General features: G+C 44.2%; 90 protein-coding genes and 2 tRNA genes (2 of these 92 cut by a window edge). 34 read left to right on the forward strand and 58 right to left on the reverse strand.

All coding sequences use genetic code 11. The features are described 5' to 3' along the window. A protein-coding gene (locus HKI82_RS12445; RefSeq protein ID WP_171138206.1) for a UDP-glucose--hexose-1-phosphate uridylyltransferase crosses the window boundary here: on the reverse strand, window positions 1–836 show its 5' portion. The gene continues 217 nt to the left of window position 1, outside the view; 836 of the gene's 1,053 nt are visible here — the first part of the coding sequence; the start codon lies at window positions 834–836; its stop codon lies off the left edge, out of view. A 21-nt stretch (window positions 837–857) separates the two neighbouring features. Continuing rightward, window positions 858–1,868 (reverse strand): UDP-glucose 4-epimerase GalE, encoded by a 1,011-nt coding sequence (gene galE, locus HKI82_RS12450; RefSeq protein WP_171138207.1) that lies wholly within the window; start codon window positions 1,866–1,868, stop codon window positions 858–860. A 350-nt stretch (window positions 1,869–2,218) separates the two neighbouring features. Here galE and HKI82_RS12455 point away from each other — a divergent pair, with 350 nt between their 5' ends. Further along, entirely contained in the window at window positions 2,219–3,373 is a 1,155-nt protein-coding gene (locus HKI82_RS12455) for an HD domain-containing phosphohydrolase (protein WP_171138208.1), read from the forward strand. Here HKI82_RS12455 and HKI82_RS12460 read toward each other — a convergent pair. The 15 genes from HKI82_RS12460 to HKI82_RS12530 all read right to left on the reverse strand — a co-directional run bounded on the left by HKI82_RS12460 (window position 3,367) and on the right by HKI82_RS12530 (window position 16,234). After that, the gene (locus HKI82_RS12460; RefSeq protein ID WP_390632016.1) at window positions 3,367–4,389 is read right to left on the reverse strand and encodes a tetratricopeptide repeat protein; all 1,023 of its coding nucleotides are present in this window, start codon (window positions 4,387–4,389) and stop codon (window positions 3,367–3,369) included. The two genes, HKI82_RS12455 and HKI82_RS12460, sit on opposite strands and share 7 nt — an antisense overlap. A gap of 7 nt (window positions 4,390–4,396) precedes the next feature. Then, a complete protein-coding gene (locus HKI82_RS12465; protein ID WP_102941044.1) occupies window positions 4,397–5,341 on the reverse strand; it encodes a type II secretion system F family protein in 945 nt (314 codons plus the stop codon). A 3-nt stretch (window positions 5,342–5,344) separates the two neighbouring features. Further along, entirely contained in the window at window positions 5,345–6,307 is a 963-nt protein-coding gene (locus HKI82_RS12470; protein WP_171138209.1) for a type II secretion system F family protein, read from the reverse strand. An 11-nt stretch (window positions 6,308–6,318) separates the two neighbouring features. Further along, on the reverse strand, window positions 6,319–7,809 hold the full coding sequence (locus HKI82_RS12475; protein ID WP_102941042.1) for a TadA family conjugal transfer-associated ATPase: 1,491 nt from the start codon (window positions 7,807–7,809) through the stop codon (window positions 6,319–6,321). A 17-nt stretch (window positions 7,810–7,826) separates the two neighbouring features. Beyond that, entirely contained in the window at window positions 7,827–9,047 is a 1,221-nt protein-coding gene (locus tag HKI82_RS12480; RefSeq protein ID WP_171138210.1) for a CpaE/TadZ family protein, read from the reverse strand. Between the two features lie 20 nt (window positions 9,048–9,067). Continuing rightward, a complete protein-coding gene (locus tag HKI82_RS12485; protein ID WP_102941041.1) occupies window positions 9,068–9,559 on the reverse strand; it encodes a TadE family protein in 492 nt (163 codons plus the stop codon). After that, complete coding sequence (locus HKI82_RS12490; protein WP_171138211.1) at window positions 9,556–9,996, reverse strand: TadE/TadG family type IV pilus assembly protein; 441 nt, start codon at window positions 9,994–9,996, stop codon at window positions 9,556–9,558. Before HKI82_RS12490 ends, HKI82_RS12485 begins: the two co-directional genes overlap by 4 nt. 1 nt (window position 9,997) lies before the next feature. Next, entirely contained in the window at window positions 9,998–11,371 is a 1,374-nt protein-coding gene (locus tag HKI82_RS12495; protein WP_171138212.1) for a pilus assembly protein TadG-related protein, read from the reverse strand. Window positions 11,372–11,383: 12 nt separating this feature from the next. Beyond that, window positions 11,384–11,641, reverse strand: a complete 258-nt coding sequence (locus HKI82_RS12500) for a hypothetical protein (protein ID WP_171138213.1) — start codon at window positions 11,639–11,641, stop codon at window positions 11,384–11,386. Between the two features lie 13 nt (window positions 11,642–11,654). After that, window positions 11,655–13,109 carry a type II and III secretion system protein family protein gene (locus HKI82_RS12505; protein ID WP_171138293.1) on the reverse strand — a complete coding sequence of 485 codons (1,455 nt, stop codon included), beginning with the start codon at window positions 13,107–13,109 and terminating at the stop codon, window positions 11,655–11,657. Between the two features lie 8 nt (window positions 13,110–13,117). Further along, complete coding sequence (gene cpaB, locus HKI82_RS12510) at window positions 13,118–13,864, reverse strand: Flp pilus assembly protein CpaB (RefSeq protein WP_042484357.1); 747 nt, start codon at window positions 13,862–13,864, stop codon at window positions 13,118–13,120. Continuing rightward, complete coding sequence (locus HKI82_RS12515) at window positions 13,861–15,228, reverse strand: ATP-binding protein (protein ID WP_171138214.1); 1,368 nt, start codon at window positions 15,226–15,228, stop codon at window positions 13,861–13,863. Before HKI82_RS12515 ends, cpaB begins: the two co-directional genes overlap by 4 nt. A 34-nt stretch (window positions 15,229–15,262) precedes the next feature. Further along, a complete protein-coding gene (locus tag HKI82_RS12520) occupies window positions 15,263–15,769 on the reverse strand; it encodes a prepilin peptidase (RefSeq protein ID WP_146029082.1) in 507 nt (168 codons plus the stop codon). 7 nt (window positions 15,770–15,776) lie between these two features. Next, complete coding sequence (locus tag HKI82_RS12525; protein ID WP_171138215.1) at window positions 15,777–15,956, reverse strand: Flp family type IVb pilin; 180 nt, start codon at window positions 15,954–15,956, stop codon at window positions 15,777–15,779. Window positions 15,957–16,045: 89 nt separating this feature from the next. Continuing rightward, the gene (locus HKI82_RS12530) at window positions 16,046–16,234 is read right to left on the reverse strand and encodes a Flp family type IVb pilin (RefSeq protein WP_171138216.1); all 189 of its coding nucleotides are present in this window, start codon (window positions 16,232–16,234) and stop codon (window positions 16,046–16,048) included. Between the two features lie 513 nt (window positions 16,235–16,747). Between HKI82_RS12530 and HKI82_RS12535 the strand changes: the two genes are divergently transcribed. Beyond that, window positions 16,748–17,494 carry a helix-turn-helix transcriptional regulator gene (locus HKI82_RS12535; RefSeq protein ID WP_171138217.1) on the forward strand — a complete coding sequence of 249 codons (747 nt, stop codon included), beginning with the start codon at window positions 16,748–16,750 and terminating at the stop codon, window positions 17,492–17,494. A 109-nt stretch (window positions 17,495–17,603) separates the two neighbouring features. Next, a complete protein-coding gene (locus HKI82_RS12540) occupies window positions 17,604–19,289 on the forward strand; it encodes an AMP-binding protein (protein ID WP_171138218.1) in 1,686 nt (561 codons plus the stop codon). Window positions 19,290–19,422: 133 nt separating this feature from the next. Here the strand turns inward: HKI82_RS12540 and fusA are convergent, their stop codons facing one another. Beyond that, window positions 19,423–21,510, reverse strand: a complete 2,088-nt coding sequence (gene fusA / locus HKI82_RS12545; protein WP_102941030.1) for an elongation factor G — start codon at window positions 21,508–21,510, stop codon at window positions 19,423–19,425. A 197-nt stretch (window positions 21,511–21,707) separates the two neighbouring features. After that, complete coding sequence (gene radA, locus HKI82_RS12550; RefSeq protein ID WP_171138219.1) at window positions 21,708–23,087, reverse strand: DNA repair protein RadA; 1,380 nt, start codon at window positions 23,085–23,087, stop codon at window positions 21,708–21,710. Between the two features lie 128 nt (window positions 23,088–23,215). On the opposite strand from radA, the gene HKI82_RS12555 reads away from it, so the two are divergent. Next, window positions 23,216–25,564, forward strand: a complete 2,349-nt coding sequence (locus HKI82_RS12555; RefSeq protein ID WP_171138220.1) for a PilZ domain-containing protein — start codon at window positions 23,216–23,218, stop codon at window positions 25,562–25,564. Window positions 25,565–25,633: 69 nt separating this feature from the next. Here the strand turns inward: HKI82_RS12555 and nlpI are convergent, their stop codons facing one another. The 15 genes from nlpI to rlmE all read right to left on the reverse strand — a co-directional run bounded on the left by nlpI (window position 25,634) and on the right by rlmE (window position 41,860). Next, complete coding sequence (gene nlpI, locus HKI82_RS12560) at window positions 25,634–26,557, reverse strand: lipoprotein NlpI (protein ID WP_171138221.1); 924 nt, start codon at window positions 26,555–26,557, stop codon at window positions 25,634–25,636. A gap of 117 nt (window positions 26,558–26,674) precedes the next feature. Further along, window positions 26,675–28,807: a polyribonucleotide nucleotidyltransferase gene (gene pnp / locus HKI82_RS12565; RefSeq protein ID WP_171138222.1), complete on the reverse strand. Its 2,133-nt coding sequence runs from the start codon at window positions 28,805–28,807 to the stop codon at window positions 26,675–26,677. Between the two features lie 378 nt (window positions 28,808–29,185). Next, the gene (rpsO, locus tag HKI82_RS12570; protein ID WP_042484382.1) at window positions 29,186–29,455 is read right to left on the reverse strand and encodes a 30S ribosomal protein S15; all 270 of its coding nucleotides are present in this window, start codon (window positions 29,453–29,455) and stop codon (window positions 29,186–29,188) included. A gap of 163 nt (window positions 29,456–29,618) precedes the next feature. Beyond that, window positions 29,619–30,563, reverse strand: coding sequence for a tRNA pseudouridine(55) synthase TruB (gene truB, locus HKI82_RS12575; protein ID WP_171138223.1), 945 nt, complete (start codon window positions 30,561–30,563; stop codon window positions 29,619–29,621). After that, the gene (gene rbfA, locus HKI82_RS12580) at window positions 30,563–30,958 is read right to left on the reverse strand and encodes a 30S ribosome-binding factor RbfA (RefSeq protein ID WP_102941024.1); all 396 of its coding nucleotides are present in this window, start codon (window positions 30,956–30,958) and stop codon (window positions 30,563–30,565) included. The genes truB and rbfA overlap by 1 nt, the downstream gene beginning before the upstream one ends. 144 nt (window positions 30,959–31,102) lie before the next feature. Then, window positions 31,103–33,814, reverse strand: a complete 2,712-nt coding sequence (gene infB / locus HKI82_RS12585; RefSeq protein WP_102941023.1) for a translation initiation factor IF-2 — start codon at window positions 33,812–33,814, stop codon at window positions 31,103–31,105. 22 nt (window positions 33,815–33,836) lie between these two features. Then, a complete protein-coding gene (nusA, locus tag HKI82_RS12590; protein WP_102941022.1) occupies window positions 33,837–35,324 on the reverse strand; it encodes a transcription termination factor NusA in 1,488 nt (495 codons plus the stop codon). A 35-nt stretch (window positions 35,325–35,359) separates the two neighbouring features. Further along, the gene (gene rimP, locus HKI82_RS12595; protein WP_102941021.1) at window positions 35,360–35,815 is read right to left on the reverse strand and encodes a ribosome maturation factor RimP; all 456 of its coding nucleotides are present in this window, start codon (window positions 35,813–35,815) and stop codon (window positions 35,360–35,362) included. A 216-nt stretch (window positions 35,816–36,031) separates the two neighbouring features. Continuing rightward, window positions 36,032–36,108: transfer RNA gene (locus HKI82_RS12600), tRNA-Met, on the reverse strand. A 54-nt stretch (window positions 36,109–36,162) separates the two neighbouring features. After that, window positions 36,163–36,245 (reverse strand) — tRNA-Leu (locus tag HKI82_RS12605). A gap of 26 nt (window positions 36,246–36,271) precedes the next feature. Continuing rightward, the gene (gene secG / locus HKI82_RS12610) at window positions 36,272–36,610 is read right to left on the reverse strand and encodes a preprotein translocase subunit SecG (protein WP_102941094.1); all 339 of its coding nucleotides are present in this window, start codon (window positions 36,608–36,610) and stop codon (window positions 36,272–36,274) included. A 258-nt stretch (window positions 36,611–36,868) separates the two neighbouring features. Continuing rightward, a complete protein-coding gene (gene glmM / locus HKI82_RS12615) occupies window positions 36,869–38,209 on the reverse strand; it encodes a phosphoglucosamine mutase (protein WP_102941020.1) in 1,341 nt (446 codons plus the stop codon). Between the two features lie 37 nt (window positions 38,210–38,246). Continuing rightward, window positions 38,247–39,080, reverse strand: a complete 834-nt coding sequence (gene folP / locus HKI82_RS12620; RefSeq protein WP_102941019.1) for a dihydropteroate synthase — start codon at window positions 39,078–39,080, stop codon at window positions 38,247–38,249. 86 nt (window positions 39,081–39,166) lie between these two features. Next, entirely contained in the window at window positions 39,167–41,131 is a 1,965-nt protein-coding gene (gene ftsH / locus HKI82_RS12625; RefSeq protein WP_171138224.1) for an ATP-dependent zinc metalloprotease FtsH, read from the reverse strand. A gap of 99 nt (window positions 41,132–41,230) precedes the next feature. Beyond that, window positions 41,231–41,860 (reverse strand): 23S rRNA (uridine(2552)-2'-O)-methyltransferase RlmE, encoded by a 630-nt coding sequence (gene rlmE, locus HKI82_RS12630; RefSeq protein ID WP_102941017.1) that lies wholly within the window; start codon window positions 41,858–41,860, stop codon window positions 41,231–41,233. Between the two features lie 119 nt (window positions 41,861–41,979). On the opposite strand from rlmE, the gene yhbY reads away from it, so the two are divergent. Next, window positions 41,980–42,276, forward strand: a complete 297-nt coding sequence (gene yhbY / locus HKI82_RS12635; RefSeq protein WP_042484407.1) for a ribosome assembly RNA-binding protein YhbY — start codon at window positions 41,980–41,982, stop codon at window positions 42,274–42,276. Between the two features lie 92 nt (window positions 42,277–42,368). Here the strand turns inward: yhbY and greA are convergent, their stop codons facing one another. Further along, the gene (gene greA, locus HKI82_RS12640) at window positions 42,369–42,842 is read right to left on the reverse strand and encodes a transcription elongation factor GreA (protein ID WP_102941016.1); all 474 of its coding nucleotides are present in this window, start codon (window positions 42,840–42,842) and stop codon (window positions 42,369–42,371) included. A 560-nt stretch (window positions 42,843–43,402) separates the two neighbouring features. Between greA and HKI82_RS12645 the strand changes: the two genes are divergently transcribed. Continuing rightward, window positions 43,403–44,413: a porin gene (locus tag HKI82_RS12645; RefSeq protein WP_171138225.1), complete on the forward strand. Its 1,011-nt coding sequence runs from the start codon at window positions 43,403–43,405 to the stop codon at window positions 44,411–44,413. A gap of 141 nt (window positions 44,414–44,554) precedes the next feature. Further along, the gene (dacB, locus tag HKI82_RS12650; protein ID WP_171138226.1) at window positions 44,555–45,994 is read left to right on the forward strand and encodes a serine-type D-Ala-D-Ala carboxypeptidase; all 1,440 of its coding nucleotides are present in this window, start codon (window positions 44,555–44,557) and stop codon (window positions 45,992–45,994) included. 84 nt (window positions 45,995–46,078) lie between these two features. Here dacB and tyrS read toward each other — a convergent pair whose 3' ends face one another. Continuing rightward, window positions 46,079–47,266 (reverse strand): tyrosine--tRNA ligase, encoded by a 1,188-nt coding sequence (tyrS, locus tag HKI82_RS12655; protein ID WP_102941013.1) that lies wholly within the window; start codon window positions 47,264–47,266, stop codon window positions 46,079–46,081. Between the two features lie 131 nt (window positions 47,267–47,397). Between tyrS and HKI82_RS12660 the strand changes: the two genes are divergently transcribed. Continuing rightward, window positions 47,398–48,687, forward strand: a complete 1,290-nt coding sequence (locus HKI82_RS12660; protein ID WP_171138227.1) for a peptidoglycan DD-metalloendopeptidase family protein — start codon at window positions 47,398–47,400, stop codon at window positions 48,685–48,687. A gap of 99 nt (window positions 48,688–48,786) precedes the next feature. Here HKI82_RS12660 and HKI82_RS12665 read toward each other — a convergent pair whose 3' ends face one another. The 3 genes from HKI82_RS12665 to erpA all read right to left on the reverse strand — a co-directional run bounded on the left by HKI82_RS12665 (window position 48,787) and on the right by erpA (window position 53,461). Then, window positions 48,787–51,873: an efflux RND transporter permease subunit gene (locus tag HKI82_RS12665; protein WP_171138228.1), complete on the reverse strand. Its 3,087-nt coding sequence runs from the start codon at window positions 51,871–51,873 to the stop codon at window positions 48,787–48,789. A gap of 8 nt (window positions 51,874–51,881) precedes the next feature. Next, the gene (locus tag HKI82_RS12670) at window positions 51,882–53,015 is read right to left on the reverse strand and encodes an efflux RND transporter periplasmic adaptor subunit (protein ID WP_171138229.1); all 1,134 of its coding nucleotides are present in this window, start codon (window positions 53,013–53,015) and stop codon (window positions 51,882–51,884) included. Between the two features lie 104 nt (window positions 53,016–53,119). Further along, window positions 53,120–53,461, reverse strand: coding sequence for an iron-sulfur cluster insertion protein ErpA (gene erpA / locus HKI82_RS12675; protein WP_042484430.1), 342 nt, complete (start codon window positions 53,459–53,461; stop codon window positions 53,120–53,122). A gap of 292 nt (window positions 53,462–53,753) precedes the next feature. Here erpA and hemL point away from each other — a divergent pair, with 292 nt between their 5' ends. Next, on the forward strand, window positions 53,754–55,049 hold the full coding sequence (gene hemL / locus HKI82_RS12680) for a glutamate-1-semialdehyde 2,1-aminomutase (protein ID WP_102963241.1): 1,296 nt from the start codon (window positions 53,754–53,756) through the stop codon (window positions 55,047–55,049). A gap of 44 nt (window positions 55,050–55,093) precedes the next feature. Here hemL and HKI82_RS12685 read toward each other — a convergent pair whose 3' ends face one another. Next, entirely contained in the window at window positions 55,094–55,252 is a 159-nt protein-coding gene (locus HKI82_RS12685; protein WP_171138183.1) for a hypothetical protein, read from the reverse strand. 37 nt (window positions 55,253–55,289) lie between these two features. Here HKI82_RS12685 and HKI82_RS12690 point away from each other — a divergent pair, with 37 nt between their 5' ends. The 13 genes from HKI82_RS12690 to HKI82_RS12750 all read left to right on the forward strand — a co-directional run bounded on the left by HKI82_RS12690 (window position 55,290) and on the right by HKI82_RS12750 (window position 76,450). After that, complete coding sequence (locus tag HKI82_RS12690) at window positions 55,290–56,375, forward strand: AI-2E family transporter (protein WP_102941008.1); 1,086 nt, start codon at window positions 55,290–55,292, stop codon at window positions 56,373–56,375. Between the two features lie 87 nt (window positions 56,376–56,462). After that, complete coding sequence (gene rsmC / locus HKI82_RS12695) at window positions 56,463–57,488, forward strand: 16S rRNA (guanine(1207)-N(2))-methyltransferase RsmC (protein ID WP_102941007.1); 1,026 nt, start codon at window positions 56,463–56,465, stop codon at window positions 57,486–57,488. A 162-nt stretch (window positions 57,489–57,650) separates the two neighbouring features. Beyond that, window positions 57,651–61,037 (forward strand): ATP-binding protein, encoded by a 3,387-nt coding sequence (locus HKI82_RS12700; RefSeq protein ID WP_206361900.1) that lies wholly within the window; start codon window positions 57,651–57,653, stop codon window positions 61,035–61,037. A 798-nt stretch (window positions 61,038–61,835) separates the two neighbouring features. Next, window positions 61,836–63,506 (forward strand): ABC transporter substrate-binding protein, encoded by a 1,671-nt coding sequence (locus HKI82_RS12705; RefSeq protein ID WP_171138231.1) that lies wholly within the window; start codon window positions 61,836–61,838, stop codon window positions 63,504–63,506. 144 nt (window positions 63,507–63,650) lie between these two features. Continuing rightward, window positions 63,651–64,637: an ABC transporter permease gene (locus HKI82_RS12710; RefSeq protein WP_102941005.1), complete on the forward strand. Its 987-nt coding sequence runs from the start codon at window positions 63,651–63,653 to the stop codon at window positions 64,635–64,637. A 2-nt stretch (window positions 64,638–64,639) separates the two neighbouring features. After that, window positions 64,640–65,665, forward strand: a complete 1,026-nt coding sequence (locus HKI82_RS12715; RefSeq protein ID WP_102941004.1) for an ABC transporter permease — start codon at window positions 64,640–64,642, stop codon at window positions 65,663–65,665. A 1-nt stretch (window position 65,666) separates the two neighbouring features. Continuing rightward, complete coding sequence (locus tag HKI82_RS12720) at window positions 65,667–66,650, forward strand: ABC transporter ATP-binding protein (protein WP_042484450.1); 984 nt, start codon at window positions 65,667–65,669, stop codon at window positions 66,648–66,650. 51 nt (window positions 66,651–66,701) lie between these two features. Continuing rightward, window positions 66,702–67,697 (forward strand): ABC transporter ATP-binding protein, encoded by a 996-nt coding sequence (locus HKI82_RS12725; protein WP_042484453.1) that lies wholly within the window; start codon window positions 66,702–66,704, stop codon window positions 67,695–67,697. A gap of 109 nt (window positions 67,698–67,806) precedes the next feature. After that, on the forward strand, window positions 67,807–69,555 hold the full coding sequence (locus HKI82_RS12730; protein WP_171138232.1) for a glycoside hydrolase family 9 protein: 1,749 nt from the start codon (window positions 67,807–67,809) through the stop codon (window positions 69,553–69,555). Continuing rightward, complete coding sequence (locus HKI82_RS12735; protein ID WP_171138233.1) at window positions 69,548–70,423, forward strand: glucosamine kinase nucleotide-binding domain-containing protein; 876 nt, start codon at window positions 69,548–69,550, stop codon at window positions 70,421–70,423. Before HKI82_RS12730 ends, HKI82_RS12735 begins: the two co-directional genes overlap by 8 nt. Window positions 70,424–70,432: 9 nt before the next feature. Further along, window positions 70,433–72,346: a beta-N-acetylhexosaminidase gene (locus tag HKI82_RS12740; protein ID WP_171138234.1), complete on the forward strand. Its 1,914-nt coding sequence runs from the start codon at window positions 70,433–70,435 to the stop codon at window positions 72,344–72,346. A 117-nt stretch (window positions 72,347–72,463) separates the two neighbouring features. Then, window positions 72,464–74,866 carry a glycoside hydrolase family 94 protein gene (locus HKI82_RS12745; protein WP_171138235.1) on the forward strand — a complete coding sequence of 801 codons (2,403 nt, stop codon included), beginning with the start codon at window positions 72,464–72,466 and terminating at the stop codon, window positions 74,864–74,866. Between the two features lie 171 nt (window positions 74,867–75,037). Continuing rightward, window positions 75,038–76,450, forward strand: a complete 1,413-nt coding sequence (locus HKI82_RS12750; protein ID WP_171138236.1) for a phosphoglucomutase/phosphomannomutase family protein — start codon at window positions 75,038–75,040, stop codon at window positions 76,448–76,450. A gap of 218 nt (window positions 76,451–76,668) precedes the next feature. Here the strand turns inward: HKI82_RS12750 and HKI82_RS12755 are convergent, their stop codons facing one another. From HKI82_RS12755 to HKI82_RS12780, 6 genes are all read right to left on the reverse strand, one after another. Continuing rightward, on the reverse strand, window positions 76,669–77,697 hold the full coding sequence (locus tag HKI82_RS12755) for an ABC transporter ATP-binding protein (RefSeq protein ID WP_171138237.1): 1,029 nt from the start codon (window positions 77,695–77,697) through the stop codon (window positions 76,669–76,671). After that, window positions 77,697–79,322 (reverse strand): ABC transporter permease, encoded by a 1,626-nt coding sequence (locus tag HKI82_RS12760; protein WP_171138238.1) that lies wholly within the window; start codon window positions 79,320–79,322, stop codon window positions 77,697–77,699. Before HKI82_RS12760 ends, HKI82_RS12755 begins: the two co-directional genes overlap by 1 nt. A 95-nt stretch (window positions 79,323–79,417) precedes the next feature. Further along, window positions 79,418–80,431, reverse strand: a complete 1,014-nt coding sequence (locus HKI82_RS12765; protein WP_102940995.1) for a Fe(3+) ABC transporter substrate-binding protein — start codon at window positions 80,429–80,431, stop codon at window positions 79,418–79,420. Window positions 80,432–80,573: 142 nt separating this feature from the next. After that, window positions 80,574–81,803, reverse strand: a complete 1,230-nt coding sequence (locus HKI82_RS12770; protein ID WP_102940994.1) for an ammonium transporter — start codon at window positions 81,801–81,803, stop codon at window positions 80,574–80,576. Window positions 81,804–81,828: 25 nt separating this feature from the next. After that, complete coding sequence (locus tag HKI82_RS12775) at window positions 81,829–82,167, reverse strand: P-II family nitrogen regulator (protein ID WP_102941092.1); 339 nt, start codon at window positions 82,165–82,167, stop codon at window positions 81,829–81,831. A gap of 215 nt (window positions 82,168–82,382) precedes the next feature. Next, window positions 82,383–82,754 carry a YacL family protein gene (locus tag HKI82_RS12780; protein WP_171138239.1) on the reverse strand — a complete coding sequence of 124 codons (372 nt, stop codon included), beginning with the start codon at window positions 82,752–82,754 and terminating at the stop codon, window positions 82,383–82,385. A 69-nt stretch (window positions 82,755–82,823) separates the two neighbouring features. Here HKI82_RS12780 and HKI82_RS12785 point away from each other — a divergent pair, with 69 nt between their 5' ends. The 3 genes from HKI82_RS12785 to HKI82_RS12795 all read left to right on the forward strand — a co-directional run bounded on the left by HKI82_RS12785 (window position 82,824) and on the right by HKI82_RS12795 (window position 86,678). After that, entirely contained in the window at window positions 82,824–83,966 is a 1,143-nt protein-coding gene (locus HKI82_RS12785) for a sugar diacid recognition domain-containing protein (RefSeq protein ID WP_171138240.1), read from the forward strand. Between the two features lie 215 nt (window positions 83,967–84,181). After that, window positions 84,182–85,537 carry a GntP family permease gene (locus HKI82_RS12790; protein WP_171138241.1) on the forward strand — a complete coding sequence of 452 codons (1,356 nt, stop codon included), beginning with the start codon at window positions 84,182–84,184 and terminating at the stop codon, window positions 85,535–85,537. A 10-nt stretch (window positions 85,538–85,547) separates the two neighbouring features. Continuing rightward, window positions 85,548–86,678, forward strand: a complete 1,131-nt coding sequence (locus HKI82_RS12795) for a glycerate kinase (protein WP_171138242.1) — start codon at window positions 85,548–85,550, stop codon at window positions 86,676–86,678. Window positions 86,679–86,869: 191 nt separating this feature from the next. On the opposite strand, the gene acnB is transcribed toward HKI82_RS12795, so the two are convergent. The 4 genes from acnB to hrpB form a co-directional block, all read right to left on the reverse strand. Next, window positions 86,870–89,467, reverse strand: a complete 2,598-nt coding sequence (gene acnB / locus HKI82_RS12800) for a bifunctional aconitate hydratase 2/2-methylisocitrate dehydratase (RefSeq protein WP_171138243.1) — start codon at window positions 89,465–89,467, stop codon at window positions 86,870–86,872. A 243-nt stretch (window positions 89,468–89,710) separates the two neighbouring features. After that, on the reverse strand, window positions 89,711–92,005 hold the full coding sequence (locus HKI82_RS12805) for a patatin-like phospholipase family protein (RefSeq protein ID WP_390632455.1): 2,295 nt from the start codon (window positions 92,003–92,005) through the stop codon (window positions 89,711–89,713). 72 nt (window positions 92,006–92,077) lie between these two features. After that, window positions 92,078–94,438, reverse strand: a complete 2,361-nt coding sequence (gene mrcB, locus HKI82_RS12810) for a penicillin-binding protein 1B (RefSeq protein WP_171138245.1) — start codon at window positions 94,436–94,438, stop codon at window positions 92,078–92,080. Continuing rightward, window positions 94,435–96,918 (reverse strand): ATP-dependent helicase HrpB, encoded by a 2,484-nt coding sequence (gene hrpB, locus HKI82_RS12815; RefSeq protein ID WP_171138246.1) that lies wholly within the window; start codon window positions 96,916–96,918, stop codon window positions 94,435–94,437. Before hrpB ends, mrcB begins: the two co-directional genes overlap by 4 nt. Before the next feature lie 74 nt (window positions 96,919–96,992). On the opposite strand from hrpB, the gene sfsA reads away from it, so the two are divergent. The 7 genes from sfsA (at window position 96,993) to panC (ending at window position 102,992) form a co-directional block, all read left to right on the forward strand. Beyond that, a complete protein-coding gene (gene sfsA, locus HKI82_RS12820; protein WP_171138247.1) occupies window positions 96,993–97,748 on the forward strand; it encodes a DNA/RNA nuclease SfsA in 756 nt (251 codons plus the stop codon). A 125-nt stretch (window positions 97,749–97,873) separates the two neighbouring features. Next, entirely contained in the window at window positions 97,874–98,320 is a 447-nt protein-coding gene (dksA, locus tag HKI82_RS12825; RefSeq protein ID WP_042484487.1) for an RNA polymerase-binding protein DksA, read from the forward strand. A gap of 143 nt (window positions 98,321–98,463) precedes the next feature. Next, window positions 98,464–99,354 (forward strand): tRNA glutamyl-Q(34) synthetase GluQRS, encoded by an 891-nt coding sequence (gene gluQRS, locus HKI82_RS12830; RefSeq protein WP_171138248.1) that lies wholly within the window; start codon window positions 98,464–98,466, stop codon window positions 99,352–99,354. 89 nt (window positions 99,355–99,443) lie between these two features. Then, window positions 99,444–100,805 carry a polynucleotide adenylyltransferase PcnB gene (gene pcnB / locus HKI82_RS12835; RefSeq protein WP_171138249.1) on the forward strand — a complete coding sequence of 454 codons (1,362 nt, stop codon included), beginning with the start codon at window positions 99,444–99,446 and terminating at the stop codon, window positions 100,803–100,805. Continuing rightward, the gene (gene folK / locus HKI82_RS12840) at window positions 100,802–101,284 is read left to right on the forward strand and encodes a 2-amino-4-hydroxy-6-hydroxymethyldihydropteridine diphosphokinase (protein ID WP_102940983.1); all 483 of its coding nucleotides are present in this window, start codon (window positions 100,802–100,804) and stop codon (window positions 101,282–101,284) included. Before pcnB ends, folK begins: the two co-directional genes overlap by 4 nt. Before the next feature lie 36 nt (window positions 101,285–101,320). Continuing rightward, window positions 101,321–102,115: a 3-methyl-2-oxobutanoate hydroxymethyltransferase gene (gene panB, locus HKI82_RS12845; protein ID WP_171138250.1), complete on the forward strand. Its 795-nt coding sequence runs from the start codon at window positions 101,321–101,323 to the stop codon at window positions 102,113–102,115. A 10-nt stretch (window positions 102,116–102,125) separates the two neighbouring features. Then, on the forward strand, window positions 102,126–102,992 hold the full coding sequence (gene panC, locus HKI82_RS12850; protein ID WP_171138251.1) for a pantoate--beta-alanine ligase: 867 nt from the start codon (window positions 102,126–102,128) through the stop codon (window positions 102,990–102,992). A gap of 113 nt (window positions 102,993–103,105) precedes the next feature. Here panC and HKI82_RS12855 read toward each other — a convergent pair whose 3' ends face one another. Further along, complete coding sequence (locus tag HKI82_RS12855) at window positions 103,106–103,876, reverse strand: ABC transporter permease (RefSeq protein WP_171138252.1); 771 nt, start codon at window positions 103,874–103,876, stop codon at window positions 103,106–103,108. A 9-nt stretch (window positions 103,877–103,885) separates the two neighbouring features. Then, window positions 103,886–104,797, reverse strand: a complete 912-nt coding sequence (locus HKI82_RS12860; RefSeq protein WP_171138253.1) for an ABC transporter ATP-binding protein — start codon at window positions 104,795–104,797, stop codon at window positions 103,886–103,888. A 252-nt stretch (window positions 104,798–105,049) separates the two neighbouring features. On the opposite strand from HKI82_RS12860, the gene can reads away from it, so the two are divergent. Next, the gene (gene can / locus HKI82_RS12865) at window positions 105,050–105,718 is read left to right on the forward strand and encodes a carbonate dehydratase (protein WP_102940978.1); all 669 of its coding nucleotides are present in this window, start codon (window positions 105,050–105,052) and stop codon (window positions 105,716–105,718) included. A gap of 72 nt (window positions 105,719–105,790) precedes the next feature. Here can and hpt read toward each other — a convergent pair whose 3' ends face one another. After that, the gene (gene hpt, locus HKI82_RS12870; RefSeq protein ID WP_102940977.1) at window positions 105,791–106,321 is read right to left on the reverse strand and encodes a hypoxanthine phosphoribosyltransferase; all 531 of its coding nucleotides are present in this window, start codon (window positions 106,319–106,321) and stop codon (window positions 105,791–105,793) included. Between the two features lie 312 nt (window positions 106,322–106,633). On the opposite strand from hpt, the gene HKI82_RS12875 reads away from it, so the two are divergent. Then, the gene (locus tag HKI82_RS12875; protein WP_102940976.1) at window positions 106,634–107,242 is read left to right on the forward strand and encodes a LuxR/HapR/OpaR family quorum-sensing transcriptional regulator; all 609 of its coding nucleotides are present in this window, start codon (window positions 106,634–106,636) and stop codon (window positions 107,240–107,242) included. An 81-nt stretch (window positions 107,243–107,323) separates the two neighbouring features. On the opposite strand, the gene lpdA is transcribed toward HKI82_RS12875, so the two are convergent. The 5 genes from lpdA to recJ form a co-directional block, all read right to left on the reverse strand. Beyond that, the gene (lpdA, locus tag HKI82_RS12880) at window positions 107,324–108,748 is read right to left on the reverse strand and encodes a dihydrolipoyl dehydrogenase (protein ID WP_102940975.1); all 1,425 of its coding nucleotides are present in this window, start codon (window positions 108,746–108,748) and stop codon (window positions 107,324–107,326) included. Between the two features lie 245 nt (window positions 108,749–108,993). Continuing rightward, entirely contained in the window at window positions 108,994–110,874 is a 1,881-nt protein-coding gene (aceF, locus tag HKI82_RS12885; RefSeq protein ID WP_102940974.1) for a pyruvate dehydrogenase complex dihydrolipoyllysine-residue acetyltransferase, read from the reverse strand. A gap of 19 nt (window positions 110,875–110,893) precedes the next feature. Beyond that, entirely contained in the window at window positions 110,894–113,554 is a 2,661-nt protein-coding gene (aceE, locus tag HKI82_RS12890; RefSeq protein WP_171138254.1) for a pyruvate dehydrogenase (acetyl-transferring), homodimeric type, read from the reverse strand. A gap of 52 nt (window positions 113,555–113,606) precedes the next feature. After that, window positions 113,607–114,377, reverse strand: a complete 771-nt coding sequence (gene pdhR / locus HKI82_RS12895; protein WP_171138255.1) for a pyruvate dehydrogenase complex transcriptional repressor PdhR — start codon at window positions 114,375–114,377, stop codon at window positions 113,607–113,609. Between the two features lie 394 nt (window positions 114,378–114,771). Continuing rightward, window positions 114,772–115,343, reverse strand: the 3' portion of a protein-coding gene (recJ, locus tag HKI82_RS12900) for a single-stranded-DNA-specific exonuclease RecJ (RefSeq protein ID WP_171138294.1). 1,168 nt of this gene lie beyond the right edge of the window; 572 of the gene's 1,740 nt are visible here — the last part of the coding sequence; its start codon lies beyond the right edge, outside the window; it ends in the stop codon at window positions 114,772–114,774.

Below are 115,343 nucleotides of genomic sequence, written 5' to 3' on the forward strand. Positions count from 1 at the left end.
GAATATGGGAATGAGCACTGGAACAGGTTGTCATAACGACTGGTTAATTTTTTAATCGCAATGGCAAGATCATCACGCATTTCATCACTAAGCTCGCTCATGCGGCGGATGTGGGTTTTCGGCAATAACATGGTTTCAAATGGCCATGCCGCCCAATAAGGCACTAGCGCTACCCAATGTTCTGTTTCAACGACAATTCTGGAACCGTCTTTTAACTCAGCCTGTACATAATCCACCAGCAGGCTTGAGTTATTCTCTTGATAATAGGCACGTAAATTATTGTCTTTACGCTCTATTTCATTTGGTAAAAAGCTATTTGCCCAAATTTGTCCATGTGGATGCGGTTGAGAACATCCCATGGTTTCGCCTTTATTCTCAAAAGCCTGAACCCAGAGATACTCTTTGCCTAGCTCTTCAATCTGCTCATTCCATGTATCAATCACACCACGAATCGCTTGCGGAGATAATTCAGGCAAAGTCTTGCTGTGGTCCGGCGAAAAACAGATAACCCGACTTAAACCGCGAACGCCTTGCACCTTAAATAGGGGATGTTCATTTTCAGGTGCATCAGGAGAATCAGCCATTAACGCGGCAAAGTCGTTGTTAAAAACATAAGTGCCTTTGTAGTCTGGGTTCTTATCGCCAGAAATTCGCTCATTGGTTGGACACAGGAAGCACTTTGCATCATAAGCAGGCAGTTCAGCGACAGATGGCTTTTCATCCTGACCACTCCAAGGACGCTTAGCTCGATGAGGAGAAACAAGCACCCACTGCCCAGTTAATGGGTTGTAGCGACGATGCGGATGATCTACAGGGTTAAATTCAGTATTCGACATAACTTTCATTCATCTCTCAAACTAGTAACCTTGCGGGTTAGCAACTTGCCAACGCCAAGTATCTTCTGTCATTTCTTTTACGCTGCGAGTTGCTTTCCAGCCCAGTTCGCGCTCAGCTTTTTCAGTACTCGCCCAACATTCAGCAATATCACCAGCACGACGCGGGCAAACCTCATAAGCCACATCTTTGCCGCAAGCTTGGCTGAATGCCTCTACCATATCGAGCACACTAGAGCCTTTACCTGTGCCTAAATTATAGATATGCAAACCACTCTTCTGACCAACGTGAGTTAATGCTGCAAGGTGACCGTCAGCTAAATCCATCACATGAATATAGTCGCGAACGCCCGTACCATCCGGTGTGGGGTAATCATTCCCGTACACTGAAAGTTTTTCTCTGCGCCCTACTGCTACCTGTGCGATATACGGCATGAGGTTGTTTGGAATACCTTGCGGATCTTCGCCCATCAAGCCTGATGGATGCGCGCCGACAGGATTAAAGTAGCGCAGTAAAGTAATACTCCAACTCGGATCTGCGTTGAAAAGATCCGATAAACATTCTTCCACCATGTACTTGCTGCGGCCATAAGGGTTGGTCGTTGCGCCTGTCGGGAAAGACTCGGTAATTGGCACTGAAGCTGGATCACCATACACAGTGGCAGACGAACTAAAGATGATATTCTTCACTCCCGCTTTACGCATAGAACGCGCAAGGACTAAAGAGCCGTTAACGTTGTTATCATAATATTCGAGAGGCTTAACCACCGACTCACCCACGGCTTTCAAGCCAGCAAAGTGAATAACCGCTTTAATATCATGCTCAGCAAAAATGGAATCGAGCAGCGCTTCATCACGAATATCGCCGTGATAAAAAACGGGCGCTACACCAGAAATCATCTTAATTCTATCCAACACCTTCTCTTTGGCATTGCACAGATTATCGAGAATAATGGGCTCCATCCCAGCGTCAATCATTTGCACGCAAGTATGACTACCTATGTATCCCATACCACCAGTGACCAATACTTTCACTTCACTTACCTCAAACAACATCTCATTTAATGTGCAAGAGTTTAGCAGGCTATATCGTCAACATTCTGTGATCACTGCTACAGAGTGGAAACGTTTACACTAATAACACCAAATTGTCATAAAAAAGTGGCGAGTTTAGATAACAAACATCTATAGCAGGCATGATGTATTGCTCAAAAGCCTTTATCTACAAGTGGTAAACGATTTCACACAAATATTTTGAAGCACATTCACTGGTCATTAATCGAACAGAATAAGACAATTTCAACTAAACTTATTAAGTAGCTATAGGTTGCGTAATTAGGTTGATGAACTGAGTTGTCGTCGAGGAAAAATTAGGGGGAGATGCCATGGACACGCACAGCAAAAATAGCGATCACAGCTATTTCGCATCTGCGGGAACTCTGAATAATCAGCTTACTGATATTCATGAGCGTTTGCGCGTGTCTGCTCCAGAAGTCGATCGGATTTCTTTTGCGCTTTACGATGAGGAGAATGATCATCTAAAAACCTATGCAGACAGCACCTTTCATGGCTTTGAACTCTTACACTACGAATTTCCCCTATCAGAATTGCCAGCATTAAAAATCTGTTCTGAAACTGGTGATTGTCGTTATTTAAATGATATTCCAAATCAGCTAGATGCCAAATTCCCTCATTCTAAATGGCTTATAGATCAAGGATATCGCTCATCTCTGGCTGTGCCTGTTTTCCAAAACAAGAAGTTTATCGGTTTTATATTCTTAAATTCTTTTCAAAAAGATTTATTCAACCAGTCCATGACCGAAGCACTCAAACCTTTTTTGGAGATCATTCGTTTTGTTGTTACGTCAGAGTATGACTTAGTGCACTCATTGATCAATTCAGCCAGCCTTGTTCATTCACAATCTCAAGAACATTGGCAAGAGTCGTCTGAACACAAAGAAAGAATCTGTCGATATGCCAAAGTCATAGCACTTGAAGTTGCACACATCTACGATTTGGATGATGAAACCATTGAAAACATTACCCTGTTTTCCAAATGTCATGACATCGGAAAACTCTCTGTTCCGGTAAGTTTGTTAAACAAATCTAGCTCACTAGAGTATGAAGAGCGCGATCAGTTAAAAGATCATGTAGAAAAAGGCGTAGAGATCATCAATAACATCATTGATGAAATGGGCTCACCTGATCACCCATGTGTGGCCGTGCTAAAAGAGATCGTTGCTTACCACCATGAATTTTTAGATGGTAGCGGTTACCCCTATGGTTTAACCCAAGAAGATATACCAATATCTGCCCGCATTATTACCGTTGCCAATGTATTCGATGCGTTAACCAGTCACCGACCATACAAACAAGCTTGGTCGGTTCCCTTCGCATTACTCGAATTAGAAAAGATGGTTGCCAACGGCAAACTAGACAAACATTGCGTTAACGGCCTGAGGTACCATCAGGAATATTTGAAGAAAGTGATTGAAGCCTATCCTGAGCCAGATCCCAAAGATAGGCTTGACCATCACTGAGACATCATTTCAGCTTTTGCTGGGGTTTTGGCGCGAACTTCGGCCAACGCTCGTTCTAGATTTTCATTAGCAATTTTGTAGTAAGAAGGCTTTTTGTCGATCGCTTGTTGTAAATAGGGGATCGCTTCATCTGGTTTGCCCTGAAGCATTAAAAAATAGCCCACATTATTCAAGGCTTCTGGAGCGTCCATTCGGCGCATAAACACATTTAAAGCACGCTGGGTCTCACCTTTGGCTAAATAAATGAGTGCCAAGTTGTTTAACGCCTTCTCGTTATCCGGTTCTTGTTCAAGTGCGGCTAAAGTAAAACGCGTCGCGTCGGTGTAATTTCCACTCATATAATGGGAATAACCCATATTCATTAATGCCTTACTCGATTTAGGCTCAATTCTTAAAGCATGTTTGTAAAACGCCTGCGCTACTTCATGTTGCGCCTTGACATCATCGAGTATGCCTAATCCCATGTAGGCACTGGCCGGAGAAAGGTTGTCGCTGCTTAACTCCTCTATCTCAGACACACTTGCATCATCATCCAGTTTTAATCTGGAACTCAAACGCAGTTGATCGGCATTAATCGCTCGCAAAAAGTAACTTCGACCTTCATCAACTTTACCTTGCTTACTGTAATTCGAACCCAACTGCTCCAAAACCTGAACATTATTGGGGTTGCGCTCTAATGCCAACAGATAAGCTCGCTCTGCTAGTTCATAATTGCCACGAGACTGATGTATACGACCAATGGTATACAAGGTTTTGTCACTATATTGTGAGTCAGGAAACTCTAGAGAACGGATATATTCGTAAAGCGCCAAATCAGAATTGTTTTGCCTTAACGCATAGTCACCGCGTTTTATCGCTTCCGTTTCGGTTAAAGGCGCAGCATCTGCACTAAAGGTTTCAACAGGCCTACCATCATAGAGTTCACTATCAAACTTAGATTGTTTATCGGAATCGCTAGCACAGCCAGCGATAAGAGAGATCAATAAGAGAGTGGCATAGTTATATTTTTTCATCATTCATCCTTTATTGCCCAAAAGCTTCCATTAACTTGATGATTGCCGGTCCAAGAACAACAATAAAAAATCCAGGCCAAATACAGACCAATAGAGGAAAAATCATTTTGGTGGGTATTTTAGCTGCAATCTCCTCCACTTCCTGATTTCGCTTATCACGGTAATCTTCTGTGTAATCACGCAATGTTTGAGATAAACTGCCACCGATTCTTGATGCATGAGACAGCATGCTGATTAAACCAGCCAACTCCTCAACACCCGTTCGTTCAACAAACCCTTGAAACGCTTCTGACATATCGTAGCCCGCCTTGATTTTCAGGCAGACCGTATCTAACTCATCAGCTAAATCCATATGAGACATGCCAAGTTCTTTTGATACTCGCATCAGACCTGCGTTTAAACCTAATCCCGATTCTGTACAAACCACCAGCAGGTCTAGCATATCTGGAACACCAGCACGAATGCGCGACTGACGTTTTTTAACTAAATGTCGTAAAAATATATTAGGAATGAAAAGACCAACTCCAACACAAATAATTAATATGAACAGCGGATTTTGCCCACTGTCTGAAAACGTGTAATAAAGTAATCCAGCAAAAAGCCCTATTAGGGTAGAAAGTGTTTTGGCCACATAGAAATAGGTCAGTGCCGTCTCATTATGAAACCCCGCGTGCATCAGCTGATGACGCACAGTTTCTTTCTCTTTAGCATTACTGGTAGTGAAAATCGGTGATAAAGATTCAAGCGCATTATCGATTTTGCTACTTCTCTTTGTTACCTCCGCTTCCATAGTGTAGGTTTGTAGACGATTACGAACACTAGACTGCTTAGTTCGACCAAATACCAGTAAAAATAGAGTAATAACCACCAGCACACTAGCGAACATAACCATCAGCAGAATGAGGTTTTCTTCTGTTAATTTGAAGTTCTGTAAATAATTGACAAGATCCTGCATACATCAAACCTCAAAGTTAATGATTTTTCTTATCCATAAAGCACCAATAAATAACCCAATGCCTCCATAGATTAATAAACGATGACCTCGAGGATCAGCATAAAGAGGCTCCAAATATCCAGGGCTAATTACACTTAACATAATAAATATAGCGAAAGGTGCCAACATTAACACCCAAGCAGACATTTTACTTTCAGCAGACAAGGTTTTTATTTTTCGCTGCAACTTAAATCTGGCACGTAATACTTTAGACACTTTATCTAAATTTTCCGCTAGATCACCACCGGTTTCTTTTTGTAATAAAACCGCACTGGAAAAAGCAAACATAGATACGGTTGGATTACGCTCTACCATTTGCATCATGGCTAATCTGATATCGTAACCATAATTTAAAAGGTTAAAGGTATTCTTAAATTCACTGCCTATTGGTTCTGGTAATTCTTTGCCGACTTCGTTAAATGAATAGGTAATGGGATGTCCCGCAGATAACATTCGCTTCATAATATCTAATGCATCTGGAAATAGTTCTTCAAATTTACTTAACCTTTTTGATATTTTGCCACTAATAACAAAATACAAAATCAACCAAACAATAAAACTAACTGCAAAAGCAATATAAAGCTCTGCACCTAAAAAAATCAAAACTAACAGAACCAATATTTGACTCAAAGCCGTATAGGTCACCACTTGTGTTAATGATTTTCCTATGCCTGCAAGCTCTAGATTTTTTTTCATATTGGCAAAATAACTGTAGCTCACCAATTTCTGATCGATAGGAGACAAGCTTTTGATGTAATGTTCATTCAACAATGAACGACTCTGCTCATCAACCTGAGATTGGCTTTCTTTCAGCCGCTTACTAATAGCTTTGTGTTTTGCTTTATTGCCAGCCGCTGGCATCAGAAATGCTTGGGAAATAAGAAAGACTGCAACAAACAGCAAAGCAAAAAAATACAGTTGGTCCATTGCATTACCCCTTATTCAAAGGTTTCATTAAAAATCTCGTAAGGCAAATGCCAACCACGTTTAGACAATGAATCATGACACTGTGGAATTACGCCTGTCGCCGTAAAATAGCCAATGACATTCCCCTCTTCATCCATACCTTGTCGTTGGAATTTGAAAATTTCTGACATGGTAATAATGTCACCTTCCATGCCATTGATTTCGGCAATACTGACCATTCGCCGTTTACCATCTTCCTGACGTTCCATTTGAACCACTAAATGAATCGCAGAAGCAATTTGTGCGCGTAAGTTTTTGGTAGAAATATTCCAACCAGCCATAGCAAACATGTTTTCAACACGACTCAACGCATCACGAGGGGTATTGGCGTGAATGGTTGCCAGCGAGCCGTCATGACCCGTGTTCATTGCAGCAAGCATATCCACCGCTTCACTACCACGCACCTCACCGAGTACTATTCGGTCAGGTCGCATACGTAATGAGTTTTTAACCAGATCCCTTTGGGTAATCTCGCCTTTCCCCTCTAAGTTTGCTGGTCGGGTTTCTAAACGAACAACATGGGGTTGTTGTAATTGCAGTTCCGCAGAGTCTTCAATTGTTATGATTCGATCGTCACTAGGAATGAAGCCTGAGAATATGTTCAAAGTGGTGGTCTTGCCTGAACCAGTACCACCAGAGATAAGAATATTGAGTTCGCCTTTAACGGCTGCTTCGACAAACTTTGCCATTTGCTCAGAAATAGAGTTAAACGACAGTAAGTTCTCCATAGTGAGCTTATCGACTGCAAAACGGCGAATGGAAACAGAAGGCCCGTCAAGAGCCAAGGGTGGGATAATTGCATTAACACGCGAGCCATCAGCTAAGCGAGCATCGACCATAGGCGAAGATTCATCAATACGACGACCAACTTGGCTAACAATTCGGTCGATAATACTACGCAAATGCCTATCATCAAGAAAGGTATAAGGGGTTCTTTCCAGTTTACCTCGGCGCTCAACAAAGACACTTTTTGCTCCGTTAACCAGAATATCTGAAACCGATGAATCATTTAAAAGTGGCTCTAAAGGCCCCAAACCAAATACTTCATCTTCAATCTGTTTGATGACTCTCTTACGACCTTCAGCACTCAAAGCATGGCTTTGATCTTCAGCCATAAGTTGAACGACGGCATCATGAAGATCTTTTTTAGCTCTGTCTTTTTCTAAGCTAGAAAGCAATGCCAAATCTAATGTTTCAAGCAGCCGACGATGATAATAGTGCTTAGTTGCTTGCTCCTGTTCTAGCTGCTTTCGAGTGTCATCTATTTGTTTATTTTTTGCTTCAGCTTCCCGTAATTTGCGCTGAAGTGGGCTTTCATCTTGTTTTGGAGCCTCTGCCTTTTCTTGATTTCCCTGTGCAGGACTAGATTTAGGCTTTATTGGTATGTCAGCCTTAGGAGGGCTTTCTTCTTTTAAAAGCTGCTCTTGGAAATCAGAACTAATATTCTTACGTTTAAAAAACATACCCTCTCCCTAATCCATCAGGAAAATAGACGTCTCAGCCAACCTTTTTTCTCTTTAACTGGCGCTAATGTTTGTGATAAATCCACTACTGATTTAGTAATTGAGCTACCTTTTCTCGACTCTACAAATGGTTTCCCTAAGTTGGCACTTTCAATAGCCGCTTTAAAATCATTAGGGATGACATGTATTGGAACTCCTGAAATCGTCTGTTCTATGTCTTTCAGCCTTATTTGCTGACGTTTTTCATAGCGATTAAGGATTATTTCAATTTGATCGCGCTGAATACCGTATTCAAAAGTCATCGCTTTTAGAATACGAGACATGTTTTTCACTGCGACTAAATTTTGCTGTGTGACCAAAAATGTTTTACTGGCTCGAGACAAAATCGGTGCAAACATTCGGTCAACACCGCCAGAAAGATCAACAAATACGTAAGGATAAAATTCCAACAACGTTGGTAATAGCTTCCCCATCTGCATAGCTTTATCAAAGTTTTCATTATGATTTTCATGTTTAAAACTTAATACATGTAAACCAGATGGATGCTTAGATACTAAAGCATGCAATGAAATTTCATCTAAATCAGAGGCGTTAGCAATAGCGTCATTAATACTATAGGCTGGATTAATATTGAGATAATCCATCACAACACCAAAGTGAATATCCAAATCCAGCAATAACACTTTATCTCGGTTTTGCATCGCAACTTCAACTGCAGTATTCAGAGCAACAGTTGTTGCACCAGAACCACCTTTGGTATTGATAAAAACGAATAACTGCCCAAGTTTGCGCGCAGCTATTTTTTCTTCTGCCACATTCTTCAATAAGGGCATTAAATCCAAAATAGTGGCTTGATCGGATATAAAATCTGTAGCTCCGAGTCGGAGCGCAATTTTTAATGCACCATTATCACCTTCGTCACCAAATATGATTAATGAAGTGCTGACTTCGCTGTCTTCAATCATCGGTCCATCGTAGTTTTGTAACTCCACGACTTTTTGTGCCCAGTTAGGACCGGTTTCGACAAAAATAAGATCGGGTGGTGTGAAGTGTTTGAAACTGTCCGCAACAACTCCATGAAGCGATATAGCTTCAAAATTCAAACTATTACATTGAGACAGCTCACTCATCATATGAAGTTTGAAAGCATCACTTGAATACAAAACCCATATAGACAAGTTAGTCTTAATTCGAATGTTATTGCTGTCACTACGAGACAATTTAACGGCTTCCCCCATAGAGGCTCCCTTGATTATTTTTATTTGCAGTCAATATAAACATCATCACCTGTTGATGAATCAGTGCGCCCAATGCCTAGTGACTCGGCGGCCAGAACAGTTTCAAATGCGGGTACCGATATCACGCCATTATCACCGAGAAAATTGAGTATCCCTGAAAATCCATAGTTGTAGTCAACAATTTCAGCTTTGACATAATGTATAGGTGCATCATCTGCAAAAATATTCGGTACTGACTTGCCATCCGCATCCAAATAATCAATAGCCAGATTTGCAGTCGTAAATCCTCGGGGGACAAATTCTGACAAGGCCAGACTACGAATCACATCGCCGTCGTCAACTTGGCAAACTGTCGCTATACGCGCCGCTCTGCGCGTTAAATCATTCAGTGCCTGTAAGTTAAACGTGAAATATCCAAGCTCTAAAATGGCAAACACAAGTAACAGCAGACTTGATGCGACTACGGTAAATTCAACAATGGTGATACCCAGTTGTCTTCGTATTCTCCTCATGGTGCCACCCTCATCACTGCCGAAGAACGAACTGTTAAGTTATCCAAAGCATCAATAGGCAATAGATTAAGTATTGATTGGTAATCATAGTTAGCACTGACTACGACATAATTCCCCACAGGGGTCACAGAAATATCGTCAAGTGTCAATGATTCAAGTATCGGAGTTGGCGTTTCCCCCTGAACAAAAGAGGTCTTTCCATACATAACCATATTCTTTATGTCGCTTTCATTGGCAATAGAGCCTGATGTGGCCGTACCATAAATATTCACAACCGCGTATCGGGCTGCATTTTGTACAGATTTATTTAAAACGCTGTAGCGAATAAAAGCGTTACCAAACTCAATGACAACAGTAAATATGAACAGTAATACAGGTAAGGTCACCAAAAACTCTACTGCGGCAATACCCGATTGTTTATCAACGTAGCTACGCATTTCATGACTCCTTATTAAAAGGATCGTCATAAAGCACAATACGATAAGTACCTAAGCTGTTACTGACCCCGTTATAAGGAACGTTCGGTGTTGGGCATTTTTCCAAATACTCTCCGTAGATCTCTTGCTTATCGCCGTTATTAGTTGGTGCTCGTTGTAATAAGAAGAAACACCCAACAGACTTCACATTGTAGTCACTGGCCCCAGTGGGAGAAGGATCACCATAAGCATCAGCAGTGCAGTCAATGATAGGTACTGCTAAGCGTCGCCGGTCATTACCGGTGCTTTTATACAGCTCGTAGTTGAGAGTGAGATCTTCCTGGCTATCGAGTGGGTAGTCTGCCAATACCGATTCATATTGAGCAATTTCAGCATCAGTAAGTGCTTTGTTATTTTTGGGATTAACATTATTCGCTAATGCAGTTTCCGCTTCTGCTATTTTTTCAAATACATCGGTTATTGTATTCACATCCTTATGGTCTTTCTTATAGATATCATTTAGCTCAGCGTCGGTAGTGTTTGAGTCAGAAGGGAAAAGTGAAGCATCAAGATTAGATCTATCACCAAAACGCATATTGAGCCCATCGCCGACAGGTCCTACTGTATTACCCGGTTTTGAACGAACGGTTCTTCCCGGTACTGCGCATCCTTTATATGCCCCAGCTAATTGTTCACTGAGCTTGTAGTTTTCTGTCTCTGAAGGGGTATTAGGATCATCTGGGTCATAATTAAGTAACTGAAAATTTCCTGGTCCCATTTCAGAGTTGTTGGTTGCCAGTTTAAGCGCATAAATACTGTTGTACTCATAGCCAGAATTACTGGTGTCGCTAGCGTCTATTTCACAAACAGCCATAGGCACCAGATTACAACTTCCTCCCCCAGCGCTAGGTCCTGCAACAGCGCTGGCCGACAACTGCTTGTCAAGACCAAACATCTGCATAACAAAACTGTTTAAAGATAAGTTATTTACAGCAACCCTTACATAATGATCTTCTCCCGCCGGATCATATCCACCGGTCATATCAGCGCGATTTGCCAAAGTAATATTCACTTCAACGGGTGCGGAGACAAAATCTAACTCAGCATTTCCGTTTGCCGTCGCCATTTGAGCGAGAGCGTCTTTGGCAGCACCTGATGCGATGGCAAGAGCACTTGCTGCTGTTCCACTAGTAAAATCAGAGCGATCGAGCACCAAAGCCGCTGCTAATGCAGCAGAGTCAACGCTGTTTTGCAGCTTAGTCCGGTTCATAAGCGCATGGTTGATATCAACGGCTAACGCTGCAATCCCCATAAAGGAAAACAGTGCTATTGTTACAATCACAGCAACCAGACCTCGCTGTTTTCGCATTCCGCGAACTGGATGGTGTGTTTTCATATTGGCCTCAACTTAATTAAAGCCTAACAGCACTTGGCTGCTAGAGCCTCCCTCTAGAGTTTCACCACTTTTGCCAGTATATGCACTGTAAGCGTCTTCCATACGCTCACCATTACCAGATGGTATAACTTCTAAGTTATTGAGAGTGGCTGACGTGTCATAGGTTTGTTGCACCCTAAGCTGAGCAACGTGTGTTCCCAAACGATGTTGATTGGCACAACCAGTAAGCAAAATGCTCAATGACACTAATATTAATGGTGTGTATTTCATTTGAAGCTTCTCCTTACATATCGTGACCAAATGATCCTTCAGCACCACCTCGAGAGTTATCTTGCAACTCGTCATATTTCTGAGGTTCAGCTCTATGCACCTCATCCGGTTTAGCTATATAAGCACCTCTACCTAACAGGTAATATTTAACGTCGTTTGGCTCAACGAAAGCATCAGTTGGTAATTTAATTCTAGAACGATCGATAGGTTTAGCCAGTCTCGGAGTAACCAAGATGACCAGCTCAGTTTCCCCAGAAATATACTCCTGACTACCAAATAATTGTCCCAAAACTGGCACGTCCCCTAATCCAGGAAATTTAGAGGCCGAGTCACGGACATTTTCACTAAGAAGACCAGCAATACCAATGGTCTGCCCGTCAGCAAGCTCTAGGGTAGACGAGGCGCTTCGACGGGTAATCGGCGGGATATAATAAGTCGCGTTAGTCCCCGCCGTACTTAATGATAGAGTTGTGGAAGTCGCTATTTCGCTTACATCAACAGCTAAATTTAAGTTAATTTTCTTATCACTGAGAATCGTAGGGATAAATTTCACACCAACACCATACTCTTTATACTCGATGGTAATCCCGTCCTCATCTGGGACTGGGATCGGAAATTCTCCCCCAGCTAAGAATTCGGCTTTGGCTCCACTTAAAGCGGTTAAGTTTGGCTCAGCCAAAACTTTAGCTACCCCAGTTTCTTTTGCGATATCAAGAGCTAGAGTGAACAGAGTATTCCCATCAATAAACGAAGATAAGATCCCTGTACTTTCCGCTAGAGGGGCACCAAGCACAGGATTTACGCCAAGGAAACCACCACCGACAGAGGTACCACCGATAGAGAAATTTCCGTTGGTCTGAAAGAAATTAAAGTTAGTGCCGAAACGCCTTACTAAACTGCGCTGTACTTCTGCAACAGTCACTTCCAACATCACTTGTTGAGCACCACCTATAGTCATTAAGTTAACCACGCCAGTGCTTCCACTTTCTTCATTGCGGGTTGCTGTTTCGCTATCTGCAGCCTGACCAGCAGCATAAGTTTCGGCCAAACGTAATGCTAAGTTCATTTTTTCTAGTGAGCTTACCTGTCCACTTAAAATCAGACGATTTTGCGCACTCTGCACACTAACGGTTTCATCCGGCATTATTTCAAACAGCTTGGCCTTGAGATTATTCACATCATGGGTCACTTCAATATTGATTGACTCGATTAACTGACCCCGGCTATCCCAAGCCATCAAGTTGGTCGAACCCAATTTTTTACCGATTAAAAACAGCTCATCGGCCTTCAACATCACAATATCGAGAACATCAGGATCGCCCAATGAGACTCGTGTCGCTTTGCCCGCCAATTCTACAAAGGTCGATTTATGATGTGGAACATTGACCGTTTTACCACTTTGAGTCGCCGCTATTACCCAGTGATTCAGTGCAAAACACAGTGTAAGTGCCATTATTATTCTTTTCATCACTCACCTCACTCCCTGACCCGAACACTTGATGAATTCGTTCCTTTAATAATTGTCACTCGTGGAGCAACATACGGTTGAACCACTTTAGGTTCTATTGCTTGTGGATTACGCAGAGCCAGTTGTATAGCCCCTTTAGTATTGGCACTGAGTAACTTCTCTGCTTCTTTAGGGGTTACTTCAAGGGTTACAGCGCGAACAATAATCGGTTTATTTTCTTTGGTTCTGGCCGTTTGGTCGACTGCTAACACTTTGATATCTTTTAAAACGGTGGTTGTAGATGCAGAGTTTTGACCGAATTTCACTGTACTGAGAATATCAACTCGATTTCCCGGAAGAAGAAACCCAGCCACACCGATAACATCATTGACTCGAATGGTCACCGCACGCTTATCTTCAGGAATGAGTGTTGCGAGCGTTGCACCTTGCCCCGGTGCATTCACATGTTGAGCAATAATAATTTCATCGGGGTATAAGTTATCTGCAGCAACCATACCAACCAACTCAGATACATCAGAAAACTGATGTTCCGAACGCCACGCTTTTTCCAGTAATTTGGTGGTAAAGTGTTGCTCGTCAAGAATAGTACCGGCTGGTACTTCAATGGCTGCGACGACAACCGGCTCTCGCTCAACCACTTCAACTTCCGTTTGAGGTTGAGATTGCCTGTCCATCCATTGCTTAGCAAAAAAAACCGCCCCCAACCCGAAGATAATTGAAAGCAAAAATAACAGGATTATTTGATTGCGACTCATCGAGCGCCTCCTCCTTTACCATCAGCAGTGAAGTAAACTTCCCACGCTCGTTTCAATATTTCCGGCGTAATAACAGAAGCGGCCTCTTCAAATGCAATGATATCTCGACTGATTCCTATGATGTCTTTCGGTAGACAAGGGTAAAAACCCACACTATGAATCCGGTGAAGGTCATACAAACTATCAAAAGATGCTGGTTGAACTGTTAAAGATCGACCGCTTGCCATGCTTTCCCACAGAGCGTGGTACTCAGAACGCTCAAGCGGATGAAATTGAATTTTGTATCCCAAGCGACGTAAAAAAGCGGGATCACTGATTTTTTCGGGATCTAAATTGGTCGAAAACGCGAGAGTAAGAATGAATGGGATAGTGATTTGCTGCCCGTTAGGCAAGGACAAGTGGTCAAAGAAGTACTCCATTGGCACAATCCAACGGTTGAGTATGGTATCCACAGGCATAGGTTGACGCCCTAAATCGTCAATAACCAATATGCCGTTGTTCGCCATCATCTGAAGAGGTGCCATCCACACTCGATTGTGCTCTGAATGATTGACTTCCAGCATATCCATCGTGAGTTCGCCACCCACTTGGATGCTGGGGCGTTCACACAGCACCCATCGACCATCATACTGGTCTTTGTATGTCAGACTGATCGATGGTGAATCTTTACTCACTACTGGTTTATGGTGCTGCTGAGATAAAACTTTAATGATATTTCCCGCCGCATAAACCGCATAAGGAATATAGACTGAGGTATTTAGCGAATTTAGCAGCCGTGTAGCAACATAGGTTTTACCAGTACCCGCATCCCCATAAAGTAGCAATGCTCGGCCGGAATTGATAGCGGGACCTAAAACAGAAATCATCCTCTCGGCACCAAATACATCGCTCATAGCGCGAGTTACATCTGGACGGGTAACTAATTTAGCACGTACATCCTGAGCCTTAACCATTGCAGTGTAGTCTTGTAAGGAAACAGGAGCCGGTCCTAAATAGGCATCACGCGCAAAAGCGTTATCTGCTTCCTGCATTCCAGTTTCAGATAATCCATAGCGAACATGGCCAGAAGATTGGGCAAGATAAGAATTAGATTCAGCTTGATACACTTCAACCAATGATTTTTTGCGTAAAACGGCAATCAGCTCTTCAATCATATGGCTGCTGATTGCCATCAAGCGAGTGAGCTGCAAAATGTCAGATTTAGGGTAAGCCGCTAGCTGTTTAAGTAGTAAATTCTCAAGAACAGCTTGAGGAATATGAAGCTCATCGAAAGTAGTAGGAACTTTAGGTGCAGCAGCCTGAGGGGTTAAAACTCCTTTTTCGCTTGGCTTGATCTTTACAACTTCATTGACCTCTGATTCCATTTGAGACTCCCTTGTCTCTATAAAAGATTAGGCTTTATGAAAAATGAGAGAAATAACTGTTTAAGGCTAATGCGACAATCATTACCGGAGCTAGAGGCATATAAGTGGCATTTGTTTGTATCGGCTTCATACTTCTAAAACTGACACTAACTAAAATAGATTGATACCCTAGATATCCGCATTGTACGCCAGTTGTTAAACGTTTAAGTAACTGATACATAACGCCAATAAACAAACAGCTAAAAGCAAATGTCCAACTGTAGCTAGCCAACTCCTCCCAACCCAATATATATCCAATCACTGCAGCTAATTTGACATCGCCGGCAGCAACACCACCAACTAAATAAAGTATCAACATCAATACAAACAATAGAGCAAAGCCGTAGAGCCGCTCGCTAATATCAACAGGAGATCCTAGCGAAGCCAGAACAGCCACACTCAATAACATTAAAACCCAAACATTCGGAATGCGCTGTTCTCGAGCATCAAACACACCAATTATAAATAGAAGTGGCCATGTCAACGTCATCGGATAGAGCAAAATTTAATTACTCCCAACTAAGGGCGTTACGTAAAAATAATAGTCTGTTGTCTACCGTTGTTCCCAAAAGAGCAAATCCTGCTACCAACAACACAACGACTAAGGTACCAGCAACTATATATTCTACTGCACTTAAACCATCTTCATTTTTTAAAAAAAAATACAATCTGTTAGATGAATAAATCATAAAAAATAACCTTGGAGATGGACACTAGTCATCGTTTAAACAAAGATTAACTCCGCAGAGGGAATACCCACTACGGAGTAACGCTCAATTTATCCTGCAGCTGGAGGATTTATATCGTTATTCAATTGATCCAATTTATCGCTTAAGGTTTCACCTAGTGTAGTAAACCCTCCAACTAAAACAGCAATTACTAACGCACCAGCAACAACATATTCAACAGCACTAAGACCGTCTTCGTCTTGCCAAAAGGCTTTGGCTTGTTCAATAAACTTATTCATTAGAGGCCTCCTTAATAAATGGCTCATTTCTAATGTAGAGAGTTCTTAAATTTGCGGTTAGGACTTTTTTGTTCTCTTTTGGCACTTTTTTAAACTGAAAAGCAGTCAAGAGTGGAAAAGACGGTTAAAACTTTAGGGCGAATTTGTACTAATCATTAAGTATTAATCAACTACAAACCCTTTACGAAACAAGTTTCAAACAAACAGAGACAGACAGTTAGAACTGAGCATATTCTCTATATTTCACGTCAATTATTTATACTTGCACTTTCTCATTATTGAAATTAATGAAAAAAATTACATCTGCAATATGAAGCAATATCACTATTAATATTTCCATCAACTCAGGTTTTATATAGATAAACTTTGCAACTTTTAGATGAGAACTTGCACTTTTCAGTCACAACTCTACGCTTACATTACCATGACAACAAAATGACATTACTGACATTATTCTGACAAAAGAAACCTAATAGCCTAGTTGCTTATCTACGGAAGGATATACACATACTTATGGCAACAAAACATGTCGCTCACTGGCTTGGAAGCTCTGTGAATCAATTGCCCCTGCGGGCGCAAGAAGCATGTAACGCTTACTTTACTGTGATTGAACACGGTAACGATGTCTCTATTTTGAGTGAACCTAACATTCACTATGCCGTCTTTTTCTTGCATAGGGAAAAATGCCAAGAGTTATTGCTCACCGCGTTAAGAATTTGTGCAAATCTGAATAAGTATTTGGTGGTAATCCATGAAGGGAATTTTTTAAACTCAATTAATAGAAACGAAGCGATATTCGGCATTATTGATATATCAAAGGAAGACCCACATATCGCTGCGAGTATAATTAGTGAGAAATTGAGCTTAAGTTTTTCTTCTGGTCGAAAAGCTTTAGACCCTAGATTACAACATACGCCGACTCCTCATCACACAATGAGTAAGGAGATGTTGGATATTTTGCGCCATATTGATCTCAACCTCACTCAAGAAATTAGAGAAGAAGATGTCGCAAGCTATTGCCATTACTCCATCTCCTATTTTTCTAAACTGTTTAAAAGAATGGTTGGCGTGAGCTTTAGAGATTACATTTGCAGTAAACGCATCACGCTTGCTAAGCGACTTTTACTCGAGGAACCCAATGCGAAAATCGCCTTTGTGGCCTATCAGTGCGGGTATCACGATGTATCGTACTTCTCTCGTATATTTAAGAAGAAGACTGGAATCAGTCCAGGTGTGTTTAGGCAAATAAATGCCCCTTAAATTTACAAATTTTCACGTTTTGATCTTTTTCGAACCAGCAAACCCGTGCTAATGTTAAGTTGATTTAACATTTTTATAACAATAATAAGCTGTTACATGGAGTTCGAATATGATTCTGCCAAATGAGTCACATCAATCTTACTGCTCTCTCCCGCCACCAAATGAAATGATTTTGAAATGGGCCGAAGAGCGTCCCAATGAAGTTTATCTTAAACAGATAATTAACCGAGAATTCGTCGAATTTACTTATGCTGATGTCGCGGACAAAGCTTTACGCTTGGTGTCAGCACTGCGAGCGCTAGGAGCCAAACCCGGAGATAAAGTCGCACTCATTTCTAAAAACTGTGCGGAATGGTTTATTTGCGATTTAGCGATGATGCTCGGTGATTACATCAGCGTTCCCATTTTTCCGACAGCAGGTTCTGACACTATCGAATACTGTCTGAATCATAGCGGCAGCCAACACATAATCGTCGGTAAGCTGGATGATAATGAAGCTGTAATTGAAGCTATGAAGGCGATCCCGAACATCGTCAGTATCGCTTTACCTTACAGTTCTGCCCCAAAATGCCAATACGAATATCAAGAGCTAATTAAACAGTACCCACCAACCACAGAAAGAGCTCAGCATCATGATGACAAGCTGATGTCGTTGGTCTATACATCCGGAACATCAGGTCAGCCAAAAGGCGCTATGCTCACCTACGGAGCTTTTACTTGGTCAGTACAGCAATTGATAGATCTTATACAGATCGAAGACGAAGACCGTTTGTTCTCTTATCTGCCATTAGCTCATATCACCGAACGTGTGTACATTTTCGGAACCTCTATTCAGGGTGGGGTACAAACCGCCTTTCCTGAATCACTTGATACCTTTATTGAAGACGTCAGAATGCACCGTCCAACCTTCTTTATTTCGGTGCCACGGTTATGGACTCTGTTCCAACAAAGAATTCTAGATAAGCTTCCTCAGCGAAAACTGAACTTATTGCTAAAGATTCCGTTTGTAAACTCAATAGTCAAACGCAAGATAGCTGATGGTTTAGGGCTAGATAAGGCGAGAATCTTAGGTTGTGGTTCTGCACCTGTCTCCCCTTCTTTGCTTAGCTGGTACCATCAGGTAGGACTAAACATCACTGAAGCTTGGGGAATGACCGAGTCATTTGCCTATAGCACCATCAACTACCCTTTCCGTGCAGATAAAATTGGCACGGTTGGTAATGCAGGACCCGGAGTACAGATAAAAATTGCAGAGGATGGAGAAATTCTTGTTCTCAGCAAAGGACTTTTTGCTGGTTACTACAACAACGATATTGCGACTAAAGAATCGTTTGATAATGAAGGATGGCTTCATACTGGTGATATTGGCTCGATAGATAGTGACGGCTATCTTAGTATTCAAGGTCGCAAGAAAGACACCTTCAAAACCGCAAAAGGCAAGTTCGTAGCACCCGTACCGATTGAAAAGAAACTGTTTGAATACTCTCGTGTAGAAATGATGTGCATGATTGGCTTAGGTTTGCCAGCACCCATTTTGTTAGTCGTTCCACATGCTTTTCCTCATTTTGACCGTTCTCGTTACGAAAGAACGACGGAGAAAATCATCAAACGTATTAACTCTGAGGTAGAAACTCACGAGCAAATTAAAGGTGTCTTGATGATCAAAGAACCATGGTCAATTGCTAACGGAGTCCTAACTCCGACACTGAAAATTAAGCGTCATGTCTTAGAGAAGAAGTACCACGAAATAGGGCAAAACTGGCCTAAAGATCAACTAATTGTTTGGGAAAAGTAAAAGTCATTTATCTATGAAACTCTTATTTCTCCCCCTTATGAAGGGGGAGTTAGAGGGGGTTAAATAAACTGAAGGTAACAAAAAGCCCCACCAGCTTTCACTGGTGGGGCTTTTTTATAACAGTTAAGAACTATTATTTCTTAGCGTTACGCTCTTTAACTTCAGCGATAACTTTTTCTGCTACGTTAGCAGGACATGGTGCGTAGTGTGCGAACTCCATAGAGAACTGACCACGACCAGAAGTCATTGTACGTAGAGTACCGATGTAGCCGAACATTTCAGATAGTGGAACGTCTGCTTTGATACGTACGCCAGTAGCTGCAGCTTGTTGGTCTTTGATCATACCACGACGACGGTTAAGGTCACCGATTACGTCACCAACGTGATCTTCTGGAGTGAACACGTCAACTTTCATGATTGGCTCTAGAAGTTGCGCGCCAGCTTTTGGCATAGATTGACGGAATGCGCCTTTCGCTGCGATTTCAAATGCGATTGCAGATGAGTCAACTGCGTGGAAGCCACCATCAAATAGTTCAACTTCAACGTCTAGCGTAGGGAAGCCAGCTAGAACACCGTGTTGCATCATGCTTTCGAAGCCTTTTTCTACTGCAGGCCAGAATTCTTTAGGTACGTTACCACCAACAACTGTTGATTTGAACGTGAAGCCTGAGTTTGGCTCACCAGGTTTGATGCGGTAGTCGATCTTACCGAACTGACCTGAACCACCAGACTGTTTCTTGTGCGTGTAGCTATCTTCAACAGCTTTAGTGATTGTTTCACGGTAAGCTACTTGAGGAGCACCAACAACTAGTTCAACACCGTAAGTACGCTTAAGGATGTCTACTTTGATGTCTAGGTGAAGTTCGCCCATACCTTTAAGGATGGTTTCGCCAGAATCTTCGTCAGTTTCAACTTGGAAAGATGGATCTTCTGCAACCATTTTACCGATCGCGATACCCATTTTCTCAGTAGAACCTTTATCTTTAGGCGCAACAGCGATAGAGATTACTGGTTCTGGGAAGATCATTGGCTCTAGAGTACATTCGTGTTTTGGATCACATAGAGTGTGACCAGTTTGAACGTTCTTCATACCAACGATAGCGATGATGTCACCAGCTTGAGCTTCAGTGATCTCAGTACGGTCGTTCGCTTGCATCTCAACCATACGGCCGATACGCTCAGTTTTACCAGTTGCAGAGTTAAGGATGGTGTCACCCTTCTTAATGCGACCAGAGTAAATACGTACGAATGTTAGAGCACCAAAACGGTCATCCATGATCTTAAACGCAAGAGCTTTAAGTGGAAGTTCAGCGTCAACGATCGCTTTCTCACCAGTTGGTTCACCAGTTTCTGGGTTAGTTAGATCTTGTGGCTCAACTTCTGTTGGGCTTGGTAGGTAATCTACTACTGCGTCAAGAACAAGTTGCATACCTTTGTTTTTGAATGCAGAACCACAGAATGTTGGGAAGAAAGCTAGGTCACGAGTACCTTTACGGATACAAGCTTTAACTTGCTCAACAGTCGGCTCTTCGCCTTCCATGTAAGCCATCATTAGCTCGTCGTCTTGCTCAACAGCAGTTTCGATCAGCATTTCACGGTATGTTTCTACGTCATCAACCATGTCAGCTGGAACTTCTTTGATTTCGTAGTTTTCTGGTAGACCAGAATCATCCCAAACGTATGCTTGACGGTTTAGGATATCAACAACACCAACGAAATCGTCTTCACGACCGATTGGTAGAGTCATAACTAGTGGGTTTGCACCTAGTACTTTTTTAACTTGCTCAACAACGTTAAGGAAGTCTGCACCCATACGGTCTAGTTTGTTTACGAAAATGATACGTGATACTTCAGATTCGTTAGCGTAACGCCAGTTAGTTTCTGACTGAGGTTCAACACCGCCAGAACCACAGAATACACCGATACCGCCATCTAGAACTTTAAGTGAACGGTATACTTCAACTGTAAAGTCAACGTGTCCAGGAGTATCGATAACGTTTAGACGGTGATTTTTCCATTCACACGTTACAGCTGCTGACTGGATAGTAATACCGCGCTCTGCTTCTTGTTCCATGAAGTCTGTAGTAGATTCACCATCGTGAACCTCACCAGTTTTATGGATTTTACCAGTAAGCTTAAGAATACGCTCAGTGGTAGTGGTTTTACCCGCGTCAACGTGCGCGAAAATACCAATGTTTCTGTATTTCGATAAATCTGCCATTGTCTTACTCTGTTAATAGGATATAAAATGCGCGCAGAGTATATCACAATCTGTCAAGACTGATACCCCCGCAAGCCGCTGCCCTTAAAAAATATTTAACTACAGCTAATGATCGTGAAATATAGGCGATTCCAACCAAAGACGCGAGCTAATTCAAAAATATTTTCTCAACGCTCATCTTTGATAAAGACACGCTCTTAAAGTTCATCGAATGCTTCAATAGCATCTGAAAGCTTCTTCACGCCATGTATCTGCATTCCTGCAATACCGCCTTTAGGCATATTTGCAGCAGGAACAATCGCTCTCTTAAAGCCGTGTTTGAAAGCTTCATTTAGACGTTCTTGACCACTTGGTACCGGACGAATTTCTCCAGCCAGCCCCACTTCACCGAAAATAACAACGTCTTTCGGTAGCGGTTTGTCACGAAAACTGGATAGAAGAGCCATCAATAATGCCAAGTCCGCGCTGGTTTCCGTTACTTTCACGCCACCAACCACATTCACAAACACATCTTGGTCAGCCATTTGCAACCCGCCGTGCTTGTGTAACACCGCAAGCAGCAGGGACAAACGGTTCTGTTCCAGCCCGACAGCAACTCGCCTTGGATTCGCCAACTGTGAATAATCCACCAGCGCCTGTATTTCAACAAGTAATGGACGAGTACCTTCCCACACCACCATTACCGAACTTCCCGAAGTATCTTCTTCACCACGAGAAAGGAAAATGGCAGATGGGTTACTCACTTCGCGCAAGCCTTGGCCAGTCATAGCAAATACGCCAAGCTCATTGACAGCACCAAAGCGGTTTTTATGACTACGTAAGGTTCTGAATCGCGTATCTGAACCACCATCGAGTAACACTGAGCAGTCGATAATGTGTTCCAGTACTTTAGGCCCTGCCAAAGTGCCATCTTTCGTTACATGCCCAACGATAAATACCGCGACATTGTTTTGCTTTGCATAACGTGTCAATGCAGTGGCAGATTCTCGTACCTGAGCCACAGTTCCGGGAGAAGACTGAACATCAGCAACATGCATCACCTGAATAGAGTCAATCACCATAATTCTTGGCTGCTCTTTCTCTGCCACCTGACAAATCTTATCGACATTGGTTTCGGAGAGCATTTTCAGGTGCTCTTTAGGCAACCCTAGTCGGGATGCTCGCATAGCCACCTGCTGAAGTGATTCTTCACCAGTGACATAAAGCGTCGGCATTTGAGGAGAGAGCAAACACATGGTTTGTAACAAAAGTGTAGATTTACCAGCACCTGGGCTACCACCAATTAAAATGGCTGCACCAGGCACCACACCACCACCAAGTACACGGTCCAGCTCTTTAAAACCACTGCTAAAGCGAGGAACTTCTTGCAGATTGATTTCGGAAAGTGTTTGAACCTGTGATTCTGTAGCACTTCCCGCATAACCACTGAGTCGTTCATTACGCGCAACCTGTGGTGAAGCAGCCAGCCTTACTTCAGATATGGTATTCCATGCGCCACAAGCGTTACACTGACCTTGCCAACGGGGAAAATCTGCGCCGCAATCGTTACATACGTAAGCGCGTTTTGCTTTTACCATGCTTCCTCAAATTCATCTAAGTTGTGACATAGAGACTTTAATAATATGTTGAATCAATGCAACATATTGCTAAAGAAATCGCTATCAATGCCGATTTTATTAAGTGGACATTACTCTAACAGAAAACTATGCAGCAATCTGAAATTCTCTCCCTCGCTGAACGGCTAATTCCCGCTTATAAATCAGCAGACTTTGAGCAACTCCTGAACAAATTCACAGAGGGGCAGCCGCCGTCTGTCAAACTTTTGGTGAAGATGGAGTTGAATCGAGTCATGACTCCGTGTACCAAAAGCATTGATTTACGCGGCCGAGTTCAAGGTGAATGCAGAGAGTATGAATTAGAAGGCCGAAAACATTGGCTGGATGACGTTGCATTTAATACCTATCACAAAAGTGTAAAAAAATTTGGCGGTTACACAGAAGGGGTTTGGGAGAACTTAATTAACACCCGCAACAACTTTCGTGTAATGAAGCAGCAAGGCACATTGAACAAAGCTAAAGTTGCCACCGTAGAAGGCAGCTTTGAAGTCGAACCAATTAAATTAGGTTATGACCTTAAACGCTTAGAAAATCGTTTAAAGATTAATACTCAAGTCAAAATCCACCTGCCAAGCAATGAACAAGTGGTTCATGGTTTGAGTGTCGATTTATCGGCATCTGGCGCTAAATTCAAAGTTCCCTCCGCGTTCAACTACAAACTTGGCGATACCATTTGGGTTCAATTTACCGAACTCATTAAAAGCAGCAAGTTTGAAGAGCTCAATAAACCGATTGAGTATCGTATTCTTGGTGTCGACGAATCTTACGATAATGACTCGGTGAAGTATTTACGTGCTTTGAAACTGTCAGAAAGTCTAGTTATTGAAAAGGTGATTGAAGAATCACTAAAAAATAACAGCCAGAAAGCCCGTCATGATAACCAAGATAAAATTATCCGCGCTCGAACTCGCGGCTACGAACACAGCTATTTAAAACATACCTGTAACTTGCCGGTGTTTTTTAGCGGTAGCGAACTGAAATTGGCCTTGTTAACCGAGAACAACCATCCGCTTTGGCAATATTGGCACGATGAGCGTAACCAACAGTCGTTGAGTAGCTTGTTCAACCAGACTCGCATGGACATGCTCACCAAACCGGGCGTCAGCGGCAGTAATAATGTGCTTTATGCATTTAAGCACGAGCATCAAGATAAAACATTTTTCTTTTCTATGATGATGCCAGAAGCCACCAGCGACCAACGCAAACTGTTCTGGCACGTGGGTGCGCGCAAAGAGAGCTGGAAAGCTTTCCGTTTATCGGTTTTTGAGCTTTCTCAGACGGAGAGAGAAGAGCTGGCTAATCATTCCAGTGAGCTTGCAAACCAGTCGCAAAAGCTCACTCACTGCGGTGTATTACAAGAAATCAGTGATTTCAGCTCAGCCAAAGACTATTTATTAGTCGACAAGCCCCAACTGCCAACCAGTGACCTTAACCCGTTTCGTCATCCTCGTAAGGTTATTGGATCACCGACAGGTATCTATTTTGATGCCCGCTCTCGCCGCAAAGAGCCACGTTACACACTAAAAACACCAGTGAACGTTATTTTCAATGATCAAGTATTAGGAGAAGGCGCTTCTGTCGATCTCTCCAAGCGCGGTCTGAATGTGATTGTGAATACCCCTTTGCAACTGAAAGCGGGTGACATGATCAATATTGATTATCTTGAACTGAAGCTGTACGACAAAAATTTGCCTCTTAATCAGGTGCCATATCGCGTAATTAGAATCAGTCCTGAAGGGCAACGCCTGCATCTGATGATAGATGAAAACGCGCAAACCATGAAAACCATCGCGTTTTTCAATAGCATCATTGAAAGCAATCAAGACAAGCTAATACCGAAAGAAGAGATCCTACCTAGCCCACAGTTACTTGAAGGCTTGCATAATATATTGCTGGATAAAACTGTCAGTGCGCCAATATTTGTCGAGAAGAGCGGACCTAGCCTGAAACCTAAAGTCATTGGGGTAAATTACCCTCTTCCGCCTCACTTGGCTTTGTTAGCGAAACTTGGGCAAGAAGGACAGATATCACTTGAGCCGATCTTTAAAGGTCATACCAACACTTTGCTGGCAACACCAATGAAGCGAATTGATGGTGCGGAAGCTCAATATCATGAAGTGTATATTGCAGCCATCAAGTTTGGTTCACGCATCCAGTCAGTTGAAACCCGATTGTTATCGGATTTTGCCAATACCAAAGAGCGCATTCAGTTCATTCAGAAAGCACAGCTAATGGGCGAGATATTTATTCTGCGACTTTGCGGCGCTCCGGTATTCGACCCGTTCACGGTATTACTAAGACGCGATATTGATGATCTGGCACAAATCAGTCTCCATCAGGCCAAAAACTTGGAGAAAGAAATCAGTGCGATTGTCGGATACGGCGAGATTATCGATATTACTGAAGAAGTTCTTATCCGGTTGGAACTAACCAACTAACACGCTTCTCAAAGCAATAAAAAATCCAGTGCATAAACACTGGATTTTTTATTGTTTGAAAGACTTTGATTACTCGCTAGCCGTAAGCTCCGCTTTCTCTTTCGCTTGCTGAGCTTCTCTCACATCTTTGTAAATGCGCCCCATCTCAATAAATGAGTAGCGATGTTCTACATACTCATAAACATTGAACGAGATTGCTAACTTATAAAGCGACACCGCATGGGCATAGTCACCTTGCATGTGATAACGCTTACCAAGGTAGAAGTAGGCTTCTGTTAAACGCTGTGCTAGTAAATTGTTGTCACGCGTGCTAGCCAGTATCACTTTAAATAGCTGCTCTTCGGATATTTCATCCAGCATCATAGCAACTAACAACCACCCCCACTCTTCATTGTGGGATTTAAACTGCTGGCTAAGCTCTGCTTTTGCCGCATTCGGATCGAGATCCATTTTGATGATGTAGCGCCAAAGAGCGCGAAACGGATCGTTAGGATCCATTTGATAATGTTTGTCCGCTTCATCGAAAGCGAGTTGAGGACGCTCTCCGTAATAAAGTGCAACCGCTCTATTACGCATTGCATATTCATTACTCGGATCCAGCTCTAGTGTTGAATCAAAAGATTCGTAAGCTGCGTCGAATTCACCTGTTTCAGTGTAATAAACACCAAGCAGATTAAAGATATCTGGTTGCGCTGGATTTAAAGCTAATGACTGAGTGAAGTCTAATCGAGCCAAATCACGTAAGCCGACGCTGTCATAAGCGTTACCACGTTCAAAAAGCATTTTTGCTCGAACTTCGTCAGTTAGATCAGGGCGTTGCAATAGCTGAGTCAAACGCGCTATTTGAACTTCCTGCTGCACACTTGCCTGTAAAGGAATAGCCATTGGTGGATAAACCCATGGTATAGATTGATCCGATTCTGATGAATTGCTCGCACATCCAGCTAACAACATTAATGCTGCACTGGCCGCTGCGGTTTTGAACCATTTCACTAATAGATACTCCTGTATACCCCAAACGCATGAAAAAGGGAGCGAATCACGCTCCCTTTATAACACGCTTTCTAGATAAAATGCGAAAACAGTTCGCATTCCATCTTGTGCTTAAACTTATTCTGCTTCTGGAGCTGAATCAGTTGCAGCTGCTTCAGCTGGCTTTTCTACTGCTTCTTTCATGCTCAGACGAACACGACCTTGGCGGTCAATTTCAAGTACTTTAACTTGAACTTCTTGGCCTTCAGTTAGGAAGTCAGACACTTTCTCTACACGCTGGTCAGCGATTTGAGAAATGTGTACAAGACCATCTTTACCAGGAAGAACAGTTACGAACGCGCCGAAGTCAGCTAGACGTGCAACTTTACCTGTGTAGATCTTACCTACTTCAACTTCAGCAGTGATTTGTTCAATACGACGAATCGCTTCTTTCGCCTGCTCACCAGAAGTTGCAGCAATCTTGATTGTGCCGTCATCTTCGATTTCGATCGTTGTACCAGTTTCTTCAGTTAGCTGACGGATAACTGCACCGCCTTTACCGATAACATCTTTGATCTTATCTGAGCTAATCTTCATTGTGTGAATACGTGGAGCGAATTGTGAAATATCGTCACGAGCACCAGAGATAGCTTGATCCATTACAGATAGGATGTGCTTACGTGCACCTTGCGCTTGGTTAAGAGCAATTTGCATGATCTCTTTAGTGATACCTTCGATCTTGATGTCCATTTGAAGAGCTGTGATACCAGTGTTAGTACCTGCTACTTTAAAGTCCATGTCGCCTAGGTGGTCTTCGTCACCAAGGATGTCAGAAAGAACAACGAAATCGTCGCCTTCTTTAACAAGACCCATTGCGATACCCGCAACAGAAGACTTAATTGGTACACCAGCATCCATAAGCGCTAGAGAAGTACCACAAACAGAAGCCATTGAAGAAGAACCGTTTGATTCAGTGATTTCTGAAACAACACGTACTGTGTATGGGAATTCTTCAGCAGAAGGCATTACTGCTGCGATACCGCGTTTAGCCAGTTTACCGTGACCAATTTCACGACGCTTAGGTGAACCTACAAAACCAGTTTCGCCTACACAGTATGGAGGGAAGTTGTAGTGTAGTAGGAAGTAATCTTTCTTCTCACCAGTTAGCTCATCAATGATTTGTGCGTCGCGTTGAGTACCTAGAGTCGCTGTTACTAGAGCCTGAGTTTCACCACGAGTGAATAGCGCAGAACCGTGAGTACGTGGAAGAACGCCAGTACGTACATCAAGTGCACGAACCATGTCTTTCTCACGACCATCAATACGTGGGTTACCCGCGATGATGCTGCGACGAACTACAACTTTCTCTAGGTCGTGGAAAATTGTGTGAACTTCTTTTAGGTTCAGTTCTTCGTTTTCTGCAAGTAGCTTCTCGTTCACTTCTGCACTGATTTCGTGGATACGGTCATAACGCGCCATTTTTTCAGTGATTTGGTAAGCTTCAACAAGTTTCGCTTCAGCAAGTTCAGCAACTTTTGATTTTAGCTCAGTGTTTTCAGCAGGAGCTGTCCAGTTCCAAGAAGGAGTAGCAACTTCAGCTGCAAATTCGTTGATTGCTTTGATAACAGTTTGTTGTTGGTCGTGACCAAACACAACTGCAGACAGCATCTCTTCTTCAGTTAGGTTGTCAGCTTCTGATTCAACCATTAGTACTGCAGATTCAGTACCTGCAACTACTAGGTCTAGACGAGAAGTCGCCAGCTCTTTTTCACTTGGGTTTAGCACTAGTTGACCATCAATGTGACCAACGCGCGCAGCACCGATAGGACCATTGAATGGGATACCAGAAATAGCAAGAGCTGCTGAAGTACCAATCATAGTCACGATGTCTGGTTGAACGTCTGGGTTTACAGACATTACTGTCGCGATAACTTGAACTTCGTTAGTGAAACCGTCTGGGAATAGAGGACGAATTGGACGGTCAATCAAGCGAGCTGTAAGAGTTTCGCCTTCAGAAGGACGACCTTCACGCTTGAAGAAGCCACCTGGGATTTTACCTGCAGCGTAAGTACGCTCTTGGTAGTTTACTGTTAGAGGGAAGAAGTCTTGACCTTCTACCGCTTCTTTTTTACCAACAACAGATACGAATACTGCGGTGTCATCCATAGTAACCATAACTGCTGATGTCGCTTGACGTGCTATAACACCTGTTTCTAGCGTTACAGTGTGGTTGCCGTACTGAAACGTTTTAACAACTGGTTTTTCGAACATGTAAATATTCCTTGCTCTGAGCAGATGCTCAGATTTATTAAATGAATCTCACACATTACGAATCGCGACTAGTAAAAACGCGCTCAGTCTTTCATTCAAACAGACGTTGTCCCAAGAAACTCATTCCAAGACACGTTCTGTAAACACGCTTTGAATAGCCGCGACCGTTTGGTCGACGTGGTTGACTGTAATGTAGTGAGTATTAGTGTGAAATCTTAACTAAGAATTTCGCCGTGCGTAGTATATACCCGCTTGCATCAAGATGCTAATTTCAGAGAGAAATTAAGCCGCTTTTAAGTGAGGATTTTGGCTTTCTTACAGATACAAAAAAGGGGCTAAAAAGCCCCTTTTTCTTCAAACCTGCTTGGCAGACGCGAATTAACGACGTAGGCCTAGGCGTTTGATTAGGTCGTGGTAACGATCTAGATCTTTACCTTTTAGGTAGTCTAGAAGTTTACGACGGCTAGAAACCATACGTAGAAGACCACGACGGCTGTGGTGATCGCCTTTGTGTTCTTTGAAGTGACCTTGAAGGTGGTTGATAGAAGCTGTAAGTAGAGCTACTTGAACTTCTGGTGAACCAGTGTCGCCTTCAGCACGTGCATATTCTGCTACGATTGCTGCTTTAGTTTCTGCATTCAGAGACATAATTCTCTCCTAAAGAGTTAAGTTTATATTTGTGTCAGCCAATCTCTGATTCAGCCGACACGTGAGGGGCGGATTATAGGGAATAACCTGTAATCACACAAGCGCTATTTCACGAAATAGAATCTGTAACTTAGCGCTATAAATCGTCATTGACCTTGCAGCATCAAGTACGAGGTGGATAAACCACTAAACGTTTCGGCGCTACTTTGCCATCGTTATCGATTTCTGCAACGCCAAGGAATAGCTTCTCTTCACCACCCGTCATGCGAACTATACCGTCTGTTGGAGCACCAAAGACTTGAACCGCCTGACCGTGCTGAACCATATCAACCAGCTCAGCAACCAGATTTACTTCAGGTAAATCTTGTACTGCGGTATCCATCGGTAACAGCAAAGCATCAAGAGCATCATAAGGTGAGCGCTCTTCACGATGAGCCTGTTCAACAAGCTCATTAAGCTGCTCTAGTGTTACTATATTTTCATATGGATACTTAGCGACACCAGTACGACGAAGCATAGTGACATGCGCGCCACAGCCAAGCATTTCACCTAAATCATCAACGATAGTGCGGATGTAGGTACCTTTTGAGCAATGTACTTCCATCTCAACTTCATCGTTTTCAAAACGATGCAGAACAATATCGTAAACGGTGATTTTGCGAGATTCACGAGGAACTTCGATACCTTGACGAGCATATTCATACAGAGGACGACCTTGGTATTTCAATGCTGAAAACATTGAAGGTACTTGATCAGTTTCACCCCTGAATTTTTCGATACAACTGATTAGAGTTTCGCGGTCTACGTTCACTTCACGAGTTTCAACCACTTCACCATCTGAATCTGATGTGTCAGTGCGTTCACCCAGTTTTGCGATCACGCGATAACGTTTATCGGAATCAAGCAGAAACTGAGAAAACTTAGTTGCTTCACCCAAACAAATCGGAAGCATACCCGTTGCTAGAGGATCTAGCGCACCGGTATGTCCTGCTTTTTCAGCGAAGAAAAGGCGCTTAACTTTTTGCAGGGTGTCATTTGATGAGATGCCCGTTGGTTTATCAATCAGCACCACACCATTAATCGGACGCCCTTTACGACGACGAGCCATTACTCTTCGTCCTCGCGACCTGCTTCTTTTTGTTTGCGTTTGTCTGTGCTAACAACTTCTGAAACTAGATTCGACATACGCATACCTTCTACTAAGGTGCTGTCGTAATGGAAGCGAATTTCAGGTGTTAGACGTAAGCGAATACGTTTACCAAGCATCATACGAATATGCGCTTCATGCTCACGTAGTGCTTTTAAACATGATTCTGGCGTTTGCTCGCCTACACACAAGAAAGTGACGAACACTTTCGCGTAAGCAAGGTCACGAGAAACTTCTACATCAGAAATGGTCACCATTCCTAAACGAGAATCGCGAACTTCGCGTTGAAGTATCATCGCGAGTTCTTTTTGTAATTGCTGAGCCACACGCTGCGTACGGCTAAATTCTTTTGGCATAATTTTCTCACTAAATAGAAAGAATGGGGGAATGGTATTCCCACTCCCCCATGGCGTATTCAACAACCGAACATTGCCGTTAATACTGCTGTATTCATGAGCCCTGATTGACGAACAAACATGGAGCTCATTCATTTTAGCGAATTAATCGATGGTACGTTGGATTTCAACTGTTTCAAATACTTCGATTTGGTCGCCTACGCGAACATCGTTGTAGTTCTTAACGCCGATACCACACTCGTAACCACTTTTAACTTCTTGCATGTCGTCTTTAAAGCGACGTAGTGATTCAAGTTCACCTTCGTAGATAACCACGTTATCACGTAGTACACGAATTGGGCTGTTACGCTTGATTGTACCTTCAGTAACCATACAACCTGCGATTGCACCCAGTTTCGGTGACTTAAACACGTCACGAACTTCAGCAAGACCAATGATTTCTTGTTTGAATTCTGGAGCAAGCATACCGCTCATCGCCGCTTTTACTTCGTCAATCAATTGGTAAATGATTGAGTAGTAACGTAGGTCGATGCTTTCGTTTTCAACTGCACGACGAGCTGAAGCATCAGCACGAACGTTAAAGCCAACAACGATAGCGTTTGAAGCTGCTGCTAGTACTACGTCAGTTTCAGTAATACCACCTACACCAGAACCAACGATGTTCACTTTCACTTCATCAGTAGACAGTTTCACTAATGAATCAGAGATAGCTTCTACAGAACCCTGTACGTCAGCTTTCAGTACGATGTTCAGTTCAGCAACATCACCAGCAGTCATGTTAGAGAACATGTTCTCTAGTTTAGATTTCTGCTGACGAGCAAGTTTCACTTCACGGAACTTACCTTGACGGTAGTTTGCAACTTCACGAGCTTTACGTTCATCACGTACAACAGTCGCTTCGTCACCCGCAGCTGGTACACCAGAAAGACCTAAGATCTCTACAGGGATAGAAGGACCTGCTTCGTTGATTTCGTTACCAACTTCGTCACGCATCGCACGAACACGGCCGTACTCTTGACCACAAAGAACGATATCGCCTTTGTTCAGAGTACCAGACTGTACAAGTACTGTAGCAACAGGGCCACGGCCTTTGTCTAGACGTGATTCGATAACAACACCAGATGCCATACCGTCTTTAACTGCTGTCAGTTCTAGAACTTCTGCTTGTAGCAGGATAGCTTCTAGAAGCTGTTCAATGTTAGTACCTTGTTTAGCAGAGATGTGAACGAACATGTTCTCACCGCCCCACTCTTCAGGAATAACATTGTACTGAGCCAGTTCGTTCTTCACGTTATCTGGGTTTGCAGTATCTTTATCGATCTTGTTCACAGCAACAATCAGAGGTACACCTGCCGCTTTCGCGTGCTGGATTGCTTCGATTGTTTGTGGCATTACGCCATCGTCCGCTGCAACAACAAGAACAACGATATCTGTCGCTTGAGCACCACGAGCACGCATTGACGTAAACGCCGCGTGTCCAGGAGTATCAAGGAAAGTAATCATGCCGTTTGGCGTTTCTACGTGGTATGCACCGATGTGCTGTGTAATACCGCCCGCTTCACCAGATGCAACGTGTGTACGACGAATGTAGTCAAGTGTTGATGTTTTACCATGGTCAACGTGACCCATAATGGTAACAACTGGCGCACGAGATACTTTCTCGAACTCATTGTCACGGTCTTGCATTACCGCTTCTTCAAGTTCGTTTTCTTTACGAAGAATAACTTTGTGGCCCATTTCTTCAGCAACAAGTTGTGCTGTTTCTTGGTCAATCACTTGGTTAATCGTCGCCATTGCGCCCATCTTCATCATCACTTTGATGACTTCAGTTGCTTTCACTGACATCTTGCTCGCCAGTTCAGAAACTACGATAGTCTCACCAATCACAACATCTGATTTAGCTACAACTGCGCTCTTATCGAAGCCGTGTTGCATTGACGAAGGCTTAGCAATCTTGCCAGCTTTACGACCTTTACCACCACGACGAGTTTCACGCTCTTGCTTATCGTCGCGATTAGACATTTTTGTCTTTTTCGTCTTGGCGGAAGCACTACGGCGACGAGCACCTTCTTCACGACGGTCTGCTTCATCTTCTGCCGCACGAGCATAGCTCGATGTGGTCACATGGTAATCTGTATTCTCTTCCATACTACCTTTATTCTCTTCTTCAGCAGACCAACGCTCATTATTCTGTTCAGCCAATTCACGTGCTTTCTCAAGCTGACGAAGACTCTCTTCTTCAGCTTTACGCTTAGCTTCTTCTTCCTGACGACGCTTCAGTGCTTCGGCTTCTTTTCGCGCTGCTTCTTGCTTCATTTTATCTTCAGCAGAACGTTCACGTTTCGCCCCACCCTGTGCATCACGCTTAGTATCTTCCACTTCGCGTTTTGCTTTTTCATTTGCTTCACGTTGTGCTTTTTCTTCTGCTTCACGTTTTGCTTGAGCTTGCGCTTCCGCTTCACGTTTTGCAGCTTCTTCAGCTTCACGTTTCGCTAATTCTTCTGCTTCACGCTTAGCAGCTTCTTCTGCTTCGCGTTTTGCTTCATCTTCAACTGCACTGCGCTTAACATACGTTCGTTTTTTGCGCACTTCAACTTGAACATCCTTACTTTTACCGCCACCAGCACTTACGCTTAGTGTACTACGGGTTTTACGCTGGAGCGTTAAACGAGTTGGCTCAGATCCTGAGCCCTCTCCATGTTCCTTACGTAAGTGATTCAGAAGTTTGCTTTTTTCATCTTCTGATACGCTGTCTGAACTCGTTTTTTTCATGCCAGCATCAGCAAGTTGTTCTAATAAGCGGTCAACTGGAGTACCAATTTCTTCACTCAGTGCTTTAACTGTAAGTTGTGTCATGCCGCTTCCTCCCTTGCTGAAATTATGCGTCTTCACCGAACCAACAAATGTTACGAGCTGCCATAATAAGCTCGCCAGCGCGTTCTTCGGTTAGACCTTCAATACCTTCAAGATCGTCGATGCCTTGGTCTGCCAAGTCTTCAAGTGTTACTACACCTTTAGCAGCAAGTTTAAATGCCATATCACGCTCTAGACCTGCTAGCGATAGTAGGTCTTCAGCTGGCTCTAGGCCTTCGAACGATTCTTCTTGTGCCAATGCGATTGTTGTCAATGCATCTTTTGCACGGTTACGCAGTTCTTCGACTAGGTCTTCATCCAGACCATCTACTTCAAGTAGTTCGTTTACTGGAACGTACGCAACTTCTTCTAATGTAGAGAAACCTTCTTCAACCAACAGCTCAGCGAAATCTTGCTCAATATCGAGATACTTCATGAAGCGCTCGATAGCTGCCATTGATTCTTCTTGGTGTTTCTTGTTTAGATCAGCAACTGTCATTACGTTCAGTTCCCAACCAGACAGTTGAGACGCTAGACGTACGTTTTGACCGTTACGACCGATAGCTTGAGCTAGGTTATCCGCTTCAACTGCGATATCCATTGAGTGTGCATCTTCATCAACGATGATAGAAGCAACGTCAGCAGGAGCCATTGCGTTGATAACGAATTGCGCAGGGTTATCATCCCAAAGCACGATATCAATACGCTCACCACCAAGCTCACTAGATACAGCTTGTACACGCGCTCCACGCATACCAACACACGCACCTACTGGGTCGATACGACGATCGTTTGTCTTCACAGCAATTTTTGCGCGAGAACCAGGATCACGAGCCGCACCTTTCAGTTCGATCATCTCTTCGCCAATTTCTGGCACTTCCACACGGAACAGTTCGGCCAACATTTCTGGCTTAGAACGAGTTACGAACAGTTGGAAACCACGCGCTTCTGGAGCCACTTTGTAAAGCAGGCCACGAACACGATCGCCTGGACGGAAGTTTTCACGTGGCAGTTGGTCTTCACGTAGGATTACCGCTTCAGCGTTGTTACCAAGATCTAGGATAACAGTCTCACGGTTAACTTTTTTAACCACACCCGTTACTAGCTCACCTTCATTATCGATGAACTGTTCTACGATTTGTGCGCGTTCAGCTTCACGTACCTTTTGTACGATAACTTGCTTCGCAGTTTGCGTTGTGATGCGGTCAAATGTTACTGATTCGATTTGCTCTTCGTAGTAATGACCTAACTCAACTGAATCGTCATCATAAGATGCAGCTTCTAGAGACATCTCTTTCGTTGGGTTTTCTACTTCATCTACAACTAACCAACGACGGAAAGTTTCAAACTCACCAGTTTTGCGGTCGATAGCAACACGAACATCTACGTCAATTTCGTATTTCTTCTTAGTTGATGTTGCTAGCGCAATTTCAAGCGCTTCAAAAATACGCTCACGAGGTACTGCTTTCTCGTTCGAAACAGCCTCTACAACCGCTAAAATTTCTTTACTCATTGTTATAGCCTCTTAAGCTCTTTTCTCTAGGAGAACTAAAATTTAGGGATCAGGTTAGCTTTTGAAATGTTGCTAATCGCAAAATGTTCTTCTTGACCATCTACAGTTATAGCAACAGTTTCACCATCAACTGAGTGAATGATGCCTTTCCATTTACGACGGTTTGCTACAGCCATTTTCAAAACGATGCTGACCTCGTGACCGATAAATTGATCATAATGTGCAGCTTTAAAGAGTGGTCTTTCCATACCTGGCGAAGACACTTCTAAGTTGTAAGCCACAGTGATCGGATCTTCAACATCCAATACAGCACTCACTTGGTGACTTACTTCTGCACAATCGTCAACGTTAATACCGTTTTCATGATCAATGTAGATACGTAGTGTTGAGTGTTGTCCTGCGCGAACAAACTCTAATCCAACTAACTCATAACCTGAAGCCGCTACAGGAGCCTCAAGCATCTCAGTTAATTGTCTTTCTAAACCAGTCATTTAAACCACTCCAGAAACAAAAAAAGGGCATAGAGCCCAATTTAAATTCCAAGCAAAGCACCTGTGTTTCACGTTAAGAAACACAGATAACAAAAAACCCCGAAAGTCGGGGTTTTTGCTGCTGGACCCTGATAAATTGAGAATTTCTTCTCAACTGCAGTGAGGTAAACACTGCCAAACTTGCAACAACTACCACTATAAATAATAGAAGATAGTTGGTTGCGGGGGCCGGATTTGAACCGACGACCTTCGGGTTATGAGCCCGACGAGCTACCAAGCTGCTCCACCCCGCGTCCGACTTGCGAGCAATTATACGCTCAACAAGGTGATTTACAAGTTTGTAAACATGGTGCCGAGAGAGGGACTCGAACCCTCACACCGAAGCGCTAGCACCTCATGCTAGTGTGTCTACCAATTTCACCATCTCGGCATAACCTTTCTTACTTAAAAGTAAGATTATTGAGGAATTTCGTCGCCTGTTGGGGCTGGAGCTTCACTCAATGTACCTTCAGTCGTTTGCTCAATCACTTGACCTTTTGCAGGGTCAACCCATTGTGATTCAGTTTTATGTGTAGACATATTGCCTAGCACAAGACTAAAGATAAAAAATACTGTTGCAAAAATTGCAGTCATTCGGGTTAGGAAGTTTCCTGAGCCGCTCGCGCCAAACACTGTGTTTGAAGCACCAGCACCGAATGAGGCTCCCATATCTGCGCCTTTACCTTGCTGGATCAACACTAGGCCAATGATACCAACCGCTGCCAACAGGTAAATCACAAGTAGAACTGTAAACATTGCTTCCACCTATGTTCCAAATTGTTGAGCCAGCGCCGTTCCAATCATTTCTATTTATCGACAAGAACAAGGCTAGCGACCTCCTAACAGAAGGCGGACGCAATACTATCGAATGCGAGTATGACTGACAAGGGATATTTGATAAAAATATCCCGTTTGCTTATCAAACGGTCAAAAAAGGCTCAAAGTGATATTAGTTTAAACTTGGCTCCAAATTTCTAACTTGGTTAAAAACTTAGGAGCCAATAAAAACAAGACTTAACAGTTCGCTTTTACAGCTTCTGCAATTTTTAAAGCTGAAGATTTAACAAGATCTGCGTCTTCCCCTTCAACCATTACGCGAAGCAGAGGCTCAGTGCCTGACTTGCGAAGTAATACGCGGCCTTTCGCACCAAGTTGGGCTTCAACTTCCTTAACACTCGCAATCACAGCATCGGCTTCTAACGGATTAGAATCACCACTAAAACGCACGTTTTCGAGCACTTGAGGATAGAGTGTCATTCCTTTAGACAACTCGCCTAAAGACATTTCACTGCCTACAACTGAAGCTAAAACTTGTAGCGCGGCAACAATCGCATCACCAGTAGTCACTTTATCCAGCAAGATAATATGACCAGAGTTCTCTGCACCAATCTTCCAACCTTTAGCCAGCAATTGCTCCATTACGTAGCGATCACCAACTGCAGCACGAACAAATGGAATACCCAGTTGTTTCAGGCCATTTTCCATACCTAGGTTTGTCATTAGCGTACCTACAACACCGCCTTTCAACTCTCCGCGACGTAATGCATCGCGGGCGATGATATAAGCGATTTGGTCGCCGTCGACCTTATTGCCATTCTCATCAACCATAATTAAACGGTCACCATCGCCATCAAATGCCAGACCAAGGTGAGCTTGCTCTTCAACAACACGTATTTGTAGCGCAGCCACATCCGTAGCGCCTACTTTATCGTTGATATTGGTACCGTTGGGTTCGATACCCATGGCAATAACTTCTGCTCCTAACTCTTTAAACACATTCGGAGCAATGTGGTATGTCGCACCATGTGCACAGTCGACCACGATTTTCAGCCCTGCCAAACTCAATTTATTTGGAAAAGTGCTTTTACAGAATTCGATATAACGGCCAGCGGCATCAACTAAGCGTGATGCTTTACCCAGCATCGCAGATTCAACACAGGTGATCTCTTTGTCTAACTCAGCTTCGATAGCCAACTCAACTTCATCAGGTAACTTTGTGCCGTTTGAAGAGAAGAACTTAATACCGTTGTCGTAATACGGGTTGTGAGATGCCGAGATAACAATACCCGCTTCCGCACGAAAAGTTTGCGTTAGATATGCTACTGCAGGCGTAGGCATTGGACCAGTCAATACCGCTTTTAAGCCCGCAGCTGCTAAACCCGCTTCAAGAGCAGATTCCAACATATAGCCAGAAATACGAGTATCTTTACCTATAATAACTTGCTTAGTACCTTGCTTCGCTAACACTCGTCCAGCAGCCCAACCAAGCTTAAGTACAAAATCTGGAGTGATTGGGTATTGCCCAACTTTGCCACGCACGCCATCAGTACCAAAATAACGTCTTTCGTCAGACATAATATTTCCTTAGCCTATTCTTATAACTATTTGTGACTTATAAATTATCGTTCATTGTTTGAATAACTTTCATCGCTTCCAATGTCTCTTCGACGTCATGAACTCGGATTATTTGTGCACCTTTTAGAGCAGCTATAGTTGCGCATGTCACACTTGCAACCATACATTCCGCAGGTTTCTTCTCAAGAAGTTTAAACACCATTGATTTGCGAGACATTCCAGCAAGTATTGGGAAACCAAATCGATGAAGTTTTTCTAAATTGGCGAGTAAATGATAGTTGTGCTCAATTGATTTACCAAAGCCAAAGCCAGGGTCAAGAATAATGTTCTCGCGATCAATCCCAGCACTTTCACACATAGCTAGCTTTTCGAGGAGAAATGTCTCTACTTCGAGCTGAACATTATCGTATTCCGGATTGATTTGCATCGTTTTCGGTTGCCCTTTCATGTGCATGATACAAACAGGCACCTGTGCTTGGGCTGCGACTTCCAGTGCACCCGGCTCTTGCAGGGAACGAACATCATTGATTAGGTCTGCGCCGGCTTCTATCGATTGACGCATCACTTCAGCTTTACTGGTATCAACAGAAATCCAAACATCTTGATTAAATTCACGAATGGCTTTTATTGCAGGAATCACGCGGCGTAACTCTTCCTCAAGAGTGACTTCAGGAGCACCTGGTCGAGTTGACTCTCCGCCAATATCAATAATGCTCACTCCCGCCGCAATCATTTGTTTAGAGCGAGCAATAACATTTTCAATAGACGTATAACTTCCGCCATCAGAGAATGAGTCTGGCGTTGTATTTAGGATCCCCATGACGTGAGGACGATCAAGAATGAGTTCTTTAGTTGCTGTTGTTATTTTCATAAACGATGAGTCTTTCCATAACCATGTTCCCATAACCTGGAAACAGAAAACCCCGAACAAGTCGGGGTTTTAGAGATAACAAAAGATTATTCTGAATCTTTTTTCTCAGTTGATGAGTCAGCAGAAGTCTCTTCTACTTTAGGTTCTTCTTTTGGCTCTTCAGCAGGAATTTCTGTTTTAGATGCTTCAGCCTTTTTCTCATCTTGAGCTTTAGCCTGGTCTGCCCAACCCGCTGGTTCGCGAATCTCTGATTTACGCTCCATCAGATCATCGATTTGCCCTGCATCAATCGTCTCATACTTCATCAATGCATCTTTCATCGAGTGCATGATATCCATATTGTCGATCAGAATCTTGCGAGCACGTTCGTAGTTGCGGTCAATGATGATACGAATTTCATCATCAATCAGCTTAGCTGTATCATCCGACATATGCTTGGTTTGCGTTACGCTGCGGCCAAGGAATACTTCGCCTTCTTCTTCTGCATAAAGCATTGGCCCTAACTTCTCAGAGAAGCCCCACTGAGTCACCATCTTACGAGCAATATCTGTTGCACGTTCGATATCGTTTGACGCACCAGTTGATACTTTTTCAACACCGTAAATCAGTTCTTCAGCAAGACGCCCGCCGTACAAACTTGAAATCATCGACTCTAAATGCTGTTTCGACATACTTACGCGATCTTGCTCAGGTAAGTACATAGTCACACCAAGAGCTCGACCACGAGGAATGATCGACACTTTATAAACCGGATCATGTTCAGGTACTAAACGACCAACGATAGCATGACCAGCTTCATGGTAAGCTGTTGATTCTTTTGTTTCTTCAGACATCACCATTGAACGGCGCTCCGCACCCATCATGATTTTGTCTTTAGCCAGTTCAAATTCAACCATCGATACGTTGCGCTTGTTGCCACGAGCAGCAAATAGTGCCGCTTCGTTTACCAAGTTTGCAAGGTCTGCACCTGAGAAACCTGGAGTACCACGAGCAATTAATGATGGTTCAACATCACCAGCCAGTGGAACTTTACGCATGTGAACTTTAAGGATTTGCTCACGACCACGTACGTCTGGCAAACCAACAACCACTTGACGGTCAAAACGACCAGGACGAAGTAGCGCAGGGTCAAGTACGTCAGGACGGTTAGTTGCAGCGATAACGATAATACCTTCATTACCTTCGAAACCATCCATCTCAACCAGCATTTGGTTTAGTGTTTGTTCACGTTCATCGTGACCACCACCTACACCTGCACCACGCTGACGACCTACAGCATCGATCTCATCGATAAAGATAATACAAGGAGCTGCTTTCTTCGCTTGTTCAAACATGTCACGCACACGAGATGCACCGACACCGACGAACATTTCTACGAAATCAGAACCTGAAATAGTAAAGAAAGGTACTTTTGCTTCGCCTGCAATCGCTTTGGCCAGCAATGTTTTACCTGTACCAGGAGGACCAACCATCAAAACACCTGTTGGAATTTTACCGCCTAGTTTTTGGAATCGGCTTGGATCACGTAAGTAATCAACCAGTTCTTTTACATCTTCTTTTGCTTCATCACAGCCAGCAACATCACCAAATGTAGTTTTGATTTGCTCTTCACTCATCATGCGGGCTTTGCTCTTACCAAAGGACATTGCGCCTTTGCCGCCGCCGCCTTGCATTTGACGCATGAAGAAAATCCATACACCAACAAGCAGAATCATTGGGAACCAAGAAATGAAGATAGTTCCAAGTAGGCTTTGCTCTTCTGGAGCTGTACCTTGAACTTTCACATTCTGGTTGATCAAATCATCTAGTAATTTCTGATCATATACAGGCATATAAGTGACGTAACGTGCACTGCTGCCTCTACGAGTAAAGCTTATCTCACTGTTATTGAATTGAGCTTCTTGAATCTGGCCTTGACCAACTTCTTGTACAAAGGTCGTGTAATCGATAGTTCTACCGTTGTTATCACCTGGACCAAAACTTTGGAATACAGACATCAACACAACAGCGATTACAAGCCACAGAATTAAATTTTTTGCCATGTCACTCAAGGTGTAAGCCTCTCGATAACTAGTTGTAATTAAAGGTAGGGTACTACAGTTTCTAGGCTGTAGCCATAGTGTTAACTTTTCTCATTACGAGTAAAATAGTTAACCTTTGTAACCAGTGGCGACAATATAAACTTCTCGAGAACGAGCTCTTGAAGAATCTGGTTTACGAATTTTCACAACTTTAAACATGTCTCGGACATCTTTAACGTATTGGTCAAACCCTTCGCCTTGAAACACTTTGACAACAAAACTACCATTAGGCGCAAGAACTTGTCGACACATATCTAATGCTAATTCGACCAGATACATCGCCCTAGGTTGGTCTACAGAAAGATTCCCTGCCATATTCGGTGCCATGTCTGACATTACGACATCCACCATATCAGGCTGAATTCTTTCTAAAAGCGCTTCCAAAACCGCTTCTTCACGAAAATCACCTTGAAGAAACGATACACCAGCAATTGAGTCCATCGGCAAAATATCGCAAGCAATCACTTGCCCGTTGTCGCCGACAATACCAGCAGCATATTGTGACCAACCACCAGGAGCAGCCCCTAAGTCAACCACTGTCATTCCGGACTTCAATAATTTGTCTTTTTCTTGAATTTCTTCAATTTTAAAGATAGCACGTGAACGATAACCTTTCTTTTTAGCTTCATTCACATACTTGTCATCAAAATGTTCTTTCAACCAGCGGCCAGAGCTCGCTGAATGTTTTTGTTTACTCATTCTAATCCTAATCAAACAGCGTCTATCTGAGAAAGTATGGTAGAAAATATAGTCTTCAAAGATAGATGGCGCTAAAATAGCTTTTTTCAACCCTGATAATAAAGAAATTTGGGCGCGTAATGAACCTAAGCAACAAACAAAAGCAGCACCTAAAAGGTCTAGCACACCATTTAAACCCAGTCGTTCTAATGGGCGCTAACGGGCTGACCGAAGCTGTTCTGGCAGAAATCGAAATTGCGCTTGACCACCATGAACTGATTAAAGTGAAAGTGGTATCTGAAGATCGCGAGACCAAACAACTGATTGTTGATGCGATCGTTCGAGAGACTAAAGCAGAAAAAGTACAAGTTATTGGTAAAGTACTGGTTCTGTATCGTCCTTCAGAGCAACGTAAGATTGAACTACCTCGTAAGTAATAACTTTTTTGTAATAAACAAAAGTGTTACTTAAGATTACAAAAAGGTCGCTGCAGCGACCTTTTATATTTCTAGCTAACTTGAAACGACGGTTAGATGTAATCTACTCGGTCGATTTCAAATACTTTTTCGCCACCAGGCGTCACGATGGTTACTTCGTCACCTTCGCTTTTTGCAATCAGACCGCGAGCAATTGGTGAACTAACAGAGATTCGACCCGCTTTAATATCAGCTTCATCATCGCCAACAATTTGGTAAGTCTTTTCTTCATCAGTGTTCACATCGATCAGTGTCACTGTTGAACCAAAAATAACCTTACCAGTCTTATCCATCTTCGTTACATCGATAACTTGAGCCACAGAGAGCTTATATTCAATATCACGAATCTGAGCTTCACAGATCCCTTGCTCTTCACGAGCAGCGTGATATTCAGCATTCTCCTTCAAGTCACCTAGCTCACGAGCTTCTGCAATAGCTTGAGAAATTTGTGGGCGCAATTTCAATAATCTTTCAAGTTCTTCACGCAGTAATTTCTCACCGCGTACTGTCATAGGAACTTTTTCCATTTTATACCTCTACGCCAAAGCTGCCTTTGGACAAAACGAAACAGCCTAACCTCCCTAGAGAGATAGGCTGTATTAGATAAATTTATTTTGACTAAGTGTAAACAAAGTTTCTGTCGAAATCATCCAAATTAAAAATTAGATACAAGATTTGGCTTTCTGCGCACAATCCTAGCTCTCACAGAGATCTAGGTCACATTTCATCCAGTTCATATTTCCACCATTAAAATAAAAAAACATAAATATTTGCAGTTAACATTCGATTAAAAAAAGATTAGAAAAATAAAAAAAACCTTAAAAAACAGTTGATTGATATTTTCAACCAACAATAAAACGGTGTTCAATTGTGCTTTTTACATCATTTTACTAACAAGCTCAGGAACTTTGCGGTTTAAATCTAACTACGCAATATCCGTAAGGTTCCTAAACTTGTTTATGCAACTTTCACATAAACATGACATAGGAATCTTGATCGGCTTAAGTATTCAAACGACGATAGATATGTGCGTTGTAGTATATTCACACTCTATTTCTATTTATGGACAGTAAATTAGGATTAAAAAATGAAAAAGACTCTAATTGCTCTAGCAGTGGCTGGCGCGGCAGTGGCAACAGGCGCAAATGCTAACGAACTATACAACAAAGATGGCGACACTCTTACTATGGGTGGTCGTGCAGAAGCACGTCTATCTCTTAAAGATGGCAAAGCAGACGACCTATCTCGCGTTCGTCTAAACTTCCTTGGTAAAAGCATGATCACCGACAGCCTATACGGTGTTGGTTTCTACGAAGGTGAGTTCACTACTTCAGATCAAGGTTCGACTGACAGTTCTGGTTCAGATAGCCTAATGAACCGTTACGCTTATGCTGGTATCGGTGGTAACTTCGGTGAAGTAACTTACGGTAAAAATGAAGGTGCATTAGGCGTTATCACAGACTTCACCGATATCATGGCTTTCCACGGTAACTCTGCAGCAGACAAGTTGTCTGTAGCAGACCGTACAGACAACATGCTCTCGTACAAAGGTTCATTCTCTGACCTTTCACTAAAAGCTAGCTACCGCTTTGCTGATCGCGATTCAGACCTACAAGACGACAACGGTCAAGACGGTTACTCTCTATCTGCAATCTATGCATTAGGTGATACTGGCCTGAAACTAGGTGGTGGTTATGCAGCTCAAGACGAAGCCAATGAATATATGTTAGCTGTGTCTTACAAAATCTCAGACTTCTACTTAGCAGGTACTTTCACTGACGGTGAAAAACAAGTTAGTAACACAGATAAATCTACATTTGACTACACTGGTTACGAATTTGCTGCTGCATACAAACTGGGGCAAACTGTATTCACTACTACATACAACAACGCTGAAACTGATAGCGAAACTTCAAAAGATAACCTTGCGGTTGATGCAACTTACTTCTTCAAGCCAAACTTCCGCGCTTACGTATCATATAACTTCAACCTAATCGATGAAGGTGATGTTATCGGTACTGTAGCTGCTGGCAACGGTACTGCGACAAAAGCTCAAGCTGAAGACGAAGTTGTGCTAGGTATGCGTTACGATTTCTAATCGTAAATAATGCCTTTTCTTAAAACGCCTGCTTTGCAGGCGTTTTTGTTTTTAGCTCATAGAAGTTTAACCAAAACGGCAATGAAACTTACTGCTTAACACATTATACTGACTGCACTTTTAGGCAATTTTGTAGTCCGTATGCAGCATATCTTTTTAGCCAAACTCACCATTGAAAAAATCGTTTTTAGTTTTGTGGTTGGATTGACGATCACCCTAGTTTCCTTTCAGGCACAGGCTAACCAAGTTGCTGCTCAGCTCCCTCCTGCTACTCGTTACGCACTTATTGCGAAAAAGCTTATCGACAAGATTGAAACAGACACTCAATCGACAAACCAATATTTCCCACCTGCCAGTACGTTAAAAATCGTAACCGCGCTTGCCGCTAAACTGGAATTAGGCGATGAGTTTCGTTTCCAGACAGCCTTAACACAGTCAGGTAATAGCTATGCTCTGCTATTTTCTGGAGACCCGACCTTATCTTCAGAAAACATCAAGCAACTATTGGGCAATATTAAATCCACAAGCTCGGGATTAATCTCGGGGGATATTTGGTTAGATAACACGGCATTCACCGGATATGACAAAGCTGTAGGCTGGCCTTGGGATATTGTCGGGGTCTGTTATAGCGCACCGGCAAGTGCGATCAATATCGATGGCAACTGCATTCAATCTTCGATCTATACAGAGAAAGATGGAACCACCCGTGTTTACGTACCAGAGCAATACCCTGTTTATGTAATGACAGATGCAGAAGCGGTTTCTGAACAACAACAAAAGTCTCGCTACTGTGATTTAGAACTCTATCCAACACAAGAAAACCACTATCAGTTGTCTGGATGTTTAGCTGAACGAGCAAAGCCACTCCCTCTAAAATTTGCGGTTCAAAATACCAATCTCTATGCACAGAGAGTCGTGTATAGATTGCTCAATCAGTTAGGGCTTCAGCTAAAAGGTGAGATAAAAATAGGAAAGATGCCAAAGGCTGGAAAAGTCATCGCAACCCATCAATCTGAGCCACTCCCCGTACTGCTCGATACTATGCTCAAAGATTCTGACAATCTGATAGCAGATACCTTAACAAAATCTATAGGCCGACATTATTACCAACAAGCTGGAAGCTTTAACAACGGTACAGAGGCCATAAAGGAAGTGATCAGCAAGCAGACCGGTATTTCGCTTAAAGATGAGCAATTGGTCGACGGTTCTGGTTTATCACGCAATAACCGCTTTCAAACATCAAGTATGTTTCAAATCCTGCATTACATTTGGAAACACGACAAAACCTTAGGATTAATTAACCTGCTGCCGAGTTCCGGAGAATCTGGGACATTGCAATATCGCCGTAGCATGCGAGAAGAGATGATTAAAGGAAGAATCAAAGCCAAGAGTGGATCTCTTTACGGAACGTACAATATGGCTGGATATGGTTTAGATGAAAAAGGGAAACCAAGTGCTGTCTTCATCCAGTTTGTTACGGATTACTTTCCCCCAGAAGTAGACAGCGAAGTTCCTGTAGAAGCACCTCTAGTGACGTTTGAAAAAAGCTTTTATCGACAAGTTGTTGAGCTCAGTAAATAGCTTTAGAGCTAAAAAGCGCGTTTACGTATCCTTAAAACACAAAAAGCGCCGACAGGCGCTTTTTGATGTTCGATATGCAGCAAATTACTTCACAGTTACTCGTGCAAATTTTCGCTTACCAACTTGGTAAACATAAGTGCCCGCAGTTGGAACAAGCTTAGCATCTTCGATTTTTTCACCATCTTGCTTAGCCGCACCTTGCTTGATCATTCGCATTGCATCGGATGTTGAGTTAACAAGACCAGCATCTTTAAGTAGGTTCGAGATTGCAATACCAGCTTCAAATTCGAATTCTGGCATTTCATCTGGCATCGCGCCCTTTTGGAAACGATTGATAAACTCTTGTTCTGCTGCTTCAGCATCTGCTTCACTATGGAAACGAGCAATGATCTCTTTAGCTAACAGAATCTTAGCGTCACGAGGGTTTGCGCCATTCGCTACGTCTGATTTCAGTTTTTCAAGCTCAGCAAGAGGACGGAATGACAGTAGCTCGTAGTAGCTCCACATCAGGTCGTCAGAGATAGACATGATCTTACCGAACATCTCACTTGGAGACTCACTAACACCAATGTAGTTATGTGCTGATTTAGACATTTTTTTCTCACCGTCTAAACCAACCAATAATGGCATCATCAACACAACTTGAGGTTTTTGGCCATTCGACTTTTGCAGCTCACGCCCCATCAATAGGTTGAATTTTTGGTCAGTACCACCAAGCTCAACGTCAGTTTCCATAGCAACTGAGTCATAACCTTGTAGGAGTGGGTACATGAATTCATGAATAGCAATTGGCTGGCCGCCTGCATAACGCTTCTTGAAGTCATCACGCTCTAGCATACGAGCAACCGTTTGGTTTGCAGCCAGACGAATCATCCCTTCTGCACCAAGCTCAGATAACCATTCAGAGTTAAACTGAATTTTAGTTTTCGCAGGGTCTAAGATCTTAAACACTTGTTGCTTATACGTTTCAGCGTTACGTAGAACGTCTTCGCGTGTTAGCGGTGGGCGAGTAGTATTTTTACCCGTTGGGTCACCGACCATACCCGTAAAATCACCGATAAGGAAAGTAACGTCATGCCCTAAGTCTTGGAAAGTACGTAACTTATTCAAAATCACAGTGTGACCTAAATGAATATCTGGTGCTGTTGGATCAGCACCCAGTTTGATACGTAAAGGACGGCCTTCTTTAAGCTTAGCAATCAGCTCTTCTTCAGGAATCAGTTCCTCAACACCACGTTTAATTTCAGCTAAAGCCGCTTCAATACTCGCCATTCTTGTTCACTCCCACAGATTTGGCAAAAATTTAATAGTTCGACATATTACTTGAATAGCGATGCATTTTGAAACCAGTTAGACTACGTAACTGGATTTTTTATTAATTATTGACTGAATGACCTCCGAGTATGCTTTCTATTTTCACTCGTCTTCCATGGATTCATCGAACTTTAATCGCGTTATGCAGTGCGCTGATTGTTTTTGCTCTTTTATTTTTGCCTAGCCCAGAGTCTTTGCAAAAGAATCCAAACAAACTACAGGTAGGTCGCCACTACCCTCTTGCTATTAATAGTGAAGCTCTCTCTCCGGGCTCAACGATTCTTCCTTCAGCGATTCTTCGCTGGGAGAAATACAAAGTTCGCTCTGGAGAAAGCGCAGCAGTTCTGTTCCAACGAATTGGACTCACTGCAAGGCAGCTGTATAGCTTAACGTCTAGCAACGAAGAGATTAATAATCAGCTAAGCCGTTTACGTCCCGGTGATGAATTGCAGTTCGGCTTTAATGACAACAATGAGTTGGTTCAGCTGAAACGTAAACTGAGTGCTTACGAAACCTTTGTGATAACCCAATCTGAAAATGGTTACACCTCGGAAATAGACAAGAAAGAAGTCTTCTACCAATACAACTATGCTGAAGCGGAAATTACGTCAAACTTCTGGAACGCAGCAATGTCTGCAGGCTTAAGCGCGAACCAAATTATGGAGTTGGCGGGAATATTTGGTTGGGATATCGACTTTGCTTTGGATATCCGTTCTGGCGACAGTTTCAAGCTACTCTATCAAGAAAAGATCGTTGAAGGCGAAGTGGTTGATCGCGGAAATATCATCGCCGCAACCTTCATCAACCAAGGAACCGACTTTACCGCAGTACTCGATGACAACACGGGTAACTACTACGATCCAAGCGGTCGGGCAATGAAGAAAGCCTTCTTACGTTCACCACTTGATTTTCGTCGGGTGTCTTCCAACTTTAACCCAAGCCGTTTACACCCAGTAACAGGACAGGTGAAAGCTCACCGAGGTACTGATTATGTCGCTCCTATTGGTACACCAATATGGGCAGCAGGCGATGGTGTGGTGGAGAAATCGAGCTACAACCAGTTCAACGGAAATTATGTATTTATCCGTCACAGCAACACCTACATTACCAAGTACCTGCATTTAACTAAGCGAACCGTGAAAACCGGACAAAGAGTGAAACAAGGGCAAGTCATTGGTACTTTAGGCAGAACTGGTCGAGTAACAGGCGCTCACCTGCATTACGAATTCTTGGTCAATGGTGTACACAAAAACCCACGAACAGTGTCATTGCCCCAGTCTCAATCATTAACAGGCAAAGCTAAGCAAACTTTCATTGCTAATGCCGAAATTAGATTGAAACGTTTAGACAGATATGGACAGTTACTCTACGCCAATTAACGAGCTGTCTTTTTCTGGATAGAGCGAAGAGATGTCTACAGAGACAAAAGGGCTGAGTATAAATACTCTGCCCTTTGTTTTATGCGCTTTTTAAAACCGCTATTCTTGGTGCTTGTTCCGTCCCAACATCAATAGACACGGTGTCAACACCAGAGTCAGAACCGTTGCAAATGCTAAGCCGCCAGCAACGGCTGTGGCTAATTGAGACCACCACTGAGTACTTGGTGCACCAAACTCAATCTTCTGATTGATTAAGTCGATATTCATTTCCAACACCATAGGCAATAAGCCAAGGATCGTGGTGATGGTGGTGAGCAATACCGGACGTAAGCGTTGAACGCCAGTTCGGAGTATTGCTTCTTTCTTGTCCATACCGCGTTTTATCAGCTGATTATAAGTATCGATTAAAACAATATTATTGTTTACCACAATACCTGCCAGTGAAATAACACCAATGCCGGACATAATCACGCCAAACGGTTTCTGGAATATCAGCAAACCAGCGAAAACACCAACCGTCGAAAACAGTACCGCACTCAAGATTAAAAATGCTTGGTAGAAGCTGTTGAACTGAGTAATCAGAATCACGGCCATAGCCACCAATGCAACTAAAAACGCCTTTTCTAGGAAAGCCGCCGAATGCTCTTGCTCTTCGTTCTGGCCTCTCATTCTAAACTCAACGCTTGGTGGTAACCCTAACTCAGCCAACGCTTGTTCGATTTTCGGTAACTCTAGCGCCAAGTTGTAGCCTTCGTTTAAATCAGCCATCACGTTGATAACTCGACGCCCATCAATACGTTCTATCGTATCTTGCTTATGATCTGGCTTGATTTCAGCAAAATTGGTAATCGGCACTAAACCGGCAGGTGTTTTTACCCGAAGTTGATCAAACCGCCCGATATCGCGCTTGTCTTCTGGGTAGCGAACAAGAATATCGACTTCTTCATTGGCATCATCTGGTAAGTAATCACCAATCTTAAGACCATTAGTGACAAACTGAACCGTGTTACCCACCAAAGTTGCATCAGCAGCAAAGCGAGAGGCATCATCGCGACGAATATCAATCCGCCAGTCGATACCCGGTTTTGAAGATGAATCACTAATATTGGTAAACGCGGCATTACTATCAGCCCAGTGGCGAACTGTCTTAGCCGCCAACTCCAGCTCTTGAGCATTATTACCAGAAAGCTCTATAACCACGTCGTGATCGACTGGCGGCCCCGCATCCGGAAACTTATATTCGATCTCAACACCAGAGAACTTATCTGTGGTCTGTTTTAGCTCATCAATAATTGCCATGACTTTACGACGATACTGCCATTCCACAGGTTTAACTTGAATTTGGCCGATAACATCGTCTCCACCCGTTCGAGTGTAAACACTTTCAAATTCATCATGACCTAGCATTACCTGCTCAATTTCGCGCATGATGGTGTCTTTCTCATTGATCGACAGATCACCGTAAGAGCGAACTTTCACATTGAAATATGGCGGGTCAACTTCTGGGAAAAATTCCACGCCGTTCCCAGCTTTGACATAGGCAAATCCTATTGCGACAGACATGACAATCGCACTCAAAAGAATTTTCAGCGGGTGATGTAATGCAATAGAAAGCGTTTGGTAATAAAGCTTAGTGATACCCGTTGCTTTATCAAACTCTCCTTCGTGTAACGCCACCATGTTAGCTCTCGCTTCGGGAGTTACGTTTTGAGGACGCCCCATCACACTACCTAAAACTGGCACAAACAACATCGCCATAATTAATGAAGCGGTCAAGGTAGCAATCAGAGTGAGAGGCAAATACCTCATAAACTCGCCTGTTACGTCCGGCCAGAAAAGCAAAGGAGCAAACGCGGCTAGAGTGGTCGCTGTTGACGCCGTGATAGGCCAAGCCATGCGTTTCGCTGCATCGCGATAAGCTTCCCCTCTTGGCATTCCTTCCTGCATTCGCCTGTCGGCAAACTCGGTCACAACAATCGCGCCATCCACCAGCATACCGACCGCCATAATCAGCGCAAACAATACGATGATGTTAACGGTTAATCCAAATACCGAAAGTGTCAGCAAGCCGATTAAGAATGAACCTGGGATAGAAACACCAACCAACAATGCAGTTCTCACACCCAATACGGCGATGATAACGATAACGACAAGAATAATGGCTGATAACACATTGTTCTGCAGGTCATTAAGCATCATCTCGACATCTTGAGATTCATCCCACGTGTACTTGACCAATAAGTTTGATGGCCAATCTTCTCGCTTCTGTGCTTCACTAATAACAGTTTTGACAAGTTCTACCGTTTCAATGATGTTCTCGCCCGCTCGCTTTTTAACATCCAAAACGATGGCAGATTTGCCGTCTAGTCTGGCGAACGAGCTTGGGTCTCTGAATGCGCGTCGTACTGTAGCAATATCACCAAATGTGACAACTTGCTTGCCATCCACTTTCACTGGCAGCTCTAAGACATCTTTTATCGAGTCAAACACTGAAGGAACTTTGACAGAGAAGCGACCATATCCCGTATCGACAAAGCCTGCGGCAACGACACGGTTATTTAACGCTATCAGGTTGTAAATATCGCCCTGATCTAATCCATAACTTTCCATGAGCAGTGGATCGACAATGATCTCAACGATGTCGTCTCTGTCACCGGCAATATCCACTTCTAGAACTTGACGGAAACTCTCCAACTTATCCCGCAATAGACGAGCAATTTGTACTATGCCTCGTTCAGGCACCGTGCCGTATAAAACGACAGACAATACCGGCTGGGCATTTGCTAACGTCACTTCGTTTACGGTTGGCTCATCACTGTCGGCTGGCAATTTCGGCTTAGCTAAATCTACCGCATCTCGCACATCCGCCATCGCCTTATCAAGATCGACACCGACGTTGAATTCAAGAACAACAGAAGCATGGCCTTCAGAAGAATTAGATGTCATCTCCTTAATGCCTTCGATGGACCGTAGTTCTTGCTCTAAAGGACGGGCAATCAAACGCTCCGCATCTCCCGGTGAAATACCTTGGTGAGAAACAGAAACATAGATGATTGGAATAGTAATATCTGGACTCGATTCTTTAGGAATCGTGACATAAGTTAATGCACCTGCTACAAGAATAAACACCAATAGCACGAGCATAGTTCGAGTACGCGACAGTGCCGCGTCAATTAACGCAAACATGTCGCCTCCTAAGGCTTACTGTCTTGTAACGGTTGGGTATCTATATCTGCTGTGTGCTTAACCGCTGCGACTTTATCACCATCACGCACAAAACCTTGACCACGAGTAATGATGTTAACTTCTTCGCCTAAGCCCGTTAGCCAAACACCGTCTTGCTCCGCTTTGACCAGTTGAATAGGAACGAAATGAACCCTGTCTTCAACCAAGGTTTTCACCCCTAAGTTTCCTTGATCATCAAGCGCAAGCATGGCTGGAGTAATTTTCACTGCCATTTGCGTTTCTAAATTCAATTCAACTTGAGTGCTTACCCCTGCTGGGATCTGCTGATTCGGATTAGGCACTTCCACCTCAATAGCGAAAGTATTGGTTGAAGGAGAAGAAAGCTGAGATAAATAACGCACGGTTCCCTGAGTTTGAGAACCTTGAATAAAGTGAATGGTTGCTGGTTGACCTTTAGTAATGCTCTGAATGTGGCGTTCACTCACGTTCGCCTCAATCACCAATTTATTAAGATCAATCAAGGTTGCTACTGGGTCGCCAACCCCAACAAAATCGCCCTGTTCAATAAACAAGTTTTCAACCACACCATCGAAAGGTGCAACAATTGAAGTGTGCGCCAAGTGCATTTCGACCGTTTTCACACTGGATTTTGCATCGGTAAGTTCGGCAAGAGCGTTTGTATAAGCGATTTCGCCCTGCAATCCACGATTTTTAAGCGACTCTGCCGCTTTGAACTCTTGACGTTTTACCGACAACACAGCCTTTGCTCGATCAAGCTGAGATTGCAAATCACCTTGATCAATAAGCGCAATTACTTGCCCTTTAGAGACTTTGTCACCTTTGTCGATTTTAGTGAGTAAGATCTTACCTGCGATTTCCGCAGATAAGCGAGCTTGCTTATCTGGCGCTGTGCGGCCGTAAAGATCGATTTTCTTTTCTGTAGGTTCAGCATGGAAGGTTTGATACATCACTTTAGCAAGTGGGATAGTATCTGCAGATTTTTCTGGTGCTTGCTCTTGTGCGTTAAGTGAACCAAGACTCAGCCAGAGGGTTAACAATATGATAAGAATGAAAGAAACGAGCCAGGGCTTTTGTGTAAAATGTCGCCCCCCAAGTAAGCTTCTCAATGAGACATGAGACATGGACAATCCTTTATATATATGTCCCTGCACAACAACTCAAATATGCAAGGAGAGTGAATCAGCTGAAACTTCATTTAGATAGCTAATTCACTCTGCATCATTAGTTAAACACTAAACGATGCACCGCAACCACATGTGGTTGTTGCGTTCGGATTGTTTACAAAAAAGCGAGAACCTTCTAGCCCTTCCGTATAATCAACCACTCCGCCAATCAGATATTGCAGACTCATAGGGTCAACCACTAGGGTTACTCCGCTATTTTCGATTGTGGTGTCTCCATCATTTACATTCTCGTCAAATGTGAATCCGTATTGGAAGCCACTACAACCACCACCTGTAATATACACACGTAGTTTCAGTGCCGGGTTTTCTTCTTCAGCAATCAACGCTCTAACACGTGTTGCTGCTGCATCCGAAAAGGATAACGGTACATTTACATCACTCACAATGACCTCTCTCAGTCGCGTAAATGTACACCAGATATTATTCACTAGATCAATCTGATGGACATGACTCTTTTTTGATAATGCGGCGATTATCTAATACCTGACCTATACGTTCAAGTATTCACCGATACTTAGTTCAGAGTCTTCAGAAATGATAGGATCCATTTTTGCTGATTAAACAAGATAACTCAGTGAGAAGGGTCAGAAATTTAGTTAAAACGTTTCACCTCTGCACTCACAAGCGTACAATGCACAGCAACTTGGTCCGAGACATAATAAAGAGGAAGATTCCATGACCAAATCAGCTGATCTCTATAACAAAGCTCAATCAAAGATTCCTGGCGGCGTTAACTCTCCTGTTCGTGCGTTTAACGGCGTTGGTGGCTCTCCAATTTTTATTGAGCGAGCAGACGGCGCATTCATCTTTGATGCTGATGGTAAAGCATACATTGATTACGTAGGTTCTTGGGGGCCTATGATTCTTGGTCATAACCACGCAGTTATCCGTGAAGCTGTGATTAACGCGGCAAACCGTGGTTTGAGCTTCGGCGCTCCAACTGAAATCGAAATCACCATGGCTGAGCTAGTGTCTGAGTTAGTTCCTTCAATGGAACAACTACGTATGGTGAGCTCTGGTACCGAAGCAACCATGAGTGCAATTCGCCTAGCGCGTGGTTTCACTGGTCGTGACAAGATCATCAAGTTTGAAGGTTGTTACCACGGTCACGCAGACAGCTTACTAGTAAAAGCAGGTTCAGGCGCCTTGACGCTGGGTCAACCAAGCTCTCCTGGCGTACCTGCTGATTTTGCAAAACACACATTAACGGCACGCTTTAATGATCTTGAATCAGTGCGTGAACTGTTCGCTGCAAATAAAGGGGAAATTGCATGTATCATCGTTGAACCTGTTGCAGGCAACATGAACTGTATTCCACCAGTGGAAGGCTTCCACGAAGGTCTGCGTGAGATCTGTGACCAAGAAGGTGCATTGTTGATATTTGATGAAGTAATGACTGGCTTCCGCGTAGCTCTTGGCGGCGCTCAAGCTCATTACAATATCAAACCTGATTTAACCACTCTAGGTAAAGTGATTGGCGGCGGTATGCCTGTCGGCGCATTTGGTGGGCGTAAAGATGTCATGCAATTTATCGCACCAACAGGCCCTGTATACCAAGCAGGTACATTGTCAGGAAACCCAGTAGCGATGGCAGCGGGTCTTGCGTGTCTGAGTCTTCTGAAAGAAGAAGGTAACGAGAAACGTCTTGCATTTAAAACTAAGCAATTGGCCGACGGTTTTAAATATCTTGCAGATAAGCATGGAATCCCAATGGTAGTAAACCAAGTGGGCGGTATGTTTGGCTTCTTCTTCACTGATCAGGAAAGTATTACTTGCTACGAAGACGTGACCAAATGCGATATCGAACGCTTTAAGCGCTTCTTCCACTTAATGTTGGACAAAGGTGTTTACCTTGCTCCGTCAGCGTTTGAAGCAAGCTTTACTTCTCTGGCTCACGGTTCAAGAGAAATCGAAGCGACACTTGAAGCTGCGGATCATTGTTTAGCTGTTATTGCAGCTGAAGCGAAATAACGCACAACCAGTTTGAACAATAAGGCTGCTTCGGCAGCCTTAATTTATTTCCAGTTGGCAATAACAAGTACAACCAGAACGGCGACAACAACGCCAATCATTGAAATTCTGCGACGTCTTACATTCTTAGTTTCGCAACACTTCTCATCATTGCAACATCCCATATAACCCTCTTCATTGCTAACTAACTGAATTACAGCCATTATAAACATACTTATTTGATTCCAAGGACAGCCAAAAGTGCCAGAAAAAATCAAAATTTCATCCAGTCATTGGGTTCTTGTTATTGCCCTGCTCATCGCTGGTTTCGCCTGCTACTTACTTGTAGAACCCTATATCAATTCAATTGTGATGGCATTCATTATTTCCATGCTGATGATTCCTCTGCATGAAAAATTAGACAACATGATGCCCTCACACAGAAACATCTCATCATTGCTTTCCTGCATTATTCTGACATTTATTATTGTCATTCCGCTGCTTTTCGTATTTGCGGCGATCGTCCAGCAAGGATCTAAATTTTCTCAGAATGTTTATCAGTGGGTCACCCATGGCGGCATTCAGACTCTGTTTAACCATCCTTTGGTGATTAAAGGACTCGCTTTCGCTAATCAGTATTTACCTTTTGATGGTATTAACCCACAACAAATCGCGCAGAAAATTGCACAGTTCGCCACCAGCTTTGGCACTAATCTGGTTGGTATCAGCGCTAAGATACTGGGTGATGCGACAAGTTTTATTATGAGCTTCTTCTTGATGCTGTTTGTTCTGTTTTTCTTGCTAAGAGACAGAGAAAAGATCATTTCGACCATTCGTCACATACTGCCGCTGTCTCGCAGCCAAGAAGATCGCTTGCTGGATGAGATTGAAAGCGTGTCCAAATCAGCAGTGATGGGATCTTTCCTTACTGCGATCGCTCAGGGCGTTGCTGGTGGTATTGGTATGTGGTTAGCAGGCTTTCCGGGATTGTTCTGGGGAACCATGATGGGGTTTGCGTCGTTTATTCCTGTCGTCGGTACAGCTCTCATTTGGATCCCAACCGCGACATATCTATTCCTCACCGGTGAGACAACTTGGGCTATCTTCCTTACCGTATGGAGCGTGGCCATTGTTGGCTCTATCGACAACTTACTCAGACCTTTCCTGATGCAAGGCAGTGCAGGAATGAACACGCTGATGATCTTCTTCTCGCTGCTGGGAGGTATTCAGCTGTTTGGTCTGATTGGCCTTATCTATGGTCCACTGATCTTCGCGATCGCCATCGTACTGTTTAATATTTACGAAGAAGAGTTCCATAACTTCCTCGAAAACCAAGACAACAGCTAAAAAGCTTCATGCTTGGAGCCGACTATGCGAGAATCGGCTCCAAAATTGAATCTAGCTTAATCGAACCTAAAAGATAACAGGCTCTAAATGTCTAATTACATTACCCCAAGCCAAATTGCACAACGCCAGCTTGCGTACTTTGAGAACAAAAAAGTACTTGTAGCAGGTGAAGCCGAAGATCTGTTTCCTGTCGAACTTGCCAAGCACTGTGTTTCCGTTTCTGTGTTTACCACCAACTATGGCTACTATCGTCAGCTTAAATCGAAATCAGCGATTAGCGTCCATTTTGGTGCTGAGCTAGAAGGCGATATCGATGCAGATATGGTGCTTCTCTACTGGCCAAAAGCAAAGATGGAAGCGGAATATCTGCTTGCTATGTTGATGGCAAAACTTGGGATCAATACAGAGATCGTCGTGGTCGGCGAAAACCGCTCTGGTGTAAAAAGCATCGAGAAGATGTTTGCAGATTATGGCAGTGTGACAAAGTTCGATTCTGCCCGCCGCTGCTCTTTTTATTGGGGTCAATGTCTAGAACAGCCAAAAGCTTTCCAGATCGAAGACTGGTTCAAGTCTTATACCGTTCAATATCAACAACATGAACTTACCATTCGTAGCTTGCCTGGCGTATTCAGCCATGGTGAGTTTGATCTGGGCAGCCGATTACTGCTCGATACCTTGCCGAATCTCAGTGGTAAAGTGCTTGATTTTGGTTGCGGAGCCGGTGTTCTTGGCTGCGTGATGGCGACACTGAACACGGATATTCAACTGGAAATGTGTGATATTAGTGCGTTGGCTGTTCGCTCAAGTGAAGAAACACTGAAAGCCAATCAATTATCTGGCCGTGTATTCGCTTCGGATATCTATTCAGATACCGCGTCAGACTATAACTTCATCGTCACTAACCCTCCGTTCCATGCTGGTTTAGACACCAGCTACAACGCAACGGAAACCTTATTAGAGAAAGCGCCGAACCATTTAACCACTAACGGTGAACTGTTCGTTGTAGCCAATAGTTTCTTGAAGTACCCACCGATTATTGAACAGTCTTTAGGTAATTGCGAGACGTTAAATAAGACCAGCAAATTCGCTATTTATCAAGCAAAAAAATCCTAACAATTGGTTACAAATTAGCTAAAAGTGCGCCTATGTCCACGCTTTAAGTGGGACTTACTTGTCAAAGAAAAAAAACTTGTTAACTTCTGCGTAACCCGTTTTTACTCAATCACACAACTTGCAGGTTTTCCTGCAAGTTTCATTGAAAGAATTCTCTTTGATATGTTCAGGTTTTATCGCAGGCAAAAGTTTAAACGCTTACAAAACACCTTGATGCTGGCCTTTCTGGTTCTCAGCATTACTCCACTGACTGTAACAGCTATTTTCTTCTTGAAGTCTCATATTGACGATCTTCAAGAACAAAGTACCTCTCACCTTCTGTCTGTTCGAGATACTAAACAACAGCAAGTTATCGACTACCTCAACGCCAAAGAGTCTGAGGTGATGGGTTTTGTCCGCTCAGAGCTTGCTTACGCCAGTGGCGGACGATTTTATGGCCTCGTCAACGCTTTTACACGTTTGGGCGAAAACATTGAACAAGCCAGAGAGAACGCTCAACAGCGCTATATACTAGGTTCCGGAGATCAGGTTAAAACGTCGGTGTTACCGCAATCCAGTAGCTATGTCGGCAGTGAGCGCTACCGCCTTTTGCATAAACGCTATCACTGGGCATACATGGAGTTACTCAAACGCTCTGATTTCGATGATATTTTATTGGTCGACTTGCACGGTAATGTCACTTACTCCATCAATAAAAATGAAGAGTTCGGTACCAACCTGTTTAGCGGAAAATTCAAAGACTCAAACTTAGGCCAAACCTTTCAGCGCTTGGAACAGTCCGTTTCCGAGCACAGAAAAACCAACGAGGATTTTACCCCAGTTATTCAGTCCGATTTTATTGAAGAAAACGGACCACAATACGCTTGGTTTGGCGCACCGATTATCCAGCAAGGTTATCTGCATAGCTACGCGATGTTCCGCTTGCCAAACAAGGGAATCACCAAACTCATAGCTGATAGCAGCAACTCACCAATGCGGACACTTCTTGTTGGTCAGGATCACCGCTCGCGGACACTTTCTTACCTACAAGATGACATCGATAAAAGCCGTGAAGTCATTAGCTTAGCCTTATCTGGTAAGCAAGATGTAGGCACTTACACCGACGCCGTTGGTGAAAAGAACATCGCGGCTTATGCTCCGATCAACCTAAACAGCACACATTGGGCTATTGTCGTAGAACTGCCCGAAAAAGAGGCTTTTGCGCGAGTAAACCAGTTAGAAAAACTGTTCATTTTTGCCATGCTTACCGCCATCGTGCTAGTGGTTATCGCGTCACACATGCTTTCAAACTTCATTACTTCACCACTGTTAAGGCTAACCTGGGCAGCTGAACGTGCATCGGCTGGCGATCTCGATGAAAGTATGATTAATACCGATCGTAAAGATGAAATTGGTCGTCTTGCGGTAAGCTTTGAACGTATGCAGCGTTCCATTAGAGAAAAAATCCAACTCATCAAATCACAAAACAGTGAGTTGGAGAAAAATATCCAAATCATTCGTAAACAAAACGATGAACTGCAACTAGCGAACAAGCTCAAAGATGAGTTTCTAGCCACAACCTCTCACGAGCTGAGAACCCCTCTGCACGGCATGATTGGTATAGCAGAAGCCTTAATCTCTGGCGCAAACGGCCCTATTACCTCTGATCACAAATATCAGTTGGATATCATTGCCACCAGTGGGCAACGCCTTGCTCGGCTGGTCGATAACTTACTCGACTACCATAAAATGCGTTATGGAGACTTGGATATTCAGTGTGATGCGGTTGATCTGTCCAGCTCAACACGTTTGGTGCTAGAACTCTCTAACCACCTGTTGGGTAAGAAGCCGATCCGAATCATCAATCAAATTTCCGACAATCAGTTCTGGGTTTCCGCCGATCCGCAGCGTTTAGAGCAAGTGCTGTATAACCTGATTGGTAACGCGATCAAATATACGTCGGAAGGTAAGATTGTTATCTCTGCTTCTCAAATTGATGATCAGGTTCGCGTCCAAGTTGTCGATACCGGTCAAGGCATTCCCGCCGAGCAGTTGGAACATATCTTTGAACCGCTCATCCAAGGAACCGTCGAAACTAACCGCTATCGCCAAGGTTCAGGTTTAGGCTTATCGATTAGCCGACAACTGATTGAACTGATGAACGGCACTCTTTATGTCAGCAGCCAACCGCTGGTTGGCACAACATTCAGCTTCACGTTGCCTATTGCTTCAGCAGAAGATATTGAGCGAGCGAGACTGACTGAACAGCCTCACTACCAAGTACTTGAAGTTGGAGAGGTTGAGCTGCCCGATACCAGCAATTTGCCGGAGAACAGTGACGGACCTTTACTGCTGGTTGCCGATGACGAACCTGTAAACCTGCGAATTCTGGACAGCTTCTTACACTTAGAAGGCTACCGCGTACGCACCGTTGCTGATGGTAACGAAGTGCTCAGGGCCGTTGAGAACGAAAAGCCAGAACTACTGCTGCTCGATATTATGATGCCGGGCATGAGCGGTTACCAAGTGTGCGAAAAGCTGAGAGAAAAATACAGCCTCACCGATTTGCCTATCATCATGCTTACTGCTCTGAATCAAACAGAAGATCGCTTGAGAGGCTTTGCCGCTGGCGCGAATGACTATCTGTCAAAACCGTTCAATAAAAAAGAATTAGCAGCTAGGATTCATGCTCATATGGCTGCAAGTCAGGCAGAACAAAGACGACTAGAAAATCTTGAGTTACAAAACGAACTCAAACAAAGAAATGTCGTCGAAGCCGATTTGCTCGAAACACAAGAACGTTTGCTGGAACAGTTAGAATCAGCACCGGAAGCTATTGTATGCCTCAAAGAAAACAACAAGGTTCTGTTCGCAAACCAAGCGGCATCTAGGCTGTTTAAGCGCACACAAGAGCAGCTGAAACGCTCTAGTGCTGAAGAGCTTTTTTCCCATAAGCATCTCAACATTAGCCAGCAACACTATTGTGGCGAAGTCGATATTTTTGTCGGAGATTCACGCCTTCATTTACCTGCCGATATTCTAAAGCTTCCTAAAGGCTCTGGAATGCAGGCTATATACATTTTAAATGTTGGAGGGGCTCAGAGCGCACAAAGAATACAAAACCTCGAAACAGCGGTTGATGCTCTATCGAGTTATGCGTTTAGTGGCGATAAAGAAAGACTGCAGCAACTTAAAGAGCTGGGCGGAGAGTTCACCAGAATTGCAGATAAAGCAGAAGGCGATAATCAATCCAAGCAAGAGCTTATGCGCGCTGTGCTTGTCGATGCGATGACAAGCGCCCTCAACTACTGGGAGAAAGCTCCCGGCCAAACCAAGTTCACTTTTGCAGAACAAAGCGGACTGTGGCGTGTTTACTTGGACAGAAGTACATTACAAACACGTACACTCGACAAGTATCTGCGCATCGAAACGCTTCCGAAAACCCCACGCTGGCGTACCGTACTAAACTCGCTCGATTACATCCTTGAGCATCACAATGAGCCGGGGTCAGAACGTATTCACCTTGAAGCCCTGCGTAACAAGTTGCAGAAACTTATCGCAGCTATGTAACACCATTAGCAGCAATAATCATCAACTCTAATAGCCCACTGACGTGGGCTTTTTTATGCGTGTTAGTTAAATCACTTCCCACCCATTCTCACCCTCTTCGGTAAGGCTTTTTAGCTAAGAGGAGGCATCTACAAAAGCAGCCATTAGCGTTCTTTAGAGGCATTCCTGACTTCATATCAGTAACTGAGAGTTCAAACTTAACCATGCTGTAGAGACGTTTCACTTAAGTTAATTTACGAAGAAAATTAATGCGTTTATTTTTAGTTATTGTCGTTAGAATTACCTCATTTCCAGCCCCAAAAAGCAGCTGGAGATAGCATAAAAAGAACAAATTGTTTGGCCGTGGGATTTGAATCACAACAATTCGCCAGAATTAATTCATGAAAACAAATTAACGGAGAAAAGTGGTAGTGACAATAATCTCACTTTATTGAAAAGTGAAAACACACCAACAAAATCAGAGCCAGAGAAGTGAGCAAGTACTTACAACAAACCAAAAGACACGCAATTTATAAGCTTTTATGACCGAGATAAAACGGTTAAAACATCATCAACCACAACTAATTTTGACGTTAATGACGGAGAACGGATGAGTTTTGACGTTTTTAACGAGAAATGGAATTGCTAAATGTTCGTACAAAGTGTTTTCTTACCTCAGCCAACGGTTTACAGGCCACTCATATTCCCCCCTGCTCCTCCGCTGGTGGAACTCAATATGAGGTAAATCTTTGGAAATTGTTCATCCCATGATGACATTCATATCCATTCGTGAAATGAAGCAAACAGTAAGGAACAGCTATGCTTGCCAATATTAAAAAGACAGCACTCGCAACAGCCGTTATCGCTGGAGCAATTAGCGTCTCAGCTCCTGCATTAGCACGCAGTGAGCTAACCATAGTACCCGATTTCTACCCAACTATGGTTCGTAACTTCAACCCGTACTTAGCAACAAACCTACGTACAACCACAGATTTCATCTATGAACCATTAGTGATTTTCAACGAGATGAAAGGCAACACTCCGGTGATGCGTCTTGCAGAAAGCTACAAAATGGCTGACGACTTAATGAGCGTGACATTTAACGTTCGTAAAGGCGTGAAATGGTCTGATGGCCAAGCGTTTACTGCAGATGACATCCTATTTTCTTACCAATTACTGAAGAATAAACCTGAGCTTGACCAACGCGGTATCAACAAATGGGTTAAGAGTGTAGAGAGAGTAAATGAATACACCGTACGCTTCGAACTGACTGAAGCGAACTCAAACGTACCATACGAAATTTCGCTTGTTCCGATCGTAGCTGAGCACATCTGGAAAGATGTCAAAGAACCAACCACTTTCACCAATGAAAACCCTGTTGGTACTGGTCCGTTTACTGAAATCGACACCTTCACTCCGCAACTTTACATTCAGTGCCGTAACCCTAACTACTGGGATGCAGCAAACCTAGAAGTTGACTGTTTACGCGTTCCACAAATCGCAAACAACGATCAGCTATTAGGTAAAGTCGTGAACTCTGAGCTGGATTGGACTTCATCATTCATTCCTGACATTGATCGCACTTATGCAGCAGCAAGTACTAAGCACCACTACTGGTACCCAGCATCTGGTACTCAAGCTTTCGTGGTTAACTTCAAAAACCCAGATCCAGCAAAACATGAAGCTCTGAACAATGTAGATTTCCGTCGCGCATTCTCTATGGCGATTGACCGTCAAACCATTATCGACATCGCATTCTACGGTGGCGGTACAGTGAACGACTTCGCGTCAGGTCTAGGTTATGCATTTGAAGCTTGGTCTGATGAAGAAGTGCACAACAAGTACAAAGGCTTTAACACTTACAATGCTGAAGGTGCAAAAGCACTTCTAGCTAAAGCAGGCTTTAAAGATGTGAACGGTGACGGCTTTGTCGACACACCTTCAGGTAAATCTTTCGAGTTACTGATTCAATCTCCAAACGGCTGGACTGACTTCAACAACACAGTTCAACTTGCAGTAGAACAACTTAATGAAGTGGGTATCCAAGCGAAAGCTCGTACTCCTGAGTTTGCTGTTTACAACGAAGCAATGCTGAAAGGTACTTACGATGTAGCATACACAAACTACTTCCACGGTGCTGACCCTTACCTATACTGGAACAGTGCATATCACTCAGCACTTCAAGGTGGTGAAGGTATGCCTCGCTTCGCAATGCACTTCTACAAAAACGACAAGCTAGACGGTCTACTAGATAGCTTCTACAAAACAGCCGATAAGAACGAGCAAGTACAAATTGCTCATGGTATTCAGAAAATCATCGCTGAAAACCAAGTTACTATCCCTGTATTGTCAGGTGCTTGGATGTACCAATACAACACCACTCGATTCACTGGTTGGTGGAGCGAAGACAACCCGAAAGGTCGTCCAAGCGTATGGGCTGGTATCCCAGAACGTCTACTTCACGTACTGGACCTAAAACCAGTTAAGTAAACGTTAGTTCTTTGCGGCGTACTTAGTACGCCGCCTATTTAAATCCCCACTATTTGAAAAACAGATGGCGCCATGCGTCAGGGGATTTCTCGCTCTAAATTTCGCTAGCACGTAAACAAATATCGGGTGAGTAAGGTGTAAGTTATGGGTTATTTTTTAAGACGTTTGTCATTTTATTTTGCCGCGCTGCTCGTTGCAGCCACCATCAATTTCATTATTCCACGAGCAATGCCTGGTGACCCAGTTACCATGATGTTTGCTAACGCAACAACACAGGTAACGCCTGAGCGTATCGCCGCAATGAAGGAGCTACTAGGCTTCGTTGGCGGACCTTGGTACGTGGAATATGCCGTATACATGAAAAGTATCTTTAGCTGGGAGCTGGGTACTTCAATTAAGTTCTACCCTTTGAGCGTTAATGATCTTTTAGGTGGTGCATTTGGCTGGTCACTTTTCCTTGCCGGTACCGCCGTCATTATCTCTTTCTCAATCGGCTCAATTCTCGGCATCTTTGCTGCGTGGAAACGCGGTAGCCGTTACGACACCTTCATCACTCCGGGTATGCTGGTTATTCAAGCGGTTCCTCAAGTGGTTATCGCCATGCTTGCCATGTTCATTTTTGCTATCGGCTTGAAATGGTTCCCTACAGGTTACGCATACACAGCCGGCACCATGCCTGACTGGACAAGCTGGACATTTATTAAAGATGTCGGTTACCACGCAGTACTGCCACTTATCTGTGCCTCTATCGTTCAAATCGGCGGTTTCTTGGTCAACATGCGTAACAACATGATTAACCTGCTTGCTGAAGACTACATCACGATGGCGAAAGGCAAAGGCTTGAGTGAAAACCGCGTTGTATTCAACTACGCAGCTCGTAACGCATTACTGCCAAGTGTCACTGCGCTTTCAATGTCACTAGGTATGGCTATCGGTGGTCAGCTCATTATCGAAATCATTTTCAACTACCCAGGTCTTGGTACGGTTCTGTTTAACGCTATTACATCTCGTGACTACCAAGTTCTACAAGGCCAACTTCTTATCATGACTCTGTTTATGCTGTTCTTTAACCTGCTCGCAGACATGCTGTATGTCGTACTCGACCCTCGTCTACGTAAGGGAGGTAAATAATCATGAAAGCACTTTGGAAACTGTTATCAGGCAACCGAGTCGCAATGATAGGTGTCGCGATTCTCTCTGTATTCTTGTTCATCGCACTTGCTGCACCGCTGATCACGAAACACGCCCCAGATAAACGTACAGGCAATCCACATGAATACCCATCGTTTGTTGTGAAAGCCGCCAAAAGTGACCCGAATGGCTGGGTTGCTGAGAATCTGGCGACAGACAGACGAACTCTGACTATGTCGAAAAAAGCGGATCATACACTTGGTACAACTCGTATGGGGCGTGACGTATGGTCACAAGTTGCTTACGGCGCACGCGTATCCTTAGCGGTAGGCTTTGGTGCGGGTATCACCGTTTGTTTCCTAGCAACCATCATTGGTGTTTCAGCGGGCTACTTCGGTGGCAAGGTGGATGATTTCTTAACCGCTGCAATGAACATCATGTTGGTTATCCCTCAGTATCCGTTGCTGTTCGTGGTTGCTGCTTTCATTGGTGAAGCAGGCCCGTTGACCATTTCCCTCATTATCGGGTGTACTTCCTGGGCATGGGGTGCCCGAGTTGTACGAGCTCAGACACTTGCACTGCGTGAAAAAGAGTTTGTGAAAGCGGCTGAAGTATTAGGTGAGAGTTCATGGCGCATCATCTTCGTTGAAATCCTGCCAAACCTTATCTCAATTGTCGGCGCAAGCTTTATTGGCTCAGTAATGTACGCCGTGATGATGGAAGCCACTATCTCCTTCCTAGGTCTGGGCGATCCGAACACCATCAGTTGGGGCATCATGCTTTACAACGTGCAAACCTCTTCATCTATGTTGGTTGGCGCTTGGTGGGAACTGTTAGCTCCATGTTTATCACTGACGTTACTCGTCACTGGTCTGGCACTACTTAACTTCGCGGTAGACGAAATCGCTAACCCACAATTGCGTTCTCATAAAGGGATGAAGCGTTGGAAGAAACTCGCTCAGCAAGACAAATCAGCGCGTGAGCCTAACCTACCACCTCAAAATGCACTATGGAGCGGAGACAAATAACATGACAGCACCACTTATCTCAATCCGCAACTTATGCGTGGACTACATTACTGATGCAGGCGATGTTCGCGCCTGTAACAACGTCAGCTTTGATATCGCACCAGGCGAAGTGTTTGGCTTAGCGGGTGAATCTGGTTGTGGTAAATCAACCGTTGCCTTCTCGTTGATGCGTCTACATAAGCCGCCTGCGTTTATTACTGGTGGCGAAGTGATCTTCAATGGCGAAGACATTCTTCAATACAGCGACGAAAAAATGCAGTCATTTCGCTGGAGCCAAATGTCGATGGTCTTCCAAAGTGCAATGAATGCTCTCAACCCTGTTCTCACCATGGAAGAGCAGTTCTGTGACGTGATTATGCGCCATACCAATTTGACCAGAGAGCAGGCTAAACGCCGAGCTGAAGGTTTGTTGGAAATTGTGGATATTCACCCGAGTCGCTTGAACGACTACCCACATCAATTTTCTGGTGGTATGCGTCAGCGTCTGGTGATTGCGATTGCGTTAGCGCTTAATCCAAAAATGATCATCATGGATGAGCCAACCACAGCGCTTGATGTGGTGGTTCAGCGTGAAATTCTGCAAAAGATCTACGCACTAAAAGAAGAGTTCGGCTTCTCTATTTTGTTTATCACTCATGACTTGTCACTGATGGTCGAGTTCTCAGACCGTATTGGCATCATGTATTCCGGTGAACTGATTGAAGTTGCGCCTTCAAAAGAGATTCTACAAAGCCCATTCCATCCTTACACCAAAGGTCTGGGAAGCTCATTTCCACCACTAACGGGGCCAAAAACCAAACTAACGGGAATTCCGGGTAACCCTCTGAACTTACTTGAAATTCCGCAAGGTTGTCGTTTTCAGGCACGTTGTGACCGTGTCCATGAAACCTGTACCAAAGTTCCAACTCAACTACGTCAAATAGAGCTGGGACGCTTTTCCAATTGCCACCTCTATGGTGAGCCGATTGCTCAGGTAAAGCTATAGCTTGAGACGTGTACAGCAACGCTATTCGCAAAGTTAGGGGTGGAAAGAAATATGAATATTCAAAACGAAAATCTATTAATTGAAGGGAAGAATCTGGTTAAAGACTTCCCGATCAACAGCAACACATTAAAGCAACCAATGATGCGTGCAATCAATGACGTGTCATTCAAGATGTACAAAAGCCGTGGACTTTCCGTGGTTGGTGAATCCGGTTCTGGTAAATCCACTACCGCTAAAATGATCGCCAAAATGTACGCTCCGACTTCAGGCAACATTGAGTACAAAGGTCGTGACATTCAAGAGATCAAATCTCGTTCTGATCTCATGCATTACCGCGAAGGCATACAAATGGTTTGGCAAGATCCTTTTGGCTCGCTAAACCCGACTCATACCATTTTCCACCATATTGCCCGCCCACTTTTGATTCATAAAAAAGTGAAATCAGGTAATAAAAAAGAGCTTCAGGAACGTGTGTATGACCTGTTGGAACAGGTGGGCTTAATTCCACCAAAAGAGACGGCAGCGAAATACCCGCACCAGCTTTCAGGCGGTCAGCGTCAACGTGTCAACTTAGCACGTAACATTGCTGTAGGTGCTGAAGTTGTACTGGCTGACGAACCGACTTCAATGCTTGACGTATCAATTCGTGCCGGTGTTTTGAACCTGATGGAAGAGATGAAGTTTGAGAAGAAAATGTCACTTCTTTACATCACTCACGACATCGCCACCGCTCGTTACATCGCAGAAGATCTGGCCGTGATGTATGTCGGTCACATGGTGGAATGGGGAGATACCGAGCAGATCATTCACGATCCGCAGCACCCTTACACTCAGTTACTGGTTTCAGCGGTTCCGGATCCAAAAAAATCGATCCACGAAAAACTGAAAGGCAACAAAGGTGAGATCCCGTTGTGGACACCAGCTTCGGTTGGATGCCCGTTTGCTGGACGCTGTACTCATGCCACCAGCAAGTGCCGCGAGCAATTACCAGCAATAACCCAACTGGCAGATAACCACTTTGTCCGTTGCTATTTATACGAAAACTAAGCGTTTAATAACAATTAATAGGCACGCCTTCGTCTTGGGCGGACCTGATGTATTAAGAAGGTTCAGCGCTGCTAAGCAGTGCTGGTCAAAAAGACAACTGGAGACCTAAATGCAGTTACTGATCAACCACATTGGCTATGAAACATTTGGACCAAAGCAGGCAGTGCTTTTGAGTAGAACCTCAGAGCTACACGCTACTTTTGCTCAACTTGTTTGCAGTTATAGCCATAAGACTGTGGCTCAACTCACCATTGAGCGACACGGTAAAGTGGCGAATTGGCATCACGGATATTTTCACCGTATCGACTTCTCTCACTTTACTGGAGAAGGCAGCTTTTACTTACGTGTTGAAAATACGCAATCTGAAGTTTTTTGTATTGCTCAGGGTCTACTGATGCAGCGCACTTTTTCAGACGTGCTGCATTATTTCAAGTCACAACGCTGTGGCGGAATTTTTGACAAGCAAGATAAGTCTGTACCTCTGTTAGGCACATCATCCACTGCCGATGTGCATGGTGGCTGGTACGACGCTTCAGGTGACGTTAGCAAATATTTAAGTCACCTTTCTTACGCTAACTATTTGAATCCACAACAAACCCCCATTGTGGTATGGAACCTATTCAAAGGGTTAGCGATTTTAGACCATCGCTCGGAGTTTGCTGCATTTTCTCGCACTCGCCTTAAGGAAGAGGCGTTGTTTGGTGCTGATTTCTTAGTTCGTATGCAGCACTCCGAGGGATTTTTTTATATGACGATTTTCGACCAGTGGAGTAAGGACATTAAGCGCAGAGAAATCTGTGCTTATGAAACTCAGCAGGGTCACAAATCCAACGATTATCAAGCCGGCTTTCGTCAAGGTGGCGGTGTGGCAATAGCTGCACTTGCAGCCGCTGCAAGATGCGATATTGATGGCGAATTCAGCCGTGGACAGTATCTCGCTACCGCAGAGAAAGGTTATTGGCATTTAAAAGAGTGCAATACCCTCTATCTCAATGACGGTGAAGAGAACATCATTGATGAATACTGCGCCCTACTCGCAGCATGCGAGTTGTATCGCTCAAGCAGTTCAAAACAAGAGTATTTACAAGAAGCTCAAGCATGGGCTGAACGCTTATGTGCAAGACAGCACAACGATGAGAATCATCTTAGCTTCTGGTCTGCCAACAGCGATGGCAGCCGTCCTTACTATCACGCATCAGAAGCAGGGCTTCCAGTCATTGCCTTGTGCGAGTATCTGGATATTGAAACGAACAAAGAGCGCTTGGAAAAAGTTCGCACTGTCGTGACTCAAGCATGCCAGTTTGAACTGACGATTACTCAATCCGTTTGCAACCCGTTTGGCTACCCACGTCAATACGTTAAAGACGTTGATGGAGAAAAGCGCAGCGCATTCTTTATTTCACAAAACAACGAATCAGGCTATTGGTGGCAGGGCGAAAATGCCCGTCTGGCTTCGCTGGCAGCAATGGCTTATCAAGTACAACCGTACTTACAAGACCAACAACTAAAAAACCAGTTGCTCAGCTTTGCACAAAATTCGCTTAACTGGGTTACAGGCTTAAACCCATACGACATGTGCATGCTCGACGGGCATGGACGCAACAATCCTGACTACTTACCACACCTAGGCTTTTTCAATGCCAAGGGCGGTGTCTGCAATGGCATCACCGCAGGTTTTGATGATCCGCAGGACATTGCGTTCAATCCTGAAAAACAGAAAGACGACATGATGCAAAACTGGCGCTGGGGAGAACAATGGATCCCACATGGTGCTTGGTACTTAATGGCAATTATGAGCCAGTTTGTGCACTTCAAAACAGCCTGCTCTGCTCAGCTAGAGGATCAATGTCATGAGTAATTATTTCGTTGGCATTGATGGTGGCGGTACCTCTTGTCGAGCTCGCATTCGTGACATCGACGGCAACCTCATCGGTGAAGGCAAAAGTGGCAGCGCCAACATCCTGCTGGGTGTAGATATTGCGTTGCGTTCAATCACTGAAGCCATTCGCATTGCGGCAAAACAAGGTGGCTTGGATGAAACCTATTTACACAGAATGCATGTCGGCCTTGCTTTAGCGGGGGCGGAACAAAAGTCCGCATGGTTTGCTTTTATGCAACAGCCTCACCCATTCGCTTCTATCACCTTGAACACTGATGCCTACGGGGCCTGTCTCGGTGCTCATAACGGCGATGATGGTGCGATTATGATTGCCGGTACTGGCTCTTGTGGAATTTTACTCAAAGACGGCCAACAACATGTGGTTGGAGGCAGAGAATTTCCAATTTCAGACCAAGGCAGCGGTGCAATGATGGGACTGAGCCTGATTCAAAAGGTCATTCTGACTCAAGATGGCATTCGTCCTCATTCCCCTCTAAGTCAGCATGTAATGGAGCACTTTGATAACGATGTAGACCAGATTGTCGAATGGTCCAAATCAGCTTTACCTCGTGATTACGGACAGTTTTCTCCAGCCATTTTTTCTCATGCTCAACAACACGATCCTCTGGCGATTGAGCTTCTTCAACAAACTGCTGCAGATATCGAAATGTTTCTCAATGCTTTACACCGCAAGGGCGCAGAGAAAATTTGTCTGATGGGCAGTATTGCAGAACGCATTTTGGATTGGCTATCTCCGCCCGTTCAACAATGGATTGTTACACCTCAGTTCGACGCTATTGAGGGCGCACTGATGTTTGCTGGCAAACCAGCGCACAATTTGTATTAAGGGTTAATGATGAACTATCGAATTGACTTTGCTGTACTTTCTGAACAGAAGAATGATTGCCGATTTGGCCTGACACTACACAACTTAAGTGAGCAAGATCTAAGTGATTGGTCATTGCACTTCATCATGGATCGCTTTATCCAACCTGACAGTATCTCCAACGGCGAACTCCAGCAGGTAGGCAGCTTCTGCAGCCTATTACCGCATCAAGCGGTATTGCCAGCTAATGGGCACTATTACTGTGAATTTCGCATAAAAACCGCACCGTTCCGCTTTTACAGTGACGGAATTAAAGAGGCGTTTGTACAGCTCAATCATACTGAAGCAACGGTTCGCTACGATGTCGCTGTCACTCCGATTGTTCTGGCTTCTCCGTATCAAGAACGTAGTGAGATCCCAGCAACAGAAGCCGCAGAGTTATGTTTGATTCCTAAACCGAACAAGGTTGAAAAGCTGGCCGGACATTATGTTTTAGCCTCCACCAGCCAGATTACACTGCACTCTGCTAATGCGGAACAAGCTGCCTCTTGGCTGCAACAAGAACTCAAACATCTTTATGAGTTTGAACCCCAACCAATTGGCAACGCAGATATTGTCTATCAAAGTAATCCAATATTAGATGAAGAACACTATCACCTGACCGTTAACACCAAAGGCATACTCTTAGAAGCCAGCGGTCACGTGGGTTTTGTGCACGCTTCGGCGACACTGTTGCAACTCATTAAACGCACACAAGACGGCTTGGTTGTTCCGTGCGTCAAAATCAGCGATGCACCACGATTCAAATATCGCGGAATGATGCTCGACTGCGCTCGTCATTTTCATCCGGTTGAACGCGTAAAGCGTCTGATCAATCAGTTAGCTCACTACAAGTTCAGCACTTTTCACTGGCATCTCACCGATGATGAAGGCTGGCGCATTGAGATCAAATCACTGCCTCAACTGACTAATATTGGCGCTTGGCGCGGTGTAGACAAAGAGATTGGTCCTCAGTTCAGTACTGTCACCGATCAACACGGTGGCTATTACACCCAAGAAGAGATCAAGCAAGTGATCGCTTATGCCGGAGATCGAGGAATCACAGTTATTCCTGAGATCGATATTCCGGGTCACTGTCGCGCTGCGATCCGTTCGCTGTCCGAATGGCTGGTGGATACTGAAGATCGCTCTGAATATCGCAGTATCCAGAACTATAGCGACAACGTTTTATCACCAGCCCTTCCTGAAACGTATCGTTTTTTGGATCTGGTTTTGGAAGAAGTCGCCGCTCTGTTCCCAAGTCATTTTATCCATATCGGTGCTGATGAAGTTCCTGATGGCGTATGGATTAACAGCCCAAAATGTCAGGCGTTGATGGCAGAACATGGCTATGAGGATGCCAAAGAGCTGCAAGGTCACTTACTGCGCTACGTTGAGAAAAAATTACGTTCTTTAGGCAAACGTATGGTGGGCTGGGAAGAGGCGCAACATGGCAACAAAGTCAGTAAAGACACGGTTATCTATTCTTGGCTTTCGGAACAAGCGGCACTGGACTGCGCCAAGCAAGGTTTTGATGTCATCTTGCAACCGGGTCAGTACACCTATCTCGATATTGTTCAGGACTATGCACCAGAAGAACCCGGTGTTGCCTGGGCTGGCGTCACACCATTGGAACGCGCATACAGCTACGAACCTTTGGCAGAAGTTCCCGCCGACCACCCGATTCGCAAACGTATCTTAGGCATGCAAAGCGCGCTGTGGTGCGAAATTATCAATGACCAATCTCGTATGGACTACATGCTCTACCCTCGCCTCACCGCATTAGCGGAAGCAGGATGGACACAGAATTCATTACGTGACTGGCCTGATTATCTGGCTCGCCTCAAAGGGCACTTACCATTGCTGGATAAACAGGAGATCCACTATCGATCTCCTTGGAAATAACTTTATTCATTTTTTCCATTCCCATGCCAAAGCATGGGATGGAAGTAAGTACATATTCAAGTTCGCTAGCATCGACATTGACTGCGTCATTCGCAGTTTTAGAAAAAGGAAATCACCATGAAATACGGCTATTTCGATAACGATAATCGTGAATACGTCATCACACGTCCAGACGTACCTGCGCCATGGACCAACTATTTGGGAACGGAGAAATTCTGCAGCGTTATCTCTCACAACGCAGGTGGCTACTCGTTTTATCACTCACCTGAGTACAACCGAGTCACCAAATTCCGTCCTAACTTTACCCAAGATCGTCCGGGTCACTATGTTTATCTGCGTGACGACGAAACTGGTGATTTCTGGTCTGTTTCTTGGCAGCCAGTAGCAAAAAGTTTAGAGCAAGCCAACTACGAAGTTCGCCACGGCTTGTCATACTCAAAATTTAAATGTGACTACAACGGTATTGTCGCAAGTAAAACGTTGTTTGTACCTAAAGGTGAAGATGCGGAAGTTTGGGATGTTGTGATTGAAAACACCTCTGATCGTCCTCGTACCATCAGTGCATTTAACTATGTTGAGTTTTCATTTAGTCACATTAAATCGGACAACCAAAACCATCAAATGTCGCTTTACTCTGCGGGCACTAATTACAAAAATGGTGTGATTGAATACGACCTCTACTACAACACTGACGATTTCCTTGGCTACTACTACCTAACAGCAACGTTTGATGCTGATAGCTATGATGGGCAACGAGATACTTTCTTAGGCATGTACCGAGATGAAGCAAACCCTATTGCAGTAGAGCAAGGCAAATGTTCTAACCTCACTCAAACCTGCTACAACCACTGCGGTGCTCTGCATAAGCAATTCACGTTACAACCGGGTGAACAAGTACGTTTTGCAGTCATACTCGGTGTCGGCAAAGGTAATGGCGAGAAACTTAGAGCTAAATACCAAGACCTGAACGAAGTGGATAAAGCTTTTTCAGGTATCAAACAACACTGGGATGAACGTTGCAGTAAGTTCCAAGTGAAGTCTCCAAATGCAGGCTTGGATACTATGTTGAACGCTTGGACGCTCTATCAAGCAGAAACCTGTGTGGTTTGGTCACGCTTTGCCTCTTTCATTGAAGTGGGTGGGCGTACTGGTCTTGGCTATCGTGATACTGCGCAAGATGCGATTTCAGTACCGCATACGAACCCAGCGATGACTCGTAAACGTTTAGTGGATCTTCTGCGTGGACAAGTGAAAGCGGGTTACGGTTTACACCTGTTCGATCCAGATTGGTTTGATCCAGAAAAAGCCGATGTAAAACCTTCAAAATCACCGACCGTTGTTCCAACGCCTTCAGACGAAGATAAAATCCACGGCATTAAAGATACCTGTTCTGACGATCATCTATGGATAGTGCCAACCATTCTTAACTACGTAAAAGAGACGGGCGACTTCGGCTTTATTGATGAAGTGATCCCTTATGCCGATGGTGGTAACGCAACGGTTTACCAGCACATGATGGCAGCTCTGGATTTCTCAGCCGAATACGTCGGACAAACGGGGATTTGTAAGGGCCTGCGCGCTGACTGGAATGACTGTCTGAACTTAGGCGGCGGTGAATCCGCAATGGTTTCTTTCCTTCATTTCTGGGCTTTGGAAGCATTCCTTGAATTAGCTAACTACCGCAACGATAGCGAGGCGCTAAGCAAATACCAAGCAATGGCTGACGGTGTACGCGATGCCTGTGAAACCCACTTATGGGATGGACAAGGCGAGTGGTATATCCGTGGTCTTACCAAAGATGGGGACAAAATCGGTACCTTTGAACAGGTAGAAGGCAAAGTGCATCTTGAGTCCAACTCTCTGGCCGTTTTATCAGGCGCTGTTTCTCAAGAGCGCGGTGAAAAAGCCATGGATGCGGTCTACAAATACTTGTTCTCACCATACGGCTTACACCTCAATGCACCATCGTTTGCAACACCGAATGATGATATCGGTTTTGTGACTCGTGTTTATCAGGGCGTAAAAGAAAACGGCGCAATTTTCTCTCATCCAAACCCTTGGGCTTGGGTAGCAGAGGCGAAATTAGGTCGTGGTGACAGAGCGATGGAATTCTATGACGCTCTTAACCCATATAACCAGAACGATATGATTGAGACTCGTGTTGCTGAACCTTACTCCTATGTGCAGTTCATCATGGGACGCGATCATCAGGATCATGGTCGAGCAAACCACCCATGGTTAACCGGAACATCAGGCTGGGCTTACTATGCAGCGACTAACTACATCCTAGGTGTGCGTACTGGCTTTGATACCTTGATTGTTGACCCTTGTATTCCAACCTCATGGCCGGAATTTGAGGTGACTCGTCAATGGCGCGGCGCAACTTACCAGATCAAAGTGCTAAACCCGAATGGTGTAAGCAAAGGCGTTAAGTCAATGACGGTGAATGGCGAGCAGGTTGATGTAATCAACGCTCAACCACAAGGCAGTGTTAACCAAATCACTGTGGTAATGGGTTAATAAAAGTTAACGACGGAGAATCAGCGAACCAACATTGAACACAAACACGCCCTTCCTATCCATGGAGCTCCAACCGTGCCATCCATGGCACTTAGGGTTTGTTTATCAATGCTGGTTCACTGCCTTTTCTCTAAGGCGTTGCTTAGAGCGTCGATTAAAGGAGAACAGAACATGATTCAATTTGGTACTGGTGGCTGGCGCGCATTTATTGGTGAAGAGTTCACCAAAGACAACGTGCGTTTAGTCGCCCAAGCGTTAGCCAATATCATCAATAGTGAAAATGTGGCAAATGAAGGTTTTGTGATTGGCTATGACCGCCGTTTTCTTTCCGACAAAGCCGCAAAATGGTTTGCAGAAGTGTTGGCTGGTAACGGGATAACCGTCAGCTTTATCGACAAATTCGTGCCGACACCGGTAGTGATGTATAAGGCAAAGCAGCTCGACTGTGCTTACTCTGCATGTATTACCGCCTCTCACAACCCTGCTGATTACAATGGCGTAAAAGTATTTATCCGTGGCGGTCGCGATGCCGATGAAATTATCACCAAGAAGATCGAACAGCAGATCGCGACATTGATGTTAAGTGACGTAACATCCATTGAATTTGATCAAGCGATTCAGGATAAAAAGATTATTGCGATCAACCCAATGAATGAGTTCGTCGATTCGATCATCGACTTTATCGACATTGATGCGATCAAAAAAGCCAACTTACGCGTATTGATCGATCCTATGTTTGGCGTGGCCAAAAATGCGCTGCAAACGGTATTGATCAATGGTCGCTGTGACGTGGATGTGATCAACGATGGTAAAAACCCCGACTTCGGTGGTTTGATGCCATCGCCAAGCGCTGCGACCTTGTATCGCTTGCAGCATCTGGTTAAAGACGAAGGCTACGATATTGGTATTGGTACCGATGGTGATGCTGACCGCCTTGGCATCATCGATGAGAAAGGTAACTTCATCCATCCTAATGAAGTGTTGATGCTGCTGTATTACTACCTGCTTGAATACAAGGGCTGGAAAGGCTCAGTGGTACGTAACATCGCAACGACTCATTTGCTCGATAAAATCGCCGAAGACCACAACGAAAAGAGCTTTGAGGTTCCTGTAGGCTTTAAGCATATCAGCTCACAAATGGAAGCCGATGATTCACTGTTAGGCGGCGAAAGCTCTGGCGGTTTAACCATTCGCGGCCATATCAAAGGCAAAGATGGCGTGTTTGCTTCCAGCCTGTTAGTCGAAATGATCAGCGTAACAGGCAAGAAACTGTCTGAAATGCTGGACGAAATCTACGCTCGTTATGGCTACGCCTATACCGCTGAAGGTGACTGCAAATTTAAAGCTTCAGAGAAGCAAGCGCTGTACAACAAAATCTATGTTGAGAAGCAATTGCCAGACTTTGAATTTGAAATTGAAAAAGTCAGCTACGAAGATGGTGCTAAGGTTTACTTCAAAAATGGTGGTTGGGTCATTGCCCGCTTCTCAGGTACTGAACCTTTGTTGCGTATTTTCGCAGAGATGGAAGACAAACCTACCGCTGAGCGTGTTCTGCTACAAATGAAGACGTTTTTGTCTTTGTAAGAAATCTTAAAATAATCAAAGTGGTTATGATGAAGCAAACATACAAGGGCATGGATGCCCTTGTCTAAGCGAACAGGAAGTCTTGAGCGGTTTGCGTAATCATATCCACTTTCATCCACCGCATAACTACAGTCAATAACACTACAATGTCAAATATCGGGTAACTTAGTTAGTATTCCTCAAAATAGTTGGCACTGCAGCGTCAAATACGAAGAGTATCAGAATGCGAGAATACCTTGCTCATCAATCTCCACTACTACTTTCTGCCCTACCGAAATAGCCTGTGCTGACGTCGCAAGAAGTTTAGTACCGTGCACATCAATCACGTAACGACAGTGGTCGCCCATAAATTGCTGCTCTAGAACGGTGACTTCACCTTTATCTGAAGACTGAATCAATACTTGTTGAGGACGTAGCAATAATTCACAGTCGCCGCCAACCGCAATTTCAGTCTGAACTTGCGCTTCCAAAGTTCCAAGAGCCGTGTCGAACAGACCTTGTGTATTACGAGTCGCTGGCAGATAGCTACCACCACCAAGAAAATCCGCAACGAACTTGCTTGAGGGCTGATAGTAGAGCTCTGAGGCAGTGCCAAACTGTTCAATAACACCGTGATTCATCACGGCCATTTTATCAGCAAAGGCAAAAGCTTCTTCTCGAGAGTGAGTGACGAAAATCGCTGTCACACCCTGCTTTTTGAAGATTTTACGAATCTCTGCAATCAAATCGTGACGTACTTGAGTGTCGATATTGGAAAACGGTTCATCAAGTAAAAGAAGATCCGGTTTGTACGCCAGCGAACGCGCAATGGCAACGCGTTGCTGTTGTCCACCAGAAAGCTGATGAGGGTAACGATCACCAAATGAGCTAAGATGAACCAGTTCCAACATATCCTGAACTTTGCTGTTACGTTCAGCCGCAGATAAGGTTCGCAAGCCAAAGCCAACATTCTCTTCAACGGTTAGATGTGGAAATAGCGCGTAATCTTGGAAAATCATACCGATATTGCGTTTTTCCGGTGCAAGCCAGTTGGCTCCATCATCGATGGTGACGCAATTTAAGCTCATATGTCCTGAAGTTAAAGGCAGTAGTCCTGCAATCGCTTTAAGCAGGGTTGTTTTGCCACAACCACTTGCCCCAAGTAAGCAGACAATCTCACCTTTATCAACTTCAAGTGATAGAGACTCCAGTACCGTTTGAGTGTCGTACTGACAAGTGAGGTCTTGAATGGAAAGTGCGCAGCTCATCAGTGATTTTGCTCCAGAGAACGGTTAACAATTACAAGCGGGATTAAACCAACCAGAACCAACAATACGGCTGGCAAAGCGGCAAGTTCTAAATGCTCATCAGAAGCATAGTTATAGACGTAGGTAGCCAGCGTTTCAAAGTTAAATGGGCGTAGCAGCAATGAAGCATTGAGTTCTTTCATCGACTCAATAAACACAAGCAAACCAGCAATCAGAGCTCCACGACGCACCAGTGGGAAATGTACTCGCCACAGCATACTGTTTGCCTGACATCCCATTGTACGGGCAGCCATATCAAGTGATGGAGAGACTTTGTTTAGACTGCTTTCGATACTGCCAATCGCAACCGCAGAGAAGCGCACTAACATAGCGAAAATAATCGCAAACATAGTGCCAGAGAATATCAGCCCCGGTCTGCCCCACTGCATTGCTTTAGCGATATCATTGACTGTGTGGTCTAGCGTTAATACCGGAACCATTACGCCGATAGCGAGTACAGTTCCCGGAACCGCATACCCCATAGAAGATAAACGCATCAAAGCCACGCTAAAACGATTTTGTTTCAAGCGAGCATAGAAGTTTAGAATCAAGGCGACAGTAACAGCCACTATCGCTGCAGTTAGCGATACTTTGAGACTGTTAATCGCATATTCTCGGAACTCTGCGGTCCAGCTTTGTTCGAAATAAGTGTATGCATAACTGAGAAGTTGTAGCAGTGGGAAGATAAAGGCAGTAGCCACTAATCCCCAACACCAGAACATTGCAAACCACTTTTTCCAACCGCTTAGTTGATAGCGAAAATCTTCATGGCTATTGAATTGAGTCTGATACAGCTTCTGCTTGCGTCGGCTATAACGTTCAGCACTAAGCAATAGCAGCACTATTACCAACATAATGGCTGAAATTTTAGCGGCGGCATTAAGGTTGGAATAGTTTAACCAAGTGTCATACACCGCAGTGGTCAGTGTGCTGATCGCAAAGTAATTAACCGTACCGAAATCACCGATAGTCTCCATTGCCACCAGCGATAACGCGACCGCAATAGAAGGGCGAGCCAAAGGTAGAGAGATGCGTCTAAAGCTTTCCCATGGCGTGCATTTGAGCAATCGCGCTGACTGTAGCAGAGAAACGTTTTGCTCCATAAACGTTGCACGACACAATAAATAGACGTAAGGATAAAGCACTAAAGCCAGCACAAGGCTGGCTCCGGCTAAACTGCGGATATCAGGAAACCAATACTCTCCGGCTTGCCAACCGGTTAACTCTCTTAACCACACTTGTACTGGGCCAGCATAGTCAAACCAGCCAGTAAAAATATAACCCACGATATAACCGGGAATCGCTAAAGGGAGCACCAAAGCCCATTGAAGAATTTTTTCTCCGGGAAGCTTACACATTGCCATAATCCATGCACTTGGTATCCCAAATAACAGAGATAATGCCATCACGCTGACGACAAGGACGATGGTATTTTGAGCATAGGTGGGCATCACTGTTGCCATCAGATGAGCGAATACGTCATCCGTGTGGCCAACAGCGGTAAAAAATATGGCTAAGATCGGCAAAACCAGTAGTGCGGCGAGAACAACACTACTGGTTTTCCATACAAGATGTTTTTCTTTCATTGCCTATTACAACAAGACAATTTGAGATGCATAAACAGGTGCAAAGACATCTCATATCGCTTTTAAAAGAAGGGGAAAACTTCCCCCTCAACAAACTAAAGATCGAATTTTACTTCATCCAGCAGCTTGATGGCTACCGTATGGTTGTCAGCAATTTCTTCTAAAGGTAGTGAATCAGACTTAAAGTCACCCCAAGATGCGACAAGTTCAGAACGCTCTACGCCTGGTTTCACAGGGTATTCGAAGTTCACTTCTGCATACATATGCTGAGCTGTTTCACCCGTCAGGAATTCCATCAATTTCACAGCATTGTCACGGTTTGGAGCGTATTTAGCCATAGCCATACCACTCACGTTTACGTGTGTACCTTTTGCATTTTGCCCAGGGAAGTTGATGTATACAGACTCTGCCCAAGCTTTTTGTTCTTTATCTTCCAGCATTTTACCTAGGTAGTAGCTGTTGCCTAAAGAAAGATCACATAGACCTTCTTTAATTGCACGAACTTGATCACGGTCGTTACCTTGAGGTTTACGAGCAAGATTCGCTTTCAAACCTTCCAACCAAGTTTTGGTTTCTGCTTCACCGTAGTTAGCCACCATAGATGCAACCAACGCGATGTTGTATGGGTGCTTACCACTACGAGTACAGATTTTACCCTTATATTCAGGCTTAGCTAAATCAAGATAGTTAAAATCATCGCCCAATTTGCCTACGCGGTCACGTGAAGAGTAAACACTACGTGTACGAATGGTTAGTGCAAACCACTCATCGTTGCTATCACGGTATTGAGCAGGAATGTTTTCATCAATGACAGAGCTGTTCACTGGCTGAGTTAATTTCTTATCAGACAGTTCAAACAGACGACTAAACTCAGAAGTCAGTACGATATCAGCAGGGCTGTATTCACCTTCTTGTGCTAACTTTTCTGCAATACCTTCTTTTGCAAACTTCACGTTTACCTTAATACCAGTTTCTTTGGTGAACTCATTAAACATTGGTTCAATAAGGAAAGGCTGGCGGTAAGAGTAAACATTCACTTCCTCAGCAGCCATTGCAGAAGGGGCTAAAGTGCTTAATGCAAGTGCAGAAAGGGTAAGCATCTTTTTCATCGTTCAAACCTAATATGTAGTGATAATGATAACGTTTTTTATTTGCATAAATTATATTGGCCATTTTTGCCGAAAACAATCTTAAAAAATAAAAAACCTGCTACATGAGCAGGTTTTTTTTCGACGAAGTTCTAAATATTAATTATTTAATTACTGAGAACTCAGGATAGGCTTCAACACCACAGTCGTGCATGTCCATACCTTCTAGCTCTTCTTCTTCAGATACTCGGATACCCATTGTTGCTTTTAGGATACTCCAAACCACTAGGCTTGCTACGAACACCCAACCGAAGATAACGACTGCACCTAGAAGCTGAGAACCAAATGATGCATCTGCATTGCTTAGTGGAACAACCATCAGGCCGAAGAAACCACACACACCGTGTACAGAGATAGCACCTACTGGATCATCGATTTTCAGTTTATCTAGAGCAATGATACTGAACACTACGATTGCACCAGCTACCACACCGATAGCCACAGAGTATAGTGGTGATGGTGATAGTGGGTCTGCAGTGATAGCAACTAGACCAGCTAACGCGCCGTTTAGAACCATAGTTAGGTCAGCTTTACCCCAAGTTGTTTTACACACAAGTAGTGCTGCAATCGCACCTGCAGCTGCTGCTGCGTTAGTGTTTAGGAAGATTTTACCAACTGCAGTTGCGTTCTCGAAATCAGAAACCATTAACTGAGAGCCGCCGTTGAAACCAAACCAACCGAACCACAGGATAAGTGTACCTAGAGTAGCAAGTGGCATGTTTGAACCTGGAATTGGGTAAACTTCACCATTCTTACCGTACTTACCTTTACGAGCACCGAGTAAGATAACACCAGCTAGAGCTGCTGCTGCACCTGCCATGTGTACGATACCTGAACCTGCAAAGTCACTGAAACCAGCGTCAGACAGGAAGCCACCACCCCAAGTCCAGTAACCTTCGATTGGGTAGATAAATGCTGTTAGAACAATAGAGAAGATTAGGAATGCCCATAACTTCATACGTTCCGCAACCGCACCTGATACCACAGACATTGAAGTTGCAACGAATACTACTTGGAAGAAGAAATCTGACTCTAGAGAGTGGTCAGCGCCTTCAGCTTGAGAGCCGATTAGTGTACCGAATGAAGGTAACCAACCCGCTTCTGCGTTATCTACGTACATGATGTTGTAACCAACGATTAAGTACATAGTGCACGCGATAGCGTAAAGCACAAAGTTTTTGGTCAGAATTTCAGTGGTGTTTTTTGAACGAACCAGACCCGCTTCCAGCATTGCAAAACCTGCAGCCATCCACATTACTAGTGCGCCTGAAATTAAGAAGAAGAAAGTATCCAGTGCGTAGCGTAACTCCGCTACAGTTACTGACAGTTCCATAATAGTTGTCTCCAATCCCTGATTCTTAAAGTGCTTCTACGTCCATTTCGCCAGTGCGAATACGAACAGCATGACTTAAGTCATAAACAAATATTTTACCGTCACCAATTTTGCCTGTATGAGCAGCTTTGATGATTGCTTCAACAACACGGTCTACGTTGTCTGCTTGTGTAGCGATTTCGATTTTTACTTTAGGTAGGAAATCCACTTGGTATTCCGCACCGCGGTAAAGCTCTGTGTGACCTTTCTGACGACCGAAGCCTTTTACTTCTGATACTGTCATCCCTTCGATGCCAACATCAGCTAAAGCTTCGCGTACATCGTCAAGTTTGAATGGTTTGATGATTGCGTTTATGAGTTTCATCGCGTCCTCTCTGAAGCTGTAGTCCATTAACTCTAATCCCATTCTAGTAATCCAAGGTACGTGCCAACTTTTTAACTCATTGATATATATAAACTTAGAGTAATATTAGTCCCAAAAAAAGAAAGGGTCGCACAAATATTGTGCAACCCTTTCCCAAAAATAATGCGCTCAAGCCATTCTTCACCACTTAAGTGCACACTGTAAAAGTCAGTCATCTAATAGTTTTGGATGAACTCACTCCACTGTCTCATCATTGACTCAAAATCTTCCAAACCACATTCGGCGGTACTTTCACTATCGTAAAGCTCAAATTCGCTTTCAAACTCAATATCATGGCTGTAACCAAGCGCGTTTTCCTGCACAGTCACTTCACTCCCTAACACCGAAAGAGAGATCTCTTTTCCTGCCAGTTTCCACTCTTTTGCTGGACTTTGGTGCACTTGGTCGAGTAACGAAAACACTTGCTCAATCTTTGTGCGATCTTTACCTATCTCTTCCTGCAGCCAACGAGCCACTACCTGGTGCTCCATGTTGCAGCTAACGTAATATTCACCCATTAAGGTGTTTTTCGTAAATTCAAATTCCATGGGTTTCTCTATTAATACCGAGATCAGGTACTATTATCGGCAAATTCGTATTCTAACGCCATTCTCAGCATGAAACTAAACGAAACTATCGCTCGCCAAATCGTTGAACGCACCATGAAAATCATTCCTTATTCCGTCAATGTTATGGATGAACAAGGAAGAATCATTGGTTCAGGAGACCCGTCTCGCCTGCAACAAAAACACGAAGGAGCGGTATTAGCCAGCACCGAGCGCCGCGTGGTTGAAATTGATCAAGCCACCTCCGCCCGCCTTAAAGGCGTCAAACCTGGGATTAATTTACCAATCGTGCACCACGAACAAGTATTGGGTGTTGTGGGGATTTCCGGCGAGCCTTCGCAAGTTCATCATTATGGTGAGTTAGTGAAGATGACGGCTGAGTTAATCGTCGAACAAGCTGAACTGATGGAACAAGTGCAGTGGGATAAGCGTCATCGAGAAGAGTTGGTGATGCAACTGATATCAGCAGAAGAGAGCGACGAACAAAAACTCGCCACCATTGCACAACGTCTTGATATCGACATCAATGAACCCAGAATCGCAACCATCATCAAGCTGATAGCACTAGACGATAACACGCTAACGCTAGAGCATATGCAGCATCTTGTTCATCTGCTTGAATATCCTGAACGGAATAACCTCGTCGGTATTTTATCGGTTTCAGAACATGAAGTGGTGGTACTCAAACCTGCATCGGTATTCGGTGATGAGTGGAATCCGGATAAAGAACGTCAACGCGTAAAATCATTGCTTAAACGTATCAATAAAGAAGCAGGATTTCGCGTGCGCGTCGCGGTGGGAGATTACTTCCCTGGCATCAATGGCCTTACTCGTTCATATCAAAGCGCAAAAACTACGTTACAAGTAACACGCAAACTAAAAGGTACGATTTTCTTTTTCCACGATCATCAGTTACCCGTTTTACTCAGTGCGATGCAATATCAAAACTGGCAGAGAGAAAAACTGCTCACTCCATTATTGGAACTGCAAAAACATGACCGTCAGGGGCTACTGCAAAAGACTATCGAAGCATATTTGTTATTAAATTGTGATCCAGCTAAAACCTGCCAAGAGCTACATATTCACCGAAATACTCTGCGTTATAGACTCGATAAGATTAATGAGCTCATATCACTAGATATCAATAAGTTAGAAGACAAAATACACTTATATTTGGCATTAAAATTGTACTAAATAAACATAAGGAATGTTCAATTGCACAATTTAAACCCAATTTAAAAACTCAATCCTGTGCGTTTGCACAATTCAATTCATTTCAAAACCACGATAATGCCCCTAGCTAGTGAGAAACATACAAATAAACATCATATCTCGTTAGCTAATTACTCGTCGAACCTGAAAGATCGACCAACAAACTTACCGTCCTTAACCCTACTCGGAGTTTTCACATGGAGCTGATACTCATATTGTTGGCGGTGATTGGCTTTATCGTCATCGCTACTACAAAGTTCAAGTTACACCCATTCTTAGCATTAATCAGTGCCGCTTTTATCGCTGCATTTGCTTACGGCTTACCCGCTGATAGCATCGCTAAAACCATCACCAGTGGTTTTGGTGGGATCCTAGGCTACATCGGTTTGGTGATTGTCTTAGGTACCATTATTGGTGTTATCTTGGAAAAAAGTGGCGCTGCTATCACTATGGCAGATAGCGTCATTCGTATCTTGGGTGACCGATTCCCTACCCTAACAATGACAATCATCGGCTACATCGTTTCCATTCCTGTATTTTGCGATTCTGGCTTTGTTATTTTGAACTCACTTAAAGAGTCACTCGCTAAACGTCTGCGCACTTCCAGTGTTGCAATGAGTGTAGCGTTAGCAACAGGCTTATACGCAACCCACACCTTCGTTCCACCAACACCAGGTCCTATCGCCGCTGCAGGTAACTTAGGTCTGGAGTCGAATCTTGGATTAGTTATTGGTGTCGGTGTCTTTGTTGCCGCAGTAGCTGCTCTTGCAGGTATGCTTTGGGCGAATCGCTTCAAAGACGTTGCCCCAGATAACATCGACGAAGCACATCAAGAACTAAACCAAGATTGGAAAGCACTGAAAGAGTCTTACGGTAAGCTACCTACAGCTGGCCAAGCATTCTCTCCGATCTTTGTGCCAATTCTGTTTATCTGTTTAGGCTCTATTGCAAAGTTCCCATCTTATCCATTGGGTCAGGGAATTGTTTTTGATGTTTTGGCGTTCTTAGGCCAGCCTCTGGTTGCATTGTTTATGGGTTTGCTACTTTCTATTCGTCTGCTTAAATCAGACGACAAGGCAGAAGAGTTCGGTCAAAGAATCAGCCAAGGCATTACATCTGCTGCACCTATTTTGCTAATTACAGGCGCTGGTGGTGCATTTGGTGCAGTGCTGAAAGCAACAGAGCTAGGCAGTTACTTAGGTGAGACGTTATCAAGCTATGGCGTAGGTATCTTTATGCCATTTATCGTAGCTGCCGCATTGAAAACTGCACAAGGCTCTTCAACAGTTGCACTGGTTACGACCTCTGCTCTTGTCGCTCCGATGTTAGCTCAACTAGGCTTAGATACTGAAATGGGTCGAGTACTGACCGTTATGGCGATTGGTGCAGGTGCAATGACAGTGTCTCATGCCAACGACAGTTTCTTCTGGGTTGTTTCTCAGTTCAGCCGCATGAGTGTGGGTTTGGCGTACCGCGCACAGACCACAGCAACATTGATTCAAGGTGTGACAGCCATGGCGCTGGTTTACCTATTAAGCCTGATTTTACTGTAAGAGAGAGTTCATGAAGATAGTTATTGCACCTGATTCTTTTAAAGAAAGTCTGTCCGCAATGGAAGTGGCGACTGTTATTGAACAAGGATTTAAACAAGTCTTTCCTCACGCAGACTACGTCAAAGTACCAATGGCAGACGGTGGCGAAGGCACGGTGCAATCCTTGGTGGATGCAACGGGTGGCCGCATTATCGCTTGCCAAGCAACCAATCCACTGGGGCAACCTGTTGAAGGTTTTTATGGACTATTAGGTGACGGTGATACTGCCGTCATCGAAATGGCTGCGGCTTCCGGTTTACATTTGGTTCCTCAAGCAAGCCGAAATCCACTGTGCACAACCTCGTACGGTACAGGTGAATTGATTCTGGCTGCTTTGAATCACAACGTAAAACGCATCATTGTTGGACTCGGTGGTAGCGCCACTAACGATGCTGGTCTCGGCATGTTACAAGCTTTAGGAGTTCAGTGTTTGGATGCGCAAGGTTTAGCTTTGCCAGCTGGAGGATCTTCGTTAAACAAGCTTGACACTATTGATCTTTCAACCTTGGATACTCGTCTTCAGCAAGTGGAATTACTGGTTGCTTGCGATGTGGATAATCCACTATGTGGTGCTCATGGTGCTTCTGCCGTATTCGGCCCGCAAAAAGGGGCTACGCCAGAGATGGTAGAAACTCTTGATCGGGCTTTGAAGCACTTTGCTGACGTGGTTAAAAAAGATCTTAATAAAGATATTTTGCCTCTTTCTGGTGGCGGTGCTGCCGGAGGAATGGGCGCCACTTTAGTCGGAGTGTTGAACGCGGAGCTACAACCGGGCGTTGATATCGTCATTGAAGCAATAAAGCTCGATAGCTTGGTACAAGATGCCGATCTAGTGATCACAGGTGAAGGGCGCATAGATAGTCAGACCATACATGGGAAAACTCCTATCGGTGTCGCACGTACAGCCAAACGTTATGGTAGAAAAGTGATCGCGATTGCTGGATGTTTTACACCTGACTATGGTGTGGTTCATGATCATGGTTTGGATGCAGTCTTCGCGATTGTTAACCGCTCCGTTGATCTCGATACTGCATTACAGGAAGCTGAACTTAACCTGCTGCAAACATCAAGCAATATAGCTAGGTTGCTCAAGCTCGCGTAACAATATCAAGCTCTCTCCAACAGCTAAAAAGCCACTTATTCAAGTGGCTTTTTATTACGTTTATGATTACGTATCTTTATTAAGCGACAATACGTGAGTGTCTTTATCGCAGCCATCCGCTTTGAATTGATAATAAAAAAACCGCCGATTTTCATCAGCGGTTTTAATCATTAAAGTTTCACCAAGGTTACTTATGCCGGCTCTTGGAAAATTACCGTGTCAGCTTTCTTGGTGTAATCCGCCATACGGTGGAAATTTAGGTAACGGTATGTATCCGCAGCAGTTGCGTTAATTTGCTCTGCGTATTGTAGGTACTCTTCTTTGGTCGGGATACGACCTAGAATTGCACCAACAGCCGCAAGTTCTGCTGAAGATAGATACACATTTGCACCAGTACCGAGACGGTTCGGGAAGTTACGTGTTGACGTAGACATTACCGTTGATTTGTCCGCTACGCGAGCTTGGTTACCCATACATAGTGAACATCCCGGAGTTTCAATACGAACCCCAGCACGGCCAAAGATACCGTAGTAACCTTCTTCTGTTAGCTGATCGCGATCCATCTTAGTTGGCGGAGCCACCCATAGACGCGTTTCTAGCTGACCATTGAACTTCTCAAGCAGTTTACCCGCCGCACGGAAGTGACCAATGTTTGTCATACATGAACCAATGAACACTTCATCGATTTGAGTGCCTTGAACCTCAGATAGAAGACGAGCATCATCTGGATCGTTTGGCGCACAAAGAATTGGTTCTTTAATGTCTGCAAGATCGATTTCGATTACGTGAGCGTATTCTGCATCTTTATCTGCACTCATTAGCTCAGGGTTTGCTAACCACTCTTGCATCGCTTTAATACGACGTTCAATCGTACGCACATCACCGTAGCCTTCAGCGATCATCCACTTAAGCATAGTGATGTTAGAGTTTAAGTACTCTTCGATTGATTCTTGAGACAGTTTCACTGTACAACCCGCTGCAGAACGTTCTGCAGAAGCATCTGAAAGTTCGAATGCCTGCTCAACCGTGAGGTGCTCAACACCTTCGATTTCTAGTACGCGACCAGAGAATTCGTTGATCTTACCTGCTTTCTCTACAGTCAACAGACCTTGCTTGATGCCGTAGTAAGGGATTGCATGTACTAGGTCACGTAGTGTGATACCCGGCTGCATTTCGCCTTTGAAACGAACCAAGATAGATTCAGGCATATCAAGAGGCATAACGCCTGTTGCTGCTGCAAACGCAACAAGACCAGAACCCGCAGGGAAAGAGATACCCAATGGGAAACGAGTATGTGAGTCACCACCAGTACCAACGGTATCTGGAAGCAGCATACGGTTTAGCCATGAGTGGATAACACCATCACCCGGACGTAGTGATACGCCACCACGGTTCATGATGAAATCAGGCAGTGTGTGGTGAGTATTCACGTCTACTGGCTTTGGATACGCTGAAGTATGACAGAATGACTGCATCACTAGGTCAGCAGAGAAGCCCAGACACGCAAGGTCTTTCAGCTCGTCACGAGTCATAGGGCCAGTAGTATCTTGAGAACCAACCGTTGTCATTTTCGGTTCACAGTAAGTACCCGGACGAATACCTTCTACGCCACACGCTTTACCCACCATTTTCTGAGCAAGCGTAAAGCCTTTGCCGCTGTCAGCAACAGGTACTGGGCGACGGAACACATCAGATGCGCTCAAGCCTAAAGATTGACGAGCTTTATCTGTTAAACCACGACCAACGATCAATGGGATACGACCGCCAGCACGAACTTCATCAATCAGTACGTCAGTTTTTAGTTTGAAGGTAGCCAGTACTTCACCAGTTTCGTGGTTACATACTTTGCCTTCGAATGGATAGACGTCAATTACGTCACCCATGTTCATTTTCGATACGTCAACTTCGATTGGTAGCGCGCCAGCGTCTTCCATAGTGTTAAAGAAGATTGGAGCAATCTTACCGCCCAGCACATAACCGCCAGCGCGTTTGTTTGGAACGAATGGGATGTCGTCACCCATGAACCAAAGCACAGAGTTAGTCGCTGATTTACGAGATGAGCCCGTACCTACGACGTCACCAACGTACACTAGCTGATGGCCTTTCTCTTTAAGCGCTTCGATTTGCTTAATTGGACCAATGCTGCCTGGTTGATCTGGATTAATACCGTCACGTTCGTTTTTCAGCATTGCTAAAGCGTGTACAGGGATATCAGGACGAGACCATGCATCTGGTGCTGGTGACAAGTCATCCGTGTTTGTCTCACCTGTTACTTTAAATACAGTCAGAGTGATTTTTTCTTGTAGCGCAGGTTTAGACAGGAACCATTCTGCGTCAGCCCAAGATTGAAGGACTTGTTTTGCGAGTTCATTACCTGCTTTTGCTTTCTCTTCTACATCATAGAAAGCATCAAACATAAGCAGAGTATGAGATAGAGCTTCAGCAGCAATAGGTGCTAGTTCAGCGTCATCAAGAAGTGAAACCAGTGGCTCGATGTTGTAGCCACCTTGCATGGTACCTAGTAGTTTTGCAGCTTTTGCACGACTGACTAGAGGAGAAGTTACTTCCCCTTTCACGATAGCCGTTAGGAAACCCGCTTTTACATAAGCAGCTTCATCAACGCCCGGTGGAATACGGTTTTCAAGCAGATCAAGGATGAATTCTTCTTCACCTTGAGGGGGATTCTTTAACAGTTCAACAAGTCCAGCAACTTGCTCTGCATCTAGGGGTTTAGGTACAACTCCTTCAGCGGCACGCTCTTCGACGTGTTTACGGTAGGCTTCAAGCACGACTTTTTTCCTCTCATTGCGGTTCACCTAATAATTATAAAAATGTAAGTGAACATCCTTGGAAACTTGGCTCTCCGTTGCCCTTGTTTTCATTCAAATATGACTGAGAAACAGCGCCCTAGAGGCCAAACTGTGGGCGTCAGAATAGCAAATTTAACGATAAATTAAAATCTCATCATTTTGACCAACATAGCAACTTAAGACTAAAGTTTGACGATTCTCACCATTAAACTTTATCCCTCATCACTTAAACGTGGTTCCTAGAATCAAATATAACGAATCGAAATTCTGCTCTGTGCGTCCATAACCGAACATTACAGGCCCTATTGGCGAATCAACACATGCAAAAACAGACGCTGCACCATATAAAGGAGCCTCTTCTAGACTTAAATCAGGGTCAGACCAAACGCCTCCATACTCAATCGACGCCCCAAGATATACAGGCGATGCGAAGAGTCCAAAGTCATTGTCAAACCAGCGATAACGGTAAATCAAACTGGTATACGCTTTGTTTTGTCCAATCAGACTGTTGCGCGGTATACCGGACAAATTCAAAAAACCACCGATGGTTTTAGGATCAATCGGTGTGGAAGAGTTCTTACTTTTTACAATTCCATACTCTGCATTTCCGACCAAAGTATGGCGTTTATAGCTTTGTGCAGCGACAAATTTGGTCGAAAGTTCATAAACCGTATCTTCACCATCCTCTTCCATTACAGAGGAATTAGAATAGGAATCATCATGAGAAATCAGATATTCGAAGTCTAAATAGACACCTTGAGTCGGCAAGCTGAAACTGTCTAATGTATCAATCCGATAACTGGCAAATAATCCTTGGCGTTTAAAAGATACATCCCCTATATCTGGTAAATTTGAGAGTTCTGCACTACCGTCTGTATAACGAATACCAATTTTCGCTTCACTCCACAGCGCGCTCTGATATCCAATCGCAGCTTCTGCTACCCACTCCAAATAAGAGACAGGTACATAGTTTTTGCTTGCTTCTAAGCCGGTATTATCAAATCCACTGATTGGCACATTTCGCTTATCATTAGTGTATCGTCCAGACAGCGTTGTAAATGCCTTTTGTGTGGAAAATAGTGGGGAGTAAAATTCCGCTTCAAGGCGTTTATCCGTACCACCATCCATATTGATCATGACTCCAGCACCGCTGGAGTTAAGATCAGTGAAATTGGTTGAAATGCCAATCGAATACTGGCTGTCAGTGGTAAAGTCGTCTTCCAAGAAAAAGCGGAAATTGGCATAATTTGGCCCCCACGATTTTTCTCTCACATCAACGACCAGCTCTTCATCACCTTCATTTTCTTGATATTTGTAACTGACCAGTTCAAACCTATCTAACGCATAAAGATTTTCGACACTTGTTTCTATTTCTTCAGTTGTCAACGCCTTACCTTGATCTAGGTTTAATAGGTTTTTCAGTAACAAATCACTGTAGTGACTGTTGTTATTGAGAATGACCTTATCAACAACAACTTCATCACCATATTTCAACTCACGTCTGCGTTCTTCTTTTTCATCAATGTATTTCTGGTAATCCGCACTGCTCAGTGACAAATGAGATAATGCCTGCTGATTTTCTATTGCTGCCTGATAACCCTTCTCAAAAGCATCTGGCATACGCTCGAATTCAGTGGTCTCCATCTGCCCGACTTGAGGCTTCAGAAAAACATCGCCGTCTGTCAACATATCAGCTTGGTCTTGAGTGCTGCGGCGAACAAGATAGTTTGACAGTTGATCAGCCATGGTTAAGAAGTTGGTAAAGTCTTCCTGAGCTTTGTAATCCGTACTGATATCTACCGCAATGACAATGTCCGCGCCCATTTCTCTGGCAACATCAACAGGCATGTTATTGGTTACACCACCGTCCACCAGCAGATGTCCATCAACTTCATAAGGAGGTAACGCACCGGGAACAGACATGCTCGCCATCATGGCGTCAACCAGATAACCCTTATCGAGTACAACAGGTTGAAGTTCAACAATATCCGTTGCTACCGCGCGATAAGGAATGGCAAGCTGATTGAAGGATTCAAACGGAGAGAGGTTGCCAGTAGTCACACGCAGAATACGTAACATGTTCTGCCCTTGAACCACGCCTTTAGGAGCGCGCACTTCCCACCAGTGAATACCTAAATCCGTTGTCAGTTGATAACGGTCTTCGTATTCTTTATCTCGCACAAGACGTTGACTACGACTTACGCGATCGCGATAACCACTGTTCCAGTCAACGCTATAAATCAGGCTTTCTATTTCAGAGGCGCTCATACCCGTGGCATACAAACCACCGACATAAGCCCCCATACTGGTACCAGTCACGATATCGACAGGAATGTGCATTTCTTCCAGAGCTTTTAGCACGCCGATATGTGCAGCGCCTTTAGCGCCGCCACCTGCGAGTACCAACGCAATTTTAGGGCGCTTGGTTTGGGGCTGTTCTATTTGAATAGATTTCGTTTGTGAATCCGCAACGTTAGCGAAAACGCTAAATGGAAGCACCACATTCGCCAAGCAGATAAAACAGAGTAACTTATAAGTCACACTACGCCCTCAATCCCTTAAAATTCAAAATACTATAAACTTCGGCCTCTACCACTGGAAGAGTTTTTTTATCCATTCCACAGGGCGATTCTCACACTGCTTCTTCCAGTCGCCATTCGGATCCCACACCGGAAGTTTAAAATCGTTGCCACAGTCCAGAGCGAGAGCACCGCTGCTCTTGTTCGAGAAGCCCACAGTGGTAACACCATTCGGCCATGGCAAGATCAGTTTCTCTGGAATCCGATACTGCAGATACTGAGCATAAACACGCAGAGCACCACTTGAGCCAGTTAAAGCTGTAGGTTTGTTATCATCTCGTCCTAGCCAGATTGTCGTTACTTCTCGACCATCAACGCCCACGAACCAGCTATCTCGGCTGTCATTACTGGTACCTGTTTTTCCTGCAAGCGCAGCCCAAGCAAACTGGTTTTGCAGGTAACGTCCTGTTCCTTCTAACACGCCACGTTTCATGGCGTATGTTGTGAGCCAAGCCGCTTGTTGATCGACAGCTTGATACACTTTAGGAATAGACTGGTAGAGAACATTGCCTTCTAAATCCAATACCGAACGTAGCGCAGACATCGGTGCTCTTTTGCCAGAGTTGGTTAACGTCTGATACATCTGTGCCACCTGATATGGTGAGAGCGAGAATGAACCAAGCAACATCGATGGCACAGGGCGAATTTCACTTTTATCGACACCCAGTTGCTGCAAGGTATCTGAAACCTTATCGATACCCAGAGACATCCCCAATTGCACCGTTGGCACGTTCAAAGATTTAGCCAAAGCCATATATAGAGGCACATCACCGCGATACTGGCGATCAAAGTTTCTTGGGCTCCAAACGCTGCCTTCACTGCCTTTTAATGAGATTGGCTTATCGACTAAGGTGGTCGCTAAGTTGTATTTTTCAGGCTGAGCCAATGCGGTAAGATAAACCGCTGGCTTCACCAGAGATCCAATCGGTCTTCGCGCATTAAGCGCACGGTTGAACCCTTCATAGCCAGCTCGTTTACCGCCCACCATTGCGCGAATTTCACCACTATGACGGTCAACAGCAATCGCTGCGGCTTCCAAATCTTTGCCTGCCGTTTTTTCTAACTCTGGAACTTTATTCGCGATCGCTTGTTCCAGTTTGGCTTGCGATACAGGGTCAAGAGAAGTGAAAACACGCAATCCTGAATCTGATTTAAAATCACGCCCAAGTTTCTCATTCAATTCAATAGAAAGCTGCTGGAAATAGGCTGGCTGACGGCTGGCAATGCGTGCCACTTTTTGCACATCCAACGGACGAGTCACCGCTTGCTCATATTGCTTAGCGGTTAGGATGTCTTGATCCATCATCAGACGCAGAACTAAGTCTCGACGCTCTTTTGCTCTTTCTGGATAACGCATTGGGTTGTAATAGGAAGGACCTTTGACCATACCCACCAGCAGTGCCAGTTGATCAATGCGCAGTTCTTGCAGCGGCTGACCAAAATAAAGGCGAGACGCCAGACCAAAACCATGCACGCCTTCTTTACCATTCTGGCCTAAATACACTTCGTTCAGATACGCTTCCAGAATGCGGTCTTTGCTGTACCGGTAATCAATGATCAGCGCCATATACGCTTCACGCAGCTTACGCCACAAGGTTCTGTCGCTGGACAAGAAGATATTTTTAGCTAACTGCTGAGTCAGAGTACTGCCACCTTGTACTGTACGACCCGCTTTGAGGTTCACCATCATAGCGCGCGCAATGGCCAGTGGAGAGACTCCGTCGTGTTGATAGAAGTGTCTGTCTTCGGTGATTAACAGAGCATCGATCATCACTTCAGGGAATTGCTCGCGACGTAAAAACAGACGCTGTTCTTGAACATCTTTCTCAAGCATCCCAAGCATCTTGGGTTCTAAGCGCAGATAGCCCAGGTCACCCTTTTGCTCCAATGATTGAATACGTTGTACACCGTTTTCATCGAAATTGATCATAACGTGACGATCTGGTTCTGGTCCGTCAGAAAACTCAAACGGACGACGAATCATTTCAATACGTGTTGAAGACGCGGAATACTCGCCAGCATATCTTGGGTTAGCGACTTTTCTGTAGTTCAGTACATCAAGCTCATTACGAAGCTCTTTAATACTTAAATTGTCTCCGGGTGCAATCTCCAGAATTCTCGCGTAAACAACCGTAGGCAGATCAAATAGCTGCCCTTCAAAACGGTGCTTAATCACACTATCGAGATAAATACCGGCAAAGACCAACAAAGCGATGGCGGCGACACCTACTTTCCAACCAATCCCCCACAACCGCTTTAACCAAGACTTAGGGCGGTTCGGTTTGTTTGACGGAGTGCGAGATCTTGAAGACGGTTTAGCCGACGTTTTTCTTTTACTTTCCGATTTCGGGTTACTGCGTTTATTTGTCATGAATTCAATTGTCGTTTTGTTTTAGTAGTTGCAACGTGATTTGCAGGATCGTCTGGCCAAACATGTTTCGGGTATCGGCCTTTCATCTCTTTTTGCACTTCTTTATATGCACCAGCCCAAAAACCAGCGAGATCGCGCGTCACCTGTAATGGTCTTTGCGCTGGTGACAGCAGTTCCATCACGATAGCTTGACGCCCCTTGGCAATAACGGGTGACGTTTTTTCACCAAACACTTCCTGCATTCGAACCGATAACACTGGCTCTTTTCCACATTGATAACGTATTTTCTTATGTGTTCCGGTTGGCAATACATGGGTAACTGGCAACCATTCATCTAACTGCTGATTGAGCGGCCACCCCAACCGAGCATTAAGTGCTTCAATAAGCGGTACTTTCTGCAAAGCTTTCACTGAGGTAATGCCAATCAAGTAAGGCTCTAGCCACTCTCTTAGATCGTTTAATAAGCTTGCGTCATCCATCGCAGGCCACTCTTCATCATCGAGCCATTCAATGCCACAGCGCACTCGTTCCAGCCACTGTACGGTTTCTTCGCTCCAGTTTAAAACCGAAAGGCCTTTACGCTCGACATAATTAAGCAAGGCTTGCGTCATTTTTTGTTTATCTGGCTCAGGTAACGCTCGACGTCGAATAACAAGCTCTCCCAAGCAACAACGCTCTTCGGCGACAAGCCTCCCGGCTTTTTCATCCCAATCCACCTGCTCACTGGTCACAAATAAAAAGCCAAACTGAGATTCCAAAGCATCGATATCCAGATCCAGTGCGAAAAAGATCCGGCTTGACTGGCTTATTTGGTTTGAAGAACCCAGCGAACGCATAAGATCAAGAGCGACCACATAATCACTTCCCGCCAGAGGTTGTGACTCATCGATAAAAGCACCATGTCCGTTTGCCAGCAAAAACTGACCGTATCCCTGACCTCGCTTCTGAGCAATACGGTCTGGAAAAGCTAAACAAGCGACCAGAGGCAACAATGAACTCTTTACCTGACTAAGAGAAAAAACCGCATCCAGCTTATTGGCTAAGGTGTTCGCTCTTTGCGTCATTTGTTTAGATTTAGGGTGACTTCCCTGTTGCCAGCGATGCAAACTGTGTTGCAAATCGAGTATCTGTCTTTCAGGCTCTTCAAGCAGCGCGGCTAATGCTATTGCGCTATTAAAAAGTGCGGAATTCTCGTTTTCCACTTTTAGCAACATGGCTGCAATTCGGGGTTCAACACCCAAGCGATGCGCCTCTTTACCCATTGCTGTTAACTGATTTTGCTTGTCCATCAGACCTAAAGATTGCAACAGAGATGCCGCCTGATTTATCGCTGATATCGGCGGTAAATCTAACCATTGCAGTTCATTAGCATTTTTGACACCCCATTGAGCCAATTCCAGCATCAGAGGTGCAAGGTCACTTTGCAAAATTTCCGGTGCTGAAACTTTCGGCTGCTGATTAAACTGAGCTTCACTGTATAAACGTACGCAAATACCTGCTTCTAAACGACCAGCACGACCAGCACGCTGTTCGGCGGACGATTGAGCAATCCGCATCTGTTCTAAGCGGGTGATTCCGGTTTTCAAATCAAAACGTGCCACGCGTTCCAAACCAGAATCCACCACCATGCGAATACCTTCAATGGTCAGTGATGTCTCCGCAATGTTGGTCGCGAGAACCACTTTACGCTTTCCTTCTGGCGCTGGCGAAATCGCCTTTTGCTGTTCGGCAAAACTCATCTGTCCGTAAATCGGGCAAACATCGACTTCACTTGGAAGGTCATTAAGTTGATCAGCTAACGCGGTGATGCTGGCAGCACCCGGTAAAAAAGCGAGTAGAGAACCTTGTTCGTTAGATATTAAGGTTCTGATTTGTTTTGCCATTGCAGGAACCAAAGGCTCATTAACACCGATGGGCTGATAACGAACATCAATCGGATAACCGCGACCTTGTGACTCCACATATTCAGCCAAAGGTAATAACTGTTGCAGAGCCGATTGATCTAACGTTGCAGACATCACGATGATTTTAAGATCGTCACGAAGCACGGATTGCACTTCTAAACTGAGCGCCAAAGCCGTATCAGCATGAATGCTCCGCTCGTGGAATTCATCAAAGATCAATGCGCCGATGCCATCCAACTCTGGATCGTTTTGAATCATGCGCGTCATGATGCCTTCTGTCACCACTTCCAAGCGGGTATCACTACTGACCTTTGTTTCTCCTCTCACCCGATAACCGACAGTTTTCCCGACTGACTCCCCTAGTTGTTGAGACAGGTAACGAGCAATGTTTCTCGCTGCCAATCGTCTGGGTTCCAGCATGATGATTTTCCCGTCGACTAAACCTGATTTGAGTAACGCGAGTGGAAAATAGGTCGACTTACCCGCACCGGGAGCCGCTTTTAAAATCAGTTGGGGAGAATGCTCAACACCTGCAAGCAAATCAGGTATTACTGCGAGAATCGGCAGCTGTGACAAGAGAATGTCCTTATGTTTAAATATCCCAGATTAACAACCAAAGCATTGTACATAAAAACAGTACAGGGATCTCGATGCAATTTACACCAGCGCTTGAACGCGCCACATTAGTTAAACGCTACAAACGATTTCTGGCGGATGTTGAGTTAAAAGATGGAAAGCAAATCACTATTCATTGTGCCAATACCGGTGCGATGACGGGATGTGCTGAACCAGGAAACCAAGTTTGGTATTCAACCTCCGATAATCTTAAGCGCAAGTATCCTAATAGTTGGGAACTGACAGAAACAGCGCAAGGCCATCGAATTTGCATCAACACCGCGCGAGCAAACCAACTTGCGGTCGAAGCAATCCAAAACGGAACAATTAAAGAACTGCAAGGTTATGAGCAATTACGCACAGAAGTTAAGTATGGTGCTGAAAATAGTCGCATTGATATCTTGCTCTGTAGCGAATCTAAACCAAACTGTTATGTAGAAGTGAAAAGCGTGACTCTTTTGGATGAGCGCAACATCGAGACAGGGGAAGAGAATCAAAGGGTTGGACAAGGCTATTTCCCCGATGCCGTCACCACTCGTGGGCAAAAACACTTACGAGAGCTGTCAGAAATGGCCCAAAGTGGGAGCAGAGCCATACTTTTGTTCACGGTTTTACATTCGGGGATTGAAAAAGTCTCACCAGCTCGCCATATAGACGCGAACTATTCACAATTGTTAACAATGGCACAAGAAGCAGGCGTGGAAGTACTGTGCTACAAAGCAGAACTTTCAGACAATGAAATACAACTGGTATCGGCAATCGAATTTTCCCATCAATCGTCAAAAAATTGATGAAACCTCCACATTGACGATAACTTTGTAAAACAGTGTTTGCCTCAGTTACTTCTTTTTGCTATAGATACCCGCCTTAAATTGACTGCGATAGCAGTTGACTAGGTGTTAGTAGGAGATGCTGTATGCCAGAATCCAAAAAGAAAACGCTAGGCATCCTAGCCATTGCAGGTGTTGAGCCATACCAAGAAAAAGCCGGTGAAGAGTACATGTCACCTGAGCAAGTGGCTCATTTTACGAAAATTTTACAAGCTTGGCGCAACCAGCTCAGGGAAGAAGTTGATCGCACTGTGCACCATATGCAGGACGAAGCTGCAAACTTTCCAGACCCTGTTGACCGTGCTTCTCAAGAAGAAGAGTTTAGCCTAGAGCTTCGCAATCGTGACCGTGAACGTCGTTTGATTAAGAAGATCGAAAAGACACTCGACAAGCTAAAAGAAGATGACTTCGGCTTCTGTGAGTCTTGTGGTGTTGAAATCGGCATTCGTCGCTTGGAAGCTCGCCCTACTGCTGATCTTTGTATCGACTGTAAAACGCTTGCAGAAATCAAAGAAAAACAGATGATGGGTTAACCCCAACAGATGTCACGAAGGGAGCAATTGCTCCCTTTTTGTTTTGCTATTTTTTCACAAATGTCAGTAAAGATAGCCAACAACAGCATAAAGTTTGATACTTACACTTCTTCTATCCATCAGGTTAAGCAAATATAGGCATTATGAGTTACGTTGGTCGTTTCGCCCCTTCTCCTTCTGGGCCATTACACTTTGGTTCATTAGTCGCCGCTTTAGGCAGTTACTTCCAAGCCAAATCGCAACTTGGCCAATGGTTAGTAAGAATTGAAGACCTCGATCCGCCAAGAGAAATGCCCGGCGCCGCCAGCCTTATATTAAAGGCAATAGAAGCGTATGGATTAGAATGGGATGGAGAGGTTGTTTATCAGAGCCAGCGCCACCATTTATACCAACAGCAAATCGATCAATGGCTCGCATCTGGACAAGCTTACTTGTGCCAATGTACGCGTAAACAAATTAAAGCAGCGGGTGACTTCTATCTTGGAACATGCCGAGATAAAGAGTTAACAAACCGCTCTGAATGCTCAGTGCGACTGCGGATGGATCATCCGGTTTCGTCATTCATCGACCTGAAACACGGCGAGATGACAATACCTGAAGCACTAAGCAGGGAAGATTTTATTATTAAGCGTCGAGATGGTTTGTACGCTTATAACTTAGCAGTAGTGATTGATGACATTGACCAAGGCGTCACAGAGGTTGTACGAGGCGCAGATCTGATTGAGCCAACAGGCCGTCAAATCAGCTTATATAAAACGCTCAACCAAGCGCCGGTAAGCTATCTGCATTTGCCGCTTGCGATGGACATCAACGGCAATAAGTTATCCAAACAAAACCATGCAACAGCGATTGATCCTAACACCCCTAAGCCAACGCTAATTAAAGCGATGCAGTTTTTAGGGTTTAAACTCCCCAAGGATATCGCCGATGGTCGAATTGATGAGATCATCCATTGGGGAACAAAGAATTGGCATATTGAGCAGCTTCCACAGCAGATCGAGATCACACCAAGATTCTCAAATGACGCCTTGTAAGCTATTATTAGCCGCAAATCCAGCCAGTTTGGGCTGTAATCTCAAGGATTAACGGCACAAAAGGCAACACCAATCATTGTAAAACATACATGAATAACAACGACTTAAAAGAAAGCGAACATCACATATATCCAAGCTTAGCTTTGAATATCGTCACGCGCCAAGAGCACAACATTTCGCGTAAGCAGATTAGCGATAACGCGTTAAAGGTGTTGTATCGTCTTCAAGGTGCGGGTTTTGACGCCTACCTAGTCGGTGGTGGTGTTCGAGATTTATTACTCGAAGAAATACCAAAAGATTTCGATATCGCAACCAATGCGACACCAGAAGAAATTCGTCAGTTGTTCCGCAACTGCCGTTTGATTGGTCGTCGTTTCCGCCTTGCACATATCATGTTTGGACGGGACATCATTGAAGTAGCGACGTTCCGTGGACACCATCAGGAACCAAACAAACAGCTGGCTGTGCAGTCAGAAGCTGGCATGCTGCTGCGCGATAACGTCTACGGCACCATAGATGAAGATGCAGAACGCCGTGACTTCACTATCAATGCTATGTACTACAACATCGCCGATTACTCTATCCACGACTACGCAGGTGGTATGGAAGATCTTGAAGACAGACTTGTTCGTCTTATCGGTGATCCGGAAACTCGTTACCGCGAAGATCCTGTACGTATGCTCCGCGCGGTTCGTTTTGCAGTAAAACTGGATTTCGATATTGAAGAAGATACCGCAGCGCCAATTGAAGATTTAGCGCCGCTATTGCGTGACGTTCCTGCTGCTCGTCTCTATGAAGAGATGCTGAAAATGCTGCAATCAGGACACGGTTTGGAAACGTACCACTTAATGCGTGAATACAACCTGTTCCAACAAGTGTTCCCGACCATAGCGCGTCATTTCACCGAAGATTATTCATCACAGGCAGAGCACATGCTCGACTTAGTGCTTGATTCGACGGATTTGCGTATTGAAGAAGGCAAACGCATTAACCCTGCCTTTATGTTTGCCGCAATCTTCTGGTATCCGATGGTTAAACTCGCAGAAGAGATGATGGAAAGCCATAACCTCAACTTCTACGATGCGGTAATGGAAGCGAGCAACAAGATTCTTGATGAAGTGGTCAAGTCGATTGCGATTCCTCGCCGTCACACCGCCACTATGCGCGAAATTTGGCAGCTACAGTTACGTCTACCTCGTCGTAACGGTAAACGCGCTTTCCGTTTGATGGAATTGAATAAATTCCGAGCTGGTTTCGATTTCCTAGAAATGCGCGGTGAAGTTGAAGACGGTGAAGTTAAGCAACTGGCAGATTGGTGGCAAACCTTCCAAACTGCGGGTCGCACTATGCGACAAGCAATGGTGGCTGATTTAGACAGCATTGCTAAACCTTCTGGTACTCGTCGCCGTCGTCCATCGACACGCAAGAAAAAGAGCAAACCAGCATCATGACAGTAGCGTATATCGCAGTAGGCAGTAATCTCAGCGACCCTGTGACTCAAGCCAACAATGCTATTGAAGCACTAACCAAGTTACCGAAGTCGCGTTTTATCGCGGCTTCATCACTGTACAGCAGCACACCTATGGGTCCGCAAAATCAACCCGATTACATCAATGCTGTGGTGGCAGTTGAGACAGAATTAACACCTCTTGAGCTGCTTGATTGCACTCAGGCGATTGAACAGGAACAAGGGCGAGTCCGTAAAGATGAGCGTTGGGGACCAAGAACTCTCGACCTCGACATAGTGCTTTATGGCAACGAAACCATCGATTCTGAGCGATTAACCGTACCCCACTACGGCATGCGTGTCAGAGAATTTGTCCTTTATCCACTTGCAGAAATCGCACCTGAACTGCAACTTCCTGATGGCACATCCCTACAAGAGTTACTTAAATCTGTTCCGCTCAATGGGCTGAGTATTTGGCAATAGCCAAGCTCTGACCAATTGACTTAGTAAGGACATACAATGAAAAAAATAACGATCAACGACCTAATGAAGTGGAAAAAAGAAGGTCGTAAATTTGCGACTTCTACTGCCTATGACGCCAGCTTCGCGCAACTATTTGAAAGCCAAGAGATGCCTGTTCTTTTAGTGGGCGATTCACTGGGTATGGTTCTGCAAGGTGAGAGTGACACTCTACCTGTCAGCGTTGACGATATCGCTTACCACACGCGTTGTGTACGTAAAGGTAGCCCTAACTGCTTGCTAATGGCGGACATGCCGTTCATGAGTTACGCAACGCCTGAACAAGCTTGTGAAAATGCAGCAAAAATCATGCGCGCTGGCGCGAACATGGTGAAAATCGAAGGCGGTGACTGGCTAGTCGATACCGTTAAAATGCTTACTGAGCGTGCTGTACCGGTTTGTGCGCACCTAGGTTTAACGCCTCAGTCAGTGAACATCTTTGGTGGTTACAAAGTTCAAGGTCGTGACCAAGAACAAGCCGATCGTATGGTGAAAGACGCTATTGCACTACAAGAAGCTGGCGCGCAAATCGTTCTTCTTGAGTGTGTACCTGCTGGTTTGGCTGAGCGTATTACCCAAATTTTGGATGTACCTGTTATCGGTATTGGTGCGGGTAACAGCACTGACGGCCAAATTCTGGTAATGCACGATATGTTCGGAATTTCAGCCAATTACATGCCAAAATTCTCAAAGAATTTCCTTGCTGAAACAGGCGACATGCATAAAGCTGTTGCAGCTTACATTGCTGACGTAGAAGCCGGACGCTTCCCTGATGAAGCACATACTATTGCCTAAGGAGTAGTTCATGCAGACATATGCTGATATCTCAGCTCTTCGCGAGCAGATCCAACAGTATAAGCGTGATGGTCGAAAAGTGGCGTTTGTTCCAACTATGGGTAACTTACACGAAGGTCACCTGACTCTCGTGCGTAAAGCTCGCGAATTAGCCGATGTTGTTATCGTGAGTATCTTTGTTAACCCAATGCAGTTTGAACGCGCGGATGATCTCAATAGTTACCCTCGTACACTGGAAGAAGACTATAACAAACTGACCAGTGAAAACGTGGAAATTGTATTCACACCGACCCCAGAAATCATGTATCCACATGGCCTTGATAAGCAGACTTCCGTTGAAGTTCCTGGGTTATCAACCATGCTTGAGGGCGCTTCGCGTCCTGGGCACTTCCGTGGTGTCGCCACTGTGGTAACAAAGCTATTTAACATCGTTAAACCTGATGTAGCCTGCTTTGGTGAAAAAGATTTCCAACAGCTGGCTGTAATTCGCCAAATGGTTGCTGACCTATGCATGGATATCGAGATTGTCGGCGTACCAACTGTGCGTGAGATGGATGGTCTTGCGATGAGTTCTCGCAACAACTTGCTGTCTCTAAACGAGCGTCAACGTGCGCCAGTGCTGGCTCGTACTATGCACTGGATCAGCAGCGCTTTACGTGGTGGTCGTCGTGATTACGATACTATCGTTGTCGATGCTCAAGACCAGTTGCGTGCGGCAGGACTAGAACCGGATCAAATCTTTATTCGTGATTCGCGCACTTTGCTACCGGTTTCTGAAGAAACCAAGCAAGTCGTGATTCTGATGTCCGCATTTTTAGGTAAAGTCCGACTGATTGATAATCAGGTTGTCGATTTCGTATCAGAACAACAGAACTAAACTGACAATTAGTTTCTATAATTAATTGGTTTAAAAAGAAAAGGTCAACTTATGTTGACCTTTTTTATTGAGTAAAAATGCACTCTTTAATGAGCTATCGCGAAGATAAATAATTAACTGCGCAGACCTTTACCTTTAGTGACCAAGTAGTGAGCGACACAGTAAAGCACAACGACAAACACACTGAGTACGCTGAAAGAAGTGACGATATCTACATCTGACACACCCAAGAAGCCATAGCGGAATGCGTTCACCATATAGACAATTGGGTTAACCTTTGACACTCCTTGCCAGAACTCTGGCAACAAGCTGATCGAATAAAATACACCACCTAAATAGGTCAATGGCGTCAGAACGAAGGTTGGAACAATTGAAATATCGTCAAACGTTTTGGCAAATACCGCATTGATTAAGCCACCCAAAGCAAAAACGACCGAGGTCATAAATACAGTCAGGAAGATCACACCCCAGTGTTCCACATTCAGATGGACAAAGAATAAAGAAACAAAGGTCACCAGCGCACCAACCAGTAAACCACGAGTTACTCCACCCATGACATAACCGGCAATGATGACGTAATTAGGCACAGGTGCCACCAGCAACTCTTCTATATTCTTCTGCATTTTGGCACTGAAAAATGAAGAGGCTACGTTTGAGTAGGAGTTGGTAATCACCGACATCATAATCAAACCGGGAATGATGTACTCCATATAACTAAAGCCGTTCATCTGACCGATGCGAGAACCAATCAAGTTACCAAAAATGATGAAATAGAGGCACATGGTAATCACTGGTGGAACTAAGGTTTGCACCCAAATTCGCGTAAAGCGAGTGACTTCTTTACTTAACAAGCTAACAAAAGCTGTCCAATAAATTTGATACATAGTGGTTCCTTAACTCTGTTCGCGAACAATTCGAACAAACAGCTCTTCTAAACGGTTAGCTTTATTACGCATCGACAGCACTCTTACACCTTGCTCTGTAAGCTGGCTAAAAATGTGGTTTAACCCTTCTGTCTTTTCGATTTCAATTTCCAGCGAACCGTCTTTCAAGGTTTGCGAAATGACGCCATCAAGCTCAGTTAGCAGGCTTTCGTTCTCGATGTCCAAGACAAAAGTTTCGACGTGAAGCTTAGATAACAAGCCCTTCATGGTGGTATTTTCGATAACTTCACCACGGTTGATGATACCTATGTTACGACACAGCATTTCCGCTTCTTCAAGATAGTGAGTCGTCAGGATAATCGTAATACCCTGCGCATTAATCTTCTTCAGAAACTCCCACATAGAGCGGCGTAATTCGATATCAACCCCAGCAGTCGGCTCATCAAGGATCAGCAGTTGTGGCTCATGCATTAATGCGCGAGCAATCATCAAACGACGCTTCATACCACCAGATAAGTTACGAGCACGCTCTTTGCGCTTCTCCCACAAATCCAGCTGGGTCAGATACTTCTCTGCTCTCTCTTTGGCTATCGCTTTAGAGACACCGTAATAACCTGCTTGCTGAGTAACAATCTGCTCTACGGTTTCAAACTGGTTAAAGTTGAATTCCTGAGGGACAAGACCCAGTTGTTGTTTCGCCTGCTCAAGATGTGTATCAATGTCATAGCCAAACACCTTCACCTTGCCTGACGTCTTGTTAACCAGTGAAGAAATGATACCGATAGTCGTCGATTTACCTGCACCGTTAGGCCCAAGTAAGGCGTAGAAGTCGCCCTTTTTGACAGACACACTGATGCCTTTCAGCGCTTCAAAACCACCTGCGTAGGTTTTACGCAGCTGATCTATTTCTAATGCGTACATAATGGAGCTCTTTTTGTGTGAATACCGTATATGTGCCGATTTTAACGGCAGTTTTCAACCCCAAGCATTAAATAGTTTTTATAAACCTTAAACCACAGTGCGTTTAAATAGCCTTACTAACTGAGTGTTGTTAGTCGATGAAATCATGAATAATTTTCTACACTGCTCAGATGAGTAATCTCTAGGCGAAATAGTCAGAGATCGATGTTGTGACATTGTGTATAGTTGTAACAGCACTTTAAGGGAAGTAACATGCCAGAGATTAAACAACTATTCGAAAACAACTCAAAGTGGTCAGAGTCGATTAAAGCTGATCGCCCAGAGTACTTTACTAAGCTTGCTGAAGGACAGAATCCAGATTTTTTATGGATTGGTTGTTCAGACAGCCGTGTACCAGCAGAACGTTTAACTGGCCTATACTCAGGTGAATTGTTCGTTCATCGTAATGTTGCCAACCAAGTCATTCACACCGACTTAAACTGTCTCTCTGTTGTTCAGTATGCAGTTGATGTACTTAAAGTGAAGCACATTATTGTTTGTGGTCACTATGGATGTGGTGGTGTGACAGCTTCAATCGACAACCCGCAACTAGGCTTAATCAACAACTGGTTACTGCACATTCGCGATTTATATTTTAAGCACCGCAAATACATTGAACTGATGCCTGAAATTGATCGCTCTGACAAATTGGCGGAAATCAACGTAGCAGAACAAGTCCACAATCTTGCTAATTCAACCATTCTGCAAAATGCATGGGAACGCGGACAAGAAGTTGAACTTCACGGTATTGTATATGGTATCGAAGACGGCAAGCTAGAGTACCTAGGCGTTCGCTGCAACTCTCGTGAAACCATTAATGACAGCTACAACAAAGCAATGGAAAAAATTCTTAACCCAGAACACCAACTGCTTTGTCGCTAATTGCTTACTAAAAGCTAAGAACACAAAAAAGCCCACTTCAGTGGGCTTTTTCATTTTTTACAACAAAGGCAATTATTCCTGAGGGACAACTTTACCTATGTATGGTAAGTGGCGGTATTTTTGTGCGTAATCGATACCCACACCCACTACGAATTCATCTGGAATTTCAAAGCCAATCCAAGACACGTCTACATTCACTTCGCGACGAGAAGGCTTATCAAGCAGTGTACAAATTTGAATTGATTTAGGCTCACGCAGAGATAGGATCTCTTTCACTTTATTCAGTGTGTTGCCGGTATCAATGATGTCTTCAACAAGCAGAACATCTTTACCTTTGATGTCATCATCCAAATCTTTCAGGATGCGAACATCACGAGAACTCGTCATTGAGTTGCCGTAGCTAGATGCTGTCATAAAGTCTACTTGGTGGATCAGCTCAATCGATCGCGCCAAGTCAGCCATGAAAACAAAAGAACCACGCAACAAGCCAACCAGCACCAAATCTTCGCTGCCTTGGTAGTGTTGAGTGATTTGCTTACCTAGTTCACGGATACGTTCCTGAACTTCTTGCTCAGAAATCATTACTTCAACTGTATGCTTCATACCATTCTCATTTGGTTGGGGCACAATACACTAATAGACGCGCCGCAGAATTTGTTCGGCGCGTATAGTAACACTGCCGAGCAATAGAGTTAACCTTTTCTCCTACCCTGAATGATGAGTCTCTGTCTATACAAATTAAACTTGTTGATAAAGCTCATTTTTAATAATTGGAATGAATACCTAGTTCAAACGTTGACCTTCAATATATGCACCAGTACACTCATAGAGCTTTAGGCAACTAATAAAATAATCATTAGAGTGGTAAACACTCAACTAACAACGTAACAACGAAAAATGGCAGGATTTACAACTATGGACGCATCGATTGAGAAACGCCCGAGAACTAGGCTATCTCCCCAGAAACGTAAACTTCAACTTATGGAAATCGCGCTAGAGGTTTTCGCCAGACGCGGCATTGGTCGTGGCGGACATGCTGATATCGCTGAAATTGCTCAAGTGTCAGTAGCTACGGTATTTAACTACTTCCCTACTCGTGAAGACTTGGTGGATGAAGTTCTTACTCACGTGGTACGTCAATTCTCTAACTTCTTAACCGATAACATTGATTTAGACTTACCAGCCAAAGAAAACCTAAGCAACATCACCAAAGAGCTAGTGGAAATCAGCTATCAGGATTGCTACTGGCTAAAAGTATGGTTTGAATGGAGTGCTTCAACTCGTGATGAAGTATGGCCACTCTTTATGTCGACCAACCGAACCAATCAAATGCTAGTGAAGAACATCTTCTGCAAAGCGATTGAACGTGGTGAAGTGTGCGATAAGCATGATCCAGAAGAACTAACTATGCTGTTCCACGGTCTTTGCTACTCATTGTTTGTTCAGGCAAACCGAGTGGAAGACAAAGAGAGCATCAACCAGTTAGCGAACACCTACATGGATATGTTGTGTATCTATAAATAACTAACTGTTGAGCCAAAACTTAACGTTTAGATGTAAAAAAACCGCTGGAGATTCAGCGGTTTTTTTGACTCTCAAGAAGAATTATTTCTTCTTAGCTTTTGCGTTTGGCAGGTCAGTAATTGTACCTTCAAACACTTCCGCCGCTAGACCAACAGACTCGTGTAGAGTTGGGTGAGCGTGGATAGTTAGAGCGATATCTTCAGCATCACAACCCATCTCGATAGCAAGACCGATTTCGCCTAGTAGTTCACCACCGTTAGTACCAACGATAGCACCACCAATCACTCGGTGAGTCTCTTTATCAAAGATTAGCTTAGTCATACCGTCAGCACAGTCAGACGCGATTGCACGGCCTGATGCGGCCCATGGGAATGTCGCCACTTCGTAGTTGATGCCTTCAGCTTTCGCTTCTTTCTCAGTCTTACCAACCCAGGCAACTTCTGGCTCAGTGTACGCAATTGAAGGAATAACTTTAGGATCGAAGTAGTGCTTCTTACCAGAGATAACTTCTGCAGCAACGTGACCTTCATGAACACCTTTGTGAGCAAGCATTGGTTGACCAACGATGTCACCGATAGCGAAGATGTGAGGTACGTTAGTACGCATTTGCTTGTCTACATTGATGAAGCCACGCTCATCAACTTCAAGACCCGCTTTCTCTGCATCAAGAAGTTTACCGTTTGGTACACGGCCGATAGCAACAAGAACAGCATCGTAACGCTCAGCTTCAGCTGGTGCTTTTTTGCCTTCCATTGAAACGTAGATACCATCTTCTTTCGCTTCAACTGCTGTTACTTTCGTTTCTAGCATCAGGTTGAACTTGTCTTTGATGCGCTTGGTGTAAACCTTAACGATGTCTTTATCCGCAGCTGGAATCACTTGGTCGAACATTTCAACTACGTCGATTTGTGAACCTAGCGCGTGGTATACCGTACCCATTTCTAGACCGATAATACCGCCACCCATGATCAACAGTTTTCCAGGTACTTCTTTCAGCTCAAGAGCGTCAGTTGAGTCCCAAATACGTGGATCTTCATGTGGAATAAATGGAAGTTTGATTGGGCGAGAACCCGCAGCAACGATAGCGTTGTCGAAGTTTACTGTTGTCTTACCGTCTTCACCTTCCACTTCAATAGTGTTAGGACCAGTAAACTTACCAAAACCGTTAACAACCGTTACTTTACGCATCTTAGCCATACCGCCAAGACCACCAGTTAACTGGTTAATTACTTTTTCTTTCCATAGACGGATTTTGTCGATATCCGTTTGAGGTTCGCCGAATACGATGCCGTGTTCAGCAAGAGCTTTCGCTTCTTCGATAACTTTTGCTACGTGAAGAAGTGCTTTTGATGGGATACAACCCACGTTCAAACATACACCACCTAGAGTGTTGTAACGTTCGATAATAACAGTTTCCAGACCTAAGTCGGCACAACGGAATGCAGCGGAGTAACCAGCAGGACCTGCACCAAGTACAACAACTTGGGCTTTAATTTCTTTGCTCATTTCGACCTCTTGTAGTCAATATCCCTAACAGGCTGAGTGGGTATGATATCTTTTTTAATTAATACGATTATTTTCAGACCGCAACAGTTTACAGAGATGTTAATGGTGTGAAAAGTAAATCCATTTAGCCTGTGAGCTAGCCAACAATTCAAATGCGCTTAACGCCTTTCGGCATTCATTATTACATTCAAACTGATAGTCAACAGTTGAATCAAGGCGGCTTTCGCCGCCTTATTTCTCTTAAATTACAGTACTAGACGACGGATGTCGCTTAGACAAGCATTCAAGTAAGTGATGAAGCGTGCACCTTCAGCACCATCGATCACACGGTGGTCGTATGATAGAGATAGCGGAAGTTGTAGACGAGCTTCGAACTCTTTACCGTTCCAAACTGGCTTCATTTCAGACTTAGATACACCAAGGATACCTACTTCTGGCGCATTCACGATTGGCGTAAATGCAGTACCACCAATGCCACCTAGGCTAGAGATAGTGAAACAGCCGCCTTGCATGTCTGCTGCAGTCAGTTTGCCTGCACGAGCTTTCTTAGACACTACTGCTAGTTCTTCAGAAAGTTCGTAAATGCCTTTCTTGTTCACGTCTTTGAATACTGGAACAACTAGACCGTTTGGCGTATCAACCGCGATACCTACGTTCACGTATTTCTTCAGAATCAAGCTTTCGCCATCTTCAGAAAGAGAAGAGTTAAATGCAGGGAACGCTTCAAGCGCTTTAGCAACAGCTTTCATGATGAACACTAGTGGAGTGATCTTCATGCCAGTGTCTTTCTTCGCTTCAATCGCATTTTGCTCTTTACGGAAGTTTTCTAGTTCAGTGATGTCTGCGTTATCCCACTGTGTAACGTGAGGGATCATTACCCAGTTACGGTGTAGGTTCGCACCAGAAATTTTCTTAATACGAGATAGAGGTTGAACTTCAGTTTCACCAAACTTGCTGAAATCAACTTTCGGCCAAGGAAGTAGACCAAGCGCTGCACCGTCACCTTTACCAGAAGCTGCAGTACCAGATTCAAGACGCTTAAGAGCCTCTTTCACGTAGTTCTGTACGTCTTCTTTCAGGATACGGCTCTTACGGCCAGAACCTTTCACTTTCGCTAGGTTTACACCGAATTCGCGCGCTAGGCGACGAACAACAGGTGAAGCGTGAGCGTAGTCGTTGTTCTCTTCAAACTCAGTTGCTGCCGGAGCTGCTGCTGGTTTTGCTGCTTCAGCTTTAGGAGCTGGAGCTGCCGCAGGAGCCGCTGCTTGAGCTGGTGCTGCTGGCGCAGGAGCTGCACCGGCTACTTCGAACACCATGATCAATGAGCCAGTTGATACTTTATCGCCAGCTGCAACTTTGATTTCTTTAACCGTACCAGCAAACGGAGCTGGTACTTCCATAGAAGCTTTGTCGCCTTCAACAGTAATCAGAGATTGCTCTTCAGTTACTGTATCGCCAACCGCTACCATGATTTCAGTGACTTCTACTTCGTCACCGCCGATATCAGGAACGTTAACTTCTTTAACGCCAGATGCTGCTGGTGCCGCCGCCGGAGCTGCTGCTGCAACTGGTGCAGGTGCTGCTGCGCCTGAACCTGCTACTTCAAAGATCATCACTAGTGAGCCAGTTGATACTTTATCACCAGCTGCAACTTTGATTTCTTTTAGAGTACCAGCGAATGGTGCAGGTACTTCCATTGAAGCTTTGTCACCTTCTACTGTCAGTAGAGATTGCTCTTCAGCGATTGAATCGCCAACAGCAACTAGGATTTCAGTAACTTCTACTTCGTCGCCACCGATATCCGGTACACAAACTTCTTTCAGTTCACTTGCTGCCGCAGCTGCAGGTGCAGCTACTGGAGCCGCTTCTGCCGCTGGAGCAGGCGCAGCTGCGCCCGCTTCTTCGAAGATCATGATAAGTGAACCCGTTGTTACTTTATCGCCAGCAACAACTTTGATTTCTTTTACGATACCCGCTTGAGAAGCAGGTACTTCCATAGAAGCTTTGTCGCCTTCTACCGTAATAAGAGATTGTTCTTCTTCAACCTTGTCGCCAACGCTTACAAGAATCTCAGTAACTTCAACCTCATCCGCACCGATGTCTGGTACATTAATTTCGATTGCCATTATTCTTTCCTACCTTCAATTAAGCGTATAGCGGGTTTGTTTTTTCAGTGTCGATGTCGAACTTCTTGATTGCTTCAACAACCACAGATTTCTCAACATCACCACGTTTCGCTAGTTCGCTTAGAGCTGCAACCACAACGTAACCTGCGTTCACTTCGAAGTGACGACGTAGGTTCTCACGGCTGTCAGAACGACCAAAGCCATCAGTACCCAGTACTTTGTATGATTCAGCTGGGATAAACGCACGTACTTGCTCAGCGTAGTTCTTCATGTAGTCAGTAGCAGCGATTGCAGGCTCAGTACCCATTACAGTTTGGATGTAAGGTACTTGTGCTTCCGCTTCTGGGTGAAGCATGTTGTAACGCTCTACCGCTTGACCATCACGAGTCACTTCGTTGAATGACGTTACAGAGTAAACGTCAGAAGCAATACCGTAGTCATCGCTTAGGATTTGAGCCGCTTTACGTACTTCGTTCATGATAGTACCAGAGCTCATAAGCTGAACTTTCGCCTTGTTACCAGCGTAAGTTTCTAGCTTGTAGATACCTTTACGGATGCCTTCTTCAGCGCCTTCTGGCATTGCTGGCATTGCGTAGTTTTCGTTCATCAGAGTTAGGTAGTAGAACACGTTCTCTTGATCACCATACATACGACGAATACCGTCTTGCATGATTACCGCAACTTCGTATGCGAATGTTGGGTCGTAAGAGATACAGTTCGGTACAGTACCAGCCATGATGTGTGAGTGACCGTCTTCGTGTTGTAGACCTTCACCGTTTAGCGTTGTACGACCTGCTGTTGCACCTAGTAGGAAACCACGAGCTTGTTGGTCACCAGCCATCCATGCCATGTCACCAACACGTTGGAAACCGAACATAGAGTAGTAGATGTAGAACGGGATCATTGGTAGATCGTTAGTGCTGTATGAAGTTGCAGCAGCAACCCATGAAGACATAGCACCTAGTTCGTTGATACCTTCTTGTAGTACCTGACCAGACGTTGCTTCTTTGTAGTAAGAAACGATGTCGCGGTCTTGTGGTGTGTAGTTCTGGCCGTGCGGGTTGTAGATACCGATTTGACGGAACAGACCTTCCATACCAAATGTACGAGCTTCGTCAGCAATGATAGGAACGATGTTTTGACCGATGTTCTTATCTTTAAGCAGCACGTTTAGAGTACGTACAAACGCCATTGTTGTAGAAATATCACGCTTCTGTTCTTCTAGTAGCGGTTGGAAATCTTCAACAGGCGGAATAACTAGCTCTTGAGTGAAGTTAGGCAGACGCTTAGGCGTGTAACCTTTCAGAGCTTTACGACGTGCATGTAAGTATTCGTATTCTTTCGAACCTTCTTCCAGAGTTAGGTATGGAAGTTCTTTCACTGCTTCGTCAGTTAGGATGTCTTGAAGACCTAGACGATCACGTAGGTGTAGAACGTGAGTCATATCCATCTTCTTAACTTGGTGCGCGATGTTCTTACCTTCTGCCGCTTCACCCATGCCGTAACCTTTAACTGTTTTCGCTAGGATTACAGTTGGACGACCTTTAGTGTCTTGTGCATTTTTGAATGCTGCGTACAGTTTAGAAGACTCGTGACCACCACGCTTAAGTGCGAAGATTTCGTCGTCAGTCATGTCTGCAACTAGAGCTGCAGTTTCTGGGTACTTACCAAAGAAGTGCTCACGTACGTATGCGCCATCTTTAGATTTGAATGTTTGGTAGTCACCATCGATAGTTTCGTTCATCAGTTGAAGAAGCTTACCGCTAGTGTCTTTTGCTAGTAGAGAATCCCAGTTGTTACCCCAGATAACTTTCACTACGTTCCAACCAGCACCTTTGAACAGACCTTCAAGTTCTTGAATGATCTTACCGTTACCCATAACAGGGCCGTCTAGACGCTGTAGGTTACAGTTGATTAGGAAACATAGGTTGTCTAGTTTTTCACGAGCAGCGAAAGAGATAGCACCGCGTGATTCTGGCTCATCCATCTCACCGTCACCTAGGAACGCGTATACACGTTGCTCAGAAGTGTCTTTTAGGCCACGACCGTCTAGGTATTTAAGGAAACGAGCTTGGTAGATTGCAGAGATTGGACCAAGCCCCATAGAAACCGTTGGGAATTGCCAGAACTCAGGCATCAATTTAGGGTGTGGGTATGAAGGAATACCTTTACCGTCTACTTCTTGACGGAAGTTGTCTAGTTGCTCAGCAGTTAGACGACCTTCAACGAATGCACGTGCGTAGATCCCTGGAGAAATGTGGCCTTGGTAGTAAACCAAGTCGCCGCCATCTTTCTCGTTCGCAGCACGGAAGAAATGGTTGAAACAGGTTTCGTAGAATGCAGCCGAAGATTGGAAAGACGCCATGTGGCCGCCTAGCTCTAAATCTTTCTTAGATGCACGTAGAACGATCATGATTGCGTTCCAACGGATGATAGAGCGAATACGACGCTCTAGCGTTGTGTCACCCGGATATGCTGGCTCTTGTGCTGCTGGGATCGTGTTGATGTAATTTGTTGTAACGCCAGTAGGCATATCAACACCATCTAAACGAGCTTTTTCTAGCACTTCTTCAAGAATGAACTGCGCGCGCTCTACACCTTCTTCACGAACAACTGACTCAAGGGCAGCTAACCACTCCTGAGTTTCCAGTGCGTCTACGTCATGCTTCATGTCGGACATGGCGATCTATCCTTCTATTGGTTGGATTCTATTTATAATCGCAATAAACCGCTTACTGCGGCTCATTACCCTGTTGGATACGACGTAAAGAACGCTCACGACGAGACTGTTCTCGGGTCAGTTCCAACAATGTTTCTTCAATATAAGCTAAATGAGAATGTGACATCTCGCGCGCCGTATCAGGCTTACCAGAAACAATCGCATCCACGATGTTAGCTCGGTGCTTGTTTACTTTCTCAACCGCTTCTGGGCGGTGACGGAGTAATTTAAAATTCTGTAAAATATTTTGCTCTAGCAAAGGCGCAAGGCTACGAACGATATGTAGAATCACCACATTGTGGGTCGCTTCAGTAATGGCAATTAAAAACTCCATTACGGTTGAAGCTTCTGCTTCAAAATCGTGTTTCTCTTGTGCTTCGCTAATTTTCAATACGCTTGATTGAATACGAGCAAAATCTTCTGCTGTACCACGTAAAGCCGCAAAATAGGCAGAAATACCTTCTAATGCGTGTCGCGCTTCAAGTAAGTCCAGCTGAGTTTCTGAATGGTTTGACAATAAATTTAGCAGAGGATCAGAGAAACTTTTCCAAATATGCTCACTGACGAACGTACCACCGCCTTGGCGACGGGTCAGTAGACGTTTAGCTTCTAAGCGTTGAATAGCTTCACGAACCGATGGACGAGAGACTTCAAACTGTTTAGCTAACTCGCGTTCTGGTGGCAGTTGCTGTCCTGGGGACAGAGTTCCTTCAATAATCAGTCGCTCCAACTCTTGTTCAATAACATCAGAGAGTTTCGGCTGACGAATCCTTTGATAAGCCATAATTTATTATTCTTCTACTCTTTATGCCTTGCTGGCAATTGGTAATACCAATTTCAAATTGACGAAGAAATTAACATATCCAACGTGTTAGTGTCCAGTCAATTATTGACCCAAATCATAAAACACAGGTATTGGAAATACTTTATTAACAATAAAAATTATTTTTCAATACAACATTGGTCAGACCAATTACAAAATAGACACAGAATTGAAGTTATGGGTAATTAGTGTTACCAATTCATTGCATGAATAGAGCGAATGGCTTTTTAGGATAAAAATCACAAATATTTATCGTACAAGGTGCGGTTGAACTGATCCTTGTCACATTTACGATGAATTAAAAAAGCGGCTTAGAATAAAGCCGCGATTGGAAGAAGTTATTAGATTGTTGCAGCTATTTTGCTTCTAAATGGTCGATCATTAATTGTAAAGACTGATTTCCTCGGAACTCATTGATGTCCAATTTGTACGCTAATCGAACCGTTTTCACTGAAGCGTCGGGCCAACGTCGCAGGTCAATATTGAAGGCTATTCCATCAATCATAATATTGGTTGGATGACCTTTATGTAGAGGTTCAAGCATCAACTTGAGATGCTTTTCTCCCACTAATTTTTGATGCAACACTTTAAATTCACCGTCAAAGATCGGTTCTGGGAATGCTTGTCCCCATGGGCCACCAGCACGCAGTGTCTCTGCGGTATGCATAGAGAACTCTTCAGGCTTGAGTTCTCCATCGGTCAAAATCACCCCTTTCAGCATCGCATCATCAAGCTCTTGGCGAACCACTTCATCGAACAACTTACAAAAGCGCTCGAAGTCTTTTTCAGCGATCGTCAAGCCTGCTGCCATCGCATGTCCACCGAACTTTTTGATGACACCCGGATTCTGAGTATCAATTTTGTCCAACGCATCACGCATATGCAGCCCAGCAACAGAACGGCAAGAACCTTTAATCAGACCATCTC

The organism is Vibrio plantisponsor (genome assembly GCF_013041605.1).
GTDB classification, from domain to species: Bacteria; Pseudomonadota; Gammaproteobacteria; order Enterobacterales; family Vibrionaceae; genus Vibrio; species Vibrio plantisponsor.

What these genes read in the sequence shown, in the direction of transcription:
- HKI82_RS12480 (WP_171138210.1), bottom strand. Translation starts at nt 9,047, where the DNA reads ATGGGGGAAGCCGTTAAATTGTCTCGTAGTGACAGCAATAACATTCGA.
- HKI82_RS12745 (WP_171138235.1), top strand. Translation starts at nt 72,464, where the DNA reads ATGAAATACGGCTATTTCGATAACGATAATCGTGAATACGTCATCACA.
- yhbY (WP_042484407.1), top strand. Translation starts at nt 41,980, where the DNA reads ATGAACCTAAGCAACAAACAAAAGCAGCACCTAAAAGGTCTAGCACAC.
- gluQRS (WP_171138248.1), top strand. Translation starts at nt 98,464, where the DNA reads ATGAGTTACGTTGGTCGTTTCGCCCCTTCTCCTTCTGGGCCATTACAC.
- HKI82_RS12790 (WP_171138241.1), top strand. Translation starts at nt 84,182, where the DNA reads ATGGAGCTGATACTCATATTGTTGGCGGTGATTGGCTTTATCGTCATC.
- HKI82_RS12540 (WP_171138218.1), top strand. Translation starts at nt 17,604, where the DNA reads ATGATTCTGCCAAATGAGTCACATCAATCTTACTGCTCTCTCCCGCCA.
- rsmC (WP_102941007.1), top strand. Translation starts at nt 56,463, where the DNA reads ATGTCTAATTACATTACCCCAAGCCAAATTGCACAACGCCAGCTTGCG.
- HKI82_RS12770 (WP_102940994.1), bottom strand. Translation starts at nt 81,803, where the DNA reads ATGGAACTGTCAGTAACTGTAGCGGAGTTACGCTACGCACTGGATACT.
- HKI82_RS12475 (WP_102941042.1), bottom strand. Translation starts at nt 7,809, where the DNA reads ATGTTTTTTAAACGTAAGAATATTAGTTCTGATTTCCAAGAGCAGCTT.
- HKI82_RS12515 (WP_171138214.1), bottom strand. Translation starts at nt 15,228, where the DNA reads ATGGAATCAGAGGTCAATGAAGTTGTAAAGATCAAGCCAAGCGAAAAA.
- HKI82_RS12455 (WP_171138208.1), top strand. Translation starts at nt 2,219, where the DNA reads ATGGACACGCACAGCAAAAATAGCGATCACAGCTATTTCGCATCTGCG.
- hemL (WP_102963241.1), top strand. Translation starts at nt 53,754, where the DNA reads ATGACCAAATCAGCTGATCTCTATAACAAAGCTCAATCAAAGATTCCT.
- aceF (WP_102940974.1), bottom strand. Translation starts at nt 110,874, where the DNA reads ATGGCAATCGAAATTAATGTACCAGACATCGGTGCGGATGAGGTTGAA.
- HKI82_RS12735 (WP_171138233.1), top strand. Translation starts at nt 69,548, where the DNA reads ATGAGTAATTATTTCGTTGGCATTGATGGTGGCGGTACCTCTTGTCGA.
- folK (WP_102940983.1), top strand. Translation starts at nt 100,802, where the DNA reads ATGACAGTAGCGTATATCGCAGTAGGCAGTAATCTCAGCGACCCTGTG.
- HKI82_RS12720 (WP_042484450.1), top strand. Translation starts at nt 65,667, where the DNA reads ATGACAGCACCACTTATCTCAATCCGCAACTTATGCGTGGACTACATT.
- pnp (WP_171138222.1), bottom strand. Translation starts at nt 28,807, where the DNA reads ATGTTCGAAAAACCAGTTGTTAAAACGTTTCAGTACGGCAACCACACT.
- HKI82_RS12775 (WP_102941092.1), bottom strand. Translation starts at nt 82,167, where the DNA reads ATGAAACTCATAAACGCAATCATCAAACCATTCAAACTTGACGATGTA.
- HKI82_RS12485 (WP_102941041.1), bottom strand. Translation starts at nt 9,559, where the DNA reads ATGAGGAGAATACGAAGACAACTGGGTATCACCATTGTTGAATTTACC.
- HKI82_RS12505 (WP_171138293.1), bottom strand. Translation starts at nt 13,109, where the DNA reads ATGAAAAGAATAATAATGGCACTTACACTGTGTTTTGCACTGAATCAC.
- HKI82_RS12705 (WP_171138231.1), top strand. Translation starts at nt 61,836, where the DNA reads ATGCTTGCCAATATTAAAAAGACAGCACTCGCAACAGCCGTTATCGCT.
- HKI82_RS12660 (WP_171138227.1), top strand. Translation starts at nt 47,398, where the DNA reads ATGCTTTCTATTTTCACTCGTCTTCCATGGATTCATCGAACTTTAATC.
- radA (WP_171138219.1), bottom strand. Translation starts at nt 23,087, where the DNA reads ATGGTAAAAGCAAAACGCGCTTACGTATGTAACGATTGCGGCGCAGAT.
- can (WP_102940978.1), top strand. Translation starts at nt 105,050, where the DNA reads ATGCCAGAGATTAAACAACTATTCGAAAACAACTCAAAGTGGTCAGAG.
- truB (WP_171138223.1), bottom strand. Translation starts at nt 30,563, where the DNA reads ATGGCTCGTCGTCGTAAAGGGCGTCCGATTAATGGTGTGGTGCTGATT.
- HKI82_RS12525 (WP_171138215.1), bottom strand. Translation starts at nt 15,956, where the DNA reads ATGATTTATTCATCTAACAGATTGTATTTTTTTTTAAAAAATGAAGAT.
- cpaB (WP_042484357.1), bottom strand. Translation starts at nt 13,864, where the DNA reads ATGAGTCGCAATCAAATAATCCTGTTATTTTTGCTTTCAATTATCTTC.
- glmM (WP_102941020.1), bottom strand. Translation starts at nt 38,209, where the DNA reads ATGTCTGACGAAAGACGTTATTTTGGTACTGATGGCGTGCGTGGCAAA.
- panC (WP_171138251.1), top strand. Translation starts at nt 102,126, where the DNA reads ATGCAGACATATGCTGATATCTCAGCTCTTCGCGAGCAGATCCAACAG.
- HKI82_RS12740 (WP_171138234.1), top strand. Translation starts at nt 70,433, where the DNA reads ATGAACTATCGAATTGACTTTGCTGTACTTTCTGAACAGAAGAATGAT.
- HKI82_RS12665 (WP_171138228.1), bottom strand. Translation starts at nt 51,873, where the DNA reads ATGTTTGCGTTAATTGACGCGGCACTGTCGCGTACTCGAACTATGCTC.
- mrcB (WP_171138245.1), bottom strand. Translation starts at nt 94,438, where the DNA reads ATGACAAATAAACGCAGTAACCCGAAATCGGAAAGTAAAAGAAAAACG.
- dacB (WP_171138226.1), top strand. Translation starts at nt 44,555, where the DNA reads ATGCAGCATATCTTTTTAGCCAAACTCACCATTGAAAAAATCGTTTTT.
- HKI82_RS12685 (WP_171138183.1), bottom strand. Translation starts at nt 55,252, where the DNA reads ATGGCTGTAATTCAGTTAGTTAGCAATGAAGAGGGTTATATGGGATGT.
- aceE (WP_171138254.1), bottom strand. Translation starts at nt 113,554, where the DNA reads ATGTCCGACATGAAGCATGACGTAGACGCACTGGAAACTCAGGAGTGG.
- HKI82_RS12730 (WP_171138232.1), top strand. Translation starts at nt 67,807, where the DNA reads ATGCAGTTACTGATCAACCACATTGGCTATGAAACATTTGGACCAAAG.
- rbfA (WP_102941024.1), bottom strand. Translation starts at nt 30,958, where the DNA reads ATGCCAAAAGAATTTAGCCGTACGCAGCGTGTGGCTCAGCAATTACAA.
- HKI82_RS12715 (WP_102941004.1), top strand. Translation starts at nt 64,640, where the DNA reads ATGAAAGCACTTTGGAAACTGTTATCAGGCAACCGAGTCGCAATGATA.
- hpt (WP_102940977.1), bottom strand. Translation starts at nt 106,321, where the DNA reads ATGAAGCATACAGTTGAAGTAATGATTTCTGAGCAAGAAGTTCAGGAA.
- HKI82_RS12645 (WP_171138225.1), top strand. Translation starts at nt 43,403, where the DNA reads ATGAAAAAGACTCTAATTGCTCTAGCAGTGGCTGGCGCGGCAGTGGCA.
- greA (WP_102941016.1), bottom strand. Translation starts at nt 42,842, where the DNA reads ATGGAAAAAGTTCCTATGACAGTACGCGGTGAGAAATTACTGCGTGAA.
- HKI82_RS12670 (WP_171138229.1), bottom strand. Translation starts at nt 53,015, where the DNA reads ATGTCTCATGTCTCATTGAGAAGCTTACTTGGGGGGCGACATTTTACA.
- tyrS (WP_102941013.1), bottom strand. Translation starts at nt 47,266, where the DNA reads ATGGCGAGTATTGAAGCGGCTTTAGCTGAAATTAAACGTGGTGTTGAG.
- HKI82_RS12495 (WP_171138212.1), bottom strand. Translation starts at nt 11,371, where the DNA reads ATGAAAACACACCATCCAGTTCGCGGAATGCGAAAACAGCGAGGTCTG.
- folP (WP_102941019.1), bottom strand. Translation starts at nt 39,080, where the DNA reads ATGAAAATAACAACAGCAACTAAAGAACTCATTCTTGATCGTCCTCAC.
- HKI82_RS12750 (WP_171138236.1), top strand. Translation starts at nt 75,038, where the DNA reads ATGATTCAATTTGGTACTGGTGGCTGGCGCGCATTTATTGGTGAAGAG.
- HKI82_RS12500 (WP_171138213.1), bottom strand. Translation starts at nt 11,641, where the DNA reads ATGAAATACACACCATTAATATTAGTGTCATTGAGCATTTTGCTTACT.
- pcnB (WP_171138249.1), top strand. Translation starts at nt 99,444, where the DNA reads ATGAATAACAACGACTTAAAAGAAAGCGAACATCACATATATCCAAGC.
- HKI82_RS12760 (WP_171138238.1), bottom strand. Translation starts at nt 79,322, where the DNA reads ATGAAAGAAAAACATCTTGTATGGAAAACCAGTAGTGTTGTTCTCGCC.
- sfsA (WP_171138247.1), top strand. Translation starts at nt 96,993, where the DNA reads ATGCAATTTACACCAGCGCTTGAACGCGCCACATTAGTTAAACGCTAC.
- HKI82_RS12855 (WP_171138252.1), bottom strand. Translation starts at nt 103,876, where the DNA reads ATGTATCAAATTTATTGGACAGCTTTTGTTAGCTTGTTAAGTAAAGAA.
- HKI82_RS12765 (WP_102940995.1), bottom strand. Translation starts at nt 80,431, where the DNA reads ATGAAAAAGATGCTTACCCTTTCTGCACTTGCATTAAGCACTTTAGCC.
- pdhR (WP_171138255.1), bottom strand. Translation starts at nt 114,377, where the DNA reads ATGGCTTATCAAAGGATTCGTCAGCCGAAACTCTCTGATGTTATTGAA.
- HKI82_RS12725 (WP_042484453.1), top strand. Translation starts at nt 66,702, where the DNA reads ATGAATATTCAAAACGAAAATCTATTAATTGAAGGGAAGAATCTGGTT.
- rpsO (WP_042484382.1), bottom strand. Translation starts at nt 29,455, where the DNA reads ATGTCTCTGAATGCAGAAACTAAAGCAGCAATCGTAGCAGAATATGCA.
- HKI82_RS12530 (WP_171138216.1), bottom strand. Translation starts at nt 16,234, where the DNA reads ATGAATAAGTTTATTGAACAAGCCAAAGCCTTTTGGCAAGACGAAGAC.
- panB (WP_171138250.1), top strand. Translation starts at nt 101,321, where the DNA reads ATGAAAAAAATAACGATCAACGACCTAATGAAGTGGAAAAAAGAAGGT.
- infB (WP_102941023.1), bottom strand. Translation starts at nt 33,814, where the DNA reads ATGACACAACTTACAGTTAAAGCACTGAGTGAAGAAATTGGTACTCCA.
- HKI82_RS12795 (WP_171138242.1), top strand. Translation starts at nt 85,548, where the DNA reads ATGAAGATAGTTATTGCACCTGATTCTTTTAAAGAAAGTCTGTCCGCA.
- HKI82_RS12535 (WP_171138217.1), top strand. Translation starts at nt 16,748, where the DNA reads ATGGCAACAAAACATGTCGCTCACTGGCTTGGAAGCTCTGTGAATCAA.
- HKI82_RS12555 (WP_171138220.1), top strand. Translation starts at nt 23,216, where the DNA reads ATGCAGCAATCTGAAATTCTCTCCCTCGCTGAACGGCTAATTCCCGCT.
- fusA (WP_102941030.1), bottom strand. Translation starts at nt 21,510, where the DNA reads ATGGCAGATTTATCGAAATACAGAAACATTGGTATTTTCGCGCACGTT.
- HKI82_RS12780 (WP_171138239.1), bottom strand. Translation starts at nt 82,754, where the DNA reads ATGGAATTTGAATTTACGAAAAACACCTTAATGGGTGAATATTACGTT.
- HKI82_RS12875 (WP_102940976.1), top strand. Translation starts at nt 106,634, where the DNA reads ATGGACGCATCGATTGAGAAACGCCCGAGAACTAGGCTATCTCCCCAG.
- HKI82_RS12860 (WP_171138253.1), bottom strand. Translation starts at nt 104,797, where the DNA reads ATGTACGCATTAGAAATAGATCAGCTGCGTAAAACCTACGCAGGTGGT.
- HKI82_RS12710 (WP_102941005.1), top strand. Translation starts at nt 63,651, where the DNA reads ATGGGTTATTTTTTAAGACGTTTGTCATTTTATTTTGCCGCGCTGCTC.
- dksA (WP_042484487.1), top strand. Translation starts at nt 97,874, where the DNA reads ATGCCAGAATCCAAAAAGAAAACGCTAGGCATCCTAGCCATTGCAGGT.
- lpdA (WP_102940975.1), bottom strand. Translation starts at nt 108,748, where the DNA reads ATGAGCAAAGAAATTAAAGCCCAAGTTGTTGTACTTGGTGCAGGTCCT.
- HKI82_RS12465 (WP_102941044.1), bottom strand. Translation starts at nt 5,341, where the DNA reads ATGCAGGATCTTGTCAATTATTTACAGAACTTCAAATTAACAGAAGAA.
- HKI82_RS12470 (WP_171138209.1), bottom strand. Translation starts at nt 6,307, where the DNA reads ATGGACCAACTGTATTTTTTTGCTTTGCTGTTTGTTGCAGTCTTTCTT.
- HKI82_RS12490 (WP_171138211.1), bottom strand. Translation starts at nt 9,996, where the DNA reads ATGCGTAGCTACGTTGATAAACAATCGGGTATTGCCGCAGTAGAGTTT.
- rimP (WP_102941021.1), bottom strand. Translation starts at nt 35,815, where the DNA reads ATGACTGGTTTAGAAAGACAATTAACTGAGATGCTTGAGGCTCCTGTA.
- nusA (WP_102941022.1), bottom strand. Translation starts at nt 35,324, where the DNA reads ATGAGTAAAGAAATTTTAGCGGTTGTAGAGGCTGTTTCGAACGAGAAA.
- HKI82_RS12755 (WP_171138237.1), bottom strand. Translation starts at nt 77,697, where the DNA reads ATGAGCTGCGCACTTTCCATTCAAGACCTCACTTGTCAGTACGACACT.
- HKI82_RS12700 (WP_206361900.1), top strand. Translation starts at nt 57,651, where the DNA reads ATGTTCAGGTTTTATCGCAGGCAAAAGTTTAAACGCTTACAAAACACC.
- HKI82_RS12785 (WP_171138240.1), top strand. Translation starts at nt 82,824, where the DNA reads ATGAAACTAAACGAAACTATCGCTCGCCAAATCGTTGAACGCACCATG.
- HKI82_RS12460 (WP_390632016.1), bottom strand. Translation starts at nt 4,389, where the DNA reads ATGATGAAAAAATATAACTATGCCACTCTCTTATTGATCTCTCTTATC.
- secG (WP_102941094.1), bottom strand. Translation starts at nt 36,610, where the DNA reads ATGTTTACAGTTCTACTTGTGATTTACCTGTTGGCAGCGGTTGGTATC.
- rlmE (WP_102941017.1), bottom strand. Translation starts at nt 41,860, where the DNA reads ATGAGTAAACAAAAACATTCAGCGAGCTCTGGCCGCTGGTTGAAAGAA.